This window comes from Pseudoflavonifractor sp. (assembly GCF_050943825.1).
Taxonomy (GTDB): Bacteria; Bacillota; Clostridia; order Oscillospirales; family Oscillospiraceae; genus Pseudoflavonifractor.
The window spans coordinates 1-81,368 of sequence record NZ_JBMNPX010000012.1 but is presented as its reverse complement, the minus strand read 5'-3'; the positions used below and the strand labels follow the sequence as shown (position 1 = coordinate 81,368).

General features: G+C 60.5%; 74 protein-coding genes, 5 tRNA genes, 1 rRNA gene, 1 pseudogene and 1 other annotated feature. Of the genes and pseudogenes, 54 read left to right on the top strand and 27 right to left on the bottom strand.

Features of this window, described 5'->3' with window-relative positions:
- Positions 1-8: 8 nt before the first annotated feature.
- The 6 genes from rrf to ACOX7T_RS10675 all read left to right on the top strand — a co-directional run bounded on the left by rrf (position 9) and on the right by ACOX7T_RS10675 (position 681).
- A 5S ribosomal RNA gene (gene rrf, locus ACOX7T_RS10700) occupies positions 9-124 on the top strand.
- A gap of 41 nt (positions 125-165) precedes the next feature.
- Positions 166-241, top strand: a tRNA-Asn gene (locus tag ACOX7T_RS10695).
- Between the two features lie 68 nt (positions 242-309).
- Positions 310-386: transfer RNA gene (locus ACOX7T_RS10690), tRNA-Ile, on the top strand.
- 3 nt (positions 387-389) lie between these two features.
- A tRNA-Trp gene (locus ACOX7T_RS10685) sits at positions 390-465 on the top strand.
- A 37-nt stretch (positions 466-502) separates the two neighbouring features.
- Positions 503-579 (top strand) — tRNA-Asp (locus tag ACOX7T_RS10680).
- A 26-nt stretch (positions 580-605) separates the two neighbouring features.
- Positions 606-681 (top strand) — tRNA-Thr (locus ACOX7T_RS10675).
- A 185-nt stretch (positions 682-866) separates the two neighbouring features.
- On the opposite strand, the gene ACOX7T_RS10670 is transcribed toward ACOX7T_RS10675, so the two are convergent.
- The 3 genes from ACOX7T_RS10670 to ACOX7T_RS10660 form a co-directional block, all read right to left on the bottom strand.
- Positions 867-1,814 carry a tyrosine-type recombinase/integrase gene (locus tag ACOX7T_RS10670; protein WP_433442575.1) on the bottom strand — a complete coding sequence of 316 codons (948 nt, stop codon included), beginning with the start codon at positions 1,812-1,814 and terminating at the stop codon, positions 867-869.
- A 164-nt stretch (positions 1,815-1,978) separates the two neighbouring features.
- A complete protein-coding gene (locus ACOX7T_RS10665; RefSeq protein WP_040647713.1) occupies positions 1,979-2,404 on the bottom strand; it encodes a hypothetical protein in 426 nt (141 codons plus the stop codon).
- A 15-nt stretch (positions 2,405-2,419) separates the two neighbouring features.
- Positions 2,420-3,403, bottom strand: coding sequence for a trypsin-like serine peptidase (locus ACOX7T_RS10660; protein ID WP_006574571.1), 984 nt, complete (start codon positions 3,401-3,403; stop codon positions 2,420-2,422).
- Positions 3,404-3,954: 551 nt separating this feature from the next.
- On the opposite strand from ACOX7T_RS10660, the gene ACOX7T_RS10655 reads away from it, so the two are divergent.
- From ACOX7T_RS10655 to ACOX7T_RS10555, 21 genes and pseudogenes are all read left to right on the top strand, one after another.
- Positions 3,955-4,203 carry a hypothetical protein gene (locus ACOX7T_RS10655; protein WP_198286303.1) on the top strand — a complete coding sequence of 83 codons (249 nt, stop codon included), beginning with the start codon at positions 3,955-3,957 and terminating at the stop codon, positions 4,201-4,203.
- Positions 4,204-5,036: 833 nt separating this feature from the next.
- Positions 5,037-6,662, top strand: a complete 1,626-nt coding sequence (locus ACOX7T_RS10650; RefSeq protein ID WP_433442572.1) for a dynamin family protein — start codon at positions 5,037-5,039, stop codon at positions 6,660-6,662.
- Entirely contained in the window at positions 6,659-7,150 is a 492-nt protein-coding gene (locus tag ACOX7T_RS10645; RefSeq protein WP_433442570.1) for a zinc ribbon domain-containing protein, read from the top strand. Before ACOX7T_RS10650 ends, ACOX7T_RS10645 begins: the two co-directional genes overlap by 4 nt.
- A 24-nt stretch (positions 7,151-7,174) precedes the next feature.
- On the top strand, positions 7,175-7,717 hold the full coding sequence (locus ACOX7T_RS10640; RefSeq protein ID WP_433442568.1) for a zinc-ribbon domain-containing protein: 543 nt from the start codon (positions 7,175-7,177) through the stop codon (positions 7,715-7,717).
- A gap of 74 nt (positions 7,718-7,791) precedes the next feature.
- A pseudogene (locus ACOX7T_RS10635) lies at positions 7,792-7,950 on the top strand (zinc-ribbon domain-containing protein); the annotation flags it as partial.
- A gap of 183 nt (positions 7,951-8,133) precedes the next feature.
- On the top strand, positions 8,134-8,916 hold the full coding sequence (locus ACOX7T_RS10630) for a hypothetical protein (RefSeq protein ID WP_433442579.1): 783 nt from the start codon (positions 8,134-8,136) through the stop codon (positions 8,914-8,916).
- Positions 8,917-8,975: 59 nt separating this feature from the next.
- The gene (locus tag ACOX7T_RS10625; RefSeq protein ID WP_433442566.1) at positions 8,976-11,042 is read left to right on the top strand and encodes a dynamin family protein; all 2,067 of its coding nucleotides are present in this window, start codon (positions 8,976-8,978) and stop codon (positions 11,040-11,042) included.
- Entirely contained in the window at positions 11,042-12,013 is a 972-nt protein-coding gene (locus ACOX7T_RS10620; protein ID WP_433442564.1) for a M48 family metallopeptidase, read from the top strand. Before ACOX7T_RS10625 ends, ACOX7T_RS10620 begins: the two co-directional genes overlap by 1 nt.
- Complete coding sequence (locus ACOX7T_RS10615) at positions 12,010-13,809, top strand: dynamin family protein (RefSeq protein ID WP_433442562.1); 1,800 nt, start codon at positions 12,010-12,012, stop codon at positions 13,807-13,809. The genes ACOX7T_RS10620 and ACOX7T_RS10615 overlap by 4 nt, the downstream gene beginning before the upstream one ends.
- 265 nt (positions 13,810-14,074) lie before the next feature.
- Entirely contained in the window at positions 14,075-15,553 is a 1,479-nt protein-coding gene (locus tag ACOX7T_RS10610; protein WP_433442560.1) for an ATP-binding protein, read from the top strand.
- Positions 15,513-16,115 (top strand): response regulator transcription factor, encoded by a 603-nt coding sequence (locus ACOX7T_RS10605; RefSeq protein ID WP_433442558.1) that lies wholly within the window; start codon positions 15,513-15,515, stop codon positions 16,113-16,115. The genes ACOX7T_RS10610 and ACOX7T_RS10605 overlap by 41 nt, the downstream gene beginning before the upstream one ends.
- Positions 16,116-16,489: 374 nt before the next feature.
- Positions 16,490-18,295 carry a glycogen synthase gene (locus ACOX7T_RS10600; protein ID WP_433442556.1) on the top strand — a complete coding sequence of 602 codons (1,806 nt, stop codon included), beginning with the start codon at positions 16,490-16,492 and terminating at the stop codon, positions 18,293-18,295.
- A 172-nt stretch (positions 18,296-18,467) separates the two neighbouring features.
- On the top strand, positions 18,468-19,565 hold the full coding sequence (locus ACOX7T_RS10595) for a DnaB-like helicase C-terminal domain-containing protein (protein WP_433442554.1): 1,098 nt from the start codon (positions 18,468-18,470) through the stop codon (positions 19,563-19,565).
- A gap of 4 nt (positions 19,566-19,569) precedes the next feature.
- Positions 19,570-20,460, top strand: a complete 891-nt coding sequence (locus ACOX7T_RS10590; protein ID WP_433442552.1) for a hypothetical protein — start codon at positions 19,570-19,572, stop codon at positions 20,458-20,460.
- Positions 20,461-21,343: 883 nt separating this feature from the next.
- Entirely contained in the window at positions 21,344-21,769 is a 426-nt protein-coding gene (locus tag ACOX7T_RS10585; RefSeq protein ID WP_433442551.1) for a hypothetical protein, read from the top strand.
- Positions 21,770-21,915: 146 nt separating this feature from the next.
- A complete protein-coding gene (locus ACOX7T_RS10580; protein ID WP_433442549.1) occupies positions 21,916-22,353 on the top strand; it encodes a single-stranded DNA-binding protein in 438 nt (145 codons plus the stop codon).
- A 76-nt stretch (positions 22,354-22,429) separates the two neighbouring features.
- The gene (locus ACOX7T_RS10575) at positions 22,430-23,713 is read left to right on the top strand and encodes a VirD4-like conjugal transfer protein, CD1115 family (protein ID WP_433442547.1); all 1,284 of its coding nucleotides are present in this window, start codon (positions 22,430-22,432) and stop codon (positions 23,711-23,713) included.
- Positions 23,697-24,059: a hypothetical protein gene (locus tag ACOX7T_RS10570; RefSeq protein ID WP_433442545.1), complete on the top strand. Its 363-nt coding sequence runs from the start codon at positions 23,697-23,699 to the stop codon at positions 24,057-24,059. Before ACOX7T_RS10575 ends, ACOX7T_RS10570 begins: the two co-directional genes overlap by 17 nt.
- Positions 24,044-24,598 (top strand): hypothetical protein, encoded by a 555-nt coding sequence (locus ACOX7T_RS10565; protein WP_433442543.1) that lies wholly within the window; start codon positions 24,044-24,046, stop codon positions 24,596-24,598. The genes ACOX7T_RS10570 and ACOX7T_RS10565 overlap by 16 nt, the downstream gene beginning before the upstream one ends.
- 3 nt (positions 24,599-24,601) lie before the next feature.
- On the top strand, positions 24,602-25,204 hold the full coding sequence (locus ACOX7T_RS10560) for a ClpP family protease (RefSeq protein ID WP_433442541.1): 603 nt from the start codon (positions 24,602-24,604) through the stop codon (positions 25,202-25,204).
- Positions 25,205-25,239: 35 nt separating this feature from the next.
- Positions 25,240-25,446 carry a hypothetical protein gene (locus tag ACOX7T_RS10555; RefSeq protein ID WP_433442539.1) on the top strand — a complete coding sequence of 69 codons (207 nt, stop codon included), beginning with the start codon at positions 25,240-25,242 and terminating at the stop codon, positions 25,444-25,446.
- A gap of 266 nt (positions 25,447-25,712) precedes the next feature.
- Here ACOX7T_RS10555 and ACOX7T_RS10550 read toward each other — a convergent pair whose 3' ends face one another.
- Both ACOX7T_RS10550 and ACOX7T_RS10545 read right to left on the bottom strand, forming a co-directional pair.
- Positions 25,713-27,491 carry a vWA domain-containing protein gene (locus ACOX7T_RS10550; protein WP_433442537.1) on the bottom strand — a complete coding sequence of 593 codons (1,779 nt, stop codon included), beginning with the start codon at positions 27,489-27,491 and terminating at the stop codon, positions 25,713-25,715.
- Positions 27,488-28,546, bottom strand: coding sequence for an AAA family ATPase (locus ACOX7T_RS10545; RefSeq protein WP_433442535.1), 1,059 nt, complete (start codon positions 28,544-28,546; stop codon positions 27,488-27,490). Before ACOX7T_RS10545 ends, ACOX7T_RS10550 begins: the two co-directional genes overlap by 4 nt.
- Before the next feature lie 225 nt (positions 28,547-28,771).
- On the opposite strand from ACOX7T_RS10545, the gene ACOX7T_RS10540 reads away from it, so the two are divergent.
- The 7 genes from ACOX7T_RS10540 (at position 28,772) to ACOX7T_RS10510 (ending at position 36,959) form a co-directional block, all read left to right on the top strand.
- A complete protein-coding gene (locus ACOX7T_RS10540) occupies positions 28,772-29,191 on the top strand; it encodes a PaaI family thioesterase (RefSeq protein ID WP_433442533.1) in 420 nt (139 codons plus the stop codon).
- Between the two features lie 371 nt (positions 29,192-29,562).
- Positions 29,563-31,200, top strand: coding sequence for a class I adenylate-forming enzyme family protein (locus ACOX7T_RS10535; protein WP_433442531.1), 1,638 nt, complete (start codon positions 29,563-29,565; stop codon positions 31,198-31,200).
- An 85-nt stretch (positions 31,201-31,285) separates the two neighbouring features.
- Positions 31,286-31,525 (top strand) — a binding site (T-box leader).
- 110 nt (positions 31,526-31,635) lie between these two features.
- Positions 31,636-33,375, top strand: a complete 1,740-nt coding sequence (gene iorA, locus ACOX7T_RS10530) for an indolepyruvate ferredoxin oxidoreductase subunit alpha (RefSeq protein ID WP_433442529.1) — start codon at positions 31,636-31,638, stop codon at positions 33,373-33,375.
- 12 nt (positions 33,376-33,387) lie between these two features.
- Complete coding sequence (locus tag ACOX7T_RS10525) at positions 33,388-33,960, top strand: indolepyruvate oxidoreductase subunit beta (protein ID WP_433442527.1); 573 nt, start codon at positions 33,388-33,390, stop codon at positions 33,958-33,960.
- Positions 33,961-34,011: 51 nt separating this feature from the next.
- Complete coding sequence (locus ACOX7T_RS10520; protein ID WP_433442525.1) at positions 34,012-35,313, top strand: phenylacetate--CoA ligase family protein; 1,302 nt, start codon at positions 34,012-34,014, stop codon at positions 35,311-35,313.
- Positions 35,314-35,331: 18 nt separating this feature from the next.
- Positions 35,332-35,781 carry an ACT domain-containing protein gene (locus tag ACOX7T_RS10515; RefSeq protein ID WP_433442523.1) on the top strand — a complete coding sequence of 150 codons (450 nt, stop codon included), beginning with the start codon at positions 35,332-35,334 and terminating at the stop codon, positions 35,779-35,781.
- An 11-nt stretch (positions 35,782-35,792) separates the two neighbouring features.
- Complete coding sequence (locus ACOX7T_RS10510) at positions 35,793-36,959, top strand: pyridoxal phosphate-dependent aminotransferase (protein ID WP_433442521.1); 1,167 nt, start codon at positions 35,793-35,795, stop codon at positions 36,957-36,959.
- A gap of 67 nt (positions 36,960-37,026) precedes the next feature.
- Here the strand turns inward: ACOX7T_RS10510 and ACOX7T_RS10505 are convergent, their stop codons facing one another.
- The 3 genes from ACOX7T_RS10505 to ACOX7T_RS10495 are packed head-to-tail and all read right to left on the bottom strand — an operon-like array spanning position 37,027 to position 43,533.
- The gene (locus tag ACOX7T_RS10505) at positions 37,027-41,313 is read right to left on the bottom strand and encodes an S-layer homology domain-containing protein (protein WP_433442519.1); all 4,287 of its coding nucleotides are present in this window, start codon (positions 41,311-41,313) and stop codon (positions 37,027-37,029) included.
- Between the two features lie 28 nt (positions 41,314-41,341).
- On the bottom strand, positions 41,342-42,079 hold the full coding sequence (locus ACOX7T_RS10500; RefSeq protein WP_433442517.1) for a hypothetical protein: 738 nt from the start codon (positions 42,077-42,079) through the stop codon (positions 41,342-41,344).
- A gap of 11 nt (positions 42,080-42,090) precedes the next feature.
- Positions 42,091-43,533: a helix-turn-helix domain-containing protein gene (locus ACOX7T_RS10495; protein ID WP_433442515.1), complete on the bottom strand. Its 1,443-nt coding sequence runs from the start codon at positions 43,531-43,533 to the stop codon at positions 42,091-42,093.
- Positions 43,534-43,792: 259 nt separating this feature from the next.
- Here ACOX7T_RS10495 and ACOX7T_RS10490 point away from each other — a divergent pair, with 259 nt between their 5' ends.
- Together ACOX7T_RS10490 and tsaA are read left to right on the top strand one after the other, a co-directional pair.
- Complete coding sequence (locus tag ACOX7T_RS10490) at positions 43,793-44,560, top strand: 4Fe-4S binding protein (RefSeq protein ID WP_433442513.1); 768 nt, start codon at positions 43,793-43,795, stop codon at positions 44,558-44,560.
- 9 nt (positions 44,561-44,569) lie between these two features.
- Positions 44,570-45,034 (top strand): tRNA (N6-threonylcarbamoyladenosine(37)-N6)-methyltransferase TrmO, encoded by a 465-nt coding sequence (gene tsaA / locus ACOX7T_RS10485; RefSeq protein WP_433442511.1) that lies wholly within the window; start codon positions 44,570-44,572, stop codon positions 45,032-45,034.
- A gap of 65 nt (positions 45,035-45,099) precedes the next feature.
- Here tsaA and ACOX7T_RS10480 read toward each other — a convergent pair whose 3' ends face one another.
- Both ACOX7T_RS10480 and ACOX7T_RS10475 read right to left on the bottom strand, forming a co-directional pair.
- Entirely contained in the window at positions 45,100-46,143 is a 1,044-nt protein-coding gene (locus ACOX7T_RS10480) for a DUF975 family protein (protein ID WP_433442509.1), read from the bottom strand.
- Positions 46,144-46,451: 308 nt separating this feature from the next.
- Entirely contained in the window at positions 46,452-47,585 is a 1,134-nt protein-coding gene (locus ACOX7T_RS10475; protein ID WP_433442507.1) for a 1-propanol dehydrogenase PduQ, read from the bottom strand.
- Positions 47,586-47,777: 192 nt separating this feature from the next.
- Here ACOX7T_RS10475 and ACOX7T_RS10470 point away from each other — a divergent pair, with 192 nt between their 5' ends.
- From ACOX7T_RS10470 to ACOX7T_RS10455, 4 genes are all read left to right on the top strand, one after another.
- Positions 47,778-48,527, top strand: a complete 750-nt coding sequence (locus ACOX7T_RS10470; RefSeq protein ID WP_433442505.1) for a nitroreductase family protein — start codon at positions 47,778-47,780, stop codon at positions 48,525-48,527.
- Complete coding sequence (locus ACOX7T_RS10465) at positions 48,524-49,039, top strand: cob(I)yrinic acid a,c-diamide adenosyltransferase (protein ID WP_433442503.1); 516 nt, start codon at positions 48,524-48,526, stop codon at positions 49,037-49,039. The genes ACOX7T_RS10470 and ACOX7T_RS10465 overlap by 4 nt, the downstream gene beginning before the upstream one ends.
- A gap of 395 nt (positions 49,040-49,434) precedes the next feature.
- Positions 49,435-52,068, top strand: a complete 2,634-nt coding sequence (gene ppdK, locus ACOX7T_RS10460) for a pyruvate, phosphate dikinase (protein WP_433442501.1) — start codon at positions 49,435-49,437, stop codon at positions 52,066-52,068.
- Between the two features lie 112 nt (positions 52,069-52,180).
- Positions 52,181-52,462: a DUF1292 domain-containing protein gene (locus tag ACOX7T_RS10455; protein ID WP_433442499.1), complete on the top strand. Its 282-nt coding sequence runs from the start codon at positions 52,181-52,183 to the stop codon at positions 52,460-52,462.
- 150 nt (positions 52,463-52,612) lie between these two features.
- Here the strand turns inward: ACOX7T_RS10455 and ACOX7T_RS10450 are convergent, their stop codons facing one another.
- The 6 genes from ACOX7T_RS10450 to ACOX7T_RS10425 all read right to left on the bottom strand — a co-directional run bounded on the left by ACOX7T_RS10450 (position 52,613) and on the right by ACOX7T_RS10425 (position 57,773).
- Positions 52,613-53,290, bottom strand: a complete 678-nt coding sequence (locus ACOX7T_RS10450; RefSeq protein WP_433442497.1) for an FUSC family protein — start codon at positions 53,288-53,290, stop codon at positions 52,613-52,615.
- Positions 53,291-53,307: 17 nt separating this feature from the next.
- Positions 53,308-53,685 carry a hypothetical protein gene (locus tag ACOX7T_RS10445; protein WP_433442495.1) on the bottom strand — a complete coding sequence of 126 codons (378 nt, stop codon included), beginning with the start codon at positions 53,683-53,685 and terminating at the stop codon, positions 53,308-53,310.
- On the bottom strand, positions 53,672-54,100 hold the full coding sequence (locus tag ACOX7T_RS10440) for a MarR family winged helix-turn-helix transcriptional regulator (RefSeq protein WP_433442493.1): 429 nt from the start codon (positions 54,098-54,100) through the stop codon (positions 53,672-53,674). The genes ACOX7T_RS10445 and ACOX7T_RS10440 overlap by 14 nt, the downstream gene beginning before the upstream one ends.
- A gap of 170 nt (positions 54,101-54,270) precedes the next feature.
- Positions 54,271-55,014: a FadR/GntR family transcriptional regulator gene (locus ACOX7T_RS10435; RefSeq protein ID WP_433442491.1), complete on the bottom strand. Its 744-nt coding sequence runs from the start codon at positions 55,012-55,014 to the stop codon at positions 54,271-54,273.
- Between the two features lie 166 nt (positions 55,015-55,180).
- Positions 55,181-56,374 carry a mandelate racemase/muconate lactonizing enzyme family protein gene (locus ACOX7T_RS10430; protein WP_433442489.1) on the bottom strand — a complete coding sequence of 398 codons (1,194 nt, stop codon included), beginning with the start codon at positions 56,372-56,374 and terminating at the stop codon, positions 55,181-55,183.
- 40 nt (positions 56,375-56,414) lie between these two features.
- The gene (locus ACOX7T_RS10425; protein ID WP_433442487.1) at positions 56,415-57,773 is read right to left on the bottom strand and encodes an APC family permease; all 1,359 of its coding nucleotides are present in this window, start codon (positions 57,771-57,773) and stop codon (positions 56,415-56,417) included.
- Between the two features lie 275 nt (positions 57,774-58,048).
- Here ACOX7T_RS10425 and ACOX7T_RS10420 point away from each other — a divergent pair, with 275 nt between their 5' ends.
- Complete coding sequence (locus tag ACOX7T_RS10420; protein WP_433442485.1) at positions 58,049-58,918, top strand: LysR family transcriptional regulator; 870 nt, start codon at positions 58,049-58,051, stop codon at positions 58,916-58,918.
- A gap of 127 nt (positions 58,919-59,045) precedes the next feature.
- Complete coding sequence (locus tag ACOX7T_RS10415; protein WP_433442483.1) at positions 59,046-60,857, top strand: FAD-dependent oxidoreductase; 1,812 nt, start codon at positions 59,046-59,048, stop codon at positions 60,855-60,857.
- Between the two features lie 106 nt (positions 60,858-60,963).
- Here the strand turns inward: ACOX7T_RS10415 and ACOX7T_RS10410 are convergent, their stop codons facing one another.
- Positions 60,964-62,784, bottom strand: a complete 1,821-nt coding sequence (locus ACOX7T_RS10410) for a flavocytochrome c (RefSeq protein WP_433442481.1) — start codon at positions 62,782-62,784, stop codon at positions 60,964-60,966.
- Between the two features lie 217 nt (positions 62,785-63,001).
- Entirely contained in the window at positions 63,002-63,274 is a 273-nt protein-coding gene (locus ACOX7T_RS10405; RefSeq protein ID WP_433442479.1) for a hypothetical protein, read from the bottom strand.
- Positions 63,275-63,552: 278 nt separating this feature from the next.
- On the opposite strand from ACOX7T_RS10405, the gene ACOX7T_RS10400 reads away from it, so the two are divergent.
- The 12 genes from ACOX7T_RS10400 to obgE all read left to right on the top strand — a co-directional run bounded on the left by ACOX7T_RS10400 (position 63,553) and on the right by obgE (position 74,285).
- A complete protein-coding gene (locus tag ACOX7T_RS10400) occupies positions 63,553-64,107 on the top strand; it encodes a DUF1836 domain-containing protein (protein ID WP_433442477.1) in 555 nt (184 codons plus the stop codon).
- A 49-nt stretch (positions 64,108-64,156) separates the two neighbouring features.
- Entirely contained in the window at positions 64,157-65,029 is an 873-nt protein-coding gene (locus tag ACOX7T_RS10395) for a DegV family protein (protein ID WP_433442476.1), read from the top strand.
- 138 nt (positions 65,030-65,167) lie between these two features.
- On the top strand, positions 65,168-66,145 hold the full coding sequence (prmA, locus tag ACOX7T_RS10390; protein ID WP_433442474.1) for a 50S ribosomal protein L11 methyltransferase: 978 nt from the start codon (positions 65,168-65,170) through the stop codon (positions 66,143-66,145).
- Positions 66,146-66,375: 230 nt separating this feature from the next.
- On the top strand, positions 66,376-68,403 hold the full coding sequence (locus tag ACOX7T_RS10385) for an S-layer homology domain-containing protein (protein WP_433442472.1): 2,028 nt from the start codon (positions 66,376-66,378) through the stop codon (positions 68,401-68,403).
- 187 nt (positions 68,404-68,590) lie between these two features.
- Positions 68,591-69,049, top strand: coding sequence for a bilirubin utilization transcriptional regulator BilQ (gene bilQ, locus ACOX7T_RS10380; protein ID WP_433442470.1), 459 nt, complete (start codon positions 68,591-68,593; stop codon positions 69,047-69,049).
- Positions 69,050-69,095: 46 nt separating this feature from the next.
- Complete coding sequence (gene bilR / locus ACOX7T_RS10375; protein WP_433442468.1) at positions 69,096-70,199, top strand: bilirubin reductase; 1,104 nt, start codon at positions 69,096-69,098, stop codon at positions 70,197-70,199.
- Between the two features lie 49 nt (positions 70,200-70,248).
- A complete protein-coding gene (locus ACOX7T_RS10370) occupies positions 70,249-70,575 on the top strand; it encodes a hypothetical protein (protein WP_433442466.1) in 327 nt (108 codons plus the stop codon).
- Between the two features lie 107 nt (positions 70,576-70,682).
- Entirely contained in the window at positions 70,683-71,804 is a 1,122-nt protein-coding gene (locus ACOX7T_RS10365; protein WP_433442464.1) for a metallophosphoesterase, read from the top strand.
- Between the two features lie 147 nt (positions 71,805-71,951).
- The gene (gene rplU, locus ACOX7T_RS10360) at positions 71,952-72,263 is read left to right on the top strand and encodes a 50S ribosomal protein L21 (protein ID WP_294549351.1); all 312 of its coding nucleotides are present in this window, start codon (positions 71,952-71,954) and stop codon (positions 72,261-72,263) included.
- On the top strand, positions 72,263-72,595 hold the full coding sequence (locus ACOX7T_RS10355) for a ribosomal-processing cysteine protease Prp (RefSeq protein ID WP_433442461.1): 333 nt from the start codon (positions 72,263-72,265) through the stop codon (positions 72,593-72,595). The genes rplU and ACOX7T_RS10355 overlap by 1 nt, the downstream gene beginning before the upstream one ends.
- 51 nt (positions 72,596-72,646) lie before the next feature.
- Complete coding sequence (gene rpmA / locus ACOX7T_RS10350; protein WP_006571299.1) at positions 72,647-72,931, top strand: 50S ribosomal protein L27; 285 nt, start codon at positions 72,647-72,649, stop codon at positions 72,929-72,931.
- 76 nt (positions 72,932-73,007) lie between these two features.
- Positions 73,008-74,285, top strand: coding sequence for a GTPase ObgE (obgE, locus tag ACOX7T_RS10345; RefSeq protein WP_433442459.1), 1,278 nt, complete (start codon positions 73,008-73,010; stop codon positions 74,283-74,285).
- A 51-nt stretch (positions 74,286-74,336) separates the two neighbouring features.
- On the opposite strand, the gene ACOX7T_RS10340 is transcribed toward obgE, so the two are convergent.
- The 9 genes from ACOX7T_RS10340 to ACOX7T_RS10300 all read right to left on the bottom strand — a co-directional run bounded on the left by ACOX7T_RS10340 (position 74,337) and on the right by ACOX7T_RS10300 (position 81,153).
- Complete coding sequence (locus ACOX7T_RS10340) at positions 74,337-75,197, bottom strand: DUF3298 domain-containing protein (RefSeq protein WP_433442457.1); 861 nt, start codon at positions 75,195-75,197, stop codon at positions 74,337-74,339.
- On the bottom strand, positions 75,190-75,693 hold the full coding sequence (locus tag ACOX7T_RS10335) for a sigma-70 family RNA polymerase sigma factor (protein WP_433442455.1): 504 nt from the start codon (positions 75,691-75,693) through the stop codon (positions 75,190-75,192). Before ACOX7T_RS10335 ends, ACOX7T_RS10340 begins: the two co-directional genes overlap by 8 nt.
- A 371-nt stretch (positions 75,694-76,064) precedes the next feature.
- Positions 76,065-76,544, bottom strand: coding sequence for a DUF4358 domain-containing protein (locus tag ACOX7T_RS10330; protein WP_433442453.1), 480 nt, complete (start codon positions 76,542-76,544; stop codon positions 76,065-76,067).
- A 5-nt stretch (positions 76,545-76,549) separates the two neighbouring features.
- On the bottom strand, positions 76,550-77,584 hold the full coding sequence (locus tag ACOX7T_RS10325; RefSeq protein ID WP_433442451.1) for a GDSL-type esterase/lipase family protein: 1,035 nt from the start codon (positions 77,582-77,584) through the stop codon (positions 76,550-76,552).
- 57 nt (positions 77,585-77,641) lie between these two features.
- Positions 77,642-78,340, bottom strand: a complete 699-nt coding sequence (locus ACOX7T_RS10320) for a YjjG family noncanonical pyrimidine nucleotidase (protein ID WP_433442449.1) — start codon at positions 78,338-78,340, stop codon at positions 77,642-77,644.
- Between the two features lie 4 nt (positions 78,341-78,344).
- On the bottom strand, positions 78,345-78,815 hold the full coding sequence (locus tag ACOX7T_RS10315; protein WP_433442447.1) for a threonine/serine exporter family protein: 471 nt from the start codon (positions 78,813-78,815) through the stop codon (positions 78,345-78,347).
- On the bottom strand, positions 78,815-79,588 hold the full coding sequence (locus tag ACOX7T_RS10310; protein ID WP_433442445.1) for a threonine/serine exporter family protein: 774 nt from the start codon (positions 79,586-79,588) through the stop codon (positions 78,815-78,817). The genes ACOX7T_RS10315 and ACOX7T_RS10310 overlap by 1 nt, the downstream gene beginning before the upstream one ends.
- Positions 79,589-79,695: 107 nt before the next feature.
- Positions 79,696-80,100: a DUF3783 domain-containing protein gene (locus ACOX7T_RS10305; RefSeq protein WP_433442443.1), complete on the bottom strand. Its 405-nt coding sequence runs from the start codon at positions 80,098-80,100 to the stop codon at positions 79,696-79,698.
- Between the two features lie 69 nt (positions 80,101-80,169).
- On the bottom strand, positions 80,170-81,153 hold the full coding sequence (locus ACOX7T_RS10300; protein WP_433442577.1) for a diguanylate cyclase: 984 nt from the start codon (positions 81,151-81,153) through the stop codon (positions 80,170-80,172).
- Positions 81,154-81,368: the final 215 nt, after the last annotated feature.

Sequence of the window (81,368 nt, the reverse complement as noted above, 5' to 3'; positions counted from 1 at the left end):
TTGAAATAGTTGGTGTTGATTGCGGTGAGGGTCCACCCGTTCCCATCCCGAACACGGCAGTTAAGCTCACCTGCGCCGAAAATACTTGGCTGGAGACGGCCTGGGAAGATAGGTAACGCCAACACAAAGAAGGGTCTGGTCTGACCAGACCGGACCCTTTCATATTCCTCCTTAGCTCAGTCGGTAGAGCCCGCGGCTGTTAACCGCGTTGTCGTTGGTTCGAGTCCAACAGGGGGAGCCAAAAATAGAGTGGCTTGCCGCCACGAACGCCGTGACGGCAAGCCGTTTTCTTTCTAGTGGACGGCATATGGGCCTTTAGCTCAGTTGGTTAGAGCAGCCGGCTCATAACCGGCCGGTCCACGGTTCGAGCCCGTGAAGGCCCACCACATAGGGGTATAGCTCAGCTGGTAGAGCAGCGGTCTCCAAAACCGCGTGCCGAGGGTTCGATTCCTTCTGCCCCTGCCAGAAATCATTACAGCGACCGCTGTCTTTGATAAAAGATGGCGCGGTAGTTCAGTTGGTTAGAACGCCGGCCTGTCACGCCGGAGGTCGAGGGTTCAAGTCCCTTCCGCGTCGCCACTGTTGGGTGCAATCGCGCCTGACATGCTGCTATAGCTCAGTCGGTAGAGCGCATCCTTGGTAAGGATGAGGTCCCCAGTTCAAATCTGGGTAGCAGCTCCAAAAAGTCCTGAAATCTTCGGATTTTGGGACTTTTTTCTTTTGTTTTTGCGAAAATTGTGTGGGTCAAAATGTGGGTCAACTGCCTGACCCACACCGTGACCCACATGCCGAAATGTCCAGAAAGGGTTAGAAATGGCCAGGCAGGAAGTTTGTGCTTCCCGCCTGGCCTGTTGCTATTTTTGTGGTCACATGACCTGTTCCATAAAACTGCCCATGGTTTGTGCTGCCTCATCCTGTTTCTGCCGTGTGGCATGGGTGTAGGTGCGAAGGGTGAACCCTGCGTCGTAGTGTCCCAGCATACTGGATACCGTCTTGACGTCCACGCCGTTCTGCAGGGCGGTGGTTGCGAAGGTGTGTCGAAGATCGTGAAATCTCAAGTGCTCCAAGCCCGCGTCTTTCAGCAGTTTCTTGTGTAGGTTCACCACCGAGTCGGGGTGATACATTTCACCTGTGATGGGCGAGGGAAACATATAGGGGTTGTCAGGATGCTTCTCGTGTTCCTGGATCAGCAGATCCACCGCCACTTGTGGGATGGAAACCAGACGAACGGAATTTTCGGTCTTGGGCCGGGTGAGTTCCAGACTCCCGTCCGGGTTACGGACATATTGCTTGCTGACCGAGATGGTCCGTTGTTCCGCGTCCAGATCGTCCCAGCGAAGTGCTACCAGTTCGCCTTTTCGCAGGCCGCTGACCAATTCCAGATAGAACATGGGGAGGAGGTCGCGGTCTCTGGCGGCATCTAAATACGCCCGAATGTGTTCCTGGGGCAGGATCTTCATCTCGATTTTTCTGGGTTTGGGTGCGATGCAGTCTTCGGTGGGGTTGGCGACGATCAGCTTTTCTTTTCTGGCGCGCTCGAAGGCGCTGTGGAGCATAAGGTGAACGCTTCGCACCGTGGTTGAACTCAGGCCAGGGTTGCCGCTTTTTCCGATATGGACCCGTCCGTTTTCCATCAGCTCCTTGTACAGCTTTTGAAGGTCGTGCGAGGTCAGCTTTCCCAGTTTAATGTCCCCGATGCGGGGGATGGTGTAGGTCTCAATCATGAGTTCGTAGCGATTGGCGGTGGCAGTGCGGACATTGGTTGCACTCCTGACTAAAATATTAAAAACCCAGAGACGATTAACTTTTTGCATCTGGTAAGATGAAAGTACTACGGGATTAGTTCCTCCACGATATTCTCTTTGCTAAGATCCGGGCTAATTACAGGCCGCCGTTCTGACCGCACGGGACCACTGGTTACTGCACCATCGACCGTTGGCCGCCGCAGAATGCATCTGGCATATGAGACCACTTCGAGTCAAGACGATATTATGTGAAGCTCATAGCACTCCTCAAGGATTGGTGGAACAGGAGTCCAATCATCTTTGTAGAGCGAATACGCATTTATCATGTTGGTGTGATGCACGCGGATTTTCATTCCGGTGGAAAGCCCACTCCACAGTACCAGCTCCCCAGCTGAATCAAAAATTGCGGTATCAGGCGTTATCTTGACCGTTACATCGTCACCATCTTCAGGGCGCACAACAATCAAGCTGAAATACAAGTCATCAGATAGGAACTCCACGATTTCTCCTTCCGTGGTGGACAAAGAGAACGGGGATGATGGCATTCGTTCCGGGACCAAGACAATTGCAAGAACTACAGCCAGAATCAAACATAATACTGTAGATACCCAAAACAGGATCCGATAATTCACACATTTCGGAGTTGGCTGTTTCTGCATGATATTCGATCTCCTTTAGCTTGTAGGTCGGTAAGACACAAATAGATTGTAAATATCTTGTGTAATTCTTGTTGCATATGTATACGCTTCACCGTCTCCAAGTCCATAATCATTAAAGTCGGTGTCGGTACCGCTGCCAGCAGTCAATATTCCGATGAGTGTATAACCTGTATCGCTGTTATAAATATAGACAGGCCCTCCGCTGTTGCCGCCAGTGGCATCCCAATCACCACACAAGTATTTTGCTGCGCTATATCTTACATAGCCGGTTCCCAAAAACATATCACGGTCAACATCGTCTTGCTCATATCCAGTGACCTCGGCCGGATAGCCTGTGTTGTACACATAGGTGTTGTTATATGACGCACTCTGCCATCTTATGCCAAGCCAGCCGGTTTGATTTCCAACCTGAGAATCCAACTCAATAACGGCCCAATCATCTGCGGAACTGCCCGACTGCAAATAATCAGTAGAGATAATTACATTTTCCCCGATCACAGGGTCATCAATGGTTTCCCGGCCATATGGTTCGAGAGTCCCGTTTTTGGCAGGGACGATGTAGATAGAATCTGCTATTCCATATGTAGCATGGTAAACACAATGCGCAGCAGTTGCAACTGCAGATGGTCCGATAACAAAACCAGAGCCAATCCCACGATAACTAACGCCGTTGTGCGTATATTGTGCGTAAATATAAACGGTATTGCAATATGGACCAACTGTTGTATTGGTGATATGTACTCTATTGTCAGCGCTGCCTACGATTGCGGCAGGACTTGCTAAATTGCCATCGTTATACTCCGTGCCATTTGGGAAATATCCGGGGCTGATTGCATAGTCAGCATCACCAATTGCATTCGGCACCTCAGAAAACGAATGATACGAGGTCGCTCCACTCTCAAAGTCGTATCTTACATAGTCACTGCTTTCAACAATTGACGCTTGATTATCGACGAAAGCAGAAGCATCAGTAGCTACTGCATATGATGTCATGGACATAAGCAGAGTGGCAACGAGAATAATTGAAAATATCTTTTTCAGTACGACACTCCTTTATTCATTTGTAGAAAACCGGATTAGAACTGGTAAGAGATTCCGATACAGCAACGATTGTTTTTATCCTTAATGTGGCAGAAACGATGTCGTTTTCTCGCATTTTCTTCATTGAAGCAAAAAAGGCGCATAAACATATTCCCCAAAGAATATGTTCATGCGCTCACACTTACGATTTTAATTCGTCCTCTCCAAAGCGGAAGAGAAGAATATTTCCGACTCGGTTGGCATTTGGTATGACGCATGAACTGCTTGCCGTACATATTACTTCCTCCATTCCTTTAAAATTCCAATTACACCTTGGCATTTAAAGTATATCATATACGACTCACCCTGCAACCCTTTTTATTTTAACAATTTAACCCCATTTAAGTTAAGTCTGACATACATCGGAGGACTATCGAGATGGCCAACCTCGACAGATTGAGCAACGGTGCGAAGAAACAAAAAGGCTGATTGAGAGAGATGGAAGAAGAAAACATATGACGAAAATGCCAATGGACAAACGCTATGTGATTGATAATCTGGCAGCGCAGACTGGCGGATTCTTTGTCCCTCCTGCAAAAGAGGATATGGCCTATACGAAGCTACTCTTTGATGTCTGTGAGCAATTTGGTATCCGTTATTATTCCGCCGCAAAGAAAGAACGCCACATTGTTGAAGACGTGGCTCGTGTAACTTGGGTAAAACCACAGGAAGAGAAAACCGGGGTTCGGCAGGACATTCGACCAGCTTTTTCTGCTTGACCCACACCGTGACCCACACGCGGAAACGAGCGGATGGAATCAATGGATGAAAGAGTGCCAAAGACCTCATCCTTTTGAGCGGAAATGGCCCGAAAGCTTTGGAAATGAAGGGGTTGAGGCGTCCCGATCACTTGGTAAGGATGAGGTCCCCAGTTCAAATCTGGGTAGCAGCTCCAAAAAGAAGCATCTGCTTTGTGCAGGTGCTTCTTTTTTTAGTTTTTGGGGGAAGTTGAAGTGCTGGGGGCAAAAGTGCTGCTCCACTGTGTGCGGTTTTGGTTCTTGCTGGTATTTAAGGTATACGGATAGGACAAGAAGCTCTTGAAATCAGACGATTTTCAGAGCTTTTTTATATATGTTTTTAGATAGGAATAGGGTATTACAGCCCTATTCCTATATTTTTTGGGAACACAAGAATACAGGGAGGTGCTATAATTTTTCACAGAAAATGTTCAGAACAGTCGAAAAGCGCAGAGCAAAAGAATAACAACAACTGAGAGGAGCTGGAGGAATTTTCCGGCTCCTTTATTGTTAAGACACCATTAGGATGGGCGGACACCCGTACATATCTGGACGGCAGCTGCTTTGTCTGCTGAAGCAGCAGAACCCGTAAAACTTTAGAGAAGAGGGGCTGCCGCTGTAAAGACAGGGCAGAGCGGGAGCTGCGGGAGGCTTGCGAAATGGAAACTGAGTATAGAAGCATAGAATACCGGCTCCATGAGTCTCTGGTCCAAATGCAGGAAATGCTGTCCATATTGGAGTTTGATCATAGCCTCCTTGACTGCATACAGGACTGCAAGGAACTGATAAAAAATAAACAGTATAAAGTTGCCGTCATGGGCGAGTTCAAACGGGGAAAGAGTTCGCTGATCAACGCGCTTCTGGGTGCAAAGATACTTCCCGCCGACGCAACGCCTACCACAGCTACCATTAACCGCATTACCTACGGCCCGGAGCCCGGGGCAGTCATTGCCTTTCGGGACGGGACCAGCAGGGAAATCTCCGTCGGGGAGCTGGAGGACTATGTCACAAAAAGGACGGCCGACGGGGAGGCACGGGCCCTGCAGATCAAAGAGGCCACCATATACTTCCCCACCGTCATTTGCCAGAATCATATTGACATTATTGACACACCCGGCCTGAATGATGACCCGAGAATGACCCGGATTACAATTGAGATGATTGAGCATGTAGACGCAGTGATTGTGCCCATTCACGCCCGCGCACCCTTCAGCGAGACGGAAAAAAAGTTCGTCTGTCAGCTGATGGAGAGCGAAAATATACAAAACCTGGTCTTTGTGGTTACCTTTTTGGATCAGCTGGATGAGGATGACTATGAGTATGAAACATTTATGGAGTACATCCGGCGGCGCATTCAGTCGGAGGTGTTTGCGGAGTTGGAGCGGCGCGGCAGCCCGGAGTCTGTGACGGAAAAAGCCCATCGCATGCTGGACCAGCTGCAGGTAAATGGAATCTCCTCTGCGCAGGCACTGGAATCTTTCGTCACCAACAATCGGGACCTGCGCAGAAAAAGCAGATTTGAACCCTTCTGCGACGTGCTCCTTGGCGTTGTTACGGCAAAGCAGCTGGAAAATGCCGTCAGAAAGACCGTTGCAGCGCTGGAGACCGTGGTCGGAAGATTTGACGAGCAGAACCAAAAGCGCAGAAAAGCACTGGAGGAGGGTTTCCGGACCCTTGAGGCGTGCCGGGAAATGGTAGCGCAATACTGCCAGGACGCACCCCGGGTGCTGGAGACCGCGCTTTCAAGGGATTCCGACACGCTGCAGGCCATGATAAACGGCTTCAATGCCAACAAAAACTATATTGTGGAGGAGTCCATCAAAGGCCTTTCGCAGGTGAGGGAGAACAGGCATGAGGTCATTCTTGCGGTGCTGGAGGAGACCTCACAACGGGTGAGGGAGGAAATGCACAGGCGCTGTCTGGAGCGGGAAACAGCGCTGACAGAGTTCTTCCGCACCGCCCTATCCCAGCTACAGGAACAGGAGCGGAGAGAGCTGCAGGCTGTTTCCTGCCTCCTGGGTATGGGGAATCAAATCGGTTTTGAGCAGACAGCGGAAGCCATGGAGCAGTTCACAGAGGTCATATTCCATAATGCGGTGTTTTCCTGGGAGGTGTCAAGTCTGTTCAGGGGTCAGGATTTGGCCCGCTGCAACGTAATTGAGACGGTCATCCGGGCGGCCGACGCCTCGGTGGCGAGCTATATCGGGGAGCTGCGGGAGATTGTAGCCACGGTACGCAGGAATTGGTCCGACCAATTCTGTGCCCATACAAGGGCGCTGGCCGCCTGGGCAGCGGAGGAGCTGGACGGCAAGCGGGAGAACCAGGATTTGCAGTATAAAGCATATCTGCGCAACTACCAGACCGTTTACCAGAGCGCCCAGGATATACTGAAAACCAGCCAGGCCCTGTGGGAAGCATTTGAAAGAGGAGAGCGCCTATGAATGTTTGTAAAAAATGCGGCGCGCCGATGATTGCGGGCAGCAAATTCTGCTGTCAATGCGGCACCGCCGTTGACGAGCCCATACCCCAGAGCTGTCCAAAATGCGGGAGCAGAGCCATGGAGGGCGCTGTTTTCTGCAACAAATGCGGCGCAAGGCTGACTCCGCTGGCCGGAGACAGAGGGCGGATGCCATCCGGCCCCAGGACCCTCATTGTGTCCCGGGACGCCCAGTTTCAGTGCGTCGCCAATACATATAAGGTGGTTGTAAACGGCACCGTCCTCGGCAATGTGCCGGCAGGAGGCGCCCTCCGGACAAGGGTGGCTTCGGATATTGCCACGGTGGAGATTGTCTGCACCACCGTTCTGGTCAAGGCTAGAAAGCGTCTTGTGCTGAAGCTGGGAGAAAACCCCCGGGTCGCCTTTAGCGTGCAGTGGCCGGGGACCATTTTGGAGAGCGTACACGACGCCCAAATTCTGGAGCGGCAGTAGAGTAATTGGGAGGAGGGGCAGCAATTGAAGAAGTGTCCGAACTGCGGTCTGGAGATGGAGGATGGGCAGGTATTCTGCCACCACTGCGGCGCCCGGGTGGAGGATGTGAGTCGGGCGGACGCAGACACTGAACGGCTGAACCGGGAGTTAAGGCAACGGGACAAACTTATCTCCGAGCTAAAGGAGCAGCTGGCGCAGGCAGAAAAGCGAAACACTGGAACCCCCAAAAAGAAGAGATGGGTGGTCATTTCGGCAGTGCTGCTGGCAGTCTGCATCTGCTCAGTCGTATTTGCCGTCTATCAGGAAGGCGACGCATCGTATTACAGGCGCAGCTACAACACCCTGTCCTCCCGGTACAACACGCTGGAGGAAGAGTATGAGAGCCTGGAAGAGCAGACGGAGTTTATGGACAAGTACATCGGAATTATTGATCTCAACAGCGAGGAGTATCTCTATCATACCTATGATTGCCCCACCTGGGACTGGAACGGCGAGTGGAATATTTTGGCATATAATGTGGCCGCCGCAGAGAGTCGGGACTATGAGCCATGCCCCGAATGTCATTGACGCCGGAACGTCAGCCATGAAAACAATGCAGACCCCGAAAGAACCGGGGATAAAAAGAACCAGGAGACATTTATATGGCGTTTTGTAAAGAATGCGGCGCGCAGCTGTCCGACCGCGCTTTGTTCTGCGGGACATGCGGCGCAAGGGTGACGGAAGAGAAACAAAAAATTGCCTGCCCCAACTGCGGAGCGGAGGCTCCGTCCCACATGATATTCTGTGCCCAATGCGGCACACGTCTTGCGGAAGCGGCAGCGGAGGACAGGAAACAGCCTGAACGGAGGGACCGCCCGGCGGACCCGAGTCCAACGGCCCGAAAGGCCGGCAGTCCGCGGGAAACCGCGCTGCTTTGGTGCTGCCTGGGCATAGGTCTGCTCAGTTATCTGGTCCAGGTCCTCTGGCGGCGCCCCGAAAATCTTATGGGCGCCCGGGTCAATATCCTGCTGGTAATGCTGTTTGCCCTTCAGACGCCCTGCCTCCTCCTTTCCATGACCGGTCTGTTCCACCGCCGGCTCAGCGGAAAGGGATGGACCGCAAGCGCCGCTCTGCGCTCCCGGCTGCTGCTTGCGGCGGCCTGTATCGGAAGCGTGCTGGCCTGCCTGGCGGCCTATCAAGGCGAACGGACGGCGGCGGAGCGCCTGATACGGCTGAATGAATCGGCGGCGGCGGTGACGGTTTTCATTACCCTGCACGGTTTGGGGCTTATCTGCACGGCCCTTGTCCTGGCACTTGGCGGCGCGGACGGGCTGCTGTACAGAAGGAGCATCGGCGTGGTGACAGGCCTGGCCGGCCTCTTCTCTCTGGTAAATTACTTCTATCTCTACACGGGGGTGTTCTGGGGGATACAGGCACAGTATCTGGTGCCGTCGAATTATTTTATGGCCCCCTACCAGCTTACGCCCGTCCTGATCATTGGGTGGAGGCTGTGCTGCGAAAGCCTGGGGCGGGTGACCGTCCGCCCGGCATTGGCAAGACTGTCCGTTGCTGCCGGGGCGGCTGCTGCCGCCGTATTGACGGCGGGAATGACCCAGCGTACAGGCCCTCTGATCAGGCTGACCGGCGGCGCCCTGGCAGGGCTGTACATGCGTCACAAATATTATGACCCCGTCTTCCTGCCCCTGGGGCTGCTTTTGATTGTGCTCTGCGGCCTCTTCTGCTTTTTGACAGGCAGGAGTGTGGAGAGACAGGGACGGAGTGAATAGCAGACAGGCAGTCAAACCGCTTGCGGGAAAGAAAGAGAAATATAAGGGGAGGGGTTCCTATGCAGGAAACGCAATTCAGCAGCTTTACAAACTATAAGCAGACTGTGATGGACCTTACGGGGGATTTGAAAAAAATCCGCGAATTCAGCCAGCACATGCAGCTGGATGGAAATGTCTCGGCCATTGACGACGTGCTCAAGCGCCTGGCGGAAGACACGTTCAGCGTGGCCATTGTGGGCGAGTTCAAGCGGGGAAAGAGCACCCTCATCAACGCCCTGCTGGAAAAGGACGTGCTGCCCACGGACGTCGTCCCCACCACCGCCACCATCAACAAGGTGACTTACAGCGTGACACCCTTTGTGCGTATCGAGTACAACGATGGGAAAACGGAAGACATCGAAATTGACAAGCTCAACGACTATGTGACAAAGCTGACGCCGGAGAGCGAGCAGATTGCCCGGACGGTCAAAATCGCCACAGTGTACTATCCGGTGAATTACTGCAAAAACGGCGTCACCATCATCGACACCCCCGGCCTTAACGACGATGAAGCCATGACCAACGTCACGCTCTCCGTGCTGCCCCAGATTGACGCGGCAATCATGGTGATGATGGCCGGATCCCCCTTCTCTCAGTATGAGTGCGACTTTCTGGAGAACAAGGTGATTACCAGCGATCTGGGCCGCGTGCTCTTTGTGGTCACCGGCATTGACCTCTACGACGAGGACGACGCGCAGAAAATTCTCAGCGTCATCAAAAAGCGGATTACGGAATCCGTTCTGACAAAGGCCAAAAAGACCTACGGCGAAGGCTCCAGGGAGTACGAGGCGTACCAGAGGAAGCTGGGCAATATCCACATCTACGGTCTGTCCGCCAAAAAGGCACTCAAGGCCAAGCAGAAGGGCGACCCCGACATGCTGGCAAAGAGCCGCTTCCCTGAGTTTGAGGCGGCGCTGGAGCGCTTCCTGACCGAGGACCGGGGCGCGGTCATGCTCAACGTGCCCATCAGCCGCATCAAAACGTCCGCCATCGAGCTTGTCAAGGCGGCCCAACTGCGGGAGAACGCGCTGGCCATGCAAAAGGAGGAGTTCAACGCCAAATACGAGGAAGCGATGAGAGAAATCGAGCGGATCCGTGAGGAACGCCAGACCGAGTTCAAGCGCATCAACGAGGCTGCGGAGCAGACATACCGTGAGCTGCTGCCCGCAATCAAGGACTACTGGCCCTCCATGGGACAGGCTGCGGACAATGCCATTGACTCCTATTTCATCGCCTCCGCGGATGAACTGAAGGGTGCGGCCGCCCAGGAGACCCAGGAGGCCATGACCAAAGCCGTAAAGGACGCCATCACCAGATCCAGCCAGAGCTTCATGGAACGCATACAGGCCGCCATTGACAATGCCATGGCCAATGAGGCAGAGCGCCTGTCCGACTTTGAAAACCGCTTTTACAGGGCCACCGAGGGGATTCAGAACCTGTTTGTCGCCGTAAAGGGCGGCGACAGCTCGGGCGCCGATGTGGCCATCAGCGTGGTGGCCTCCAGCCTGATAGGCTACGGCCTGGGCGGCATTTATCTGGGTTACAGGCAGGCCGGCTGGAAGGGCGCCCTGCTGGGCGGGGGCACCAGCTTTGCCGGAACCATGGCCGCCAGCATGGGCGTGGGACTTCTTCTCGCCGCCCTCTCAATCCCTCTCACCTGGCCCGTGGTTCTGGTGGGCGGAATTGGCGCGGCGGCAGTGGGAACCTTTACCGGGAAATGGGCGCTGGGAAAGGTATTTTCCAAGGACCGGATTGAAAAGTTCAAAAGCTCCTTCAAGGACGCTGTACATGCCGAGCTGGTCCGGATGAAGGCTGCGGATGATATCAGCGAAGCGGTCCGCTCCCAGGTTGAGTATGCATTTGACGCCCTCAAAGACAAGATTAAGACCGAGACAGAGAACATTCTGGGCGACACCCAGAACCAGCTGACCCAGCTCAAGGTGGAGCTGGCTCAGGCCGACAGCGTGGACGCCCGCGAGCGGGACGAGCTGAAGAATATGCTGTCCGAGCTGGATGGAATCTGCGTCCGCGCGGACAAAATCAGTAAGGAGCTGACGCTGGTACTCAGCAGACAGGAGGCGAACTGATGGTGAGAACAAATCCCACAGACGCCATCGACGTCAGTTTCTCCCATTACCTCGCAGGCCGCAAGGCCGTGACGGAGTCCCACATGGAGGGCGGTATTCCGGATTACGCCTACGGCTCTGACTATGTGCTGCGGCAGAAGATAAAGGCCATTCCCGGCTTTTATCCTCTTGCCAAAGCCATTGCAAACACCTATGTTCCCCGCGCCAAGCAGGAGATGAATCTGCACGCCCTCCGGGTGGGGCCGTCTCAGTTCCCGGATGTATATGAGATTGTCTCCGACTGTGCCATGCGCCTGGGGATCGGCATACCCACGGTTTACATCACCCACGCCCCCTTTGAAATCAACGCCCGGGCTTACTGCACGGAGGATGACGACCCGCTGATAGAGATCACCTCCGGAATGCTGGAGCGGGTTACCCCGGGGGAGCTGCGGGCTGTAATCGGGCACGAGTGCGGGCATATTCACAACAACCACGGCATTTACAGCATTGCCGCCGAGATGGTGCTGAACTCTCTGCAGATTGCCATCCCGGGGATTCAGCAGATTATGGGTCTGATCTCCGCGCCGCTTCAGTGGGCGTTCAAGATGTGGAGCCGGGCCGGGGAGGTCTCCTGTGACCGCGCGGGGATTATCTGCTCCGACACGCCGGAGGATGACATCACGCTCCAGGCCAAGCTCATGTACGGCGCCGCGCTGAACCATCAGGAGGTCAATATTGACGCCGTACTCAAGCAGTACGACCTCCTGCAGGACACGCCCGTCCGTCTGCTGGAGCTGGAAAACGAGCATCCGCTCTGTGTCCGCCGCATTTTTGCCATGAAGGAATTTTTGAACAGTGAGGTTCTGTACACCTGGCGGCCCGAGTGGAAGACGCCGGATATGCACCTCATTGGAAAACAGGAGCTGGATGCCCGCTGTGAAAAATACATCAGCGTGGCCAGAAGCGAAAAAAGGCGGGTGAAGCTATGAACGGCGATACCCTTCAGGACAGACTCACGCTGGACTATGAGAGCATCTGTGCTGAGCTGGAGCAGATTCTGGAAGACGTAGGCAGGCTGTGCGGGGACAAATATTTTACCAGGGCCCTGGGGGAAAAGCATATCCAGGCCATCCGGGAGCGGCGGGAAACCATCCGCAGACGTCTGCACGGGGACTTTCAGCTGGTGGTTGTGGGAGACTTTAAGCGGGGTAAATCCACCCTCATCAACGCGCTGCTGGGCAAGGCTGTCGTCCCCACCGCCGTAACGCCGGAGACCGTCACAATCAATAAGCTCTCTTACGCGGAGACGCCCCGAATAGAGGCGGTGCTGAAAAACAAAAAGCGGATCTCCCTCTCACAGCCTGAGCTGACGCGCAGCGCCCTGGACGAGCTGATGCGCCGGCTCCCCGCGCCCATCGACTTCATTGACATCCGATTGGACCATGAAGGTCTGCGGAATATCACAGTGGTGGATACGCCGGGTATGGGCGATCTGATGAAGGCCTTTGACGAGCAGGTGGCCGATTATCTGGTCAACGCGGATGCCATCATCTATGTGGTGTCGGCCCGTGCCCCCCTTTCCTGCACCGAGCAGGCCTTTTTGTCCACCACCGTCATGCCGCAGAGCTTTTCCCGGGTGTTTTTGGCGGTCAATATGGCCGACACGCTGGAGACCGCGGAAAATCTGCAGAAGATTGAGCGCCTGACAAAAGACCGCGCGGAAGTCATCAGCGACAAAATTTATGTCTATCTCCTGAGCGCTCTGGACGAATACTGCCGCAAGCTGGGCCTGAACCGGCCCGAGCCCCAAATGGCCGACGTTCTAGAAAGCAATTTCCTGGCGTTTGAGACCGCCGTACACAACGACATTCTCCTCCAAAAGGATGTTATCAAGTCCATGCGGGGGATTGCCCTTACCCGAGGGCTTCTGGATGAGATTGTCTCCCGCATCGGCTTGATTCAGAACTCTCTGAAGGCAAACGCGGAGAAGCTGGAGCGGAACGAGGACCTGTTTAAGGAGCAGGACGCCGTCCTTCGCGCCGGTATTGAACGGCACAGGGAGAGGATCTCCTCTGCCGCAGCAGACATGGCGGCGGAGGCAAAGGGGTGGATGCGCACCTTCCTGGCGCGCATTAAGACGGAAATTGAGCAGATGGCGTCCACCGCTGACGTCAGCGATCTCCAGCGCTATTTTCAGTTCTACCTCATGGATCAGATTAAGAGCGCCATTCTGGCGTGTACCCAGAAGCACCAGAAGGAGATTGGCGACCTGCTGCTCAGCAGCGCCAAAACAATTTCCGGGGAAATTTCTCAGAGCGCCTATGGAAATATCCAGACTCAGATATCCGACTGCATAACAGATATCAGCTGGACAAGCGTGGACACCGCCATGTTCGCCGGGGACGTGTTCCTCGCCATGTCCGGGCTGAGCGGCGCCCTGGGGCCCCTTATGGTGGTGGGACAGGCCATTGCCGGCCTCATACGGCAGAGGACCATTGCAAAGAAGCAAACGGATATCATCACCCCTGTTTTGCAGGCCTTCCCCTCTGTTGTGTCAGGCATCGTGGAGAACATGGATGAGATTTACGCCCAGATGGGCCAAAAGGCTCTGACCAAGCTGGATGAGCTGTATCAGAATCAGATTGAGGTTTCCCGGGAGGCCATAGAACACGCCCGCCGGATTGTATCGGATGAGAACATAAAGATGCAGGACGTGCTGGACGCCCTGGAGGACACGCTGCAGACGATCCGTGGCCACAGGCGGTCCCTGGAGGAGTACGGCTGAAAAAAAGCCCGCCGACTTAAAACAGGACGGCAGCGCACAAAATTTGTTTCCGTTTATATGTAATGTAAGCGAAAAACAGAATCAGGAGCCCCGGGCAGAACATAACGTTTCCTGTCCGGGACTCCTTTTGCTTGGCGGTGCGGCAAAACAGCAATTCTGCGGGGCAAAGCACGTATTTCCTATATTTCTTGGGAATATAATGACTTTGCCGGTACAATCGTGGTAAAGTAAAGAAAATATACACCATAGGAAGGAGAACATGCGGATGGACGGCCAGCCTGCATGGATGGAGGTTTTAACTGAGGGGATTCCCGGTGAACTGCTGCTGGTGCTTACCATTCTGATTTGGGCAATCTTTGCCATGATCTTGGGGTCAAACGTAAAAAACCGGCTGAATATCTGGTGCTTTTGCAGCGGTATGTTGTTTAGCATAGGTGCACTGAAGGAATATCTGTTTTATACCCTGGGTCCGGTACTTATCGAGAGAGGAATCTGGACCATTGGATTTTCTGAGACGCTCTATTCTCTGCTCAGCGCAGTGTTCTACTATTTGTCCATGCCGTCGGTAATAATCTTCTGCCTCTATTTTCACCGGCTGGACAGCACCCATCCGCGTCTGTTCCGCTGCCTGCAAATACTGGTATATCTGCCGGGACTTGCGTTCTCAATTGTTTTTCCCTGTACTCAGACGCTGGCCTTTCAGAAAAGTCCGGTCTTTTGCCTGGCTGTGGGGATATACAATTGGTGCTATGGGCTGATTGGTTCGGCAATCATGGTCCATGCGCTGATGGAGGAGCGGATGAGCGCCCATTTCCGACAGCGCCTGCTGGCGGCAGCAAGCCTGATGGTGCCGCTGTGGTTCTGGCTGGTTTTCGCATTTCCCTACCATGCGCTTGGAGTTCCAAATATCTCAAAGCTCTGGCAGGTCAATCTGATTGTGGTGCTGCTGGTGCTGCTGTACTTCCTGTATCACGCGTTCTGTGACGGGATCTGGGGGATCCGATTCCGGCGGGAGACCTATGACTGGAACAGTGGGAACAGGGTGCTGCAAAAAAACGCCCAGTATGTGGGACATGCACTGAAAAATGACCTTTCGAAAATCGAGTGGTGTACTGACTTCCTGGCTGCACAGGGGGCATCCGCCAGAGAGGTGGATATCCTGCGCCGGTCTGCCGCCCACCTGAAGCAGTTTATCAGCCGGACCCAGCTCTATTCCCAAAAGATATCCCTAATCCCTGAGGCCTGTAATATAGGAGCCATGCTCCGGAGTCTGTCGGAGGAGTTTAACACCTCAGATAAAAAGCGGGGAACGGTTAGGACGGGCAGCTGTGACGCCGAGCCGCTGGTCTGCGACCCTGCCCACGTGGAAGAGGCCTTGCGGAATTTGATTGCAAACGGCCTGGATGCCGCGGGGGAAAAGGGGGAAGTAGTGCTCTCCTATCAGAGCCTCCCGCGCAAGCGCTATGCCATAATCAGGGTAACGGACAACGGCTGCGGGATGGACGGGGAGACGGCAAAGCAGCTCTTTGAGCCCTATTACACCACCAAGGCAGGAGGAGACAATCTGGGATTGGGATTGTACTACTGCTGGAATGTGATGAGCGCCCACGGCGGCAGTATCCGGGTAGCGTCCCAGCCGGGGGAGGGAAGTACGTTTTCCCTGCTCTTTCCGGTAAAACGGAAAAAAAGAAGGAGGACGGACGATGGAGCCGATCCGGATTGTAGTGGTGGAGGACGATCCTGATTTTCAGTACCTGATCCGGCAGAGTCTGTCGGCACACCCGGACTTTGAGTTGGCGGCATGCTGCCGGGATGGAGAAGGCGCATACCTTGCCTGCCTGCGGGAGAAGCCCCATGTGGTACTGATGGACCTGGCGCTGCCCGCAGACCCCATGGAGGGAGCGTCGGCGGCCAGGCACATCCGGCTGGAGACCCGGGCAAAGGTAATTCTGCTCACCTCCTACGAGGACCCTGCTACGGTGGTTCAGGCCAGCATAAGGGCCTTTGCATCCGCTTATGTATTGAAGAGCCAGTTCCCACTGCTGGCCCCCACCATTCGGGAGACTGCCCGGGGAGTTACCCCACAGGCCCACCTCATTTGCTCCGCCTTGCTCCGGAGCCTGACCACGGCGGAACTGACGGTTTTTCAGTATATGCTGGGGGCTCCGGTTAACCTCCATTCCTCCGAGAAGACCATCGCAAACCAGCAGACCAGTGTGCTGCGGAAGCTGGGGCTTCAGAATAAACAGCAGCTGCGGCATGTGTTTGCCGCCTATTTTCCGCAAATGCCGGAGATAAACGGATAATTTCCACAGAAGCATTGACGGCCTCCGCTCTCTGGGCGGGGGCCGTTCCCATTTTTATTCTCCCGAGAGAGGCCGGACACAGCAAAAGAGAAGGCATCCCAACTGCCCAAATACGAGGCGGTATGATATAAAAGAAAGGCAGAGGGGCAGGAGAGCATCAATTTTTTGTACCGACATGGAGCACAGAACACTCGCAAATGCACCAGATTGGAAAAACATAGGCCTTCGCCTGAATTCTTCCAAAAAGGATTCGCAAAAAGCGGGCAGATGTGCTATATTTTTATTAACACCAGATACAGCTGTACTGTGTGGTATCCGTTGAAGAAATGAGCGGCGATGATTCCATGGTGACACATAGGAAAGGAAGATTCATTATGGCACGGGAAAAAGCAGATTCCATGAAGAAAAAAGCGGCGGAAGAGAAGGCTGCCGTTCTGGCCGAGAAGAAGGCGGCGCCTGTGGCAGCGGACGCAGCGCCGGAGAAAGCGGCTGTGCCGGCCACGGAGAAGGCGGAGGCCCCAGCCAAAAAGCCGTCCTCCAAAGAGAAGGCCGCTCCCGCGGAAAAGAAAGCCCCGGCGGCAGAAAAGAAGGCAGCTGCGCCCGCAAGGAAGAAAGCGTCCGCCGAAAAGGTGCCCGCGCCGGCTCCGGAGGCACCCGCTCCTGTGGAAGAAAAACCCGCGCCTGTTGAGGAGGTGTCTGCACCTGTGAATGAGATTGCCAATCTGCCCCGCAGAAGCATTGCCTTTATCGGTTCGGAATGTCATCCCTTTGTGAAGACCGGCGGCCTGGGCGACGTGATGTACGCCCTGCCCCGTGAGCTGGCCCGGCTCAACTGCGACGTCCGCGTCATTCTGCCCCGCTACGCCTGCATCCCCCAGGAGTACCAGGACAAGATGATCTACCGGGGCGAGTTCTACATGGACCTGGGCAAGACCGGGCGGAACTACTACGTGGGCATCATGGAGTACATCTGGGACGGCGTGGTGTACGACTTCATTGACAACCAGGAGTTCTTCACCGCCGGCCGGCCCTACACCAACCTGGTGGATGACATCCCCAAGTACTGCTTCTTCAGCAAGGCCGCCCTGGCCGCCCTCAACTACATGAACTGGATTCCTGACATCATCCACTGCCACGACTGGCAGGCCGGTCTGGTGCCCGTGTACCTGCGCACCCTGTTCAAGGACTCCCCTGTGGGCCGCGCCAAGTCCATCATCACCATCCACAACCTGCGCTTCCAGGGCATCTACAACATCCCCACCATCAAGTACTGGTCCGGCCTGCCCGACGAGGCCTTCGGCATGGGCGCCCTGCAGCAGAACTGGGTGGACGCCAACATGCTCAAGGGCGGCCTGGCCTACGCCGACCGCATCACTACCGTCAGCGGCACCTACGCCTGGGAGATTCAGACCAGGGAGTACGGCGAGGGCCTGGAGGACCACCTGCGCTACCACAGCGGCAAGCTGCGGGGCATTGTCAACGGCATTGACTACGGCATGTGGAACCCGGAGACCGACCCCGCCCTGCCGGTTCACTACAACATCAGCAGCGTGCTCAAGGGCAAGCTGGAGAACAAGCTGGCCCTCCAGCGGGAGCTGGGCCTGCAGGAGGACGGAAGCAAGTTTGTCATCGGCCTCATCTCCCGCCTGACCAACCAGAAGGGTCTGGACCTGGTCAACGCCATCATGGGCCAGGTGCTGGACGGCAACACCCAGGTGGTGGTGCTTGGCACCGGCGACAAGCAGTATGAGGAGGCCTTCCGCTACTACGAGTACACCCACAAGGGCACCTTCAGCGCCTGCATCCAATACGACGAGGCCAGAGCCCACCGCATCTACGCCGGCGCCGACGCCCTGCTGGTGCCCTCCCGCTTTGAGCCCTGCGGCCTGACCCAGCTCAACGCCATGCACTACGGCACTCTGCCCATCGTCCGGGAGACCGGCGGCCTGAAGGACACCGTGGAGCCCCACAACGACTTTACCGGCGACGGCAACGGCTTTACCTTTGACCGTTACGATGCCGGACTGCTGCTGGACGCCATCAACCGGGCCAAGACCCTCTACTTCAACAACCGCTACCACTGGGACGAGGTGGTCCAGCGGGATATGGACAAGGACGTGTCCTGGACCCGTTCGGCCAGACAGTACAAGGACCTGTATCTGGAGCTGACGCAGTGGTGAGCCGCCTCCGGTAAGCAGAGAGACGATGTAAAACGGGGTGTACCGGTTATTTGCCGGTACACCCCGTTTTTGCCGGAGCGGAAGCCGCCGGTTGGGCCCGGCTTTGACTTTATCCGGTATCCGTGGTAGCATGAAACAGATAACAATGCTGCTGTTTAAGGGAGCGATGGACATGTCCAAAACCGAGCTGGAGCGTGGGGAAGAGCGGGGCGCCGCCGGGCAGCGCCTCAGTGACTGCGCGTCCCTGTTCACCAGGGAGGAGATCGGAAGCGTCTCCGCCGAACGGGTGCCCACCGGATTCCCTGCGCTGGACCGGAGCCTGAACGGGGGGCTGTTCAATGGCCTGTTCGTGCTGGGCGCGGTGCCCGGCCTGGGCAAGTCCACCCTGGCCCTCCAGATTGCCAACAACCTGTCCGGCAGGGGCTACCCGGTGCTCTACTTCGCCCTGGAGATGAACCGGGCCTGGATCACCGCCAAGGCCCTCTGCCGGACCGACTTTGCCCTCCACCGGCAGCCCTCCTTCCAGGCGGCCGACCTGCTGAAGATGGGCAAACAGTTTACCGACCAGGAGTGGGAGCGGATCAACCAGGCCAGGGAGCTGGTGGAGCGGGACGGGCGGAACCTCTACCTCTACGAGCAGGGGCCGGAGCTGACCCACATCGGCCAGATCCGCCAGCATATCCGGGCGTTCCGGGAGCGGTACCGGGCCGAGGGGGGCACAAGGCCCATTCTGGTGGTGGTGGACTACCTCCAGATTCTCACCCCCAGGGACGCCTCCCTGAAGTTCAGCGACAAGCAGATTGTGGACGACAACATCCGGGAGCTGTGCGCCATCCGGGACCAGGAGCAGGTCATGATTCTGCTCATCAGCGCCCTGAACCGGTCCAGCTACAACAGGGAGATCTCCCTGGAGAGCTTCAAGGAGTCCGGCTCCATCGAGTACTCCGCCGACGTGATTCTGGGTATGCAGTACCAAGGCATGCAGTACCAGGGTGAGGAGTGGCCCAAGGGGAAGAATCCCTTCTCCCTGGAGGAGGCCAAGGCCCGGAACCCCCGGAAGCTGGAGCTGACCCTGTTGAAAATGCGGTACGGCCAGGACGGGGTGCGTATCCCCCTGGAGTTTTACAGCGGCAGCTCCTACTTCCAGGAGCCGGAGGGGACGGAGCAGATGCAGCCCGCCCGGATTCAGGAGCTGCGGGAGAAGTTTGGCGCCTGGCCCGTCCAGTACCACGACGGCTTCCATCAGAAGGCCCGGCGGCTGAGGGGGTGAGGGTGTGGAACAGTTTATCATGAACAACTGCAAAATCGCCAACGAGCTGCGGAAATACCGGGACCTGACCGGCTGCGTCAACCGGGCCGTTCTGTCCGACGACCAGAAGAACTACGTGGAATACGTCATCACCCGGGAGCTGTCCTACATGGACATGGTGACGGCCAACGCGGTCTACTCCCTGTGGCGGTCCGGGGAGGGTGAGAACGGCTTCCGGGCGGAGACCATCGGCCAGATCATGGCCGGGGACATGGACCGGCGGCTGCGGCCGGAGAAGCAGGACGAGATAGAGGCCCGGCTGCAGAGACTGGCGGGGACGGAGCTCTATATCCTGGCCGACCACGACCAGCAGGCCATGCAGGAGGTCTACGAGGGGGCGTTTCTCCCCCTCACCTGGGAGGCGGGCAGGAGCAGGCTGCGCTTCCGCTTCCGGGAGGGCGGACAGATGCCCCTCTACCAGTACGCGGAGGAGCGGAACCAGCTCATCCGAATCCCCGTCAGCCTGCTGCGGGACGATGAAACGCTGGGCCAGGCCAGGCTCAACAACAACGACCGGACCCTGCTGCTGCGGCACTACCTGCTCCAGGAGCTGGAGATTGTCCGCTACCCGGGCAACCGGATAGACGAGCGGGAGGTCCGCCTGCTGAAGCGGGACGAGGCGGGCAACGAGTACGGCCTGCTCTGGGTTCTGGGCCTGGCGGGGGAGGGAAAGAGCCCGTCCGTCGAGGCCAAGCGGGCCCAGCAGACCGTGGACCAGCTGCTGGACAACTGGAGAAAAAGCGGCTATGTAACACAAGAACAGTATCAGCCCCTTCCGGAGGAAAAAGGTTACGGCGTGCTGCTGTTAAATGGCGACAATACGGAAAAAAAGAGAAACAAAAAGAGGAAAAAATGAAACAATCCATTTTTATACAGCTCTGTAAGTGCTGGGGCGCAATGGATACAGAATTATCACACTCCTATAATCTTCTAAGATAAGAATGGGATAGAACAAGTTAACAGAACTTCGTTCTGCCCCATTCGGCTGCGGCCCCCTGTAAGGGGCTGATTTTACCCGACTTCCGAACAGGAAGCCGGGTATTTTTTTGCCCGTATCGGTACAGACAGCATGTCCTGAAGGCGGGGAGCATGTGGTCAGTCAGATGCGTGGAAGAGGACCAGGTGTGGTCCTCTCGGGAGTAAAAATAGAACTATACCAGTGGCTGCGGGACAGCAAGCAGACCTGTGTGTATTTCTGCCATGCGCAGATTTCAATGGCAAGCAGAAAAGGGAACATGCGGTTCCCGATGAGAGATGCGGGTGTATCCATAAAACAGAGGATACAGCCCGGATGGAATTCTGGTTGCCTGTACCATACGAAGGACATGCGTATGGGTGGGACCGTCAGGGTCCCACCCGGCTTATCTTGTGAAAGAAATAAAAATAGAACAACTGCCATGCGAATACGGAGGTGAATAAAACCCATGGCAGTTGCCCGGACTACCCGGGAGAAGCAGCCATTCCGGCTAAATACGGACGATAAAACCCTGTTCGGGTTTTCGGGTGTAGTAATGAAGGGGCGTGAAAGGGCCCTTTCGGGCCCCGAGTGGAGCTGTGAAGGAAGGGAAACAGCCGTTCCGGCTAAATACAGACAATAAAACCCTGTCCGGTTTTTTCGGGAGTGGAGATGAAAGGGAACGGAAGGACCCTTTCGGGTCCCGGGTGAAATTGTGAAAGTAAAAAAGGCGAAAAGCCTGAAACAACGAACAACGAAACATTTCAGAAAGGATGAAAACATCATGATGAAAAAGAACAACAAGTACGTCAGCAACTGCCGCAGCGACCGGGAGGGCAAGCTCACCCGGGAGAATCCCATCCACTATTACGGCGAGAAGCAGACCATCATCGGCCGTGTGAGCGGCGAATACCGGCGATTCTCCCGTCCGGGCGGCAGCAGCCAGTACGTGTTCAGGCTGGCCGCCCCCAACGGACCGGACAAGCAGGGCTTCTGCCATGTGACCCAGATGGAGCTCTACATGAACGCCGGCGGGGACACGGGCGAAGTGAACCGGATGCTGCAGGACGGTCAGATGCTGAAAATCGACTTCTGCCGCCGCTACGACGTGTACATCGACCGGGACGGCGAGCTGGCCGAGCGCAGCTTCCTGTTCATCGACGGCACGGAGGATATCCAGCTGCTGGAGGACACGGCCGCTACCGCGTAAGGCCAGCGGCACGGACAGAGAGAAGGTGATACAAGCAAGCCTGCCGGGGCGGACCTGCCCCGCCCCGGCGAATCCCCGGTTTCCAGCGCAGTCAACCGTGAAAACCACGAAAAAATACGAAATATGAGAGAAAAGGAGCGATTTCTATGCGTAACATGAATACCTGCAACTACGGGGTGGCCATCGGCCGCCTGGTCCGCCAGCCCAAGGTGTACGAGAACCGGGACGGCTCCCACAAGGTCCTCTACACCCTGGCCGTCAGCCGCAACTTTCAGAACAAGGAGGGCAAGCGGGACAGCGACTTCGTAAACCTGGAGGCCTTCCTGCCCGCCAGAAGCCAGGTGGACCAGTCGGTGTACAGCCGCCTGAGAGTGGGCGAGCTGGTGGCGGCACGCTACACCATCCGCACCAGCACCTACACCGACGCCAGCGGGGAGAGCAAGTTCGGCGTCAGCCTGCTCACCCAGGACGTGGAGCTGCTGGAGGGCAAGCCCCGGGCCGCGGACCAGCCCGCCCGCGACAGAGAGAGCGACGAGCCGAAAGGCGGCATGGAGCTGCCGGAGGACGACGGGCTTCCCTTTTGACAACGCTGACGGGCGGCGCTCCGACGGCGCCGCCCCGGAAGAAAACCAGACTGAAACAGAAAAGGAGCTGACAGATATGAAGTGTCATTCCCAGCGCATTCTGGCCAGGGACGTCTACATCGACAACGACACCTGGGCCACCGGAAATAACAACAACGACCTGATTATCGGCCCGTCCGGCGCCGGTAAGACCAGGGGCTACGTCATCCCGAACATCCTCCAGGCCGAGGGCAGCCTGGTGGTCACCGACACCAAGGGCAACCTCTGCCGGCAGTTCCGGCCCTACCTGGAGTCCAGGGGCTACCAGGTCATTGAGCTCAACTTCGCCCGGGTGGACGGGAACACCTGGGGCTACAATCCCCTGGCCTCCGTCCGGTACGACCAGGAACAGGGAGAGTACAACCAGCAGGACATCATCTCCCTGTCCAACGTCATCGCCCCCGTGCTCACCAGGGACGACCCCTTCTGGGACCAGTCCGCACAGATTTACCTCCAGGCCCTGGTGGGCTACGTGCTGGAATGCCTGCCCGAGCAGGAGCGCAACCTGAGCTCGGTGTGCAGGCTCAGCGGCCTCATCGGCAGCGTCACTCTGGACCAGATGTTCCGGGAGCTGGGCGAGCTGAAGCCGGACTGCTTCGCGGTGTCCCGCTACCGCAGCATGCTCACCACCCGCTCCGCCAACCGGACCGACGCCTGCATCCGGGCCTTCCTGGACCGGCATCTGCTGCCCCTGAGCTATTCCGGAGTGAGCCGGATGTTCTCCAACCAGCAGCAGGTCAGCTTTGAGAGCATCGGCACCCGGAAAACCGCCGTGTTCCTCACCGTCAGCGACACCGACCGCTCCAACGACCGGCTGGTCAACCTGTTCTACGCCCAGGCCTTCCAGCGGCTGGTGGCCATGGCCGACCAGTGTCCCGGCTCCCGGCTGCCCGTGCCGGTGCGGTTCATCCTGGACGACTTCGCCACGAACACCGTCATTCCCGACTTCGACAACCTGATTTCCGTCATCCGGTCCCGGGAGCTGTCGGTGAGCCTGATTATCCAGAGCCTGTCCCAGCTGGAGAGCATCTACGGACGGACCAAGGGACAGACCATTGTGAACAACTGCGACAACTGGCTCTATCTGGGCGGCCTGGACCTGCAGACTGCCCAGGAGATGAGCACCCGGCTCAACCGGACCGTGCAGTCCGTGCTGAACATGTCCCACGACGACGCAGTGGTGCTCACCCGCGGCCAGGCGCCCCGGAAGTGCGGCAAGTTCATACCTGAGGACCACCCCTTCTGGAAGGTGGCCCAGGCCCGGCTGGCCGTGGCCGAAAAGACCGAAGAAAGGAGTATGCCCTATGAAAAAGCAGTGTAACAACCCCGCTGCGGCCCAGCCGTCCCTGGAGGAGCGGCTGGACCGCCTGAAGAAGGGCCTGGTCAGCGACAGCAGAGTGCTGGACGCCCGGCTGGAGCGCATCAGCAGCTTTCCCCTGACCGAGTGGCTGGGGGAGCACCTGGAGCGCCTGGCGCAGCTGCGCCGGGTTTTCCCCGACCTCACCGAGAGCATGACCTTCGGCCAGGCCGCCGACGTGCTCTGGGGCTACCGGGACACACAGAAGGGTAGGCAGGGCATGTGGCTCCTCCTGTCGCCGCTGCTGGACATCGACCGCTGCATAGTAAAACACAACGATGGAGGTGCATTCTATTGGGGCGCCCGATAATCATGCGGCCTCTGGCCCAGCGGCTGGAGGCCGCCGGCCGGAAGGGAATCCTGCAGTCCAATTCGCCGGAAAATCCCTTCTGGGTGCCGGAAGAGAATCCCATACTCCGGGTCTGGGACATGACCCTGGAGGAGTACTGCCGGACAGTTCAGCGAGCCACCGGGATGGACCTGAAGGCCGAGTGCAGAAGGGGTTTGGCCGCTGCCTGGCCGGAGCTGAACCAGGGTGACTGGAACATCGGCCTGGTGTCCATGCTGGGCCATGGCTACCGGCTGACCCATCCGGACCAGGAACAGGAAGAAGAGCAGATGTCCCGGCAGAACAACGCCCCTGCGGACGGGGTGCGCTATGTTCCGCCCGCTGAGCCTTACAGAGTGCACATCCGATGGGAGAACAGCGCCTTGAGCACCATCGGGGAGCCCCAGGAAGCGGGCCGGCTGGACTGGGACTTCATGAAGCTGATGCTGAGTCCGTTCCACGCCATGGAAGTACGAAAAAGACAGAAGAAAGACCCGGACAACGGGCAGAAAGGACGGTAAACCATGAACATTCCCAACATTCTGATGGAGACCAGCTACGGCTACAGCAGCTGCCGCATTCAGGACAGCCTGATGCAGCAGCGGGCCGTGCTCTGCTTCGGCGCCATCACCGCGGAGCAGGCCGACAGCCTGATTCTCCAGATGCTCTATCTGAGCGCCCAGTCCGACCAGGAGATTACCATGTACATCCACAGCCCCGGCGGAGAGGTGAACAGCGGCTTCGCCATCTACGACACCATGAAGCTGCTGGGCTGTCCCATCCGCACCGTCTGCGTGGGCAACGCCAGCAGCATGGCCGCCCTGCTCTTCGCCGCAGGTGACACCCGCTGCATCCTGCCCCACAGCCATGTGATGATTCACGACCCTCTGGTGCAGCAGGTCAGCGGCAGTACCATGAAAATCAAGGACTGCGCCGACTCCCTGCTCCGGATTCGCTCCGCCATGGCCGACATTCTGTCCGGACGTACCGGCCGGACGGTGGAAGAAATCCTGGAAAAGACCGAACAGGAGACCACCTTCAGCGCCCAGGAGGCGGTGGAGTTCGGTCTGGCCGACCAGGTCCTCGCCTCGCTGGCCGGGCTGCCCAAGCCCGAGGCGGGGACCTGAGTCCCCCGCACACAGAAGGAAAGGAGGAACATGCCATGGAGGACTTTGAGCGTCCCGCGCCTCTGAGAGGAGAGGAGGCGAAATACGCGGCAGCCTGGCTGGAGGAGCTCCGCCGGCGCCTGGACGACCTGTACGACCAGATGCCCGAGGACTTCAACGGCGTGAAGTTCGAGTACTGGATAGAACGGTGCGCGGAGCTGAGCCGGCAGATTAGCCTGCTGGAGGAGGTGCTGCGCAGCTGAACAATGGGATGGAAAAGGACCCGCGCCAGGCGTCCGGAGGGGCTTGGCGCGGGCCTTTTCTCAAATTTCTCAAGCAATTTTACGAAAAACCATCTGATTTGCCGTACCTGAGATGCAGGTACGGAGCAAAAGAGAGGGTTTGCTGCATGCAGCAAACAGGTAGAAGAGAATTTTGATTCTCAGGAAAGTCGTATTTTGTAAACGCCGGACGGGGCAGGCCGTCATGACGGCCTGCCCCTTCCGGCATTTTTTATTGAAAAACAATCTTATTCCAGATAAAAGACCGGGCCCCTGGGCGGGAAGGGCAGACTGCGGCCCCGGGGCACCAGAAAGGCGTGGTCCCGGCCGTAGAGGTTCAGCCGGTCGCACTCGCAGTCGGTGATGATGAGCAGCGGCGCATCCTTGGGGAAGTCGGAGGCCTGCTCCAGCAGCTCAATGCCCGGCTGGAGCACCGTGCCGCCCCGGCCGCGCACCTTCACGCTGCCGGCAATGTCGGCGGCCTCCATGTACCCCTGGTCGTAGGGGGCGGCGTCGCAGAACACCACCCGCACCCGGTTTACGTCCCGGGCGGCGCTGTAGCTGGCGATGGACCCCAGAGCGGCGGCCAGCAGGGAGCGATCCATGGAGCCGGAGGTGTCCAGCAGCACGCCGAAGGTGCGGCCCGCCTGGGCCGCCTCCTCATACCGCCAGGAGGGGCGGGGGATGTCCGGTGTGGCCGACTGGCGGCGGCTGAGCCGGGCATAGGTGCGGCGCTTCTCCAGGGGCTCAAACCGCTCGTCAAACCACCGGGCCAGCTTTACATCCCAGGGGATGGGGGGCTGGGACAGGGCCCGGATCTCCTCCACCAGCCCTTCGGGCAGATAGCCCCGCTCATGGGCCTGGTGGTAGTCCAGACCCCGCTGAATAGCGGAGCGGCACCAGCTGTCCAGGTCCACAAAGTCCTTGGTCCCTGTCCACTCGGGGGGACCAAAGAGAATGTCGTGCTGGGCCATGCGCTTGTATTTACGCAGGTTGGCGGCCAGACGGTCGTAGACGCTCTCCGCCGACAGACCCTGCAGCTCCGGGTCGAAGAGCAGGCCGTCGGGCATGGAGCCCACCTCCATGTCCCGCAGCCACTGGTTGATGACATAGTCGCAGGCCACGTTCCACAGCTCCGGGTCCCGCCTTCCCAGCCGGGCCTCGTGGCACAGGGCGGCGTGGAGGTACTCGTGGGCCAGGACAAAGCGCCACTCCTGCTCGGTGAGCCCGGCGGCGGGGTTGACGTAGATCTCCTTCATCCGCATGGAGATGGCGGCCACCGGGATGTCCATCCGCTGGACCACCAGGGGGTCATCCACCAGCTTGAAGCCGGAGGCCACGCCGCCCAGCAGGGGATAGCTGGACAGGAACCACTCCTGGGCCCGCTGAATGGGGCCCATCTTCCTGTGGGCGCCCAAGGGGGTAGTGACGCCGCCGGCGTAGTCCACGGCGGAGCGCAGGGCGTCCCGCAGGCTCTCGGCGAAGAGCTGCCGCCAGTCCGGGGGCTTCTGCCACCAGCCGGAGGGGGCAGGCTCCCACACCATGTCGGGCCGTCCGCCGCTCATGGTGGAGAAGCGGAAATAGGCGCTGTCGCTGTGCTCCTTCAGCCAGCGCCAGAGGGTCTCCTCCTCCCGGGCGTTGGGGGGCAGGGGGGCGGACAGCTCCATGGGCGGCGTGCCCACCCGCAGGTCGGAGAGATACCGGGCCGCCACGCAGTCACAGGCGGCATTCCATACCATATCGCCAACCCGGTCCTCCCGGATGTGGCCCAGAGCCAGGTGGAGCAGGCAGTGGGCCACCACATAGGCCCACTCCTGGGGCGCGGCACGGCGGTGGCTGTTGGCGTAGAGGTCGCCGTTGGCGCTCACCCACACCCAGTCCTCCTTGGCCATGGGGTAGCTGTCGTCAAAGTGGGGGGTGGCCTCCTTCATCAGCGGACTCAGCACCGGGTTCTGGTTCACCAGTCCACACCCGGCCTGAAAGGCCTCCCGGGCCGGGTTGGGCTTGTTCTGCTTCTTCCCGCTCATCCGTTGCGCTTGTCGGCCAGGCGGGGCAGGTCCCGGAACAGCTCCACCACAAACCAGTCGGGCAGCTCCTTGCCGTTCTCCGGGGTCACCGCCATCCGGGCGATCTCCAGGCTCAGGTCGGCCAGCTCGGTGATGCGGTCCTTGGCCTGGAGCACCAGGGCGCGGCTGTCGGCGCTGAGCTTGCTCCGCTCCGGGGGCAGCTCCTTCACCAGCCGGGCCCGGAGGGACTGAGCCAGGAAGTAGAGCACATCCCGCTCCTCTGGCTTGTCCGGCCAGGGCTGCTCACCGGAGAGAATCTTGTCCAGGGCGTACTGGCTGCGCACCTGCCGGATGTAGGCCAGGAACTGGGTGGCGTGCTGGGGACTGAGGCAGCCGGCGGCCAGAACGCGCAGGCTGTCCACGCTGATGTCCGCGCCGTAGCTGTGGATGGCGTCGCTGAGCATGTGCCAGGAGCGGGGCGTGGAGAAGGGCTCCTCGCTCTTGGGGGGCTTGGACCACAGGTGGTCGGGGCGGCTGGAGATGTAGTCGTAGATATAGGGGTGGATATCGTGCCCGGCGGCCCACTCCAGCCACAGCCGGGGGCTGGCGGTGAGCTCCACATGGAACATCCGGTTGATGAGGGCGGAGGACATGGGCCGGGTGATGGCGTTGTCCTGGGCACGGTTGCCCGCGCCCACCACGATGGAGCCCTCGGGCAGGTGGTACTCCCCGATGCGCCGCTCGTGGATGAGGGAGTAGAAGGCCTTCTGCACCTCCGAGGTGCAGGCGTTCAGCTCGTCCAGGAACAGCACATAGGGCTGGGGACGGGCAATGGTACGGGGCGGGCAGAACTGGCTGAAGCCGTCTTTGATCTGGGGCACGCCGATGATGTCCTCCGGGGCCAGCTGGCTGCCCAGCAGGGAGACGCACTCCAGCCCCAGGCTGTCGGCGAACTCCTGGACGATGGCGGATTTTCCGATGCCGGGGGCGCCCCAGATGAACACCGGGCGGACCAGGCCTACATTCAGGAGAATGTCCAGCAGCTGCTTGTGGTTGACGGTAACCGTAAGATTCATAATACTCCTTTGCGGTACGGGCCGAATATGGACGGCGATTGCCTGTGGGGTGTGTCCTCAAATTATAGCTCAGGGGAGGAATAAGCGCAATAGAGGGCGTAAAAGTACCTGCGGGACTTGGAAAAGCCGGTTGCCGCCCGGGCGGAGGGTGTGCTATACTACGCAGCAAAGGGGCCGCCCGCAGGCGGCTCCGGCTGAAACATATCCAGGAGAGGAGATGCCCATATGCCCACACTTGAAGAAATCCGCGCCTGCTTTGCCGGCGACCGCTTTGCCGCCGAGGCCGCGGGCGCTGTTATCGACCTGGCCGAGCCCGGCCACGCCGTCTGCTCCATGCCCATCCGGCCCGTCCACCTGAACATCAACGGCATCCCCATGGGCGGCGCCATCTTCACCCTGGCTGACTTCGCCTTTGCCGTGGCCGTCAACGGCCACAGCGGCAGGATGACGGTCACCCAGCAGGCGTCGGTGACCTTTCTCTCCGCCGCCCGGGGAAAGACCCTCATTGCCGAGGCCAAATGCCTGAAGGCCGGCCGAACCACCTGCCTCTATACCGTGGATGTCACCGACGACCTGGGCACCCAGGTGGCCCATCTGACCGTCAACGGCTACACCCTGGCCCCCAGACCGGCAGGAGAGAGCTGAGAGAGCAGGAAAAATTTTTCTTTTTTCGCCTTGACTTTAGCGATTAAAAGTGGTAGAGTGTACTTCGTTAACAGTATAACGCGATGACGGAGCCAAGTAGGCCCGGACCATCCTCTTCAGAGACCTGCCGGCCGGTGCGAGGCAGGGGGGAGGCCGCCGCCCAATACCCTCCCGAGCGGCCCGCCCAACCGGGAAAGCCATCTCCCCAGTAGGCGGCGACGGGTGCGCCCGATACCGCGCGGGAAGCCTGCTGGGGCTTCCGTGAGGCCGCCATGGGCGGCAAACTGAGGTGGTACCACGGGAATTTCTCGTCCTCTGCGAAGGCAGAGGACGATTTTTTTGTACACTTTCAGAAGAAAAGGAGCATAACCATGGTCATTACCGATTTTCTGGAGCGCAACGCCCGGCTGTACGGCTCCGACATCGCCCTGGTGGAGATCAACCCCTCCGAGGAGCGGGACAAGGCGGTGACCTGGCGGGACTTCAGCCTGATTCAGAGCACCAACCCCAACGCCCCCTACCGCCGGGAGATGAGCTGGAAGGAGTTTGACCGCCGGGCCAACCGCTTTGCCAATCTCCTGCTGAGCCGTGGGGTGGAGCGGGGCGCCAAGGTGGGCATCCTGCTGATGAACTGCCTGGAGTGGCTGCCCATCTACTTCGGCATCCTGAAGGCGGGCTGTGTGGCGGTGCCCCTGAACTTCCGCTACTCCACCGAAGAGATCCGCTACTGTCTGGACCTGGCGGATGTGGAGGTGCTGGTGTTTGGTCCGGAGTTCATCGGGCGGATGGACCCCATCGCCTCCCAGCTGACCAAGGTGCGGATGATGTTCTTCGTGGGGCCGGACAAGCCCGCCTACACCGAGGACTGCTGCAAGCTGATGGGCTTCTGCTCCTCCGACACGCCGCCGGTGGCCCTGGAGGAGACCGACCACGCCGCCATTTACTTCTCCTCGGGCACCACCGGCTTCCCCAAGGCCATTCTCCACAACCACCGGGCCCTGTACTGCTCCGCCCTCACCGAGCAGAAGCACCACGGCCAGACCAGGGAGGATGTGTTCCTGTGCATCCCGCCCCTCTACCACACCGGCGCCAAGATGCACTGGTTCGGCTCCCTGGCCAGCGGCGGCAAGGCGGTGCTCCTCCGGGGCGTAAAGCCGGAGTGGATTCTCCGGGCGGTCACCGAAGAGAAATGCACCATCGTGTGGCTGCTGGTGCCCTGGGCCCAGGACCTGCTGGACGCCATCGACAGCGGCAGAGTGGACCTGGACCACTACTACCTGGACCAGTGGCGGCTGATGCACATCGGCGCCCAGCCGGTGCCCCCCAGCCTCATCCACCGCTGGCAGAAGATCTTCCCCCACCACCAGTACGACACCAATTACGGCCTCAGCGAGTCCATCGGCCCCGGCTGCGTTCACCTGGGCGTGGAGAATATCCACAAGGTGGGCGCCATCGGCAGGCCGGGCTACCAGTGGGAGGCCCGGATTGTGGACGAGCGGGGCGCCGACGTACCCCAGGGTGAGGTGGGAGAGCTGGCGGTCACAGGCCCCGGCGTGATGCTCTGCTACTACAAGAACCCTCAGGCCACCGCCGAGGTGCTCCGGGACGGCTGGCTCTTCACCGGCGACATGGCCCGCATGGACGACGACGGCTTTATCTATCTGGTGGACCGGAAGAAGGACGTGATCATCTCCGGCGGCGAGAACCTGTACCCCGTCCAGATTGAGGACTTCCTGCGCAAGAACGGCAAGCTCAAGGACGTGGCCGTCATCGGCCTGCCCGACAAGCGGCTGGGTGAGATTGCCGCGGCCATTATTGAGGTGAAGGAAGGGGAGAGCTGTACCGAGGAGGAGATTAACGCCTTCTGCCGGGAGCTGCCCCGGTACAAGCGTCCCCGGCGGATCATCTTCGACAAGGTGCCCCGCAATCCCACCGGCAAGATTGAAAAGCCGGTGCTGCGTGAGCGGTACTGCAGCGGCCGCCTGGTGGAGGTCCAGAACAACAGCTGAGCAGGGCTGACGGCAATTTCTAAGATTTCCCGAAAAAACCATTGACTTTAGCAAGTAAAAGTGATAGAGTTTACTCTGTTGATACCTGAACGCAATGACGGAACCAAGTAGGGATCTGCCGCTTCCCTCAGAGAGCTGCCGGACGGTGCGAGGCAGCGGGGGCGTCCATCCTGAATTCCTTCCCGAGCGGCCTGCCGAACCGGGGAACTCCGACAGTAAGCAGCGACGGGGGCGCCCGATACAGCGCCGGGGATATGATCGTATCCCAAGAGGCCGCCACAGGCGGTAAACTGAGGTGGTACCACGGGAATTTCTCGTCCTCTGCAAGGCTTTCTTGCAGAGGGCGTTTTTTTATCCAGACGCGCGGAACATCAGCCGCAGAACATACGGCTCCCGGGGGCCTGTCCGGCCCCGGGGAGAGAAGGAGGAACTGTGATGAAAACCCTGATGCTTGGCAACGAGGCAGTGGCCCGGGGCCTGTACGAGGCCGGGTGCGCCTTTGTCTCCAGCTACCCCGGCACCCCCAGCACCGAGATTACCGAGGCCATCGCCAAATACCCCGAGGTGTACGCCGAGTGGGCCCCCAACGAGAAGGTGGCCATGGAGAGCGCCTTCGGCGCCTGTCTGGCGGGCAAGCGGAGCTTCTGCGGCATGAAGCACGTGGGCCTGAACGTGGCCGCCGACCCCCTCTTCACCATCTCCTACACCGGCGTCAACGCGGGCATGGTCATCGCCGTGGCCGACGACGCGGGCATGCACTCCTCCCAGAACGAGCAGGACTCCCGCCACTACGCCATGGCGGCCAAGCTGCCCATGCTGGAGCCCGCCGACTCCGCCGAGGCCCTGGAGATGGCACAGCTGGCCTATGACCTGTCCGAGCAGTTCGACACGGCGGTGCTGCTGAAGATGTGCACCCGGGTGGCCCACTCCCAGAGCGTGGTGGAGCCGGGGGAGCGCATCACCCCGCCGGAGAAGCCCTATGAGAAGAACGGGGCCAAGTACATCATGATGCCCGGCAACGCCAAGCGCCGCCATCCGGTGGTGGAGGAGCGGACGAAGGCCCTCATCGCCTGGGCGGAGACCGCGTCCATCAACCGCATTGAGGCGGGCAGGGACAAGTCCGTGGGCATCATTACCTCCTCCACCAGCTACCAGTACGTGAAGGAGGCCCTGGGGGACACCTACCCGGTGATGAAGCTGGGCATGATCTGGCCCATGCCGGAGCAGAAGATCCGGGACTTCGCCGCCGGCGTGGAGCAACTGGTGGTGGTGGAGGAGCTGGACGGCTTTATTGAGGCCCACTGCCGGAGCCTGGGCCTGGTGGTCAGGGGCAAGGAGCTCTTCTCCTGCATCGACGAGCTCAACCAGAACATTGTGGCCGAGAAGCTGGGCAAGGCCCCTGACGTGGGCATGAAGCTCAGCGACCCCATCCCGCCCCGGCCCCCGGTCATGTGCGCCGGCTGCCCCCACCGGGGACTGTTCTACACCCTCAACAAGCTCAAGCTCACCGTGCTGGGCGACATCGGCTGCTACACCCTGGGTGCGGTGGCCCCCCTCAGCGCCATCGACACCACCATCTGCATGGGCGCGTCGGTGTCCGGCCTCCACGGCTTCAACAAGGCCAGCGGCGGCGAAACCGAGGGAAAGACCGTGGGCGTCATCGGCGACTCCACCTTCATGCACTCGGGCGTCACCGGCCTTATCAACATCGCCTACAACGAGTCCAACTCCACCGTCATCATCCTGGACAACTCCATCACCGGCATGACCGGCCACCAGCAGAACCCCACCACCGGCTACAACCTGAAGGGGGACCCCTGCACCAAGATCGACCTGGAGAGCCTGTGCCGCAGCGTGGGCATCCGCCGGGTGCGGGTGGTGGACCCCTACGACCTGAAGCAGTGCGAGGAGGCGGTGAAGGAGGAGCTCTCGGCGGCCGAGCCCTCGGTCATCATCTCCCGCCGGCCCTGCGCCCTGCTCAAGTACGTCAAGCACAAGGCGCCCCTCATCGCCAGGGCGGACAAGTGCGTGGGCTGTAAGGCCTGCATGAAGATCGGCTGCCCCGCCATCTCGGTGGCGGACGGCAAGGCCCGGGTGGACAACACCCTGTGCGTGGGCTGCGGCGTGTGCCAGCAGCTGTGCCGGTTCGACGCCCTTGAGGCGCCCCAGGCGTAAGGAGGTACGGATATGGAAACGAAAAACATCATGATCGTGGGCGTGGGAGGCCAGGGCTCCCTGCTGGCCAGCAAGCTGCTGGGCCGCCTCCTGCTGGACAAGGGCTATGACGTGAAGGTATCCGAGGTCCACGGCATGAGCCAGCGGGGCGGCAGCGTGGTCACCTACGTCCGCTTCGGCGACAAGGTCTATTCCCCCATCATCGACAGGGGGGAGGCCGACTTCATCGTGTCCTTTGAGCTGCTGGAGGCCGCCCGCTGGACCGAGTACCTGAAGAAGGGCGGCAGAATCGTCACCAACACCCAGCAGATCAACCCCATGCCGGTCATCACCGGCGCGGCGGCCTACCCGGAGCACCTGGAGGAGAAAATGGCCGCCCTGGGCGTGGAGGTGGACGCCTTTGACGCCCTGGGCCTGGCGGAACAGGCGGGCAGCAGCAAGGCGGTGAACATCGTCCTCATGGGGCGCCTGAGCCGCTATTTCCCCGACATTCCCGAGGCCGAGTGGCACGCCGCCATTGAGAAGAGCGTGCCCGCCAAATTCCTGGAGCTGAACCAGAAGGCCTTCAATCTGGGCCGGGGATAAGCCTGGCTCATTTCCCGCGCATCACTCCATATTCAGAAAGGAACCGCTTATATGGAACGCTACTATCAGCCTGAAATTGAGTGCGCCAGCCGGGAGCAGATTCTGGCCTGGCAGAACGAGCGCCTGGTCAAGCAGGTGCGCAACGTGTGGGACAACGTGCCCTACTACCGCAGGAAGATGGAGGAGAAGGGCCTGACCCCGGCGGATATCAAGGGCGTGGAGGACCTGCACAAGCTGCCCTTTGTCACCAAGGCCGACCTGCGGGAGGCCTATCCCTACGGACTGGTGGCCCGGCCCCTGAAGGACTGCGTGCGCATCCAGTCCACCTCGGGCACCACCGGCAAGCGGGTGGTTGCCTTCTACACCCAGCACGACATCGACCTGTGGGAGGACTGCTGCGCCCGGGCCATCACGGCCGCCGGCGGCACCAACGAGGACGTGTGCCAGGTGAGCTACGGCTACGGCCTGTTCACCGGCGGCCCCGGTCTCAACGGCGGCAGCCACAAGGTGGGCTGCCTGACCATTCCCACCTCCTCGGGCAACACCGAGCGGCAGATCATGTTCATCCGGGACCTGAACGCCACCATCCTCTGCTGCACCCCCTCCTACGCCGCCTACCTGGGCGAGACCATGAAGGAGATGGGCCTCACCCCCGACCAGATCCCCCTGAAGGCGGGCATCTTCGGCGCCGAGGCCTGGAGCGAGGAGATGCGCCGGGATATTCAGAATACGCTGGGTATTAAAGCCTACGATATTTACGGTTTGACCGAGCTCTCCGGCCCCGGCGTGGCCTTTGAGTGTTCCGCCCAGAACGGCATGCACATCAACGAGGACCATTTCATCGCCGAGATCATCGACCCGGACACCGGCGAGGTGCTCCCCGAGGGGAGCAAGGGCGAGCTGGTGTTCACCTCCATCACCAAGGAGGCCTTCCCCCTGCTGCGTTACCGCACCCGGGACATCTGCGTCCTCCACCGGGAGAAGTGCTCCTGCGGCCGCACCCACGTGAAGATGAGCAAGCCCATGGGCCGCAGCGACGACATGCTCATCATCAAGGGCGTCAACGTGTTCCCGTCCCAGATTGAGACTGTCCTGCTGGAGCAGGGCTATCCCGCCAACTATCAGATCATTGTGGACCGCGTCAACAACTCCGACACGCTGGAGGTCCAGGTGGAGATGACGCCGGAGAACTTCTCCGACTCTCTGGCCCACATCACCGACATGGAAAAGGGCCTGGTGGCCGCGCTGAAGGCCATGCTGGGCATCTACGCCAAGGTGAAGCTGGTGGCGCCCAAGACCATTGCCCGCAGCGAGGGCAAGGCGGTCCGGGTCATCGACAAGCGGAAGATTTAAGAGAGGAGCTGGCATATCATGACCATTCAGCAGATATCCGTCTTTCTGGAGAACCGGGCGGGACAGCTGGCGGAGATCACCGCCATCCTGGCCGGCGAGGGCATCAACATGCGGGCCCTCCATATTGCGGAGACAGCCGACTACGGCGTGCTGCGCATGATTGTGGACCGGCCCCAGCGGGCGGCGTCCCTGCTGCTGGAGCACGGGTTCATCCTGTCCATGACCCCTGTGCTGGCGGTGGTGGTGCCCGACGAGCCCGGCGCCCTGGGCGAGGTCCTCACCCTGCTGGCCAGAGAGAACATCGACGTGGAGTACGTCTACTCCGTGTTCGGCCAGGTCCAGGACCGGGCCTGCATGATCTTCCGGGTGGCCGACCTGAACAAGCTCTCCGCCCTGCTGCAGGACAACGGGATGCCCCCCGCCCTCCACGGAGAGCTGGGCATCCTGGACGAACAGAAAGAGAAATGAGGTAGTGCGCTATGCAGCCCATGAGCAGAAAAACCCAGTATTTTACCGACTCCGTCATCCGCCGCATGACCCGGATTTCCCTGGACTGCGGCGCCATCAACCTGGCCCAGGGCTTCCCCGACTTTGACCCGCCCCAGGCCATGCTGGACCGGCTGGCCGAGGTGAGCCACCTGGGCCCCCACCAGTACCCCATCACCATGGGTGCGCCCAACTTCCGCCAGGCGCTGGCCCGCAAGTGCGGCCGCTTCATGGGTCTGGAGCTGGACCCGGACACCAACATCGTGGTGACCATCGGCTCCACCGAGGCCATGGTGGACACCATCTTCGCCCTCACCAACCCCGGGGACAAGATCGTCATGTTCTCCCCCTACTTTGAGAACTACCACGCCCAGGCCCTCTTTGCCGACTGCCAGCCCATCTACGTGCCCCTGGTGCCTCCCAAGTTCAACTTTGACGCCAACGTGCTGGAGGAGGCCTTCAAGCAGCACCCCAAGGCCATCCTCATTTGCAACCCCTCCAACCCCAGCGGCAAGGTGTTCACCTATGAGGAGCTGAAGCTCATCGCCGACCTGTGCATCAAGTACGACGTGTACGCCATCATGGACGAGGTGTACGAGCATATCGTCTACGCCCCCCACAAGCACACCTACATGGCCACCCTGCCCGGCATGTGGGAGCGTACCGTCTCCTGCTCCTCTCTGTCCAAGACCTACTCCATCACCGGCTGGCGTCTGGGCTACGCCATCGCCCCCAAGCCCATCATGGACAAAATCAAGCAGTACCACGACTTCAACACCGTGGGCGCCCCCGCGCCTCTGATGGAGGCGGCAGTGGTGGGCCTGGAGATGCCGGACAGCTACTATGAGGAGTTCGGCGCCCACTACGCCCACATGAAGCAGCTGTTCACCGACGGCCTGCGCCGCATCGGCATCCCCTTCACCGATCCCCAGGGCGCCTACTTCGTGCTGGCCAACATCGGCCCCTACATGAAGAAGGGCCAGACCGACGTGGAGTTCTGCGAGGAGATGGCCCGGAAGGTGGGCGTGGCCTGCGTGCCCGGCACCTCCTTCTTCATGGAGGACGTGCGGGACATCGTCCGGGTCCACTTCGCCAAGAAGGACGAGACCCTGCTGGAGGCCCTCAACCGCCTGGAGGACATCAAGGCCAAAATGGCCTGAGCCTGAATCAGACAGCGCCGCCGCTCATATTGAGCGGCGGCGCTGTTTTATGTCCGGGCGTATCTGCTTATCTGCTGAAGAAGCGGTACAGGAAGGTGACCACCTGGGCCCGGGTGCAGGTGAGCATGGGGGAGAAGGTGGTGGCGCTGGTGCCGGTGGTGATATCCTCCTCAACGGCCCACTTCACCGGGTACCAGAAGAAGTCGCCCCGGTCCACGTCGGTAAAGGCCATGGATCCGGAGAGCTGCTTGAGGGGGAAGTCGGCCCGCCACAGGAAGGTGACCACCTCCGAGCGGGTGCACACTGCGTTGGGGGAGAAGGTGGTGGGGGTGGAGCCGGTGGTGATGCCGTTCTCCGCCGCCCACAGCACCGCGTCATGGTAGAAGGCACCCGTCGGCACATCCCGGAAGGGGTTCTCGGCGGAGGAGGCGGACACCTCGTCCAGACCCAGAGCCCGCCACAGCAGGGTGACCACCTCGGAGCGGGTGCAGGCCCGGTCGGGGGAGAAGGTGTCCGGGCCTGTGCCCGAGGTGACCCCGTTTTCCACCGCCCACTGGACCGCGTCGTAGTACCAGCCCCCGGCGGGCACGTCCCGGAAGGCGCCGGAGGAGGCCGCCTCGCCGTTGGTGACGTCGCTGGTGGGCTTGATGATGGTGTCCCCGTCCTCCAGAACGTACTGCTGCCCGTCAGCGTCGGCGTCCACGTCCAGGGCGATGGTCAGGTCCTTCAGGGCCACGCCGGAGAACAGCACCTCCCGGCACAGGGCGCTGTTGGCGTCCAGCTCCAGAACGGTGATGTCCGCCGTGCCCGAGCCGTAGACCTCCACCGTCCAGTCGCCGCTGGTGAGGAGCACGGTGGTCTGGCCGTCCGCGCACTCCAGCTGGAGGCCGTCGGCCTTTTTCACGGTGGAGATAACGCCGCCCCGGATGGTGGCAACCACGTCGCCGCTGCTGCTCCTGATCTGGGCGTTGGCAGAGGAGGCAAAGGTGACCATCTTGCCGCTGGCGTCAAAGTCGCGGATGGAGTTGAGGGTGCCCGCCTCCAGCCAGGCCAGGTAGTGGGCGGGCTCATGGGCCCGGCCAATGGCATCCAGCATGTACAAAGAGATGAGGTTGTCGGGCAGCAGCGGCAGCAGGACGGAGATGGACAGCCCGTTGGCCATCGCCTCTTCTGCGGAGTACAACGGCTCCTCTGTACCGTAGTAAGCCCGCAGGCTCTGCTGAATCAGGTCGGAATACCGGTCGTTGTAGGCGCTGCGGCTGCCTACCACCATACCCAGGGAGAAGATGAACCGCTGGATCGCGGCGGGCTGAATCGTATAGGTGACGGGTTTATGGTCATCCAGGTCAATGCCGGAGAGCTTTTCAAACTCGTCCTTGCGGGACGCAGGCAGGGTGGAGGGGAAGGTGAGGGTGGTGCCATGGCGGCCGAAGCCCCACTTGCTCAGGGGCACACAGGGCACCACGTCGGCGGCACTGATGATGGAGAACAGTCCGCGGCAGGCCTTGGGGGAGGTGGTGCAGTTGGGGGCGGCGAACACATAGGCGTAGAGGTTGTCGCTGTCGATTTTGGAGGACATGGCCTGGGCCAGCAGATTGCAGGTGGCGCCGGAGCGGCTGTACCCGGTCATCCACAGCTTCACGTCCCCGGAGAACTGGTACAGGTCCTTCAGTCCGGCGATGTAGTCCTCCAGCTCGGCCTGGACCGCCTTGGCGGCGGCGGAGAAGCCGGCGTGGTCGCCGCTGGTGCCCACGTTGAAGTTGTCCGCCCACTCGGCGCCGTAGCCGCCGCCCCGCAGCACCACGGCCACCACCACGTCCTGGCCGATCTGCCTGCTGGCAAAGCCGTAGGCCACCTTGGAGGAGTAGTCGGTGAGGGCGGTGTTGTAGTTGTGGAACTCCGCGTTGCCGAAGCCGATGTCGGAGAAGAGCCGCTGGAGGTTGAGGGCCCGGCGCAGGTCGTGCTCGGGCAGCTCCTCGGTGTACAGGTTCTGCCGGGAGTAGCCCGCCATGGCCAGCTTCAGGGTCATGATGGCCAGGTCGCTGTGGTAGGCGCTGTTGTCGTAGGAGAAGAAGTCGTCGCTGTAATAGAAGGAGTAGGAGGCGGGGTCCCCGTTGGCGTTGGAGTACTCAAAGGTGCCCCGGACAGTATTGTCCACATTGGCGGGGATGTACCGGAACCGGACGCCCTCCATGCTGCACTGGAGCTCTGCGGGGGTGCGGACGTAGCCGGTGACCACCAGCTTGGAGTTGAAGCCCCTCAGGGCGTACTCGCCGATGGCCTGGAGGTCGGGGCCGCACCGGATGTCCGTCAGCTCGGTGCACCAGGCAAAGGCCTGCTGGCCGATGCTGATAACGTGGGTCAGGTCGATGGAGGTGAGGGAGGAGCAGCCGTTGAAGGCGTGGTCTCCCACCACGGTCAGACAGTCGGGCAGGGTGACGCTGGTCAGCTTTTTACAGTCCTGGAAGGCGCCGGTGCCGATCATGACCACCGGGCAGCCCTCCAGTTGGGCGGGGATGACCACATTCACCGCCGTCTCCCGGCAGTCGGTGATGACGGCCTTGCCGTTTACAATCTCGTAGGACAGGTCGTCGCTGACGCCGGGCGGGTCCTCCGCCTTGACGGTCAGGCCCTCGGCGTTATAGCTGCCGGTCTTGCCCTGGTAGCAGGCCTGGACGGTGTAGGTATAGGTGGCCCCGATGATGACCGCCCGGTCGGTGTAGGAGCCGCCGGAGCTGCCGGACACGGTGGCGATTTTCTGGTAGCTGCTGCCGCTGCCCGACTTGCGCAGGATGTTGAAGCTGTCCACGGTGTGGGTCTGGCCGGGGACGGTGAGGGGCAGGGTCCAGGTCACGGTCACCGCCTTGTTGGCAAACTCCGCCTTGTCCAGAACGGGGGTGGGGATGGTGCCGGAGGAGGGCTGGGTGGTGGAGCCGCCGCCGGAACCGCTGTCGGGGAGGTTCATGCTCTGAAGGACGGGGTAGGGGTAGCTGCCGCTGCCCATGGTCCAGACGCTGTCAAAGTCAAAGCCGCTGAAGCTGGAGGAGGAGCCCATCTGGCTCTCACTCAGGCCGCGGACGTTGACCAGATAGTCCTCTACATAGTTCTCGGGGAGCAGGGGCACGGTGTCGCCCGGGCGCACCAGGCCAAAGCAGTTCTCCAGGTCCCAGGGCCAGCCGCCCAGAGAGGCGAACTTGGAGGTTCCGTCGTAGTCTCTCCCCATATTGAGGGCGGTGATCCGGCCTGTGTTATAGCAATTCCGGGCCAGGCGGGGACCCTCGCCGGCCAGGCCGCCCACCTTGCAGCAGCCATCGGCGAAGATGTCGCCGCAGTTGAAGCAGTCGTACAAGCCCTCGCTGTTGGAGAGCAGGCCGCCCACCTTGCTGGCCCGGCTGTTGTCGGAGCCTTTCGTGGTATCCGTGACAGAGATATCCGCGGCATTCATACAGCGGGTAAGATCGGGCCCCGGGGAGGCGGAGCAGTTGATAATACCGGCCACGTTGGCCTCCGGGCCCTGGTATGTGATGGAGCCCCAGTTCTGGCAGTCGATAAGCTCGCCATAGCCGTTTCCGCAGATGCCGCCGATGCTGGCCTTCTTCTGGGTTACAGCCCGGATATTGCCCATATGGATGCAGCCGTTAATGGTGAGCGTGTCAGAAATGCCGACAATCCCGCCTATGATGGAACTGAGATAGTCGGAGACAATATCGCCCTTCATCCAGCAATATTCTACTGTCAGATTACCATTAAGGCCCTGCCCTACAATTCCGCCCATGGTGCAGGAGGATAAACTGACGAAAGCTGGAGGTTGAAGGTCGTGAATATTCCCGGAGAAATAGCAATTTGAGACCACTGGGAGGCCGAGAGAAGAGCGGAGCTCCCCCACAATGCCGCCGATGGGCGAGAGATTGTACACCGTTATGTCCGGATAGATGGTGGCATTTTCCACGCCCACATTCCGGACGGTCCCGTCTTTGACCGAGTCGAACAGACCTCCGCAGCCATTGAGGCCGGTGATGACGTGACCGTTGCCCTCAAAAATGCCGGTAAAGGGGTAGGTGGAGCACAGGGGCTTCCACTGATAGCCGGACAGGTCGATGTCGGCCATCAGGATATAGTTGTCGTTGGGGGCATCCGAAATAGCCAGCAGGTCGGAGGCGGTGTATATGCCGGTGTACCCGGCGGGGACCTTGGTGACCTGGGACACGGGCACCAGAAAGTCGTCCAGCACCGGCGCGGTGGGCTTGAGGGAGCCTGCCGCCTGCGCCTCCGGCGCCAGTGTGCTCAGCGGAGAAAAGAGCCCCGCCATCAGCGCCAGGGTCAAAAGCCAGCTGATACACCTGTTTCTGTTCAATCTTCTCCCTCCTCTTTCCTTCATCTTTCTACTTTCCCTCCCAATATTCCCGGTAGCGGCGCTCGTTTTCCTCTTCCTCCTGCTTGATGGCCTGCTGGATGAGGTCCACCATCTGGGCCTCATAGGTGATATCAAACAGGGTCCGCTCCTGCTTCTCCGGCTCCTTCCGGGGGTCGTAGGTGCCGTTGGCGGCGGCCCGGATGGACTTTTCATCGTTGTTACCTATCATCCAGACAACCACTAGGAAGAGCACCGGCAGAAAGCCGGGGAGTATCTGGGCCACCAGACTGCGGGTGGTGCCCTCCACGCCGTTCAGGCTCACACTCTGATAAATACCGGCCGGAATCAGCCCTACAAACCAACCGGGCACAAAGCTGCCCAGCGTCCGGCGGAGACAGAAGCACAGCGCCGCCGAAGACGGATAACCCTTGCCCCATTTGGGGGAGCGGCGGGTCAGCCGCCGGAAGGTCCGGCCCCACACCGCTGCCAGCAGCACCAGCGAGACGAAGAAGAGGACCAGCAGAGCGGGCCGCCAGCCCTTCTCCCAAAAGATCATGCCGCAGTTGTACCACATCAGGAAGAAGAACACCGCCAGCCCCTCCAGAAAGAGAATGGTGGCGGGAAAGCGCTTCTTGTGGGGCGCCCTGGCGGCGGGGATGCCCAGAGAGGAATAGACGGCCTGCTCTATCCCGTAGCAGACCAGATAGACCACAAAGACGCCGATGGGGATGGAAAAAGTCCAATTTTTTATGATCCAGTTGAGCATAACTGCACCTCTTAAATCAATGTACGGGCCAGTTCCTCCAGAACCGCCGCAGTCTCGTCCCCACTCAGGACCTCTTCGCCGTCCGGCAGATGGAGGAGCCACTGGTGGAAGGCCCTGCACAGGTTGGGCTCACGCAGCTGCACCGAGCAGAAGCCCCGCTGCAGCGGGAACCGCTCCGTGGTGAAAAAGCCGATTCCCGAGCGCTGAGAGGTGGTCATGCTCAGGTAATCGGGGAACACGCCCGGGAAAAAGATACGGCCTGTAATATCGCCGGAGCGGATGCGCTCCGCCAGCGCGGTCATCAGCCAGCGGCGCTGCTCCGGGGAGAAGGGCAGGACAAAGGCGGTGGGGAAGTCGTCCAGCGCGCCGCTGGCGGCAAAGCGCTCCAGACCCGACCGGGTGAAGAGCGTGTAGAAATGCTCCGCCGTGCGCAGCTTGGCAAAACGCTTGCGGGCCACCTGGGCCAGACGCTCATAGAAGGACGGGTCGGCGCGGAGCTGGGTCGCAATGAGGGACTCGTCGTAGAAGCGGCCGAAGCAGGGCTGGTCCATCACCATGTAAAACCCGTCATTGTCGGTGCAGCCGTCATAGGAGGCCAGGATCTCCACTGGGTCGCTGGTGTATTGAATCAGGTTATAGCAGCGGGAGAGGAGGGACTGGAAGTGCCGCCGGTAGCAGCTGACCTGGTCCTCGCCCTGGAGGAGCATGGCCTGCTCGCCGTCCTCCGAAATGCAGACCACACAGCTGTGTGTCACCAGAAAATAGGGGAAGGGATCGGTATAGCGGGCGGCCACCGTGTTGTCGTAATAGTAGTAAGGGTGATAGGTCCGCCGGGAGAGCAGGCAGATGGGAAGGATGCAGCAGAAGCACTCCAGATTGTGCAGGCTGATGTCCTCCGCCGTGCCGGAGGCGTCAAAGGCGATGATCTGGCGGACCTCTCCGCTCATGCGTCCATCCAGATAGCGGCGCAGCAGCTCTCCGCTGAGGAAGGTGTCGGTGGGCGGCACGGTAAGGGCGATTTGCGGGTCATCCCCGGTCAGCTCCTGGGCGAGAACCATCCGGAGCAGGGGCTGCACATTGGTGACGCCGGAGAAGATGGAGCGCCTGGCGGCGTATTGGGGCAGGTCCATCAGGAGCTGACTCTCCTCAAAGGCGGGGGTCACAAAGTCCAGCGCCGCCAGATCGGCAAACAGTTTGCCCACCAGGCCCCGGGCTCTGCGGATGCCCTCCTTTTCAAACTGGGCGTCATAATAGGCCCGCAGCCGCTGGCCTTCGCCGGGGGTCAGCCGCAGGTGGTAGATCAGGGCGTCTAGGGCGTCGTAGGGCAGCACCCGCTGTCCCGTCAGAGCCTTGGAGAGGGCAGTGCGCTCCACACCCGACAGCCGGGACAGGGCGGACACGGTCATTTTCTTGGCCTGCAGCAGGTCCCGCAGGTATTTACTGAACAGCAACAAGGGCGTCGCCTCCTGGTATGAGTTGGTAAAATAAAGTAAATTTAGTATAGCATAAATTTTTTGCAAGGGGTGTGCACAGAAAGAAACGTTTTGGCGCACAGATTTTTGCACAGCGAATCGGGGTGCTTCCCGGGGCATTGCAGCTGGAACAGCCGGACCAAATATGCTATAATAGCCGCAGAAAACCCAGGCGGCCTCTGCCGCCTGCCGTGTAATGAGACCGCCCCGTCCGGGACGGAGAAGGGAAGGGGAGCTTACCTTGAAAATTGTCTATTTCAGTCCCAACGATACCACGAGACAGGTCACGGTGGCGGCGGCGGCCGCCATGGAGCCCGGCGGGGAGCAGATTGACCTGCTGAAGGCGCCGCTGACGGAGGAGGTGTCCGTGGGCGCGGAGGAGATGCTGGTGGTGGGCATGCCGGTGTATGCGGGCCGGATTCCCGGCCTGTGCCTGTCCTCCCTGGCCTGCCTGAAGGGCCACGGCGGCCCGGCGGCGGCCATTGCGGTGTATGGCAACCGGGACTATGACGACGCCCTGCTGGAGCTGACCGACCTGCTGGAGGCCCAGGGCTTCCGTGTGGTGGGTGCCGGGGCCTTTATCGCCAAGCACTCCATCTTCCCCACCGTGGCCGCCGACCGGCCCGACGAAAAGGACCTGGAGGCCATCGCCGCCTTTGGCCGGGAGTGCCAGGCCCGGCGGGGCCTGTTCTCCGACAGCCACCCCGGCGAGATCCTGGTGAAGGGCAACCGGCCCTACAAGAAGCCGGGTTCGGCCTCCTTCCGGCCCGCCGGTGACAAGACCTGCACCAACTGCGGCGCCTGCGCCGCCATCTGCCCCACCAAGTCCATTGACCCGGCGGACCCCACCAAGACCAGAGAGGATACCTGCCTGGCCTGTGCGGCCTGCATCCGGGTGTGTCCCACCGGAGCCAGGGCCTTCCGCGGCGTGGCCTACCAGACCGCCCGCAAGGCCTTTGAGCTCAAGTGCGCCCCCTACCGCCTGCCCGAGACCTTCTACCGGGCGTAAGGAGACGGCATGGAACAACAGACGCTGCATATCACGCCCATCGGCGTGCTGCACAAGGATGAGCACGGCGTCCGGGTGGAGCTGGAGCCCACCTACGCCCCCGGCCTGCTGGGCCTGGAGCTGTACAGCCATGTCCACATCCTCTGGTGGTTCCACCGCCGGGACAATCAGGAGGACCGGAGCAGACTCCAGGTCCGGCCGCCCCACCGGGGCACACCGGGACCCATGGGGGTCTTTGCCAGCCGGTCCCCAAGCCGCCCCAACCCCATCGCCCTGTCCACCGGACGCATCCTGGCTGTGGACAGAGAGCGGGGTGTGATTACCCTGGACTGGAGCGACGCGGAGGACGGCACGCCTGTGCTGGACATCAAGCCCTACTCCTCCGGCCTGGACCGGGTGATGGAGACGGAGGAGCCCTACTGGCACGCCGACTGGCCCCACACCTATGAGGAGGCCAGAGTCCGGGGAGAGTGAGCCCCAAAGAATAAAGCGGTCCGCCCCCAGCAGGGGGCGGACCGCTTGTTTGTTTCAGACAGCAATCAGAAGGGACGGGTGCCCTCTCCGGGCATCTGCCACTCGTTGGCGGGCCGGGGCTCGCCGGCAGAGACGGCGCAGTAGTACCGGGCCAGAGTACCGGTGTAGTACCCCTTGAGCCAGATGGTAAGGGGCAGAGGCAGCAGGAAGGACAGCACCTCCCCGGCCCAAAGACCGGCGGTGAGGGCACTCAGGCTGCCCGAGGTGAGGAAGAAGCCGCAACCCAGGCCGATGCATACGCCGGACACCAGCAGAGAGAGCGCAGTGGACAGGATGCTCCAGCCCAGGAAGGACAGGATCAGCTTGAAGAGTTCTCCATAGCGGGCAAAGAGCAGTCTGCGGCTGCGGCGCACCGCCTCCAGGGGGCCGGCATCAGGCTGATCCGCCAGGCAGAAGGGGGCCATGGTGTACCGCAGGGTGAGGAACAGGATGAGCAGCGCGGCGGCGATAAAGACCACAAGGAGCACCACATAAAACAGCATAATCTGGTTGGACAGCAGCACAGCGGAGCCGTCGGCCGACACGCCCACTACAAACAGGGTCATCAGGAAGGACATGGCCAGGGTCACCGGCACCAACACCAGCACCGCCCAGCACAGGGAGAAGGCCAGGACAATCAGGTTCATCACAATGACCCGGCCCGTCATGCCGAAGCCGCCCAGCAGGTCGCCGAAGGAGGTCTCCTCCCCGCGGCTGCGCCGGAGGGTGTAGCCGTAGTAGCCGAAACTGAGGACCACAGTGTAGAGCTGGAGGAGAATCTGAAGGAAAAACACGGGCACCGCCACCGGCGAGCTGGAAGCGCTCAGGGCGTTCATCAGGAGCTGCGGGTCATCGGTGGTGAGCAGGGTGGCCAGCAGGTCCCGGGTATAGGTCACCGAATTTCCAAGGATCAGGTTGAGCAGCAGAAGCAGGCCGGTGGTGAGCAGAAGATAGACCAGCGTCACCTTCCATACCCTGGGCCGGGCGGTGCGCAGGTCCTGGCGGGCTGCCCGCTTCAGTTCCCGGCGGTTGACAGGCACAGGCGTGCCGAACATGGTTGAATTGTACATGAGCGGATTCCTCCTCTCCCGGATGTGAGCATCATACCATACCCGCAGCCCAAATGCAAATGGACAGAGAAAACCGGCGGGCAGCTGGGCTGCCCGCCGGTGCAGGTGTCGATAAACTCTTCGGCCAAAGGTTTCGGAGGGAAAGATAGTGTGAAAGAAAACCGTCAGGGTTGTCTTTCGCGTGCAATTAAACCACTTTTTCAAACTTTTAAAAAGTTTGAAAAAGTGCAGCAGCCTGTCGAAAAAACTTTTTCGACAGGCTGAACCGGCGGGCAGCTGGGCTGCCCGCCGGTGGAAAAGTACGGATTTTATTCGCCCGCCAGTTTGGACAGGAGCATCTCCACATCCCGCTCCCGGACGGGACGGGGGTTGTCCTTCACAAAGCGGTCGTTGAGGGCGGCCCGGACGATGTCGCCCCGGACGGCCTTGAACTTGTCCATATCCGCGCCGCATTCCCGCAGGGTGGCGGGCACGTTGATGGTCTGCATCAGCCGCTCCACCTCGGTGATCAGGTTGGTCACGCCCAGCCGCACCGTGGGGGCGGGGAGGTAGAGGAGCTTGGCGATGTGCTGATATTTTCTGGCCGCCAGGGTAAAGCCGGCGGGGTTCTGCAGGTCGGCGTTGAAGGCCAGCACATGGGGCAGCAGCATGGCGTTGAGCCTGCCGTGGGACACATGGAGCTGGCCGCCCACTGCGTGGGCAATGGAGTGGCACACGCCCAGGCCCGCCGAGTTGAAGGCCAGACCGGCCATACAGGAGGCATTGTGCATCCGCTCACGGGCGTGGAGGTCGGAGCCGTCCAGGGCGGCGATGGGCAGGAAGCGGAAGGTGAGGGCGATGGACTTCTCAGCCAGGGCGTCGGTAAAGTCGCTGGCGGCGTTGGCCACGTGGGCCTCCAGCGCGTGGGTGAGCACGTCCATACCCGTGTCCGCGGTGACCGAAGGAGGCGCGGAGAGCACCAGCTCCGGGTCCAGAATGGCGATGGGGGGACGCAGCTCCCGGCTGACCAGGGGGTACTTGACGCCCTGATCCGTATCCGTGATGACGGCGGCCTCGGTGACCTCGGAGCCGGTGCCGCTGGTGGTGGGGATGGCGAAGCACTCCTCAACCTGGACGCCGTTCTCCATCTTTCCGGCCACTGCCCGGATGGCCTTGGCCGCGTCGATGGGAGAGCCGCCGCCCAGGGCGATCATCACCTCGGCCTTGCAGTCCAGCAGGACCTTCACACCCTGGGAGACCACATGAATAGAGGGGTCCGGGGTGACGTCGCTGAAAATGGTGAGCTGACAGTCGGTCAGGTGAGAAGCCACCCGCTCCGCTGTGCCCGACTGGGCCATATACCGGTCGGTGACCATCATGACCCGCTTGTTCTTTACCTGCGCCAGGCGCTCCAGAGCGCCCTCGCCGAAAAAGATTCTGGTGCTGAAACTGAATTCCCGCATAGCCGGCCCCTCCTGAAGTATTTGACATTATGGATATTTTAACAAAAGACGGAGAGAAGCACAAGGGAATATTGTACGGTATTTCGTCCTGTGGTGCTGTAAAGGGGGGATTGCGCCGGAGGGACGGGTCTGGTATAGTGGGGAAAGAAACACAGAGGCGCCCCGGCGGCCGGGGCGGATGGAGGTGTGCCCATGGAGCGCAATGAGATCATGGAAAGCCTGTACAGACGCAAGTCGGTGCGGGCCTATACGGACGAGCCGGTGCCCGAGGCGCTGAAGCGGGCGGTGCTGGAGGCGGCCTGCCAGGCGCCGTCGGCGGGCTGCCAGCAGCTGTACACCATACTGGACGTCACCGACCAGGCGCTGAAGGACGCCCTGGCCGTCACCTGCGACAACCAGCCCTTTATTGCCAGGGCGCCGGTGGTGCTGGTGTTCTGCGCCGACTGCCGCAAGTGGTACGACGCCTATGTGGAGGCGGGGTGCACGCCCCGCCGGCCCGGTGCGGGCGACATGCTCCTGGCCATTACCGACGCGGCCATTGCCGCCCAGAACGCGGTGGTGGCGGCTGAGAGCCTGGGCCTGGGGTCCTGCTATATCGGGGACATTCTGGAGCGGTATGAGGACCACCGCCGCCTGCTCTCCCTGCCCGAGTGGGTGCTGCCCGCGGTGATGCTGGTGCTGGGCTGGCCCACAGAGCAGCAGAAGGCACGGCCCAAGCCGGAGCGGTGCGCCATGGAGCACATTGTCCACGAGAACCGGTACCGCCATATGGACGGCGGTGAGCTGCGGGCCATGCTGGAGCGCCGGGCGGGGGACAAGGGCTTTGAGGCGTGGGTGCAGGCCTTCTGCGCCCGGAAGTACAACAGTGATTTTTCCAGGGAAATGACCCGCTCTGCGGAGCGGTACCTGGCGGATTTAGGCGAAAAGGAGGAAAATCCATGATTCATATCTACTGCGGAGACGGAAAGGGAAAGACCACCTGTGCCTTTGGCCTGGCCCTGCGTGCGGCGGGCCGGGGGAGAAAGGTGGTCATCGCCCAGTTCCTCAAGAGCGGGGACAGCGGCGAGCGGGACGCCATCGCCCGGGTGCCCGGCGTGACGCTGCTGCCTGCCCCGGAGCAGGTGAAGTTCACCTTCCAGATGAATGAGGAGGAGAAGGCGGCCTGCGCCGTGCAGCTGAAGAGTACCCTGGAGCGGGTGTCCCAGCTGGCGAAGGCGGGGGACTGCGGTCTGGTGGTGCTGGACGAGTGCTGCGCCGCGGTGTCCACCGGGCTGCTGCCTCTGGCGGATGTGCTCTCCTTCCTGGACGGCGCACCGGAGGACCTGGAGGTGGTCATCACCGGCCGGGACCCGGACCCCGCCCTGGTGGAACGGGCCGACTACATCACCGAGATGAAAAAAATCCGCCACCCCTTTGACAAGGGCGTGGCCGCCCGGAAGGGCATCGAGTGGTAAAAGACAGAGTGTGCGCGCCGGGCGGAAGCCCGGCGCGCTTTTTGTCTTTCATAGATGGAAAAATGGATAATTTGGAATATAAAACCGCACAAATGAATTGGCTAAAAAAGAAATAAAAATAACATTTCATACAATAACAAAAACAGGAAAACGAAAGAAATGACCAAAAAGTGTATTCTTTAAAGTCAAAAAACCAGGTAAATTTTCAGTCAGATAAAATATTGCATAATTTATACAATGAAACCTTGAAAAGTTTTGACAAAATGATATAATGATTTCCATTAAGGGGAAATCAGGCAGCGGCAGCCTGCGCGTCTTTCGGGGAGAACCTGTCGTCCCCTCCGGAAGGACAGACACCACGCTTGCATCCCCATCCCGCTAAGGAGGAAGTATACATGGCACATAAGTACGTCTATCTCTTTTCCGAGGGCAATGGCTCTATGCGTGAGCTGCTGGGCGGCAAGGGCGCCAACCTGGCCGAAATGACCAATCTGGGCATGCCTGTGCCCCAGGGCTTCACCGTTACCACCGAGGCCTGCACTCAGTATTATAATGACGGCCGCCAGATCAACGAGGAGATCCAGGCTCAGATCTATGAGTACCTGGGCAAGATGGAGGAGATCTGCGGCAAGAAGTTTGCCGATCCCGAGAACCCCCTGCTGGTCTCCGTCCGCTCCGGCGCCCGCGCCTCCATGCCCGGCATGATGGACACCATCCTGAACCTGGGCCTGAACGACGTTGTGGTGGAGGGCCTGGCCAAGTTCACCAACAACCCCCGCTTCGCCTACGACTCCTACCGCCGGTTCATCCAGATGTTCTCCGACGTGGTTATGGAGCTGTCCAAGAAGCGCTTTGAGGAGATCATCGACGACGTCAAGGCCAAGAAGGGCGTCAAGCAGGACGTGGAGCTGGACACCGACGACATGAAGAACCTGGTCGTCCTGTTCAAGGAGTTCTACAAGAAGGAGAAGGGCGAGGACTTCCCCCAGGATCCCAAGGTCCAGCTGATGGAGGCCGTCAAGGCCGTGTTCCGCTCCTGGGACAACCCCCGCGCCAATGTGTACCGCCGCATGAACGAGATCCCCTACGACTGGGGTACTGCCGTCAACGTCCAGTCCATGGTCTTCGGCAACTCCGGCAACAACTCCGGTACCGGCGTGGCCTTTACCCGCAACCCCGCCACCGGTGAGAAGGCTCTGTTCGGCGAGTACCTCATCAACGCCCAGGGCGAGGACGTGGTCGCCGGCGTGCGCACCCCCTCTCCCATCAGCAAGCTCCACGAGGAGATGCCCGAGGTGTACGACCAGTTCGCCGACATCGCCAACCGCCTGGAGCAGCACTACAAGGACATGCAGGACATGGAGTTTACCATTGAGAACGGTAAGCTGTACATGCTCCAGACCCGTAACGGCAAGCGCACCGCCGCCGCCGCCCTGAAGGTGGCCGTGGACCTGGTGGACGAGGGCATGATCGACGAGAAGGAAGCCGTCTGCCGCGTGGAGCCCAAGCAGCTGGACGCCCTGCTGCACCCCACCTTTGACGCCGAGGCCCTGAAGAAGGCCCAGGCTGTGGGCAAGGGCCTGGCCGCCTCTCCCGGCGCCGCCTGCGGCCGCGTTGTCTTCACCGCTGAGGAGGCCAAGGAGTGGCACGCCCGCGGTGAGAAGGTGGTCCTGGTCCGTCTGGAGACCTCTCCCGAGGATATCGAGGGCATGCAGGTCGCTCAGGGCATCCTGACCGTCCGCGGCGGCATGACCTCTCACGCCGCCGTGGTGGCCCGCGGCATGGGCACCTGCTGCGTGTCCGGCTGCGGCGACATCGTGGTGGACTATGAGAACAAGAAGTTCACTCTGGCCGGCAAGGAGTATCACGAGGGCGACTACATCTCCCTGGACGGCTCCACCGGCAACATCTACGGCGAGGCCATTGCCACCGTGCCCGCCGATCCCGGCTCCGGCTACTTCGGCCGCCTGATGGGCTGGGCTGACAAGTACCGCCAGCTGAAGGTGTACACCAACGCCGACACTCCCAGAGACGCCAAGCAGGCCCGTGCCTTCGGCGCCCAGGGCATCGGCCTGTGCCGCACCGAGCACATGTTCTTCGAGGAGACCCGTATCAAGGCCATGCGCGAGATGATCGTGGCCGACAATACCGAGGACCGCAAGAAGGCCCTGGCCAAGATCATGCCCTATCAGCAGGGCGACTTCGAGGGCCTGTACGAGGCCATGGAGGGCAACCCGGTTGTCATCCGCTTCCTGGATCCCCCGCTGCACGAGTTCCTGCCCACCAAGGAGGAGGACATCAAGGAGATCGCCGGCGACCTGGGCATCACCGTTGAGCACCTGAAGGACGTCATCGCCTCCCTCCACGAGTTCAACCCCATGATGGGTCACCGCGGCTGCCGTCTGGCCGTCTCCTACCCCGAGATCGCCGAGATGCAGACCACCGCTGTCATCAACGCTGCCATCAACGTCCAGAAGAAGCACCCCGACTGGACCATGGTGCCTGAGATCATGATCCCCCTGGTGGGCGAGGTCAAGGAGCTCAAGTACGTCAAGGACGTGGTGGTTGCCACCGCCGACGCCATCATCAAGGCTTCCGGCATCGACATGAAGTATGAGGTCGGCACCATGATCGAGATCCCCCGCGCCGCCCTCACCGCCGACGAGATCGCCACCGAGGCCGAGTTCTTCTCCTTCGGCACCAACGACCTGACTCAGATGACCTTCGGCTTCTCCCGCGACGACTCCGGCAAGTTCCTGAGCTACTACTATGAGAAGAAGATCTACGAGTCCGATCCCTTCGCTCACCTGGATCAGAAGGGCGTCGGCAAGCTGGTGAAGATGGCTGCCGAGCTGGGCCGCAAGACCCGGCCCTCCATCCACCTGGGCATCTGCGGCGAGCACGGCGGCGATCCCACCAGCGTGGAGTTCTGCCACAAGGTGGGCCTGAACTATGTCTCCTGCTCCCCCTACCGCGTGCCCATCGCCCGTCTGGCCGCCGCCCAGGCCGCCATCAAGAACCCCCGGTAAATCAACCGGAGCAACGGCGAAAACCCTATCCAAATGAACAGGCGCACCGCTCAAAAACGGTGCGCCTGTTTTGCAACTGGCCAAGTTCTGACGCGAGAGGAGGAAAGAGAGCATGGACGAGAATCTCAGCAACATCATCGTACTCAACGACGAGAACGGAAACGCGGTTCGGTTTGAGTTCCTGGACCTGATTGAATATGACGCGGAGGAGTATGTCGTTCTGCTGCCGGAGAGCGGAGACGGGGAAGTGGTCATCCTCCAGGTGGACCACACGGATCCGGACAGCGAGGAGGAGAACTACCTGGGCGTTGAGGATGAAGAGACGCTGCAGGCTGTGTTCGGCATCTTCAAGGAGAAGTACAAGGACGAGTTTGAGTTTGCCGACGAGGAATAAGCTGTCCATGTGAGCACGGGAGACTCTCGGCATACAGCCGGGACTGTCTGCCACAGCAAAAAGACGCGCACCGCTGTCAGGCGGTGCGCGTCTTTTGTATTTGCGTTTGTGCTTGCTGCCGGATAGAAGGACAGAATCCGAGCGATTGCGTCAGAGCGGCTGCTCTGCTTTGGGCGCGGGCAGAAAACGGATGGCCACCAGATGGTGAAAGAGCGCCGCGAAGGCCAGACCGAATGTCACACCCAGAAGGGTGTCCGCGATACGCAGGACCACAGCGCCCTGGATTCCGTATATCCCGGCGCCCAGCATCAGGGCGCCCAGGCAGTTCATTGCCGTCTTGTACCGGTAATCCGTGCAGAAGCCCAGGCACAATCCGCCCAGTGGCCCCAGCAGCGGACGCAGGGCTTCCGGTACAATCAGATACAGGACAAAAAAGATACAGGAACCCGCCACAGCTCCGGCGATTCTCTGCCGGAAACGGGGGAAGGTATTGCCGGAATAGGGGTATTCCGACAGCAGGGACGCACAGGCAAAGCCCATCCACATAAACCGCTCCACGCCAAAGACCTGCCCGGCCGTCAGGACCAGGCTGACACCCAGCGCCATGCGCAGCTGCCACAGGCAGACTGGTTGAGACAGATCAAACCTCCGCACCACATGATGAAACCGGACCTCACGGTGCTGATGCCGGTGCTTGGCAAACAGGATTGCACCGCAGAGCAGATAGCCAACCAGCGCCAGGAGGCCGCGGCGAATCAGGGCCTCACCGGTGACGGGATTGCCCGTAAGATAGATGTATGCAAAGCTGTACAGGCCGCCGTTTCCCATCTCAGGCCGCTGGGTGGTCATATAGAGAAGGGCAAAAAGCTGACAAAGTGGAGCGGAATCAGGAAAACCGGCGGAACCACTGCCGCCGCACTGGGCGACAGTACCAGAATAGCCAGCGCAGCCGCCAGAGTGAAGAGTGAGTCCCCAATGCAGTACTCAAAATTGACAAAACGGATACCCAGCATGATGCAGAACAGCGCCACGGCCAGCGGGGTGTTGTCAGAGCCGAACACACTGGACAGCAGGCTTATGAATACGATGGCAAAGGCCACAATCAATGCAGAACGTGCGGCAATGGCCGTCCAGTAATACAGCTTTTCCTGCCTTGTGCCGCAGGCGGCAATTTTACGCTTGAGGATGGCAGGGTCCAGCTGCAGCGCGTCATAAAATTTCATTTTCGTTGTTTTCATGCCCTTTCTCAATATGTGCGGCAAGCTTATCCGCATAGTACATAAACATCTCAAAATCCTTGCCGGAACTCCGCCACAGGTCATAAAAAGGCTGCAAAATGCTCTCGTATCCCTTTTTCAACTCTGCACGGCCGGCCTCGGTGATGGATAGCTGGTAGCTCCGCTCATCGGCTGCATTCCGCTGTTTGGATATGCAGTTTTTTTCGTAGAGGGTTTTCAGGCAGCGGCTCACCGCTTCCTTTTTCATTCCGGTTCCCTGACTGAGCAGAACAGGGGTGTTCTGCTCAGGCCGCAGGTACAGATGTGCCAGAAGTTCACATTCACTGACAGTCAGCGCAGATTTGCGCTCAGGCAGCAGAGAACGCATGATTTTTTGCATTTGCTGCTGATAGTGAACCATGTCTGTCCACTCCATATGGTTCTCCTCTCTATATAATTAACTTTGTTAATCATATGCCGCAAAATCTTTTTGTCAATAGGGTAATAAAACAGCGTCACATGGGAAAAAGAGAACCGGAAGACAAAAGACGCGCACCGCCTGTCCGCGGTGCGCGTCTTTTGTGCTCGTAATTAAAGATAGCTGTCCGGCATGAGGATTTCGTAGTTCACCATGCTCTCCAGCACACTGCGGCAGGCGGCCTCATCCTGCAGGCGGAGGGCCTCGTACAGCTTGCGGTGGGTGGAGAGAGAGGCCACAAACTTGCCCTGCTCCTGGTTCTGCTCATAGCGGGCCTTCCGGGTGCGGATAATCTCCCGCATATAGTCCACCATCAGATTCCTCATGGTCATATAGGTGAGCTGGAAAAGTTTATTGTGGGACATTTCGCAGATCTTCATATGGATTTCAAAGTCCTTCTCAGCTAGGGCGGTCCAAAGCGCCTCAGAATCACCGCTCTCATCCTGATTGTAGAGGGACTCATATGCCTCGCAGAGGCCGGCCAGCTCAGCCAGCTCCTCCTCCGTGCGGTTATGGGCGGCCAGAACGGTGAACCCGGTCTCCACATGGAGCCGGAAGTCCTTGATATCCCCCATCATGGAAGGGGAGAAGATAAGGCTGGAAATATTGTCGATGTACTGCTGAAAATTGAAATCCTTGACATAGGAGCCCTCGCCCACTCTGGTCTCCAGAAGCTCCATGGCATTGAGCTTCTGAATGGCCAGCCGGACGGTCAGACGGCTGGTACCGTATTCCTCGGCCAGATCGTTTTCCGAGGGGAGCTTGTCCCCGGGCCGGTAGTCGCCATTTATAATGGAGTCCCGAATAAACTCGCAGACCTGGTCCACCAGGTTACGCTTCACTACTTTTTTTGCCATTGCTGTACTCCCTGCCTCATATATACAGATTGGGGAAAATGTGCTCTGTCTGCTTATTATACAATAGACAGCGGCGCTTTTCCAGTAAAAAACCCCAGAGACGCAGACGGGGTTGACCGATGCGCCTCTGGGGCAGGAGGGAGCACAATCTCCGGCAGAAGGGATATTACTGGATGACTACCTTACGGCACTTCTCCATCTCCTCCTTGGTCAGCTCCTGGCCGATGCCGGGCAGCTCGGGAACCTTGAAGCGGCCGTTGACAGGCTCGTAGTCATACAGGCAGGTGTTGGTGCAGATGGGCTGAATGGCGCCCACGTGGTGCTCGTGGATGACAAAGTTGGGGATAACCGCCTCCAGCTGGAGAGCGGCAGCGGTGGCGATGGGGCCGCCGCAGACATGGAGCTGGACGCCGATGTCGTAGGTGTGGGCGGCGTCGCAGATCTTTTTGCACTCGGTAAAGCCGCCGGTGTTGCACATGTCGGGCTGTACGATGGAGAGAGAGCGGTCCTCAAAGAACTGACGGAAGCCCCAGCGGGTGTAGCTGCGCTCACCGGTGGCCAGAGGAATGTCAATCTTGGACTGGATGGTCTTGAACAGCGCCGGATTCAGGGGCTGGGTGGGCTCCTCCATGTACATGATGCGGTATTTCTGGATGCTCTGGCCCAGCTCCACAGAGGTATTGGCGTCCAGCAGGGAGTGGAGCTCGATGATGATGTCCAGGTCCTCGCCGCCCGCCTCACGGATGGCGGCCACGCGCTCGGTGGCCAGACGCAGATCGGCGTGGCGGAAGGCGCCTCTGTGGTGGCAGCCCTGGGTGGCCATGGACAGGCCCTCCATGGGGTTGAAGACAGGGTCCACCTTGACGGCGTCAAAGCCGGCCTCCATGCACTTCTTGGTGGCGTTGTAGTAGTCCTCGGGGGTGCGCATGATGCCGGGCAGGTTTACCGAGCCGGCGATCTCGCCCGCGTTGTCCACGCCCCAGCCGAACTGGATCTGGGAGGCGTAGGTGCGCAGGTTGTCGTTGGTCTTTCCGCCCAGCAGCTGGTAGACGGGCACGCCGAACTTTTTGCCCTTGATGTCCCAGCAGGCGATGTCGATGGCGGACATGGCGCCCACCTCAACGGCGCCGCCGCCCATGCCCCAGAAGGTATGGCGGTGGAGGTGGTCCCAGATCTCCTCGGTGTTCATGGGGTCCATGCCCAGAATCAGCTTGGCGTAGTCCTGGCACTGACCGAAGGCGGCCTCAGCGCTGTTGCCGTAGGCCAGGCCGGACTCACCAAAGCCGCTGATGCCCTCATCGGTATTGATTTTGACCACGATGGCGTAGCCCTTGAATACTTCCACACTGGTGATTTTCATTGCAAAGACTCCTTTTCAATTTAATTAGAGAGACAGCGGGTTATTCCACGTCCACCCAGTAGCTGACGGTGACCTTGGTCTTTCCCATCTTATAGCGGATGTTGGCATATACCGAGCAGATGACCAGGACGGAAACACTGACAATTACAATGGTGGCATTGAGCGTGGCGGCAGAGGCCAGGAACACGGCAATATAGGTGAGGATGCTCAGGACCATAATGGCGTAGAACACGCCGTTGGGCACATGGTAGGGGGCCTTGGCCCACTGCTCGGGGAAGCGCTTGGGCAGATTCCAGACCACAAATGCGCTCATGGCCATGGTGACGGTCTGAACCAGCGTGCAGTTCTTGGTGATGGTGTTGATATCAAAGTTCAGCAGCACAGGCAGCAGGCTGACCAGCATGATCACGGTCAGCACCACATAGGGGGCGCCGTGCTTGTTGGTCTTTGCCACAAAGTCGGGGTACCAGCCGTCCTTGGCGGCCTGGATGTGGGGAGCGGCAAAACCGGCGTAGCAGCTGTTGATGGTGGTCAGCAGGGCCATAATGGGACCGCCCAGCATGAATACCACAAACAGGGCCTTGGGGAGAATGATGTTTGCCACATTGGTGAGGGGCTGGTTGATAACCTGCTCCAGGGGCAGCACGCCGCCGCCTACCAGGGCCACGCCCACATAGATGATCATGATGATGGGCACCACCATGATGATGGACCAGGGCACATCCTTCTTGGGGTTTTTGGCGTCAGAGGCGTAGTTGATGTTCATCCAGTAGCCGGTGACCGAGTAGACATACAGGAAAATGGCGTTGACAAAGCCCTCGGTACCGCCGGTAAAGAACTCACTGTGGGCAAAGTTGACCGCGGCGGAGTCCAGCTTGAAGAGGCCGGCCACAATAAACATCAGCAGACAGAGCACCAGGATGGCGGACATGGCCCGCTGGACCTTGGCCATACTGCTGATGCCCAGCAGGTTGATGCCGTAGAAGAGGAGCAGGAAGACCACCGCAACCACCCGGGGCTCCAGCACCGGCCAGAGGGACTGGAGGTAGATGCCCAGAGAGGTGCCCATCAGGGAGAGACTGAGGCATTGGGTGATGTAGGATACCACGTACATGCCCGCCAGCCGCTCACCGCTCATGGCCTTGATGACCGAGTAGGAGCCGCCCTTGACGATGATGGCACTGGACAGGAATACATAGGGAATTACCATGATGAAGCCAATGACCACAGCGATCGCGTAGGCCAGCCAGGCGGAGCGACCCGTCAGGCCCACCGCCTGTCCCACCAGGGTGATGACGCCCGCGCCGATAACCTGCCCCACACCAAGGGCAAGAAGCTCGCTTTTACCGAGGGTGCCGCGGGTTTTCAGAGTTTGCTTCACAATATTTTCTTGCGCCACTTTTGTTACCTCCCATCATTTATGAGCAGGCCACCCGTGCACTGATAGCCCAGCTTCTTGGATACCTGATAGCCAGGTTGCTATGCAACGTGAATATAGCATTCTGAATAGGAAAATGCAAGATGCTTTTTTCTATTTTGGAGTAATAGACAAAAACGACGCGGCAATTTTGCAAAATATATCAATTAACAGGGGAAAGACGCGGAGGTATTTCATTTTCCGGCAGAAAAACATATAATAAATAGAAAAAAGAGGAACACGGGAGGGAGAGCCGGATGAACCTGAGCAAGCTGGAGTATTTTCTCTCGGCGGCCCGGAAGGGGAGCTTTACCGCCGCCGCAGAGGAGCACTATATCTCTCAGACCGCAGTCAGCCAGCAGATTGCCGCGCTGGAGCGGGAGCTGGGGGTGACCCTGTTCCACCGGGAAAAGGGGCGGGTAAAACTGACCGAGGCGGGCCGCTGCCTGGAGGAGGAGGCCCAGGCCCTGCTGGAGCGGTACCAGCTGCTGCTGGACCGGGTGGGACGGTACGCCGACCGGGCTGGCCTTCGGGTGGAGTACGCAGGTCCGGTGGAAAAGACCATCCTGGCTGACATGGTGCCCCGGTTCAGCAGCCGCTGTCCCTCCGTGCCGGTGCGGCTGCGGTATGAGACCCAGGCGGGGGCCTGCCGGAACCTGATGGCCGGACGGTGCGACCTGGTGGCCGCGGCGGCCGACGAGTTTGAGGGGGAGAAGGTCGGCCGGGCGGTGCTGGTGCGCAACCCGATCCGGGTGGCGGTGAGTGCCCGCAGCCCCCTGGCCCAGCGGAGCAGCCTGAGTGTGGAAGATCTGGCAGGGGAGCAGGCGGTTATCCTCAGCCGGGCCGCTGCCGCCCGGGGCCACGACCATGTGAGGGAGCTGCTGCTCCGGCTGGGCTTCCGGCCCGACCAGCTCCGGGAGGCGGACAACATCGAAAGTCAGATTTTCCAGGTGGAGCTGGGCCAGGGAATCACCCTGCTCCCCGACGTGCCCGAGGTCCGCAGCGGACAGATTGCCCTGATTCCCTTCCGGGGCGCGGAGCTGTGGCACGAAATCGACCTGTTTTACCGGGAGGAGACGCCGGAAATCCGAAAATTCCTGGCCCTGATTCCCAAAACAGAGGACTGAGAGACTTCTGGACAGGGGACACTCTGTCCAGAAGTTTTTCTTATGGTCAGAGCAGTTTTTTGTGTTGGATTTTGTCGGATAAGAAGTGTTATATTCTTAACGATAAAAGGAAAAGGAGGACCCCGCGATGAAACACAAAAAACTGCTCAGCACCCTGCTGGCATGCGCCATGGTAGTCTCCCTGGCCGCCTGCGGGCAAACCCCTGAAGAGAGCGAGTCTCCGGCGCCCAGCCCTTCCCAGAGCGCCGAAGCCGGCCTCTATACCCCCGGCACCTACACCGGTACCGCCGCCGGCCGCAACGGCGACGTGACCGTGGAGGTTACCTGCTCCGCCGACGCCATCACCGCTGTCACCGTCACCGAGCACCAGGAGACCGCCGGTGTGGCTGACCCGGCCATTGAGAAGATTCCCGAGGAAATTGTGGAGTACCAGAGCCTGAGCGTGGACACCGTCACCGGCGCCACCATCACCTCCCAGGCCATTCTGGACGCCGCTGCTGCTGCCATTGAGCAGGCGGGCGGCGACGTGGAGGCCCTGAAGGCCGTCCAGCCCACCGGCGGCGAGACCGCCGCCCTGGAGGACCGGGACACCCAGGTCCTGGTGGTGGGCGCGGGCCTGGCCGGTCTGGCTGCCGCCGTCAGCGCCCGGGAGGCCGGCGCTGAGGTGCTGGTGATTGAGAAGCTCTCCGCCACCGGCGGCACCTCCGCCCTGTCCGGCGGCGGCATCGCCGCCCCCGGCTCCGTGCTTCAGAAGGAGGCGGGCATTGAGGACAGCCCCGAGGCCTATGTGGAGCAGTGGATGTACTACCAGTCCCTCACCCACCGGGAGGGCATGGAGAATCCCGACGAGGAGCGCTGCCTGTTCCTGGCCCAGCAGGGCGCCGACCTCATCGACTGGCTCATGAGCTACGGCTATGAGTTCGGTACCCCCACCAGCTTCGGCCTCATTGAGGGCGTGGACCGGTTCCACTACCCCTCCAACCTGGAGAACGGCCAGACCGGCAAGATGACCGAGATTGCCCAGGAGCTGGGTGCCGAGATCCTGCTGGAGACCCGGGCTACCGCCCTGCTCACCGATGAGAGCGGCGCGGTCACCGGCGCTGCCGTGGAGCACGACGGCCAGAGCTACAACATCACCGCCGACGCGGTCATTCTGGCCACCGGTGGCTACTCCTGGAACGACGAGCTGGTGGAGCGGCTGTGCCCCGAGAACCTGAACACCATCCATGTGGCCTCCCCCGGCAACACCGGCGACGGCCTCATCATGGCTGAGGATGTGGGCGCCGCCCTCTATGAGAACCAGTGGCTCATGGGCATGTCCTACGCCGTGGACACCGACCCCAACAACACCCTCAACAGCCTGGGCGGCCCCTGGCTCATCAACATGATGGTGGACAAGGACGGTATCCGCTTCATGAACGAGTTCTGCCACCCCACCGCCTATACCATGATGATCACCCGGGACGCCGGCCCCTACTACTCCATCTATGACAGCTCCAACCCGGATGAGGCCGCCATTCTCCAGGAGAATGAGGGCAGCAAGTACCTGGTGAAGGGCGAGACCATTGAGGAGCTGGCCGAGAACGCCGGTTTTGACGTGGCTGAGTTCACCAAGTGGGTGGAGGACTGGAACGCCGGTATCGACGCCGGTGAGGACTCCATGGGCGCCCGCATCGACTACATGAGCAAGCTGGAGCAGGGCCCCTTCTACGCCGTGCAGAAGACCCCCCAGAACATGGACTCCATGGGCGGCATTGTCACTGACACTGAGGCCCAGGTCCTGAAGGCCGACGGCACTGCCATCCCCAATCTGTACGCCGCCGGCGCCATCTCCAACGGCGCCCTGTATGACACCGCTTACATGTCCGGCTCCTCGGTCCTCAACTGCTACGTGATGGGCCGCATCGCCGGCGCCAACGCTGCCGCTCTGGCGGACTGAGTCGGAAAACAGCCAGGGAAAATCAAACAGCACAAAAAACCGCCTCCCCTGTGTGGGGAGGCGGTTTTGCTGCGTTGGATAGATGTTGAGAAAGCCTTTGTTCCGCTCAGGGCTGGAAGGCGGCAGCCTGCTGGCCTGCAATCCGGCCGGTGGTGAAGCAGAACTGAATGGAGGTGCCGCTGGCGGGATAGGTCTGATAGAAGAAATCGCCGTTGGCAACCGCGCCGGCGGCATACAGGCCGGGAATGGCGGCGCCGTCCTGGTTCAAGACATGGGTGTCCAGATCGATTTTGACGCCGCCCATGCTGCCGATGGTGGCGGGGACGACCTTCACAGCGTAGTAGGGAGCGGTGGTGAGGGGGATCATCTTCTCAGCGGCCTTGCCGAAATCGTCATCGTTGCCGCTGGCGCAGAGCTCGTTGTAGCGGTTGACGGTGGCGGTCAGCGTATCCACAGGAATGCCCGCGGCAGCGGCCAGCTCCTCGATGGTGTCGGCCTTAAAGGCCACGCCGGCCTCCACAGCGCTGTCCAGCACCTCGTTGGGGGTGGTGGAGTCCATAACGTTGTAGAACATATCCGAGCCGGTATTCTTCATGTTCTGATAGAAGATGGGGTAGTCGATGGTCTCGTTGGTGTAGCGCTCGCCCTCAGCCGTGACGCTGAGGCAGTTGGCCGTCCGCAGGCCATTGATGGGATCGCGGTAGGTGACGCCGGGAACAGCGCGGAAGCCGATGACGCCGCCCTTAAAGACGGTATCGGCGCCCACGGCCTCGGCCATCACAATGCCGTCGCCCACGTTGCCGGGGGAGGAGTAGGAGATGGGGCTGGCCAGCTCGGGAGAGTACTTCTGGGCCATTTCATAAGAGGCGTCAAAGCCGCCGGTTGCCAGAACAACCGCCTTGGCGGAGATGTGAAGCGTATCCTTGCCGGAGGTGGCGGTCACGCCGCACACGGTGCCGTCCTCCACCACCAGCTCCTGAGCGGTGGTGTTGAACAGAATCTCCACGCCCTCCTCCTGTGCGGTGTTGGCAATGGGGACAATGAGGCCGACGCCGCCGTTATCGGTCTTGATTCCGCGGAGAACACCGGCGGTTCCGGGGGAGGAGAGGGTGGGGTTGAACTCCACGCCGTTCTCCACCAGCCAGTCGATGGTCTCGCCGGAGTGCTCGGCCACCATCTTCAGCAGGTCGGCGTCCGCGTTGCCCTCCGCCCGGGTCATCCAGTACTCGGCAAGGGCCTCGGGGCTGTCATCGGAGAGGCCGTTTTCAGCCTGGATCTGGCTGCCGGTGCCGTAGATGATGCCGCCGCAGATATAGGTGTTTCCGCCCACATGGGGGAGCTTCTCCAGCACGACAACGGAAGCGCCTGCGCGGCGGGCCTCCAGGGCGGCGGCCATGCCGGCTGCGCCGGAGCCGATGACCACCACATCAGCCGTCTTCTCGATGGTCTCGCCGGGCGTATTATCCTCTACAGCGCGCATAAAATCGTCCGGGTTGCCGCCGGCCATGGTGATGGCCTCCGTCACGCCGGAGATGATCGCCGTGCTGGTGATGGTGGCACCGGTTACGGTGTCCACATCCAGGGTCTGGCCGTCCAGAATGGCGGGGATCACAGAGTCAAAGGCGGTGTCGCCAATGCCTGCGGTTTCGGTGTGCTCGCGGACCTGAATATCCTCAATCCGCTGCTCGCTGAAGGACACATCCATTACGATGACGCCGTTGTGGCCGTAGATGGACACCTCATAATCACCGGGGGTAAGAGGCTGGGAGAGGGAAGGGACATTCTCCTCCACCTGCTGGGACTGGGAGGGGGAGGGGCTGGGGGTAGGGGATGTGGCCGCCTGCTGGGGGGAGCAGCCCAACAGGGAGAGACACAGGCCCAGGCTGGTGAGAGCGCAGAGAGCATGCTTGAAATTCTTCCGTTTCACGTTCGTTCCTCCTTCATGTGGGTCCTCATGAGATTTAATCGGAATTGAGCACTTCCGACAATAAACTATTATAGCGCCGGCCGGAATAAATACAAGTTATTATTTTAACAAATATATAAACAATGAACGCAATACCGCCGCCGGAGACAGTGGGCAAAGTGTCTCCGGCGGCGGTATATTCAGGCGGTATATATCTGTGGCGGGTTCAGCAGGTACATTACAGGCTGCTGCTGAGACCCAAGACACCCCGGGCGGCGTCCAGGTCGCCCCTCTTTACATAGAACATATACTCATAGGACAGGGACTGATTTTCGCCATAGGTGCCGGTATAGGCCCGGCGGCTGGGGGAGATGGCGCTGGGGCTGGAGCGGTTGACAGTTTTGAGCTTGTAGCGGATGCCCTGACCTGACAGGGCGCTGCGGACACGGGCCTGCTCCTCGGAGGAGTAGGTGCTGGTCAGCTCCGACCAGCCGAACAGTTCCAATAACATGACATATCCCTCCCGACGACAGACAAATGGATTGGCCTATGCAGCAGGATATACTGCAAAAATTATATCACGGAGCGTGGGTGTCCACAAGACCGGCGGCACGGACAACAAAACAGACATAATTGTGTTATGCGACCGAAAAGCGGGATTTTCAGACACTTTTGCCCTTTACTTTGACAGAAGGTATGTGATACAATGACGAAGAATCCACGTAACCTTGGTTTCAATATGCTGTTATATCGTTTTTAAAACGACCAACAAACAGGGGAGGACCGCACATGGAAGAGATAGAAGAACTGAAGCGGCGCCTGGCAGAGGAGCGGCCCCAGGAGTGGGACGCGTTCCCCGATATCGGTCTGTACATGGACCAGATCATCTCCTATATGCCCCGTCAGCTCATCCACTTTGGCGACGAGGACAGTCTGACCTCCGCCATGGTGAACAACTATATCAAGGACGGCATGCTCCCCCGGGCGGAGGGCAAGCGGTACAACCGGACCCACCTGGCCTACCTGACCGCCATCTGTGCCCTGAAGCAGGTGCTCTCGGTGCGGGACGCCAGCCGTCTCATCGGCGCCGGTGTGGCCTTCCCCGAGAAGGACACCAAGGGCCTCTACGAGTACTTCTGCCGGGAGCTGGACCGGGCCCTCACCGAGACGGCGGAGAGCCTGGACGAGAACCTGACCGAGGACCGGCTGCCCGCCCTGGCCCTGGGCCTGGCCCTGCGGAGCTACGCCGACAAGCTGGCCTGCCAGCGGGTGCTGGACATCATCCAGATGAAGTATCCCCAGGCCGAGCGGGAGGTCAAGGGCAAGGAAAAGAGCAAAAAGTAAATACAGGGTGAAATATATGCCCTGTATCATTACAGGAGGTATGCAACCAATGAGCGAATATGTGATTGTCACCGACTCTTCCGCCGACCTGACCGACGGTATGGTAAAGGAGTTGGGGGTTGAGGTGCTGCCCCTGTCCTTCACCGTGAAGGGACAGACCTACCACAACTACCCCGACAACCGGGACATGGACCCTAAGGACTTTTACGCCATGCTGCGCGCAGGTGAGATGGCCACCACCGCCGCGGTGAACGTGGCCGACTATACCTCCGCCCTGGAGCCCCTGCTGGAGAGCGGCAAGGACGTGCTGGTGCTGGCCTTCTCCTCCGGCCTGTCCGCCACCTACCAGTCCTCCGTCATCGCCGTCAACGAGCTGAAGGACAAGTTCCCTGAGCGGAAAATCTTCACCGTGGACACCCTCTGCGCCTCCATGGGCCAGGGCCTGCTGGTGTACCTGGCCGCCAGGAAGCAGCAGGCCGGCGCCACCATTGAGGAGGTGCGGGACTGGACCGAGGAGAACAAGCTGAAGCTGTGCCACTGGTTCACCGTGGACGACCTCCACTTCCTCAAGCGTGGCGGCCGCATCTCCGCCGCCACCGCCGTGGTGGGCTCCATGCTCCACATTAAGCCCGTGCTCCACGTGGACGACGAGGGCCACCTCATCAACATGGGCAAGGCCAGAGGCAGAGGTGCCTCCCTCACCGCCGTGGTGGACCACATGGAGGAGACCGTCACCGACCCGGCCGAGCAGGTGGTGTTCATCAGCCACGGCGACTGCCTGGCCGACGCGGAGAAGGTGGCTGCCGACGTGAAGAAGCGCTTCGGCGTGAAAGAGGTCGTCATCAACTACGTAGGCCCGGTCATTGGCGCCCACTCCGGCCCGGGTACGCTGGCCCTCTTCTTCCTGGGCTCCAAGCGCTGAGCAAGGACAATTAAGACACACATGCGCCGGACAGGCCTTATTTCTCTTGCAATCCCAGGGGATTTCTGAGAAAATGGGCTTGTCCGGCGATGATTTATGCCCGGCGGACGCCGCCGGGGAGAAAAGGAGCGAATATAGATGGATGACAGATGGCTGGAGGTGTCCGTGGACACCACCGACGCGGGCATGGACGACCTGGCCGCCTACCTGACCGCCTTTGACCTGGGCGGCCTGGTGCTGGAGGACGAGGCCGAGTTCCAGACCTTCCTGGAGCAGAATAAGCAGTACTGGGACTATGTGGACGAGGACCTGATGGAGCGGATGAAGGGCGTGGCCCGGGTGAAGTTCTACGTCACCGACGACACCCACGGCCACGGGAAGCTGGATCGCATCACCGAGGGCCTGCCCGCTCTCCGGGAGCGCTGCGGCGACAAGATGGGCACGCTGGCTGTGCGCACCGCCGGACTGCGTGAGGAGGACTGGGCCAACAACTGGAAGCAGTACTACAAGCCCCTCACCGTGGGCGAGCGGCTGTACATCGTCCCCGAGTGGGAGAAGGGTGAGACGGCTATCCCCGACGGCCGCACCGCCCTGTACCTGAATCCCGGCCTCATCTTCGGCACCGGCACCCACGCCTCCACCCAGTTGTGCCTGGGCGGCGTGGAGGAGTTCGTGAAGGACGGGGACAAGGTGCTGGACCTGGGCTGCGGCAGCGGCATTCTGTCCATCGCCGCCCTGTGCCTGGGCGCGGAGTACGCCTTCGGCGTGGACATCGACCCCAAGGCGGTGGGCGTGGCCTACGAGAACGCCGAGATGAACGGCATCGGAAAGGACATCTACACCGTCCGGGCGGGCAATGTACTCTGCGACAAGGCCCTGTGCGCCGAGCTGGCGGAGCAGAAGTGGAACCTGGTGCTGGCCAACATTGTGGCCGACGTGATCATCCCCCTGTCCGCCCAGGTGCCCGGCCTGCTGGCCGAGGACGGCGTGTTCCTCTGCTCGGGTATCATTGACACCCGTTCCGCCGAGGTTCAGGCCGCCATTGAGAGCCGGGGCATGAAGATCATCCGCCGCTGGGAGAAGAACGGCTGGGTGGCCCTGGCCGCGTCCCTGTAAGGGCGGGAAAAGCGCGAAAAGGAAATATGCTCAAAAGTTGAAAAACACAGCGGCCTGTCGAAATGTTGTTTCGGCAGGTCGCTGTTTTGTTTCAAAAGTTCTGCCGCCGTGGGTATGCGGCTTGCATATTGTTTTTCCCTGCCCGGGAGATATAATGGTGGTACAGTGGAAAGAAGCTCGGCGGACCTCCCTGGCTCATGGGGAGAACACAAAACAGGAGGAAGGAAACCATGAAGAAGCGATGGAAAACCATAACATCCGTGGTGCTGTCAGCGGCACTGCTGTGCCCGCTCCTGTCGGCCACATCCGGAGCGGAAGAGGTCGTGGAGAGGATGCCATTCCCTGATGTGTTTCAGGGGAAGAACATGTACATCACCGCCAAGCCCTACGAAATCAAGAACAACAGCGAGGGCTGGATTCTGGGAACAGAACTTCCGAATTATGGATACAAAAATCCGGAGGCCGTCTGTTCGGACGGGCGCGTCCTTATCTTCAAGGAGGGGCAGCTGAAGGACGAACAGGGCTATAATATCGGCACGACGGCCCTCATCAACTTCACCGATACCGATGGCAACATCATCATCGACCACAGCACCTATAACTATGATGAGATCATACCGGCCTTTGGCGCAGAGAAGTTTGAGTTTTCCGACGGCTTGTGCAGTTTTTATGACGCAAAGACCGGAAAATGCGGATATATGGACCGCCAGGGCAGAATTGTCGTTCCGCCGCGGTATGATCATGTCGATGTCTTCCAGGACGGTATTGCCAAGGCCTGGGTCTATGACAGAGAGAATGGTGTGACAACGGTATATTATCTTGACACGGCGGGAAATGCTCTGCCTGTTCCGGAGTACCTGTCTCCGAATAACGTGAACTTCTGGTTCGGAGACGGTATGATGCCGACCGACAATCCTCTGCGCAACAGCGCCGGCAAAATTGAGCAGTTTGTGGGTTATATTGACACCCAGGGAAATCCTGTGATTACCATCTATCGTGATGCGGCTTACGACTACAGCAGAGACAAATATCTGGGACTCTGCAACGAATCCTCTTTCCAGGACGGATATGCCGTGTTGGAGGACTTACGGGGCGGAAGGAAATACCCGGCCTATGTGGTCATCGACACGAAGGGGAATGAGGTATGCACCCTGGACGCGGAGCCGCCGTACTATGTGCAAGTCGGAGGATATCGCGGCCGGGCGGGCAAGTACATCGGGGTTGAGTACCTGGAGAGCACCGGCGGACAGGTGGGCAGAGATATCCGCACCGCCGTGGTGGATATGTCCACCGGCCGTGAGGTGGCGAACTTTCCCGTACCTGAAAACAAGAACGAAAGATACACAAAGCTTGAGCATCTCGGCAGCAGCGTAATGCTTACGATTGAGGAAAATTACAGTAAGATAGATGGCGGGATTAGTGTGAGTAACGGTTATGAGGTGCGGGAGCTGGACGGAAGCATGCTCATTCCCAATCTGAACGAGAAATTCACCCTGGACCCCAGCCACCGCGGCTCTTATATCAACAGCTACACCTATATTGACCAGGAAATTATAAATGGACTGGGCCTGCTGCAGGTAGGCGGCGTCAACCCTGCTTTTACCGGAAGCAACTTTGACGACGTATCCTACACGAAGCTGTACATCCTGGAGGCCCATGAGGGCACTTATACCGGCAGCGGCCTGGTCTATAACGCGGTCACCGGACAGATGAGCGGGAGCGGCGCCCCTCAGCCCGACGGCAATACGCCCTCCGGCTGGGCTGCGGAGCAGGTCAATGCCGCCATCTCCGCCGGCATCGTGCCCGATACGCTCCAGAGCGGATACCAGCAGCCCATTACCCGGGCCGAGTTTTGCGCTCTGGCCGTGGAGCTGTATGAAACCGTCAAGGGAACGGAGATTACCCAGCGGACGACCTTCACCGACACAGATGACGTCAATGTACAGAAGATGGGCGCGCTGGAGGTGGTGACAGGCGTCGGCGGCGGAAGATTTGAACCCAACGGCACCCTCACCCGGGAGCAGGCGGCCACCATGCTGGCCCGGCTGGCCGCTGCCATGGGCAGCCCCATGACGGCGCAGACGCCTGCCTTTGCCGACAACGCCTCCATCTCCACCTGGGCATTCGACGCAGTGGGCCAGGTTCTGGGCGGCGGCGTAATGAGCGGCGGCAGCAACAATATGTTCCTCCCCAAGGAGAACTACACCCGCGAGCAGAGCATCCTCACCATGATGCGCATGTACAACCTGTTCCGCTGAACACCGGAACAGGAAGCCCGTGTGCAGCGGACTGCTCCCGTAAAACAAATATCAGGCGCACGGCGAAAAAATCCGCCGTGCGCCTTTTTACATCCATTTCCAGGGCAAAAATACCAGCTAAAAATTACTTGACAAAGTCATATAATTAGAATATATTTGACCAAGTCAAGCAAAGGAGGACGACCACATGATGCAGTCACTGGCATATCACGTATCCGTCCTGCGGAAGGACTTTTCCAACTACTGTGGCGAGAAGCTGGAGGAGATGGGGCTGACCCCCGGCCTGCTCTATTTTGTCACCTATGTGGCCCGGCATCCGGGGTGCAGCCCCAAGGAGCTGGCTCAGGCCCTGAAGATGGACAACGGCCACACCGCCCGGTCCATCACCAAGCTGGCGGAGGGGGGCTTCCTGGTCCAGGAGCCCAACCCCAGGGACAAGCGGGCCCACGTGCTGCGGCTCACGCCCAAGGGAGAGACGGCGGCCCGTGAGAGCCGGGAGCTGTTCTACCGCTGGGACCAGGAAGTGACGGCTGTGCTCACCCCGGAGCAGCGGGAGCAGCTCATGTCCCTGATGGCGGCGCTGTCCGCCAGCCGGGGCGGCGGGACCCTGACCATTCCCGGCGAAGGAAAGGGAAGCCAAGCCTGACCCACAGGCCGGGACAGTACCCGGCATATCCATGGAGGAAACCATAATGTACGAGACCATGTTCCAACCCATCACCATCGGGGGACTGACGCTGAAAAACCGTATCGTCTTTGCTCCCACAACCCTGGGCCTCTCCGAGGAGGAGTACCGGGAGAAAATCAGGGCCATTGCCGCCGGCGGCTGCGCCATGGTCATCATCGGCGACGTGCCCGTGGGCCGTCACGGCCCCATGTCCCTTTACAGCCGCAAGGGCTTTGCCCACTACCAGGCCCTGTGCCGCCTGGTCCACGAGCAGGGCTGCCTCATCTGCGCCCAGCTCCACCAGTCGGACAGCGACTTCAAGGCCATGATTAAGTATATCCCCGGCATCCTCACCAGACGCATCTCCATGGAGGACCTGCGTCCCCTGCTCAACCAGCAGGCCTCCAAGCTGGTGACCGAGATGTCCGCCGACAGGGCGGCAGAGATTGCCGCCTCCTTCGGCCCGGCGGCGGTCCGGGCGGCGGAGGCCGGGTTCGACATGGTCCAGGTCCACGGGGACCGGATGTGCGGCAGCTTCTCCTCTGCACTGATGAATCACCGCACCGACCGGTACGGCGGAAGCCCCCAGAACCGGGCCAGATTTGCCGTGGAGGCGGTGACCGCCGTGCGGAAGGCGGCCCCCGGCATGGCCATTGACTACAAGCTGCCGGTCCGGCAGGAGAACCCCCACTACGGCAACGCCGGTGTGCTGGTGGAGGAGCTGCCTGTCTTTGTCAGCCTGCTGGAGCGGGCGGGGGCGGACAGCTTCCACGTGACCCTGGCCAACCACGCCAAGCTCACCGACACCATCCCGCCCAAAAACCACCCGTATTTCTCCGCTGAGGGCTGTTTTCTCCCATACTGCGACCAGGTGCGGCAGTATACCGCCCTGCCCCTGTGCGGCGTGGGCGGCCTGACCGACCCGGATTTTGTGGAGGAGCAGCTCTCCTCCGGGCGGATTCAGCTTGCGGCTATGAGCCGCCAGCTCATCGCCGACCCCCAGTGGCCCCAAAAGGTGCGGGAGGGACGGCTCAAGGAGCTGCACCGCTGCGTGCGCTGCAACAAGGCCTGCCTGGGCGGCATGCAGCAGCACAAGGGCGTCCACTGCATCTACGACAGGAAAAACTGACCTGACCCGGTGCATAAAACCGGGAAAACAACAAAAAGGAGTAATCTACATGAACAAGAGTACAAAAATCTGGCTCTGGGTGGCGCTGGTTCTCTGCGCCGCCACCATTATGAACGCCTTCTATGGCCGCATGCTGTCCGTCGTTATCGCGGTGGTGGCCCTGGCGGGGCTGTGTGTGCTGCTCTTTGCCCAGCGGAAGGCGGGCTACCTGCTGATGTGCGCCTGCTACGTCCTGTCCTTCCTGGTGGGCGTGTCCCAGGGCCTGACCGGCCAGGCCAACGTGATTGCCGCTGTGGTCATGTCCTTCATCGGCGCCGCCCTGGTGCCCGTCATCACCTGGCTGTTCCTCCGCCGGGACTGGGCTGCCCTCAACTAAATTAACAGGTACCGACACCGCCGCCGGAGGATTTTCCCTCCGGCGGTGGTTTTTTGCCCGGAGCTGTGGTAGAATAATGGATACTTGCGAGATTGGGGGGTGAGGCAGTGTTTATCAAAGCGACGGTTGTGGATATGGCCCTGCCGGAGACCGGGCGGATATTTGCCGTCAGCGACATTCACGGTGCGGGGGATCTGCTGAAGCGGGCCCTGGAGCAGGTGAAGTTTGGGCCGGAGGACACCCTCTTTGTGCTGGGGGACATTGTGGAGAAGCGGGCGGGCGGCCTGGCAGCCCTGCGGTACGTCATGGACCTGAAGCGCCGGTACCGGGTACACGTCATCTGCGGCAACTGCGACGACCTGGTGCCCGGCTTCCTGGACGGCCGGGACGAGCTGCCCCCGGCCTTTTACGACCACTATTTCCGCTTTTTCAAGGACCGCAGCGTGCTGGTGGAGATGGGCATGTCCCTGGGCCTGACCCTGGAGGACTGCCTGGACCAGCCCGGGCTGCGTGCCGCCATTGCGGAGCCCTTCCGGGCGGAGATGGACTTCCTGCGCAGCCTGCCCACCGCCATCCGGACCCCGGAGATGCTCTTTGTCCACGGCGGCGTGCCCTCCGCCCAGGGCATTGAGGAGCTGGAAGCCTGGCGGTGCATGAAAAACGACAATTTCCTGGGCCAGGACAACCAGCTGGACCGCTGGTGCGTGGTGGGACACTGGCCCACCACCCTCTACCGGCCCCACATCCCCTGCTTCAACCCCATTGAGGACAGGGAGAAGCGGGTCATCAGCATTGACGGCGGCACCTCCATCAAGGAGGACGGCCAGCTGAACCTGGTGGAGCTGAGCCGGGATGGACTGGTGTCCTGGGTGGGGCTGGACCGGCTGCCCACCGCCGTGGCCCTGGACGGCCAGGAGGAGAGCGTCTGCTCGGTGAACATCCGCTGGGGCCGGGACAATCTGCTCACTGTGCTGGAACGGGGGGAGGAGTTCTGCCGCTGCCGCCACCTGACCACCGGCCGGGAGATTGACATCCTCACCGACTACATCTGGGAGAAGGACGGCCTCACCCGCTGCGAGGATTCCACCGACTACCGCCTGCCTGTCACCGCCGGGGAGACGCTGTCGGTGGTGCGGCGCACCTCCCGGGGCGCCCTGGTGAAGAAGGACGGCGTCACCGGCTGGTACACCGGCCGCCTGGCCGAACCAACCTCCGGCCTTTCCTCCTGATTTGTACAAAAAATCAGGAAAACGGGGAGAAAATCCCTTGACTTTAAGCCCCTGGGCTGATATACTATCTTAGCCGCTTTGAACAGGTCGCAAGTGAGCATTCGCTCCGCCTGCAACAGCGAGCCCGTAATGAAGGAGTGAAATAGAATGCACGCAATTATCGAGACCGGCGGCAAGCAGTTCAAGGTGGCCGAGGGCGATACCCTCTTCATCGAGAAGCTGCCCGTGGAGTCCGGCGAGACCGTCACCTTTGACAAGGTTCTGGCCGTCATCGACGGCGACAAGATCACCGTGGGTACCCCCGTGGTGGCCGGCGCCAAGGTGGACGCCAGCGTCGTGAAGAACGGCAAGGGCAAGAAGGTTATCGTCTTCAAGTACAACCCCAAGAAGGGTTACAGCCGCAAGCAGGGTCACCGTCAGCCCTACACCAAGGTGACCATCGGCAAGATCTCCGTGTAATGATTACCGCATCATTCCGGATGAAGGGCGACCGTATTGAGGGCTTTTCCGTAAAGGGCCACAGCGGTTACGCCGACGAGGGACATGATATCGTCTGCGCCGCCGTCACCAGCGCCGTCCGCCTCACCGAGTGCGCCGTCAACGACGTGCTTGGGCTGGAGGCCAGCGTGAAGGTGAGAGAGCAGGACGCGGCCATCACCCTCCGCCTCCCCGGCGGGCTGGGCGAGGAGAATGAGAGCACCTGTCAGACTCTTCTGACCGCCCTCATGGTCTACCTCACCGAGCTCCACGGCGAGTATCCCGAAAACATTATTGTGATGGAGGAGGAGTAAGTCCTCTCCGTCCCAACATTTATCTGCACACTGTCTGGAGGTGTACGACACATGCTGAAGATTGGTATTCAGTTCTTCGCCCACAAGAAGGGCGTGGGCTCCACCCGTAACGGCCGTGACTCCGAGTCCAAGCGCCTGGGCGTGAAGCGGGCCGACGGTCAGTTCGTTCTGGCCGGCAACATCCTGGTCCGTCAGCGCGGCACCCACATCCACCCCGGTGTCAACGTGGGCAAGGGCAGCGACGATACCCTGTTCGCCCTCAAGAGCGGCGTCGTGAAGTTCGAGCGGCTGGGCAAGGACCGCAAGCAGGTCTCCATCGTGGAGATCGCCCAGTAACCGTTCTATATGGGTATACTAAGAGCCTCGGACGGGACCCCGTTCGGGGCTCTTTCTTTCTGAAAGGAGGTACCAAATGCCGAATTTTATTGATACCGCCCGCATCACCGTCCGCTCCGGCAACGGCGGCAACGGCGCGGTGGCCTTCCACCGGGAGAAGTACGTGGCCGCCGGCGGACCCGACGGCGGCGACGGCGGCTGCGGCGGCGACGTGATTCTCAAGACCGACCGCCACCTGTCCACCCTGATGGACTTCCGCTACAAGCGCAAATACGTGGCCGAGAACGGCCAGGACGGCCAGGGCCGCCGCTGCACCGGCAAGGACGGCGCCGACCTCATCATCAAGGTGCCTGTGGGCACCGTGGTGAAGGACGGGGAGACCGGAGAGATCATCTGCGACATGTCCGGGGACGAGCCCTTTGTGCTGGCCCGGGGCGGCAAGGGCGGCTGGGGCAACCAGCACTTCGCCACCCCCACCCGGCAGGTGCCCCGGTTTGCCAAGGCCGGTCTGCCCGGCGTCACCCGTGAGGTGGTGCTGGAGCTGAAGCTGCTGGCCGACGTGGGCCTGGTGGGCTTCCCCAACGTGGGCAAATCCACCCTGCTCAGCGTGGTGAGTAAGGCCAACCCCAAGATCGCCAACTACCACTTCACCACCCTCTACCCCAACCTGGGCGTGGTGTACGTGGAGGAGGGCACCTCCTTCGTCATGGCCGACATCCCCGGCATCATCGAGGGTGCCAGCGAGGGCGCCGGTCTGGGCCATGACTTCCTGCGCCACATCGACCGCTGCCGCCTGCTCATCCACGTGGTGGATGTGTCCGGCTGCGAGGGCCGGGACCCGGTGGAGGACTTTGAGACCATCAACAAGGAGCTGGCCGAGTACAGCCCCCAGCTGGCCAGCCGCCCCATGATTGTGGCCGCCAACAAGACCGACATCGCCTTTGACCGCACCCTGGTGGACAAGCTGAAGGCCCATGTGGAGGCCAAGGGCATGGATTTCTACGAGATCTCTGCCGCCGCCCAGAAGGGCGTCCGGGAGCTGGTGTACGCCGCCGCCCGGGCGCTGCAGGATCTGCCCCCCATCACGGTGTACGAGCCCACCTTTGTGGAGCGTCCGCCCCAGGTGGATATGTCCCAGCCTCTGGAGATCACCCACGAGGACGACCTGTGGATTGTGGAGGGCCCCTGGCTCCAGCGCCTCATGTCCAACGTCAACTTCGGTGACTACGAGTCCCGCAACTGGTTTGACAAGATGCTCCGGGAGTCCGGCCTCTTTGAGCGGCTGGAGGAGATGGGCATTGAGGACGGGGACACCGTGTCCATGTACAATCTGGAATTTGAATATCAGCGCTGAAAAAAGGCGAGGCACACTGTGTGCCTCGCCTTTTTGTGTCTGCGACAGGTATTATACTTGGGGAATCGGAATTTCAAACTCCTGCTGGCCCATATAGCCGGGGGCAATCTCATACTTCTCAAAGATGACCACCGGGTTGCCTGCCTCGCTGATATAGAACCGCTGGTCGGCGGTGATGGACTGGAAGCCCTCAATGCCGTCGGTGCCGTCAAAGTACACGTTGCCCGGCTCCTGGCTCCGGCGGGCAATCTCCTCCCGGATGACCTGGTTGGCGATCTCCTTGTAGTCAGGGCCCAGCATGTCCTGGAGGGTCAGCTCTTTTCCGGTCTCCAGGTCGATGTTGTAGCAGAAAAACTCGGTGTAGGCGCTTGCCTTGGTCTCGGTCTTGAAGATGACAAAGGACAGATACTGGTCGTTCTGGCACTTGACCTCATAGTCCACGCTGATGATCACCGGCATAAACTCGTCCGGGTCGCCGCCGGTGGCCACAAAGGCCTCCTTGGTCTCCGCCGCCCGGGCCTCGGCCTCGGCCAGAACCGCGTCGATGCGGGTCTGAATCTCGGTGTTGATGCGCTGCTCCAGGTCGGTGTTGCCTGTGTCCTCCACGGCGGGCAGACGCACGTCGATGAGCCGCTCCTCGTCGGCGATGGAGTACTCCGTGACGGTCACCACCCGGGCCAGGTCCCCCAGCACCGGCACCTGGTACACCGCGCTGGCAAAGGCGGGGCTGGCGTTGACTAGCAGCACGAAGCTGGCGCAGCAGGCGGCCAGGGAGGCCAGGGTTCTGCCCTGCCAGCGCCGGCGGCGCCGCCGCTCTCCCTCCCGCAGGGCGGAGGCCACGGCAAAGTCCAGCTCCGGGGGAATCTCCACCGACTGATAGCGGTTCTTCGCCTCCTGGAATTTCTCATTCATCGCGCAAATCCTCCCCTGTCATGTCCCGCAGCTTCCTGAGCGCCTTGTACAGCCTGGACTTTACCGTGTTCAGGTTGGCATCGGTGGCCCGGGCGATCTCCTCCAGCTTCATGTCCTCGAAAAACCGCAGCTTGATGACTGCCTGTTCCCTGGGGTCCAGCCGGTCGATGGCGTCGTACAGGTCCAGCCGCTCTCCCGGGTCCCGGCCGGCCGGGGCGCTCTGCTGCTCCAGCTCCTCCAGCGGCAGGATGCGGCTGGTCCGGCGGAAGTGGTTCATGCTCTCGTTGAGGAGAATCCGGTAGAACCAGGTCTTGAGATAGGCCGGTTCCCGCAGGGTATCCACCTTGGAGAGGGCCTTGACAATGCTCTCCTGGACCACATCCAGCGCCGCGTCCCGATTTTTGACATAGCTGAAAGCCAGGCGGTAAAAATCCTCCTGGTGCGAGACGATATAGTCGGCCAGCAGCCGGCGGATGTCCGGGTCCCGTGACTTCAAGGCGGAAAAATCGCTCCTTTGCGCACAGCCCCCGCATCCCGTCTCTTTGTTCATTAGACGGGATGCGGGGGTAAAAAGTTTTCGGAAAATATAGTTTTACGGAAAAGACTTACTTTAATGCGTACTGAACAAAGCCCAAAGCCTTGAAAGACAAAGCGTTCAAGGCCGTTTGGCTTTGCTCAAGTGCAAGGGGTTTGGACGAAATGGTCTAAAACCCTTGCACCTTCCGCTGATGCATCTCAATGCACCAGCGGAAATACGCATTACAGCAATGGCTGAATTTCATAAAAGCGGCTTTTTTGAGCCGTTTTTATGAAATTGCGCGGCTGCCGCCGCGCGAATAAACCGATTTGCGGTTTATTCAGCAGACATTACTTCAGACCCTCCACGGCGGTCTTGACGGCGTCGGCATCGTTGGCCACGGCCAGCAGCACGCTGGTACCCCGCTGCTCCAGCACCGCGCCCTCCAGCTTGGGCACCTCGGCGGGGGCGTAGTCCTTATAGGTGGCGGCCATGTCCTCCAGGTAGGTCTTGAACATGTCCACGGCGGCCTGGGCGGAGGCCTCGTCCTTCCACACCGTCACAGACACCTGCTCGGCAAAGCCGGAGGCGGAGTAGGCCTTGGAGGCGGTGAGGGTGGAGTCGTCCAGCCCGTAGCCGGAGAAGTCGTAGAGCATGGCGGCGTCCAGCTCGGTCAGCTCCACGGAGAAGGCGCCGGAGTCCAGCACCGCCTGGGTGGCGGTCTCCGGGTCAAAGGCAGCGGTCCCGCTCTCGGCGGGAGAGGAACAGGCGCCCAGCAGCAGGCACAGCGCCGCTGCCAGGACCATCAGCTTGCTGAGAGAATGTTTCATCACAATTAGGCTCCTTCCTCGGCGACTGCCGTCTGACCCGCCCAGTAGAGATCAGGGTCCACGGTGTGGATTTTCAGGTAGTCGTACCATTTTACGTAATAATCCTTGGTGAAGTGGACGCCGTCGGTGGTACCCTCCGCGGGGAGGATGCCGGTCTCGTCCACCAGCGCGGCGTTGACGTCCACCAGCACGGCATGCTTTTCCTCGGCAATATCCGCGATGATGTCATTATACACCGCAATCTTCTCGTTTGTCACGTAGTAAGGCTGATTATTGGCCTTACATTTTTCGGGATTCACCGACACCAGATTCTGCAGGTAGATGACCGCATTGGGCTGGATGGCCCGGATATCGTCCACCATCTGGGAATAGGCGTCGGCAAAGGCCTGGTCGTTAAAGTAGCCCAGCTCGTTGACGCCCAGCATGACGTACACCTTGCCGTACTGCTTCAGGCCCAGGGCTTCCATCATGGTGTACTTCTCTCCGTCAATACGGACGCTCTCCTTGGTGCCCACGTCAAAGACGGTGATGCCGGTGGACTCGATAAAGTCGGCGCCGGGGATGCCGCCGTACAGCCGCAGGCCGTCGGTACGGGAGTCGCCCATAAAGACCACGTCGTCAAACCAGCTGTCGTCCACCGCGGCCGTCTCGGGGGCGGGCTGGGTAAAGTCATAGGAGTCGGCGGAGGGAGCGGCGCTGTCGGAGGGCGTGGCGGGGATGGTGGGGGGCACGATGGCCTCGCCGCCGCTCTGGTCGGTCTCAGCCGGGGCAGTCTCCGACGGGGTGGAGGTGGGCGGAAGGGTGTCGCTGGGGGAGGGGGAGACCGTCTCGGTGGGGGCGGGGGTGTCCGAGGGCTGGGTCACACCCCCCTGGGACTCGGGCTTCTGGCCCAGGAAGGACACGATCAGGACAATCACAATGAAGACCGCGGCCGCGATCAGCAGAATCATCAGGCCGGAGGGGCCCCGGCGACGGCGGCGGTAGCGGCGGTGGGAGGAATGAGAGTGAGAATGGGTGGGGGCACGGTACTCGGAAGACATGGCAAAGAGCTCCTCTGTTTCTTTCTCTTTTGTGGCTTGGAAACCGATGGAAAGCGGTCAGGTGCCGCCCGCAATCAGGTGGAAAACCTGGTCAAAGGAGCGGGCCTCAAAGGTGGGGACAATGTCCGGCCTGCCGGGCAGGCCGTTGGGGTTGTACCAGATGGAGTCCAGACCGGCGTTGACGGCGCCCAGAATATCGGCGGTCAGGCTGTCACCCACCACTACAATCCGGGCGGACGGGGACAGGGACATGGCGGAGAGCACCGCGTCGAAGAACTGGCGCTGGGGCTTCTGATACCCCACCTCTTCCGAGATGAAGAGCCAGGGAATCAGCTCCTTCAGGGGGGAGCGGTCAAACCGGCCCCGCTGGGCGGAGGCCACGCCGTTGGTGACAATGGCCAGGGTGCAGCTGGGGACCAGAGCGCGGCACAGCTCCTCCGCGCCGGGCAGCAGGCAGCCCGCCTCGGCCAGCCGGGAGAGGTAGAAGGTGTTCATCTCTGCCGGGTCGTGATTCCCGCCCAGAGCGCGCTGGAGGGCGGCAAAACGCTCCACCACCAGCCATTCCCGCTTTACTTCGCCACGGTCAAACCGCTCCCACAGGTCCCGGTTCACCGCCAGGTAACAGTTCCGGGACTTGTCGTCCACCGGATAGCCGTACTCCGCCAGGGTCAGGTCCAGAGCCTGGGCCTCAGCGGCGTCGAAGTCGAAGAGGGTGTTGTCCGCGTCAAAGAGCACCACGTCGTATCGCTGTTCCATGCCGTCACGCTCCCTTCATCTTCTGGTGCCGCCGGTAGAGATAGCTGTTGATGATCCGCACCGTGGAGGACACCAGCAGCACACCCACGGCCAGGGAACCGGCCAACCCCAGGGTGTGGAAGAGCACATCCAGGAAGAGCTCGGTCTCGCCGTTGATGGCGTGCTCCATGGCGTAGTAGATGCCGCCGCCGGGCACCAGGGGGAAGAAGGCTACCAGCAGGTAGGCCGTCACCGGGCACTTGCGGATGCGGGCCATGACCTCCGAGTAGGCGGAGATAAACACCGCCGCCGCGAAGGACTGGAGCAGGTCGCTGTGAAACATGGGGGCGGTGACCAGATAGACCAGCCAGCCCAGTCCGCCGCCCACGGCGCAGATAAGGATACCCAGGCCGTGGATGTTGAACAGGATGGAAAAGCCGATACAGGCCACAAAGGCGAAGATGCAGGGCAGCAGGTAGGTCTGAAAGAGCTCCATCACACCGCACCTCCCCACATGAGCCGGGCCAGCCACAGGGACACGCCGGTGCCCAGGGCGATGGCCATGCCGATAAGCAGAGCCTCGGCGGTCTTGGAGATGCCGGCCACCATATCGCCGGCCATAATGTCCCGCATGGCGTTGGTGAACAGCACGCCGGGCACCAGAATCATCAGCGCGCCGATGGTGATGAAGTCCACGTTCTGACCAAAGCCAACCACCCGCAGCCCCAGGGCCAGCAGGCCGGAGACGGTGCCGCCGGCCACGGTCTTGAAGAACAGGTTGGTGCCCAGGTGGGACAGGAAGGTGAGGCAAAGTCCGATGGCCAGGCCGCACAGGCCGCCGCACAGGGCGTCCCGCCAGGTGCCGCCGTAAAAGGGCACAAAGGCCGCCGCGCCCACAAAGTAGGCCACCAGCTGCACCAGGAAGGAGTAGTACTGCCGGGAGGCAAGCAGGTCGGCCATCCGCTTCTCGGCCTCGTCAATGGGCGGGACCTCGGCGCACAGATGGCGGCACAGGTCGTTGCACCGCTCCAGCTGGTAGATGTCGGTGCCGTGGCTGGGCATCCGCCGCACCCGGGTGAGCACCTGACCCTCAGGGGTCACCAGGCTGGCGATGATACAGTTGGGAATGGCGAACACCTCACCGGTGGTGAGGCCGTAGGCCTGGAGCAGACGCTGGATGGACTCCTCCACCCGGTAGATCTCCGCGCCGCTTTCCAGCAGGCGGTAGCCCATTTCCATGGACAGATTCAAAAGACGATCGTAATCCAAAGAGAGTCCCTCATTCATATTCAAATGGGTTTGGACGCTCCGGAAATGGGACACAGAAATTGGACGGGGAAGGGAGGGAAAAAGTTGTCCGGAGCGCAAAAAAATTTTTACTGTCCGCTGTGGGCCGCGCCGCCGCCGGTGACGGCCTGGTGCTCCCGGGAGAGCTCCTCGCACAGCTGGGCAAAGGTCCAGCTGACATTGGTGGGGGTGAGCATGGCCTTGTGGGCGATGAAGGGCACCCCGGCGCGCTTCATCGCGGTGAGCAGGGCGTCCAGCCGCTGGCGGGAGAAGCCGGAGAGCACCAGGGCGGGCTCCGCCGGGGCGGCGGGGACGGGCTCGTCTCCCTCACGGGCGGCAAAGCCCTTCAGACCGAAGAGATGGCCCACCGTCTCCCCCATCTGCTCGGGGGCCACCGGGCGCACCCGGACGCCCTGGATGGCAAAGGCCTTCCGGGCGGCGGAGAAGAGGACGGGATCGGGGCAGTACCAGAGTACGGATTCCTGACTGGGCATGAGAATACCTCCTGCGTGTCCGGAGCCTGAGGTCCGGACAGAACTGTGTGAAATAAGCCGGGACCGGCTTCAGCGCCGGTTGCGGCGGTCGTTCTGCTTGAGACTGTAAAAACGGCGCTTGGCCTGATACATCAGCTGGTCAGCTTCCTCCAGCTGTTCCTTGGGGCAGCAGGCTTCATCCCGCCAGCACACGCCCACCGAGCAGCTGATGCCGTGGGCCGCCATCCCGGCCTGGACCGCCTCCACGGCAGCGCAGAAGGCGGCCTGGTCCAGCACGCCTTCCACCACAACAAACTCGTCGCCGCCGGTGCGGTAGACCCGGCCGCTGAAGTGCTGCTGCAGCTGTTCCGCCGCCCGGCGGAGCAGCGCGTCTCCGGCGCCATGGCCCAGATGGTCGTTGGTCTCCTTCAGACCGTTCAGGTCAAAGCATGCCACGCCCAGATGGGGAATGGGCTCCCGGCTGTCAACCACCTGGTTGAACTTGTTCCGGTTGTATACCCCAGTGAGGGCGTCTTCAAAGCTCATCCGCTGAAGGGTGGCCGTCTGGGCTGCAATTTGCCTCTTCTGGGCCTCGATCTGCTCCTGAAGGTACTGGTAGGACTGCCGCGCCAGCTTTACGGGGAAGCCCACGTCGTCATCCACCATTTCCTCATAGGGGTTGGAGATGTGAATATGGCAGCAGCGCAGGTCCTGTTCTGTCTGCCGGAACACTGTGGTGACCCGCTGATGAACCCGCAGACTGATGCCGGTAGAGGGGGCGGTTGCGATCCACATCCGTCCGGCACACAGGCAGGCGTCCGGACCCAGAGGCAGGACGCTGTACTCCTCGCCGGAGATGTCGCACTTGGGAACCTGGCCGGCAAACCGGCGGGAAATTCCTGCCACAGTCTCCAGACCTGCGGCATACTCGTTTTCTGCCGTACCCAGCCAGACCACATCTCGATCCAACAGCGAGATAATGGACTCCACGTCGTTTTCGCAGTAGTACTTATGCATGATGAAGCCGGTAAGGGCGATGGTCTTTTCTTCAATGGGATGGGTTCCGGGCAGCATCAACGATATCGTGCTCCCCTCAGATGGTACAATGGAAAGAAGTCAGTTCCGCTTTTTGAGGCTGGGCCTGGTGAGGGCGGCCACTGTCTCAATATGGCTCGATTGCTCCAGATTGATGTCAGATTTTAGCGGTCGTTCGCGGGAATTTATCAAAGCGTGTTTTTTCCATAAAACACACCGATTTTTACCCTTGTACGTTCTCGGAAACAGGTCAA

What these genes read in the sequence shown, in the direction of transcription:
- ACOX7T_RS10670 (WP_433442575.1), bottom strand. Translation starts at nt 1,814, where the DNA reads ATGCAAAAAGTTAATCGTCTCTGGGTTTTTAATATTTTAGTCAGGAGT.
- ACOX7T_RS10665 (WP_040647713.1), bottom strand. Translation starts at nt 2,404, where the DNA reads ATGCAGAAACAGCCAACTCCGAAATGTGTGAATTATCGGATCCTGTTT.
- ACOX7T_RS10660 (WP_006574571.1), bottom strand. Translation starts at nt 3,403, where the DNA reads ATGTCCATGACATCATATGCAGTAGCTACTGATGCTTCTGCTTTCGTC.
- ACOX7T_RS10655 (WP_198286303.1), top strand. Translation starts at nt 3,955, where the DNA reads ATGGACAAACGCTATGTGATTGATAATCTGGCAGCGCAGACTGGCGGA.
- ACOX7T_RS10650 (WP_433442572.1), top strand. Translation starts at nt 5,037, where the DNA reads ATGGGCGAGTTCAAACGGGGAAAGAGTTCGCTGATCAACGCGCTTCTG.
- ACOX7T_RS10645 (WP_433442570.1), top strand. Translation starts at nt 6,659, where the DNA reads ATGAATGTTTGTAAAAAATGCGGCGCGCCGATGATTGCGGGCAGCAAA.
- ACOX7T_RS10630 (WP_433442579.1), top strand. Translation starts at nt 8,134, where the DNA reads ATGGGCGCCCGGGTCAATATCCTGCTGGTAATGCTGTTTGCCCTTCAG.
- ACOX7T_RS10625 (WP_433442566.1), top strand. Translation starts at nt 8,976, where the DNA reads ATGCAGGAAACGCAATTCAGCAGCTTTACAAACTATAAGCAGACTGTG.
- ACOX7T_RS10620 (WP_433442564.1), top strand. Translation starts at nt 11,042, where the DNA reads ATGGTGAGAACAAATCCCACAGACGCCATCGACGTCAGTTTCTCCCAT.
- ACOX7T_RS10615 (WP_433442562.1), top strand. Translation starts at nt 12,010, where the DNA reads ATGAACGGCGATACCCTTCAGGACAGACTCACGCTGGACTATGAGAGC.
- ACOX7T_RS10610 (WP_433442560.1), top strand. Translation starts at nt 14,075, where the DNA reads ATGGACGGCCAGCCTGCATGGATGGAGGTTTTAACTGAGGGGATTCCC.
- ACOX7T_RS10605 (WP_433442558.1), top strand. Translation starts at nt 15,513, where the DNA reads ATGGAGCCGATCCGGATTGTAGTGGTGGAGGACGATCCTGATTTTCAG.
- ACOX7T_RS10600 (WP_433442556.1), top strand. Translation starts at nt 16,490, where the DNA reads ATGGCACGGGAAAAAGCAGATTCCATGAAGAAAAAAGCGGCGGAAGAG.
- ACOX7T_RS10595 (WP_433442554.1), top strand. Translation starts at nt 18,468, where the DNA reads ATGTCCAAAACCGAGCTGGAGCGTGGGGAAGAGCGGGGCGCCGCCGGG.
- ACOX7T_RS10585 (WP_433442551.1), top strand. Translation starts at nt 21,344, where the DNA reads ATGATGAAAAAGAACAACAAGTACGTCAGCAACTGCCGCAGCGACCGG.
- ACOX7T_RS10580 (WP_433442549.1), top strand. Translation starts at nt 21,916, where the DNA reads ATGCGTAACATGAATACCTGCAACTACGGGGTGGCCATCGGCCGCCTG.
- ACOX7T_RS10575 (WP_433442547.1), top strand. Translation starts at nt 22,430, where the DNA reads ATGAAGTGTCATTCCCAGCGCATTCTGGCCAGGGACGTCTACATCGAC.
- ACOX7T_RS10570 (WP_433442545.1), top strand. Translation starts at nt 23,697, where the DNA reads ATGAAAAAGCAGTGTAACAACCCCGCTGCGGCCCAGCCGTCCCTGGAG.
- ACOX7T_RS10560 (WP_433442541.1), top strand. Translation starts at nt 24,602, where the DNA reads ATGAACATTCCCAACATTCTGATGGAGACCAGCTACGGCTACAGCAGC.
- ACOX7T_RS10555 (WP_433442539.1), top strand. Translation starts at nt 25,240, where the DNA reads ATGGAGGACTTTGAGCGTCCCGCGCCTCTGAGAGGAGAGGAGGCGAAA.
- ACOX7T_RS10550 (WP_433442537.1), bottom strand. Translation starts at nt 27,491, where the DNA reads ATGAGCGGGAAGAAGCAGAACAAGCCCAACCCGGCCCGGGAGGCCTTT.
- ACOX7T_RS10545 (WP_433442535.1), bottom strand. Translation starts at nt 28,546, where the DNA reads ATGAATCTTACGGTTACCGTCAACCACAAGCAGCTGCTGGACATTCTC.
- ACOX7T_RS10540 (WP_433442533.1), top strand. Translation starts at nt 28,772, where the DNA reads ATGCCCACACTTGAAGAAATCCGCGCCTGCTTTGCCGGCGACCGCTTT.
- ACOX7T_RS10535 (WP_433442531.1), top strand. Translation starts at nt 29,563, where the DNA reads ATGGTCATTACCGATTTTCTGGAGCGCAACGCCCGGCTGTACGGCTCC.
- iorA (WP_433442529.1), top strand. Translation starts at nt 31,636, where the DNA reads ATGAAAACCCTGATGCTTGGCAACGAGGCAGTGGCCCGGGGCCTGTAC.
- ACOX7T_RS10525 (WP_433442527.1), top strand. Translation starts at nt 33,388, where the DNA reads ATGGAAACGAAAAACATCATGATCGTGGGCGTGGGAGGCCAGGGCTCC.
- ACOX7T_RS10520 (WP_433442525.1), top strand. Translation starts at nt 34,012, where the DNA reads ATGGAACGCTACTATCAGCCTGAAATTGAGTGCGCCAGCCGGGAGCAG.
- ACOX7T_RS10515 (WP_433442523.1), top strand. Translation starts at nt 35,332, where the DNA reads ATGACCATTCAGCAGATATCCGTCTTTCTGGAGAACCGGGCGGGACAG.
- ACOX7T_RS10510 (WP_433442521.1), top strand. Translation starts at nt 35,793, where the DNA reads ATGCAGCCCATGAGCAGAAAAACCCAGTATTTTACCGACTCCGTCATC.
- ACOX7T_RS10500 (WP_433442517.1), bottom strand. Translation starts at nt 42,079, where the DNA reads ATGCTCAACTGGATCATAAAAAATTGGACTTTTTCCATCCCCATCGGC.
- tsaA (WP_433442511.1), top strand. Translation starts at nt 44,570, where the DNA reads ATGGAACAACAGACGCTGCATATCACGCCCATCGGCGTGCTGCACAAG.
- ACOX7T_RS10480 (WP_433442509.1), bottom strand. Translation starts at nt 46,143, where the DNA reads ATGTACAATTCAACCATGTTCGGCACGCCTGTGCCTGTCAACCGCCGG.
- ACOX7T_RS10475 (WP_433442507.1), bottom strand. Translation starts at nt 47,585, where the DNA reads ATGCGGGAATTCAGTTTCAGCACCAGAATCTTTTTCGGCGAGGGCGCT.
- ACOX7T_RS10470 (WP_433442505.1), top strand. Translation starts at nt 47,778, where the DNA reads ATGGAGCGCAATGAGATCATGGAAAGCCTGTACAGACGCAAGTCGGTG.
- ACOX7T_RS10465 (WP_433442503.1), top strand. Translation starts at nt 48,524, where the DNA reads ATGATTCATATCTACTGCGGAGACGGAAAGGGAAAGACCACCTGTGCC.
- ppdK (WP_433442501.1), top strand. Translation starts at nt 49,435, where the DNA reads ATGGCACATAAGTACGTCTATCTCTTTTCCGAGGGCAATGGCTCTATG.
- ACOX7T_RS10455 (WP_433442499.1), top strand. Translation starts at nt 52,181, where the DNA reads ATGGACGAGAATCTCAGCAACATCATCGTACTCAACGACGAGAACGGA.
- ACOX7T_RS10450 (WP_433442497.1), bottom strand. Translation starts at nt 53,290, where the DNA reads ATGGGAAACGGCGGCCTGTACAGCTTTGCATACATCTATCTTACGGGC.
- ACOX7T_RS10445 (WP_433442495.1), bottom strand. Translation starts at nt 53,685, where the DNA reads ATGAAATTTTATGACGCGCTGCAGCTGGACCCTGCCATCCTCAAGCGT.
- ACOX7T_RS10440 (WP_433442493.1), bottom strand. Translation starts at nt 54,100, where the DNA reads ATGGTTCACTATCAGCAGCAAATGCAAAAAATCATGCGTTCTCTGCTG.
- ACOX7T_RS10435 (WP_433442491.1), bottom strand. Translation starts at nt 55,014, where the DNA reads ATGGCAAAAAAAGTAGTGAAGCGTAACCTGGTGGACCAGGTCTGCGAG.
- ACOX7T_RS10430 (WP_433442489.1), bottom strand. Translation starts at nt 56,374, where the DNA reads ATGAAAATCACCAGTGTGGAAGTATTCAAGGGCTACGCCATCGTGGTC.
- ACOX7T_RS10420 (WP_433442485.1), top strand. Translation starts at nt 58,049, where the DNA reads ATGAACCTGAGCAAGCTGGAGTATTTTCTCTCGGCGGCCCGGAAGGGG.
- ACOX7T_RS10415 (WP_433442483.1), top strand. Translation starts at nt 59,046, where the DNA reads ATGAAACACAAAAAACTGCTCAGCACCCTGCTGGCATGCGCCATGGTA.
- ACOX7T_RS10405 (WP_433442479.1), bottom strand. Translation starts at nt 63,274, where the DNA reads ATGTTATTGGAACTGTTCGGCTGGTCGGAGCTGACCAGCACCTACTCC.
- ACOX7T_RS10400 (WP_433442477.1), top strand. Translation starts at nt 63,553, where the DNA reads ATGGAAGAGATAGAAGAACTGAAGCGGCGCCTGGCAGAGGAGCGGCCC.
- ACOX7T_RS10395 (WP_433442476.1), top strand. Translation starts at nt 64,157, where the DNA reads ATGAGCGAATATGTGATTGTCACCGACTCTTCCGCCGACCTGACCGAC.
- prmA (WP_433442474.1), top strand. Translation starts at nt 65,168, where the DNA reads ATGGATGACAGATGGCTGGAGGTGTCCGTGGACACCACCGACGCGGGC.
- ACOX7T_RS10385 (WP_433442472.1), top strand. Translation starts at nt 66,376, where the DNA reads ATGAAGAAGCGATGGAAAACCATAACATCCGTGGTGCTGTCAGCGGCA.
- bilQ (WP_433442470.1), top strand. Translation starts at nt 68,591, where the DNA reads ATGATGCAGTCACTGGCATATCACGTATCCGTCCTGCGGAAGGACTTT.
- bilR (WP_433442468.1), top strand. Translation starts at nt 69,096, where the DNA reads ATGTACGAGACCATGTTCCAACCCATCACCATCGGGGGACTGACGCTG.
- ACOX7T_RS10370 (WP_433442466.1), top strand. Translation starts at nt 70,249, where the DNA reads ATGAACAAGAGTACAAAAATCTGGCTCTGGGTGGCGCTGGTTCTCTGC.
- rplU (WP_294549351.1), top strand. Translation starts at nt 71,952, where the DNA reads ATGCACGCAATTATCGAGACCGGCGGCAAGCAGTTCAAGGTGGCCGAG.
- ACOX7T_RS10355 (WP_433442461.1), top strand. Translation starts at nt 72,263, where the DNA reads ATGATTACCGCATCATTCCGGATGAAGGGCGACCGTATTGAGGGCTTT.
- rpmA (WP_006571299.1), top strand. Translation starts at nt 72,647, where the DNA reads ATGCTGAAGATTGGTATTCAGTTCTTCGCCCACAAGAAGGGCGTGGGC.
- obgE (WP_433442459.1), top strand. Translation starts at nt 73,008, where the DNA reads ATGCCGAATTTTATTGATACCGCCCGCATCACCGTCCGCTCCGGCAAC.
- ACOX7T_RS10340 (WP_433442457.1), bottom strand. Translation starts at nt 75,197, where the DNA reads ATGAATGAGAAATTCCAGGAGGCGAAGAACCGCTATCAGTCGGTGGAG.
- ACOX7T_RS10330 (WP_433442453.1), bottom strand. Translation starts at nt 76,544, where the DNA reads ATGAAACATTCTCTCAGCAAGCTGATGGTCCTGGCAGCGGCGCTGTGC.
- ACOX7T_RS10325 (WP_433442451.1), bottom strand. Translation starts at nt 77,584, where the DNA reads ATGTCTTCCGAGTACCGTGCCCCCACCCATTCTCACTCTCATTCCTCC.
- ACOX7T_RS10320 (WP_433442449.1), bottom strand. Translation starts at nt 78,340, where the DNA reads ATGGAACAGCGATACGACGTGGTGCTCTTTGACGCGGACAACACCCTC.
- ACOX7T_RS10315 (WP_433442447.1), bottom strand. Translation starts at nt 78,815, where the DNA reads ATGGAGCTCTTTCAGACCTACCTGCTGCCCTGCATCTTCGCCTTTGTG.
- ACOX7T_RS10305 (WP_433442443.1), bottom strand. Translation starts at nt 80,100, where the DNA reads ATGCCCAGTCAGGAATCCGTACTCTGGTACTGCCCCGATCCCGTCCTC.
- ACOX7T_RS10300 (WP_433442577.1), bottom strand. Translation starts at nt 81,153, where the DNA reads ATGCTGCCCGGAACCCATCCCATTGAAGAAAAGACCATCGCCCTTACC.